General features: G+C 55.1%; 87 protein-coding genes, 2 tRNA genes and 10 pseudogenes. 52 read left to right on the top strand and 47 right to left on the bottom strand.

Annotation, left to right across the window (positions count from 1 at the left end; all coding sequences use genetic code 11):
- A partial coding sequence (locus tag ACRYA2_RS21095) for a transcriptional regulator (RefSeq protein WP_433632754.1) occupies positions 1-207 on the top strand: 207 nt, incomplete at its 5' end.
- A gap of 81 nt (positions 208-288) precedes the next feature.
- On the opposite strand, the gene ACRYA2_RS21090 is transcribed toward ACRYA2_RS21095, so the two are convergent.
- From ACRYA2_RS21090 to ACRYA2_RS21080, 3 genes are all read right to left on the bottom strand, one after another.
- On the bottom strand, positions 289-423 hold the full coding sequence (locus tag ACRYA2_RS21090; RefSeq protein ID WP_433632751.1) for a hypothetical protein: 135 nt from the start codon (positions 421-423) through the stop codon (positions 289-291).
- On the bottom strand, positions 413-946 hold the full coding sequence (locus tag ACRYA2_RS21085) for a type II toxin-antitoxin system death-on-curing family toxin (RefSeq protein ID WP_433632749.1): 534 nt from the start codon (positions 944-946) through the stop codon (positions 413-415). Before ACRYA2_RS21085 ends, ACRYA2_RS21090 begins: the two co-directional genes overlap by 11 nt.
- A 130-nt stretch (positions 947-1,076) precedes the next feature.
- On the bottom strand, positions 1,077-1,553 hold the full coding sequence (locus tag ACRYA2_RS21080) for a VOC family protein (RefSeq protein ID WP_433632746.1): 477 nt from the start codon (positions 1,551-1,553) through the stop codon (positions 1,077-1,079).
- Positions 1,554-1,666: 113 nt separating this feature from the next.
- Here ACRYA2_RS21080 and ACRYA2_RS21075 point away from each other — a divergent pair, with 113 nt between their 5' ends.
- From ACRYA2_RS21075 to ACRYA2_RS21055, 5 genes are all read left to right on the top strand, one after another.
- Entirely contained in the window at positions 1,667-2,140 is a 474-nt protein-coding gene (locus ACRYA2_RS21075; RefSeq protein ID WP_433632744.1) for a hypothetical protein, read from the top strand.
- Positions 2,141-2,322: 182 nt separating this feature from the next.
- Complete coding sequence (locus tag ACRYA2_RS21070) at positions 2,323-2,877, top strand: cysteine hydrolase family protein (protein WP_433632742.1); 555 nt, start codon at positions 2,323-2,325, stop codon at positions 2,875-2,877.
- A 309-nt stretch (positions 2,878-3,186) separates the two neighbouring features.
- The gene (locus ACRYA2_RS21065) at positions 3,187-3,378 is read left to right on the top strand and encodes a hypothetical protein (protein WP_433632739.1); all 192 of its coding nucleotides are present in this window, start codon (positions 3,187-3,189) and stop codon (positions 3,376-3,378) included.
- Between the two features lie 702 nt (positions 3,379-4,080).
- On the top strand, positions 4,081-5,283 hold the full coding sequence (locus tag ACRYA2_RS21060) for an NAD(P)/FAD-dependent oxidoreductase (RefSeq protein WP_433632736.1): 1,203 nt from the start codon (positions 4,081-4,083) through the stop codon (positions 5,281-5,283).
- A gap of 23 nt (positions 5,284-5,306) precedes the next feature.
- Entirely contained in the window at positions 5,307-5,831 is a 525-nt protein-coding gene (locus ACRYA2_RS21055; protein WP_433632733.1) for a hypothetical protein, read from the top strand.
- A gap of 4 nt (positions 5,832-5,835) precedes the next feature.
- On the opposite strand, the gene ACRYA2_RS21050 is transcribed toward ACRYA2_RS21055, so the two are convergent.
- Both ACRYA2_RS21050 and ACRYA2_RS21045 read right to left on the bottom strand, forming a co-directional pair.
- On the bottom strand, positions 5,836-7,470 hold the full coding sequence (locus ACRYA2_RS21050; RefSeq protein ID WP_433632758.1) for a sodium/proline symporter: 1,635 nt from the start codon (positions 7,468-7,470) through the stop codon (positions 5,836-5,838).
- Positions 7,471-8,126: 656 nt separating this feature from the next.
- Positions 8,127-8,375: a hypothetical protein gene (locus ACRYA2_RS21045; protein WP_433632762.1), complete on the bottom strand. Its 249-nt coding sequence runs from the start codon at positions 8,373-8,375 to the stop codon at positions 8,127-8,129.
- A gap of 32 nt (positions 8,376-8,407) precedes the next feature.
- Between ACRYA2_RS21045 and ACRYA2_RS21040 the strand changes: the two genes are divergently transcribed.
- Positions 8,408-8,575 (top strand): hypothetical protein, encoded by a 168-nt coding sequence (locus ACRYA2_RS21040; protein ID WP_433632760.1) that lies wholly within the window; start codon positions 8,408-8,410, stop codon positions 8,573-8,575.
- Positions 8,576-8,581: 6 nt separating this feature from the next.
- On the opposite strand, the pseudogene ACRYA2_RS21035 reads toward ACRYA2_RS21040, so the two are convergent.
- Positions 8,582-8,983: pseudogene (locus tag ACRYA2_RS21035) on the bottom strand (class I SAM-dependent methyltransferase); the annotation flags it as partial.
- Between the two features lie 202 nt (positions 8,984-9,185).
- Between ACRYA2_RS21035 and ACRYA2_RS21030 the strand changes: the two are divergent.
- The gene (locus ACRYA2_RS21030) at positions 9,186-10,724 is read left to right on the top strand and encodes a sodium:solute symporter family protein (RefSeq protein WP_433632730.1); all 1,539 of its coding nucleotides are present in this window, start codon (positions 9,186-9,188) and stop codon (positions 10,722-10,724) included.
- A 268-nt stretch (positions 10,725-10,992) separates the two neighbouring features.
- Here the strand turns inward: ACRYA2_RS21030 and ACRYA2_RS21025 are convergent, their stop codons facing one another.
- The 3 genes from ACRYA2_RS21025 to ACRYA2_RS21015 form a co-directional block, all read right to left on the bottom strand.
- On the bottom strand, positions 10,993-12,477 hold the full coding sequence (locus ACRYA2_RS21025; RefSeq protein ID WP_433632727.1) for an amidase: 1,485 nt from the start codon (positions 12,475-12,477) through the stop codon (positions 10,993-10,995).
- Positions 12,478-13,341: 864 nt separating this feature from the next.
- Positions 13,342-14,574, bottom strand: a complete 1,233-nt coding sequence (locus tag ACRYA2_RS21020) for a S8 family peptidase (RefSeq protein WP_433632724.1) — start codon at positions 14,572-14,574, stop codon at positions 13,342-13,344.
- Between the two features lie 217 nt (positions 14,575-14,791).
- Entirely contained in the window at positions 14,792-15,178 is a 387-nt protein-coding gene (locus tag ACRYA2_RS21015; RefSeq protein ID WP_433632722.1) for a DUF7475 family protein, read from the bottom strand.
- Between the two features lie 227 nt (positions 15,179-15,405).
- On the opposite strand from ACRYA2_RS21015, the gene ACRYA2_RS21010 reads away from it, so the two are divergent.
- Complete coding sequence (locus ACRYA2_RS21010; protein ID WP_433632719.1) at positions 15,406-15,936, top strand: Rrf2 family transcriptional regulator; 531 nt, start codon at positions 15,406-15,408, stop codon at positions 15,934-15,936.
- Between the two features lie 545 nt (positions 15,937-16,481).
- A complete protein-coding gene (locus tag ACRYA2_RS21005) occupies positions 16,482-16,631 on the top strand; it encodes a hypothetical protein (RefSeq protein WP_433632716.1) in 150 nt (49 codons plus the stop codon).
- A 610-nt stretch (positions 16,632-17,241) separates the two neighbouring features.
- On the opposite strand, the gene ACRYA2_RS21000 is transcribed toward ACRYA2_RS21005, so the two are convergent.
- Together ACRYA2_RS21000 and ACRYA2_RS20995 are read right to left on the bottom strand one after the other, a co-directional pair.
- A complete protein-coding gene (locus ACRYA2_RS21000; RefSeq protein ID WP_433632714.1) occupies positions 17,242-18,057 on the bottom strand; it encodes a hypothetical protein in 816 nt (271 codons plus the stop codon).
- Positions 18,012-19,259, bottom strand: coding sequence for a glucosidase family protein (locus tag ACRYA2_RS20995; protein WP_433632711.1), 1,248 nt, complete (start codon positions 19,257-19,259; stop codon positions 18,012-18,014). The genes ACRYA2_RS21000 and ACRYA2_RS20995 overlap by 46 nt, the downstream gene beginning before the upstream one ends.
- A 741-nt stretch (positions 19,260-20,000) precedes the next feature.
- On the opposite strand from ACRYA2_RS20995, the pseudogene ACRYA2_RS20990 reads away from it, so the two are divergent.
- Positions 20,001-20,438, top strand: a pseudogene (locus tag ACRYA2_RS20990) (RNA-guided endonuclease InsQ/TnpB family protein); the annotation flags it as partial.
- Between the two features lie 635 nt (positions 20,439-21,073).
- Positions 21,074-22,906 carry a hypothetical protein gene (locus ACRYA2_RS20985; RefSeq protein WP_433632709.1) on the top strand — a complete coding sequence of 611 codons (1,833 nt, stop codon included), beginning with the start codon at positions 21,074-21,076 and terminating at the stop codon, positions 22,904-22,906.
- 967 nt (positions 22,907-23,873) lie between these two features.
- On the opposite strand, the gene ACRYA2_RS20980 is transcribed toward ACRYA2_RS20985, so the two are convergent.
- Positions 23,874-24,347: a metal-dependent hydrolase gene (locus tag ACRYA2_RS20980; RefSeq protein ID WP_433632706.1), complete on the bottom strand. Its 474-nt coding sequence runs from the start codon at positions 24,345-24,347 to the stop codon at positions 23,874-23,876.
- 103 nt (positions 24,348-24,450) lie between these two features.
- Between ACRYA2_RS20980 and ACRYA2_RS20975 the strand changes: the two genes are divergently transcribed.
- From ACRYA2_RS20975 to ACRYA2_RS20965, 3 genes and pseudogenes are all read left to right on the top strand, one after another.
- Positions 24,451-24,524: transfer RNA gene (locus ACRYA2_RS20975), tRNA-Thr, on the top strand.
- Between the two features lie 533 nt (positions 24,525-25,057).
- Positions 25,058-25,216, top strand: coding sequence for a hypothetical protein (locus tag ACRYA2_RS20970; protein WP_433632704.1), 159 nt, complete (start codon positions 25,058-25,060; stop codon positions 25,214-25,216).
- Positions 25,217-25,368: 152 nt separating this feature from the next.
- Positions 25,369-26,307 (top strand): annotated as a pseudogene (locus tag ACRYA2_RS20965) (S8 family peptidase).
- A 641-nt stretch (positions 26,308-26,948) separates the two neighbouring features.
- On the opposite strand, the gene ACRYA2_RS20960 reads toward ACRYA2_RS20965, so the two are convergent.
- Complete coding sequence (locus ACRYA2_RS20960; protein ID WP_433632702.1) at positions 26,949-27,503, bottom strand: hypothetical protein; 555 nt, start codon at positions 27,501-27,503, stop codon at positions 26,949-26,951.
- A gap of 1,016 nt (positions 27,504-28,519) precedes the next feature.
- Entirely contained in the window at positions 28,520-28,777 is a 258-nt protein-coding gene (locus ACRYA2_RS20955) for a hypothetical protein (RefSeq protein WP_433632699.1), read from the bottom strand.
- A gap of 1,811 nt (positions 28,778-30,588) precedes the next feature.
- Here ACRYA2_RS20955 and ACRYA2_RS20950 point away from each other — a divergent pair.
- From ACRYA2_RS20950 to ACRYA2_RS20905, 10 genes are all read left to right on the top strand, one after another.
- Positions 30,589-31,209, top strand: a complete 621-nt coding sequence (locus ACRYA2_RS20950) for a thermonuclease family protein (RefSeq protein WP_433632697.1) — start codon at positions 30,589-30,591, stop codon at positions 31,207-31,209.
- 604 nt (positions 31,210-31,813) lie between these two features.
- A complete protein-coding gene (locus tag ACRYA2_RS20945) occupies positions 31,814-32,794 on the top strand; it encodes a mechanosensitive ion channel family protein (RefSeq protein ID WP_433632695.1) in 981 nt (326 codons plus the stop codon).
- Between the two features lie 563 nt (positions 32,795-33,357).
- Positions 33,358-33,442, top strand: a tRNA-Leu gene (locus ACRYA2_RS20940).
- A gap of 83 nt (positions 33,443-33,525) precedes the next feature.
- Complete coding sequence (locus ACRYA2_RS20935; protein ID WP_433632692.1) at positions 33,526-33,921, top strand: DoxX family protein; 396 nt, start codon at positions 33,526-33,528, stop codon at positions 33,919-33,921.
- Between the two features lie 252 nt (positions 33,922-34,173).
- The gene (locus ACRYA2_RS20930) at positions 34,174-34,323 is read left to right on the top strand and encodes a hypothetical protein (RefSeq protein ID WP_433632690.1); all 150 of its coding nucleotides are present in this window, start codon (positions 34,174-34,176) and stop codon (positions 34,321-34,323) included.
- Positions 34,324-34,729: 406 nt separating this feature from the next.
- Complete coding sequence (locus ACRYA2_RS20925) at positions 34,730-35,887, top strand: DUF763 domain-containing protein (RefSeq protein WP_433632687.1); 1,158 nt, start codon at positions 34,730-34,732, stop codon at positions 35,885-35,887.
- 445 nt (positions 35,888-36,332) lie between these two features.
- A complete protein-coding gene (locus tag ACRYA2_RS20920; RefSeq protein WP_433632684.1) occupies positions 36,333-36,530 on the top strand; it encodes a DUF7557 family protein in 198 nt (65 codons plus the stop codon).
- Positions 36,527-36,922 (top strand): PIN domain-containing protein, encoded by a 396-nt coding sequence (locus ACRYA2_RS20915; RefSeq protein ID WP_433632682.1) that lies wholly within the window; start codon positions 36,527-36,529, stop codon positions 36,920-36,922. Before ACRYA2_RS20920 ends, ACRYA2_RS20915 begins: the two co-directional genes overlap by 4 nt.
- 219 nt (positions 36,923-37,141) lie before the next feature.
- Positions 37,142-39,406, top strand: a complete 2,265-nt coding sequence (locus ACRYA2_RS20910; RefSeq protein ID WP_433632680.1) for a hypothetical protein — start codon at positions 37,142-37,144, stop codon at positions 39,404-39,406.
- A 76-nt stretch (positions 39,407-39,482) separates the two neighbouring features.
- On the top strand, positions 39,483-39,812 hold the full coding sequence (locus ACRYA2_RS20905) for a DUF6884 domain-containing protein (RefSeq protein ID WP_433632677.1): 330 nt from the start codon (positions 39,483-39,485) through the stop codon (positions 39,810-39,812).
- A gap of 105 nt (positions 39,813-39,917) precedes the next feature.
- Here the strand turns inward: ACRYA2_RS20905 and ACRYA2_RS20900 are convergent, their stop codons facing one another.
- Positions 39,918-40,904, bottom strand: a complete 987-nt coding sequence (locus tag ACRYA2_RS20900) for an HNH endonuclease (RefSeq protein WP_433632675.1) — start codon at positions 40,902-40,904, stop codon at positions 39,918-39,920.
- 1,243 nt (positions 40,905-42,147) lie between these two features.
- Between ACRYA2_RS20900 and ACRYA2_RS20895 the strand changes: the two are divergent.
- Positions 42,148-42,228, top strand: a pseudogene (locus tag ACRYA2_RS20895) (IS6 family transposase); the annotation flags it as partial.
- Between the two features lie 36 nt (positions 42,229-42,264).
- The gene (locus ACRYA2_RS20890; protein ID WP_433632672.1) at positions 42,265-42,513 is read left to right on the top strand and encodes a hypothetical protein; all 249 of its coding nucleotides are present in this window, start codon (positions 42,265-42,267) and stop codon (positions 42,511-42,513) included.
- Positions 42,514-42,667: 154 nt separating this feature from the next.
- Here the strand turns inward: ACRYA2_RS20890 and ACRYA2_RS20885 are convergent, their stop codons facing one another.
- A complete protein-coding gene (locus ACRYA2_RS20885; protein WP_433632670.1) occupies positions 42,668-44,971 on the bottom strand; it encodes an APC family permease in 2,304 nt (767 codons plus the stop codon).
- 115 nt (positions 44,972-45,086) lie between these two features.
- On the opposite strand from ACRYA2_RS20885, the pseudogene ACRYA2_RS20880 reads away from it, so the two are divergent.
- Positions 45,087-45,296, top strand: a pseudogene (locus ACRYA2_RS20880) (IS5/IS1182 family transposase); the annotation flags it as partial.
- A gap of 83 nt (positions 45,297-45,379) precedes the next feature.
- Positions 45,380-45,478 (top strand): annotated as a pseudogene (locus tag ACRYA2_RS20875) (transposase); the annotation flags it as partial.
- A 13-nt stretch (positions 45,479-45,491) separates the two neighbouring features.
- On the opposite strand, the gene ACRYA2_RS20870 reads toward ACRYA2_RS20875, so the two are convergent.
- Complete coding sequence (locus ACRYA2_RS20870) at positions 45,492-46,601, bottom strand: IS630 family transposase (protein ID WP_433632667.1); 1,110 nt, start codon at positions 46,599-46,601, stop codon at positions 45,492-45,494.
- Between the two features lie 253 nt (positions 46,602-46,854).
- On the opposite strand from ACRYA2_RS20870, the pseudogene ACRYA2_RS20865 reads away from it, so the two are divergent.
- A pseudogene (locus ACRYA2_RS20865) lies at positions 46,855-47,845 on the top strand (transposase).
- 80 nt (positions 47,846-47,925) lie between these two features.
- Here the strand turns inward: ACRYA2_RS20865 and ACRYA2_RS20860 are convergent.
- Both ACRYA2_RS20860 and ACRYA2_RS20855 read right to left on the bottom strand, forming a co-directional pair.
- The gene (locus ACRYA2_RS20860; protein WP_433632664.1) at positions 47,926-48,279 is read right to left on the bottom strand and encodes a winged helix-turn-helix domain-containing protein; all 354 of its coding nucleotides are present in this window, start codon (positions 48,277-48,279) and stop codon (positions 47,926-47,928) included.
- 7 nt (positions 48,280-48,286) lie between these two features.
- Positions 48,287-48,574 (bottom strand): annotated as a pseudogene (locus ACRYA2_RS20855) (helix-turn-helix domain-containing protein); the annotation flags it as partial.
- 47 nt (positions 48,575-48,621) lie between these two features.
- On the opposite strand from ACRYA2_RS20855, the pseudogene ACRYA2_RS20850 reads away from it, so the two are divergent.
- Positions 48,622-48,729 (top strand): annotated as a pseudogene (locus ACRYA2_RS20850) (IS1595 family transposase); the annotation flags it as partial.
- A gap of 112 nt (positions 48,730-48,841) precedes the next feature.
- Here the strand turns inward: ACRYA2_RS20850 and ACRYA2_RS20845 are convergent.
- The 7 genes from ACRYA2_RS20845 to ACRYA2_RS20815 all read right to left on the bottom strand — a co-directional run bounded on the left by ACRYA2_RS20845 (position 48,842) and on the right by ACRYA2_RS20815 (position 57,082).
- Positions 48,842-49,048: a hypothetical protein gene (locus ACRYA2_RS20845; protein WP_433632661.1), complete on the bottom strand. Its 207-nt coding sequence runs from the start codon at positions 49,046-49,048 to the stop codon at positions 48,842-48,844.
- A gap of 461 nt (positions 49,049-49,509) precedes the next feature.
- Complete coding sequence (locus ACRYA2_RS20840; protein ID WP_433632657.1) at positions 49,510-50,781, bottom strand: MFS transporter; 1,272 nt, start codon at positions 50,779-50,781, stop codon at positions 49,510-49,512.
- 6 nt (positions 50,782-50,787) lie between these two features.
- On the bottom strand, positions 50,788-52,581 hold the full coding sequence (locus ACRYA2_RS20835) for a hydantoinase B/oxoprolinase family protein (RefSeq protein ID WP_433632655.1): 1,794 nt from the start codon (positions 52,579-52,581) through the stop codon (positions 50,788-50,790).
- Complete coding sequence (locus tag ACRYA2_RS20830) at positions 52,574-54,658, bottom strand: hydantoinase/oxoprolinase family protein (RefSeq protein WP_433632653.1); 2,085 nt, start codon at positions 54,656-54,658, stop codon at positions 52,574-52,576. Before ACRYA2_RS20830 ends, ACRYA2_RS20835 begins: the two co-directional genes overlap by 8 nt.
- Before the next feature lie 153 nt (positions 54,659-54,811).
- Positions 54,812-56,350, bottom strand: a complete 1,539-nt coding sequence (locus tag ACRYA2_RS20825) for a sodium:solute symporter family protein (RefSeq protein WP_433632650.1) — start codon at positions 56,348-56,350, stop codon at positions 54,812-54,814.
- Positions 56,350-56,652: a hypothetical protein gene (locus ACRYA2_RS20820; RefSeq protein ID WP_433632648.1), complete on the bottom strand. Its 303-nt coding sequence runs from the start codon at positions 56,650-56,652 to the stop codon at positions 56,350-56,352. The genes ACRYA2_RS20825 and ACRYA2_RS20820 overlap by 1 nt, the downstream gene beginning before the upstream one ends.
- A 169-nt stretch (positions 56,653-56,821) precedes the next feature.
- Positions 56,822-57,082 carry an amidase family protein gene (locus ACRYA2_RS20815; RefSeq protein WP_433632645.1) on the bottom strand — a complete coding sequence of 87 codons (261 nt, stop codon included), beginning with the start codon at positions 57,080-57,082 and terminating at the stop codon, positions 56,822-56,824.
- A gap of 449 nt (positions 57,083-57,531) precedes the next feature.
- Here ACRYA2_RS20815 and ACRYA2_RS20810 point away from each other — a divergent pair, with 449 nt between their 5' ends.
- Positions 57,532-57,870 carry a hypothetical protein gene (locus ACRYA2_RS20810; protein WP_433632643.1) on the top strand — a complete coding sequence of 113 codons (339 nt, stop codon included), beginning with the start codon at positions 57,532-57,534 and terminating at the stop codon, positions 57,868-57,870.
- Here ACRYA2_RS20810 and ACRYA2_RS20805 read toward each other — a convergent pair.
- Together ACRYA2_RS20805 and ACRYA2_RS20800 are read right to left on the bottom strand one after the other, a co-directional pair.
- On the bottom strand, positions 57,827-58,780 hold the full coding sequence (locus tag ACRYA2_RS20805) for an endonuclease/exonuclease/phosphatase family protein (protein ID WP_433632640.1): 954 nt from the start codon (positions 58,778-58,780) through the stop codon (positions 57,827-57,829). The genes ACRYA2_RS20810 and ACRYA2_RS20805 overlap by 44 nt on opposite strands.
- A 752-nt stretch (positions 58,781-59,532) precedes the next feature.
- On the bottom strand, positions 59,533-59,874 hold the full coding sequence (locus ACRYA2_RS20800; protein WP_433632638.1) for a DUF4326 domain-containing protein: 342 nt from the start codon (positions 59,872-59,874) through the stop codon (positions 59,533-59,535).
- Between the two features lie 871 nt (positions 59,875-60,745).
- Between ACRYA2_RS20800 and ACRYA2_RS20795 the strand changes: the two genes are divergently transcribed.
- Entirely contained in the window at positions 60,746-62,191 is a 1,446-nt protein-coding gene (locus ACRYA2_RS20795; RefSeq protein WP_433632635.1) for an alkaline phosphatase family protein, read from the top strand.
- On the opposite strand, the gene ACRYA2_RS20790 is transcribed toward ACRYA2_RS20795, so the two are convergent.
- A complete protein-coding gene (locus ACRYA2_RS20790; RefSeq protein WP_433632633.1) occupies positions 62,188-62,472 on the bottom strand; it encodes a DUF8118 domain-containing protein in 285 nt (94 codons plus the stop codon). The genes ACRYA2_RS20795 and ACRYA2_RS20790 overlap by 4 nt on opposite strands.
- 1,006 nt (positions 62,473-63,478) lie before the next feature.
- On the opposite strand from ACRYA2_RS20790, the gene ACRYA2_RS20785 reads away from it, so the two are divergent.
- Positions 63,479-63,913 carry a helix-turn-helix domain-containing protein gene (locus ACRYA2_RS20785; protein WP_433632630.1) on the top strand — a complete coding sequence of 145 codons (435 nt, stop codon included), beginning with the start codon at positions 63,479-63,481 and terminating at the stop codon, positions 63,911-63,913.
- A 389-nt stretch (positions 63,914-64,302) separates the two neighbouring features.
- On the opposite strand, the gene ACRYA2_RS20780 is transcribed toward ACRYA2_RS20785, so the two are convergent.
- A complete protein-coding gene (locus tag ACRYA2_RS20780) occupies positions 64,303-65,541 on the bottom strand; it encodes a mandelate racemase/muconate lactonizing enzyme family protein (RefSeq protein WP_433632627.1) in 1,239 nt (412 codons plus the stop codon).
- A gap of 583 nt (positions 65,542-66,124) precedes the next feature.
- On the opposite strand from ACRYA2_RS20780, the gene ACRYA2_RS20775 reads away from it, so the two are divergent.
- Positions 66,125-66,871, top strand: a complete 747-nt coding sequence (locus ACRYA2_RS20775; protein WP_433632624.1) for a fumarylacetoacetate hydrolase family protein — start codon at positions 66,125-66,127, stop codon at positions 66,869-66,871.
- 166 nt (positions 66,872-67,037) lie between these two features.
- Here the strand turns inward: ACRYA2_RS20775 and ACRYA2_RS20770 are convergent, their stop codons facing one another.
- The 5 genes from ACRYA2_RS20770 to xacF form a co-directional block, all read right to left on the bottom strand.
- Positions 67,038-68,246: an ABC transporter ATP-binding protein gene (locus tag ACRYA2_RS20770; RefSeq protein WP_433632621.1), complete on the bottom strand. Its 1,209-nt coding sequence runs from the start codon at positions 68,244-68,246 to the stop codon at positions 67,038-67,040.
- Positions 68,247-68,304: 58 nt separating this feature from the next.
- Positions 68,305-69,144, bottom strand: a complete 840-nt coding sequence (locus ACRYA2_RS20765; protein WP_433632619.1) for a carbohydrate ABC transporter permease — start codon at positions 69,142-69,144, stop codon at positions 68,305-68,307.
- Positions 69,145-69,210: 66 nt separating this feature from the next.
- Entirely contained in the window at positions 69,211-70,179 is a 969-nt protein-coding gene (locus ACRYA2_RS20760; protein ID WP_433632616.1) for a carbohydrate ABC transporter permease, read from the bottom strand.
- A gap of 310 nt (positions 70,180-70,489) precedes the next feature.
- On the bottom strand, positions 70,490-71,905 hold the full coding sequence (locus tag ACRYA2_RS20755; RefSeq protein ID WP_433632614.1) for an extracellular solute-binding protein: 1,416 nt from the start codon (positions 71,903-71,905) through the stop codon (positions 70,490-70,492).
- 315 nt (positions 71,906-72,220) lie between these two features.
- Positions 72,221-73,672 carry a 2,5-dioxovalerate dehydrogenase gene (xacF, locus tag ACRYA2_RS20750; protein ID WP_433632611.1) on the bottom strand — a complete coding sequence of 484 codons (1,452 nt, stop codon included), beginning with the start codon at positions 73,670-73,672 and terminating at the stop codon, positions 72,221-72,223.
- A 229-nt stretch (positions 73,673-73,901) separates the two neighbouring features.
- Here xacF and ACRYA2_RS20745 point away from each other — a divergent pair, with 229 nt between their 5' ends.
- The gene (locus tag ACRYA2_RS20745; RefSeq protein ID WP_433632609.1) at positions 73,902-74,861 is read left to right on the top strand and encodes a D-2-hydroxyacid dehydrogenase; all 960 of its coding nucleotides are present in this window, start codon (positions 73,902-73,904) and stop codon (positions 74,859-74,861) included.
- 17 nt (positions 74,862-74,878) lie between these two features.
- Here ACRYA2_RS20745 and ACRYA2_RS20740 read toward each other — a convergent pair whose 3' ends face one another.
- Positions 74,879-75,889, bottom strand: a complete 1,011-nt coding sequence (locus tag ACRYA2_RS20740) for a C-terminal binding protein (RefSeq protein WP_433632607.1) — start codon at positions 75,887-75,889, stop codon at positions 74,879-74,881.
- A 94-nt stretch (positions 75,890-75,983) separates the two neighbouring features.
- On the opposite strand from ACRYA2_RS20740, the gene ACRYA2_RS20735 reads away from it, so the two are divergent.
- Positions 75,984-77,678 (top strand): thiamine pyrophosphate-binding protein, encoded by a 1,695-nt coding sequence (locus ACRYA2_RS20735; protein ID WP_433632604.1) that lies wholly within the window; start codon positions 75,984-75,986, stop codon positions 77,676-77,678.
- Positions 77,679-77,706: 28 nt separating this feature from the next.
- Here ACRYA2_RS20735 and ACRYA2_RS20730 read toward each other — a convergent pair whose 3' ends face one another.
- A complete protein-coding gene (locus ACRYA2_RS20730; RefSeq protein WP_433632602.1) occupies positions 77,707-78,765 on the bottom strand; it encodes an Ldh family oxidoreductase in 1,059 nt (352 codons plus the stop codon).
- A 15-nt stretch (positions 78,766-78,780) separates the two neighbouring features.
- Positions 78,781-79,725, bottom strand: a complete 945-nt coding sequence (locus ACRYA2_RS20725; protein WP_433632599.1) for a dihydrodipicolinate synthase family protein — start codon at positions 79,723-79,725, stop codon at positions 78,781-78,783.
- A 118-nt stretch (positions 79,726-79,843) separates the two neighbouring features.
- Between ACRYA2_RS20725 and ACRYA2_RS20720 the strand changes: the two genes are divergently transcribed.
- Both ACRYA2_RS20720 and ACRYA2_RS20715 read left to right on the top strand, forming a co-directional pair.
- Positions 79,844-81,166, top strand: coding sequence for an enolase C-terminal domain-like protein (locus ACRYA2_RS20720; protein WP_433632596.1), 1,323 nt, complete (start codon positions 79,844-79,846; stop codon positions 81,164-81,166).
- Between the two features lie 71 nt (positions 81,167-81,237).
- Positions 81,238-82,008, top strand: a complete 771-nt coding sequence (locus tag ACRYA2_RS20715) for an IclR family transcriptional regulator (RefSeq protein ID WP_433632593.1) — start codon at positions 81,238-81,240, stop codon at positions 82,006-82,008.
- Positions 82,009-82,349: 341 nt separating this feature from the next.
- On the opposite strand, the gene ACRYA2_RS20710 is transcribed toward ACRYA2_RS20715, so the two are convergent.
- The gene (locus ACRYA2_RS20710) at positions 82,350-82,490 is read right to left on the bottom strand and encodes a hypothetical protein (protein WP_433632590.1); all 141 of its coding nucleotides are present in this window, start codon (positions 82,488-82,490) and stop codon (positions 82,350-82,352) included.
- Between the two features lie 1,017 nt (positions 82,491-83,507).
- Between ACRYA2_RS20710 and ACRYA2_RS20705 the strand changes: the two genes are divergently transcribed.
- From ACRYA2_RS20705 to ACRYA2_RS20660, 10 genes are all read left to right on the top strand, one after another.
- Positions 83,508-84,206, top strand: a complete 699-nt coding sequence (locus ACRYA2_RS20705) for a helix-turn-helix domain-containing protein (RefSeq protein ID WP_433632587.1) — start codon at positions 83,508-83,510, stop codon at positions 84,204-84,206.
- 151 nt (positions 84,207-84,357) lie between these two features.
- Positions 84,358-85,584: an ABC transporter substrate-binding protein gene (locus ACRYA2_RS20700; RefSeq protein WP_433632585.1), complete on the top strand. Its 1,227-nt coding sequence runs from the start codon at positions 84,358-84,360 to the stop codon at positions 85,582-85,584.
- An 18-nt stretch (positions 85,585-85,602) separates the two neighbouring features.
- On the top strand, positions 85,603-86,514 hold the full coding sequence (locus tag ACRYA2_RS20695) for a carbohydrate ABC transporter permease (protein ID WP_433632582.1): 912 nt from the start codon (positions 85,603-85,605) through the stop codon (positions 86,512-86,514).
- Positions 86,514-87,386, top strand: coding sequence for a carbohydrate ABC transporter permease (locus ACRYA2_RS20690; protein WP_433632579.1), 873 nt, complete (start codon positions 86,514-86,516; stop codon positions 87,384-87,386). Before ACRYA2_RS20695 ends, ACRYA2_RS20690 begins: the two co-directional genes overlap by 1 nt.
- Complete coding sequence (locus tag ACRYA2_RS20685; protein WP_433632576.1) at positions 87,386-88,516, top strand: ABC transporter ATP-binding protein; 1,131 nt, start codon at positions 87,386-87,388, stop codon at positions 88,514-88,516. The genes ACRYA2_RS20690 and ACRYA2_RS20685 overlap by 1 nt, the downstream gene beginning before the upstream one ends.
- A gap of 94 nt (positions 88,517-88,610) precedes the next feature.
- Positions 88,611-89,837, top strand: a complete 1,227-nt coding sequence (locus ACRYA2_RS20680) for a CaiB/BaiF CoA transferase family protein (RefSeq protein ID WP_433632756.1) — start codon at positions 88,611-88,613, stop codon at positions 89,835-89,837.
- Entirely contained in the window at positions 89,834-90,910 is a 1,077-nt protein-coding gene (locus ACRYA2_RS20675) for a LeuA family protein (RefSeq protein WP_433632574.1), read from the top strand. Before ACRYA2_RS20680 ends, ACRYA2_RS20675 begins: the two co-directional genes overlap by 4 nt.
- Before the next feature lie 461 nt (positions 90,911-91,371).
- Entirely contained in the window at positions 91,372-94,497 is a 3,126-nt protein-coding gene (locus ACRYA2_RS20670) for a PD-(D/E)XK nuclease family protein (RefSeq protein WP_433632572.1), read from the top strand.
- A complete protein-coding gene (locus ACRYA2_RS20665) occupies positions 94,497-98,219 on the top strand; it encodes a UvrD-helicase domain-containing protein (protein ID WP_433632569.1) in 3,723 nt (1,240 codons plus the stop codon). Before ACRYA2_RS20670 ends, ACRYA2_RS20665 begins: the two co-directional genes overlap by 1 nt.
- 238 nt (positions 98,220-98,457) lie before the next feature.
- Entirely contained in the window at positions 98,458-99,639 is a 1,182-nt protein-coding gene (locus tag ACRYA2_RS20660; protein WP_433632567.1) for a Fic family protein, read from the top strand.
- Between the two features lie 83 nt (positions 99,640-99,722).
- Here the strand turns inward: ACRYA2_RS20660 and ACRYA2_RS20655 are convergent, their stop codons facing one another.
- Both ACRYA2_RS20655 and ACRYA2_RS20650 read right to left on the bottom strand, forming a co-directional pair.
- Entirely contained in the window at positions 99,723-101,018 is a 1,296-nt protein-coding gene (locus ACRYA2_RS20655; RefSeq protein ID WP_433632564.1) for an McrC family protein, read from the bottom strand.
- Positions 101,011-104,181 carry an McrB family protein gene (locus tag ACRYA2_RS20650; RefSeq protein WP_433632561.1) on the bottom strand — a complete coding sequence of 1,057 codons (3,171 nt, stop codon included), beginning with the start codon at positions 104,179-104,181 and terminating at the stop codon, positions 101,011-101,013. Before ACRYA2_RS20650 ends, ACRYA2_RS20655 begins: the two co-directional genes overlap by 8 nt.
- Before the next feature lie 279 nt (positions 104,182-104,460).
- On the opposite strand from ACRYA2_RS20650, the gene ACRYA2_RS20645 reads away from it, so the two are divergent.
- Positions 104,461-105,870: a restriction endonuclease gene (locus ACRYA2_RS20645; protein ID WP_433632559.1), complete on the top strand. Its 1,410-nt coding sequence runs from the start codon at positions 104,461-104,463 to the stop codon at positions 105,868-105,870.
- Between the two features lie 86 nt (positions 105,871-105,956).
- On the opposite strand, the gene ACRYA2_RS20640 is transcribed toward ACRYA2_RS20645, so the two are convergent.
- The 5 genes from ACRYA2_RS20640 to ACRYA2_RS20620 form a co-directional block, all read right to left on the bottom strand.
- On the bottom strand, positions 105,957-107,123 hold the full coding sequence (locus ACRYA2_RS20640; RefSeq protein ID WP_433632556.1) for a hypothetical protein: 1,167 nt from the start codon (positions 107,121-107,123) through the stop codon (positions 105,957-105,959).
- Between the two features lie 163 nt (positions 107,124-107,286).
- Positions 107,287-109,833 (bottom strand): AAA family ATPase, encoded by a 2,547-nt coding sequence (locus ACRYA2_RS20635; protein ID WP_433632553.1) that lies wholly within the window; start codon positions 109,831-109,833, stop codon positions 107,287-107,289.
- 253 nt (positions 109,834-110,086) lie between these two features.
- Positions 110,087-110,749, bottom strand: coding sequence for a hypothetical protein (locus ACRYA2_RS20630; protein WP_433632551.1), 663 nt, complete (start codon positions 110,747-110,749; stop codon positions 110,087-110,089).
- Positions 110,750-110,985: 236 nt separating this feature from the next.
- The gene (locus ACRYA2_RS20625; RefSeq protein WP_433632549.1) at positions 110,986-111,876 is read right to left on the bottom strand and encodes a hypothetical protein; all 891 of its coding nucleotides are present in this window, start codon (positions 111,874-111,876) and stop codon (positions 110,986-110,988) included.
- Positions 111,877-112,084: 208 nt separating this feature from the next.
- The gene (locus tag ACRYA2_RS20620) at positions 112,085-112,360 is read right to left on the bottom strand and encodes a HalOD1 output domain-containing protein (RefSeq protein ID WP_433632547.1); all 276 of its coding nucleotides are present in this window, start codon (positions 112,358-112,360) and stop codon (positions 112,085-112,087) included.
- 761 nt (positions 112,361-113,121) lie between these two features.
- On the opposite strand from ACRYA2_RS20620, the gene ACRYA2_RS20615 reads away from it, so the two are divergent.
- Positions 113,122-113,292 carry a hypothetical protein gene (locus tag ACRYA2_RS20615; RefSeq protein ID WP_433632544.1) on the top strand — a complete coding sequence of 57 codons (171 nt, stop codon included), beginning with the start codon at positions 113,122-113,124 and terminating at the stop codon, positions 113,290-113,292.
- 1,122 nt (positions 113,293-114,414) lie between these two features.
- Positions 114,415-114,930 (top strand): hypothetical protein, encoded by a 516-nt coding sequence (locus ACRYA2_RS20610; protein WP_433632541.1) that lies wholly within the window; start codon positions 114,415-114,417, stop codon positions 114,928-114,930.
- Positions 114,931-115,032: 102 nt separating this feature from the next.
- On the opposite strand, the pseudogene ACRYA2_RS20605 reads toward ACRYA2_RS20610, so the two are convergent.
- A pseudogene (locus ACRYA2_RS20605) lies at positions 115,033-115,254 on the bottom strand (RNA-guided endonuclease TnpB family protein); the annotation flags it as partial.

Raw genomic sequence — 115,254 nt, 5'->3', positions numbered from 1 at the left:
AGTGGCCAATACACCGAAAGCGTCTCCGACGACGAAATTCTCGCCTTCCTCGATAATCAGAACGGCGCGGGAACGGTCGACGTCGCGGATGCGTTCGACTACAAACAGCCGACCGCCTACCGACGTCTGAAACGCCTCGAAAATGAAGACCGCGTTACAGGCCGCAAAATTGGTGGGTCACTACTGTGGGAAACGACCGATACGTGAGCCTTGGCTAGAATCAGCAGTAAACAATACTGAAACGGGACGAATATCGAAGATTTTGACAGAGCCGGCGTGAGAAGGTTGCTATTCGCGGGCCAGATCGTCGTATATCTCGCTGTGCTCGTCGATGTCCTGACGCGTGATAAGGCGGATGAGCTGCTGTCGAGCCTCCTCCGGGGAGAGGTCAGCAGCCGCCTCGGGGGAATCGTCAGTTGCCATTGTTGTTCTCTGTTGGCTCGCTACGCTCATAATCGTTCTGCTCGCTGTTCTCAGACTTGGAGAGCCCGCTGCCGATGCGGTCAAGCCATAGCTGGTACGTCGCGTCATATTCATCGGGAAGCTCTGTCGTCGTTTCCCTGAGGTACTTGAGAACGTCTGATTCTGCGACGGCGGTCTCGTCTGTGGCAAGTCGTTTGAGGATGTCTTTGATTTCCGGGCCGTAGTCCAGGTCATAGCCGTTCAACGCGTAAAATGAGACCGCGGACGCAAGTGCGGTCCGTTTGTTGCCGTCGACGAACGGATGGTTCGCGACGAGAAGTCGCATCAGCTGGAACGCTTTCTCGTGGAGCGTCTCTGGTTTCTGGTCGAAGTGGCCTTCGCAGACATACTCGACAGCATACTCAACGTCTCCGGCTGCCGAAACACCGGGTTCTGTCTCGGCATTCGTTTCGACAATGACCTCGTGAATCGTGAGGATGTCAGCGACAGCGAGATACTCGAATTCCTCGTCTGGACCGCTCATTACCAGAGTCAAGCACTCGAAGACGTCTAAATGGTGCTGATTTTATCAGTCCGAGTGCTCGGGGCGGTGTGACCAAGAGGGCGCGGGCCCGTACAGGTGTTCGTCAGTGTCGTCAGCGTACGGCATTTCTTCAGGTGTTTCGAGGAGTTCGAGATAGAGGCCCCCACTCCACGCGACAATACACATAGGTCAAGCCCGCTGTCGGCCCGTCCTCGTTTGTCTGGGGCTCGTCCAGCATCGTGACGTCGTCACGGCTGGCCAACCCGTCTGTCGCCGTGTCGATATCGTCGACCTGGAGAGCGAGATGCGTCGCGCCAACATCGGAGTTGTCCGGTGCTGTTTCGTCTTGATCGGGGGCGTCCCACTCGAATAGCTCGAGATTCATTGTCGGGCCGCAGCGCAGCATTGCAAGTGAGGCGGTCGCATCGGGATGCACGTCGAGCCGTCGTTCCATGGTACGCCCCTCAGAATCACCGAATGGGCCTTTCCGATAGAGTTCGTCACAGCCGATAGCATCAACGAAAAACTCGACTGCATCGTCGAGATCAGGGACGGTGATGCCAACGTGATGGACGTTTTGCGCGGTCAACGGATGGTCGTCAGCCATAGTACGAAATTCAGACGACGGAGTACATAGATTACTTGCGGAGGAGGACAATTCCGTCGCCGATTGCATTTACTGGCTCTGCGAGCACCATGTCGAAGCCGATACTTTGAGCGGTGTCAACTAGCCACTTCTTACTGATGAGATATTCGTCATCACGATCAACGACATTCTCTCCAGCCTCGAGTTCATGTTCCCGCGAGTATTCGCCGGCCGCCTGGGCGTTAGACACGGCACAGTCTGTCGCCGAGCGTGCCGACACTATCACCAACTTCGATGCCTGGAAGCCAGCCAGCGACGACACAAACGCTTCGGACGATGAACTACGAGACGACTGGTACCGCGATCTCGTCCGGTGGCTCGAAGACATCGCCCGGGCAAAGCACGCCGGCCGCACCTACGTCACCGAACTCCGGCGTGGCGACGACGAACTCGACCAAGCCAACAATGAGGACACAACGGCGTTCGATGCGCTGCATGCCGACCTCCACGACGCCCTTGAAGCAGTCGACAAGCTGCCGGCGGATGTGACGGCCGACCTCATTAACCGGCTTGACGACGAGTACGTGGCCGTCATCACGAACGAATAGCAGCCAGCCACGCCAGCGATGGTCGTCCCTGCGCCAGTAGCGGCAGCGCTCGCCTACGTGACGCGGCATCATTGATGAGCAATGAGAATATACGAGTCCAATTCGCGGAGTGGGTGCGGCATCGTCAGTGCGCTAGTATATTTTTCAGCTAGTTCATATTTATTGGCCTCGTACTCCTTTCTATGCGTGACGCAGTGATTGTACTGGATATGGTGAATGACTTCGTGACGGGAACGATCGCCGCCGAACGTGCGCAACGAATCATCCCGTCCCTTCGAGACGAATTACTTCCGGCAGCCCGTGAGCATGGGATTCGCGTCATCTACGTCAACGATGCCCACCGGCCGGAAGATCTCGAACTCGAAGTATGGGGTGAACATGCGATGCAGGGAACAGAAGGAGCAGACGTGATTCCAGATCTAACACCGACTGAAGTAGACGACGTGTTCGCAAAACGGTTTTACGACGGATTCCACGAGACGGGACTCGACCACCACCTACGTAGCCTAGGCGTTGACCGGATTATTGTGACAGGCCTACATACAAACATGTGCGTCCGCCATACGTCCGCTAGCGCGTTCTTTCATGGCTACGATATCGTAGTCCCCGAAGATTGTGTGGACGCATTCTCGGAAGACGATCACGAACGCGGACTTGAATACCTCACAGACGTCTACAATGCCGAAATATCGTCCGCTGCCGATATCAGCGACGAATGGGAGAACAGAGCGACATAGCGTTTCCAGCAGTGGGGCCAGGGCAAATCACCAGGCAGACGGAACCACCGCCACCGTCGATCGCCGTGACGACACAGACATCACCGCCATCGCCGACAGCCACCAGCCGTGTCCACACCCAGTAGCAACGGTGCTCGCCCATGCGGCCCATCAGCTTGCCGGAAGCGACTCTCTACACTGCTCCGGCACCGGCAGCCACATATCAGTCGGAAGAGTACTACGGTCGAGATGCGTCCAGCACGGTTTGTGACGCTGTGTTTCGTGTATAGTGGCGTGCTCTTGCTAGTGCAGTCGCTGTTCGTCTATCACGTGCAACTCGACATCGTGAGTTTTGTGCGGGTTGGCGTTGCGCTGCCGTTTCTTGGAACTGGTCTTGAGCGGCTCCGTCGGCCAGCGGTAGAAGAAGACAACCCAGCAACCTACGGGCCGTTCGTATACACGATAGCGGTCCTCTGTCTCGCCCTGACAGTAATCGTGCTTGCGCAACTGGTCATCGTTTAAGAGCCACGATACTGCGATCAACGCAGATAGATGGTGAGCCGTGACCGATAGCCATCGCTGTGACGGTACTGCTAACGGTTGCGAGCTTCGAATCGCGACCAGCACTGTTGTACAACACGATGGACCACCACAGGACACAGTACCTGACGGGCGACCAATGAGAGTGATATCACTCGCTGAGTGTCGCCACGGTTTAGACACCGAGTGTCCAGTGAAACCGACGCTCACCACCCCAAGACACCCCCGGTCGCGAGTGATATCACAATCACCGCAGTTGTTCTCGTCCACACTCTGCAACCATCCATGGGGCCGGTGGAAACAACACGAGACGCTTACGCCAGCTAGTCGTCGATTGCACGCAGAACGAGAAACCACACGCAAAGCGGACAGAGAGTGCCGTTCCGGACTCCCTCTAGTCGTCCCTCACTCCAACGGCTGTCGTACGGACATCTAGAGTCACGAGCCGTATAAAGGTTGCTCGTATAGACAGTTATATTAAATTTATATACATAGAAATCAGTATGTGGTTTCAACCGGTGTTACCGCAGACGAGCATGGTCAGCGGGGAGTTCCACCCCCGCCCCGAGGGGTGGTGTCGGCGTGAGTTGGACGACGAGATCACCCTTCGTGGTTGTATTGTTCGCCGGGAGGGATCTTACCATCATCCAAGGATTAATGAAATAGCTATGCGATGGTGGTGGTATGCCTGATAGAGTAACTCTACCAAACGCTTCTGATGTGGTCGTTATTGGAGGCGGAATAATGGGAGCAAGTACGGCATTCTTTTTGTCGGCCCAGACGGATCTTGATGTGACACTCATAGAAAAAGATGGGATTGCGACTGGGTCGACAGGTAATTCGTCGGCTATTCTACGCCATCACTACGGCGACCAAGCAATCTACAGTAAGATGGCGTGGTGGAGCCACCAGTTCTACCGGGATTTCGAGGAAGAAACAGGAGAGGTGATTGCTCATGTCGATAATCCGCTAGTGCGATTTGGACAAGAACAGACAGAGCCAGGCGAGTATGCCGAGGCAGGCTACGATACGCTTCGGTCTCTCGATATTCCGACCACTAGATTCGAGAGTGATGAACTATCGGACCAGTATCCGATGATTGAGGACGTTGAGTCCTTCGACTTCGGGATTTCGGACGATACAGCAGGCTTCTCTGATGGGGCTGATGCTGCCAATGGCTTCGCTAGAGCAGCACAACAGAATGGCGCGACAGTAGTAACAGGAGTCGGCGCTGAGACGCTTATTGTTGAAGAGGATTCTGTGGTTGGTGTGAAGACCGAGGCTGGGAATGTCGACTGTGAGACTGTTGTCGTTGCTGCGGGGCCGTGGACACCGAGGCTAGCGGAGAAGGTGGGCGTTGATATTCCGATTACGACGACGCGTGAGCAGGTCTTGATTCTTGAGCCGCCGGAGGGGTACAAAGATGAGTATCCGTCATTGTTGCCGACGACGGCGCAACCGGGTGGTGATTGGTATATTCGTCCGGACTTTGGAGATGGTATCCTGGTTGCCACTCATCATACAGACGAAGAGGTGAACCCGGATCGCTATGATAACAATCCAGATGAGGAGATGATTCTTGAGTTGACGGAGCATCTTTCCGGCATGATTCCAACATTAGGCGATGCTGGGCTACGTGGACAGTACTGTGGCGTATATTCTTCGACTCCGGATCATGACTTTATTCTTGATCAGGCAGGGCCAGAGGGATGCTATTTTGCCTGTGGGTTTTCAGGCCATGGGTTCAAGCATGGGCCTGCAGTCGGTAGGATCATGACTGACCTCGTGGTGGAGGGGACGACGGACATGGTGGATGCAGGTTTCTTCTCTCTTGATCGGTTTGAAGAATCTGATTACGGGCATGGCAGAACTGCTGACGATATCTAAGCGATTCAGGTGAACAGAGAGCTATGACAGACGTTCCTGTTATCGAACCGAACTATGCTGTCGATCAAGCTCTTGAAGACAACGAGTTTGCAGCGGACAACGAGTCAGTTCGGGTTCTTGGATTCCCGAAACACCTGTTTGAGTTCCACGTTGAGATCGATCGCAAGGTGCTCGAAAATCGGGAGACGACAATGTCTGTTACAGTCGATCTTTTGACTGGGACAACAATGAAAAACGACGTGTATCCAACGTTGGAGTCTCGATCTTTCTCACAGGAATCCCTCCTGAATCCCCGGGTAGATAGAGCAACAGCAGCAGATAAAGCCCACGCGCAAGTCCGTCGACGAGTCAATAGCTGGTATAAAACATTCAGCACCCCTGAGATCAGTATTAGCCAGGACAATCAAGCGTTCAAGTTATTCTGGCTTGTTCCCTCCTTGGCATCAACCAGCGTGACGCTAGTTGACACAATAACGGGGGAAGTCACTGCTCGTGACGTCCAGGTAGACGAAGTCACAGAAGAAAGCAATGTCTCTTCAGTGAACTGAGAAACTACTCGACAGTGGAAAGATCAGCTAACTTAGTCTTTGAAAGGTAGGTTGACGCGATTTCTTCGTCTGTTGCAGCAACTAACGTCTCTGTGTCCATCGTCGACGAGACCGACTCAGATGAAGCTTGGCGGCCTCGAGCGAGATGAATTTCCTCCTGTAGTGGTTTCGCGATTTCGTTGAGCTCGTCTTCAATGACTCCTTCACGGCGTTTTGGCGGGCCGGTGAAGAGGCTAACAAGAATGATCGCTAGCAATGCGAGGGTGAATGCAGGGAGCAGCTCGTAAACGTCGAATAGCATAAACGGACCACCGGAAAGCTGATTCCAGACGACGGTTGTGACGAGACCCGTCACCATTCCAGCGATGACACCGGCTCCAGTAGTTTTCTTCCAATAGACGGATGTGAGGAGGGCGGGACCCAGTCCTGCTCCAAGCCCAGCCCACGCGAACAGGATCGTGGTATGAACTGACCCAGGCGTTGTGTATGCCCAGACACCGGCGAGAACGCCAAGAGCAATAACGGACACTCGGTTTGCTATCAGGATTTCCCGATCGCTGGCGTCGTTGTTGACGACACCGTTGTAGACGTCTTCGCCAAAGGCACTGCCCGCGACTAATAGCTGCGAGTCAGCTGTGCTCATGATAGCAGCGACGCTTCCTGCAAGAAGGAACCCGGCAAGCCACGGTGGCAGTGTTTCGAGGATCATCATTGGCGCGACTAAGTCCTGATTCTCGATGCCAGGAAGCATGACGACGGCACCCAGCGAAATTACGGGAATACCGATTAAGGCGACAAGCATGAAGACGATCGCGACGACCATCGAGAAGCCGGCTTTTGACGGTCGTTCCATCCCCATGTAGCGGATTACACCATGAGGCTGGCCGAGCCCGCCGAGAGCGATAACGGCGATTGTAGAGAAGATCAGGAATTCGTATGGTGTCCGTCCACCAGTGAAGGAAGTCATCTCGGGGGTTGCAGCATTGTTGAACTGCGTCATAAGCTCATTCGGGCCACCGACTGTGAGTATCACAGCGATGGGGACGATAATTGCGAACGCTGTCATCAGGATAGCTTGGAGAACGTCCGTGAACGACGATGCTGTGAATCCACCCATGACGGTATAGACAACGACAACACTGAGAGCGATGAAAAACCCGAGGTCGTAGGAGAGGTCAAATCCAACGGCGATTGCGCTGGCACCAGCGAGCAGCTGGCCTGCTATGTAGCCAGTCATGAAAATGCCGATAACAAGCGTACTTGTCAGTCGGATCAAGTTGCGGGAATCACTATGTCTTGCCGAGAGAAATCCAGGAATAGTCAGTGAATCTAAAAGACGTGAGTAGCGGCCAATTCGCTTCGCAAGAAGTCCCCAGGTGACGATTCCTAATGGAATTTGCCAGACCATCCACCAGAGCGACGATACTCCGTTCGCGTATATCAGCGCAGGAAATCCGACTACCAACCAGCCGCTCCACAAACTGGCTTGTTCGCTAAGAGCAGCGGTGACGACGTTCAGTTTCCGGCCACCAAGCAGATAGTCAGATGCCGTTTCAGTTAATCGGCCACCATAGACGCCAATCGCAAGGAGTACGAGAAGGTAAATGATGAATTCCGCGTAGATGATCGCGCTAACCACGGTCAACACCGTCCTCGGAGCGAGTCGTCCCTTGTGCGTTTCCAAGAATCGTCTCGTCTGATTCGTGGAAATAATGAACGTACAGTAACGCGGTTCCGAGCCATACCACTACGTTTGCGCCGAAAAACATGAGGAGCTTTGCCCATGTTAACATAGCCCATCGATAACACTACGATAACAAATAAGTTAGGGTCAAGGTGAAGGACGAGGAACGGTTACAGCTGGTATCCTTTCCAGAGAGGAGCGAAAGAGACGAGGTTCCTATACCTATTTCAGTGAACGACGTCGCGCTTACTTACGCCGACTACCTGTCGATTCATCGGTTGGTCCGCTACGACGAGATGTTCGCGTCAGTATTGAATCGCAAGTTGGCCGGACTCGCTGGAAAAACCTAGCAGGAATATAACGAGACTAGTCGCCACGAATTGTAATAAGCAAAATTATATTTACAATATATTTAGGTTGGTACAAGGTGCTAACCCTAGTGGCGTATATGCCTCGATAAGATTATAGTCCGTCATCTCCTAATCACATCTCCGGCGTTACCACGTTAATCCGATCGGTGAACATGTCTTCAAAACTCGCGATGAGCGTGTTCTGCGAAATTGGCCGATAGTCATAGGGAAGCACGAAAAATTCGGACCGATTTTTCCCATCTATTTCGCTGCGACTGCAAGGGGGACGCTTTTGACGTCAAACACGTGTTCGTTTCCGATGACTTTGTCTTCGAGTCGGTCCATCCGGTCGGACATCGTCTCGTACAGCTGTTTGTCTTCTCGGGTTGCGTCATCGCGTTCTGCACGGACCTTCGCGTAGTGGAGTCGGTTGGAGTGGAAAACGTCCCAGTAGTCGTGGCGCTCGCCACTGTCTCGCCCGACGTATGATAGTTTTTCAAATCTAGCCACACGTCTTCGGGCGGTGGCGAGAGCCGTTTTAGATGAGTTGGGAGTCGTCGCCCGTGCGTTCGATCACTTCTGCCGGGGATCTCATCGGTCCTTTCGACGATCCAATCCATCTCATCCTCCGGCGGATAGTGCATGTGCTGGCCGTCCTCACAGCTTCGAACCGCCAGCACACCGTCGTCGCGAACGTGCTCCCAGAGTAGCGAGAGCACCGACTCCTGATTCGCAATATGGTGGAAGAGATAGCTGGCGAACACGATATCGAATGTCCCAAGATTGGCCTTACCGAGGTTGTTCACGGCCAACCAGCGGTACTCAATATTCGGCGCTGAATACCGGTCTTTCGCGATCTCTAAAACATCCTCAGCCTCATCAATTGTAACGACTTCGAACCGGTCGTCATTGCCGAAGCGCGACTGGGTGACGGTTCCATACCCACAGCCAGCGTCCAGGACGGAGTACAGTGGCTCAAGGCCGTTTTTTGGAGTCGCTTGACAATGCGGTTGATGTTCCGCTCGTCCTGCTCGCGGTGCATCGCCGCCGACAATTGCGCCGTTCGTGATCGACTTCGAGATCGTACTCGCTCGGGTCCTTATGGTCGTCGGACCCATTTGAGGCCGAGTCCGACGGCGAGAGATAGTGACCGTTGCTATAGTACGTGTCTGCTTGTAATGAGAAGGATCACAGGCTTCGAGGTGATCAAGAGGAACTGCCTGTCAATGAACTCGCTGGACAGATGCTATTACATAATTCAGGATATAAGGATATGTACGGATGGGTCTTTATATAACTCAAGTTACCATCAATGGTTACATGTCACAAATAGGTACGTACCTTCTTATTGGACTGGCAATATTCCTCGGTGTCGTCGCCATCCTTGCCTACAAGGGATGGCAACAAACGAACGACATGGCCGACTTTGCGATTGCAGGCGCCACGCTCGGCCCGTACGTTCTCGGAGCTGCATTCGCAGCTACATTCTCAAGTGCGGCTACGTTCGTCGGCTACTTCGCGTGGTCGTACGACTTCGGCTACGCCAACATCTGGATCTTCCTTGCACTCATTTTTGCTTCGCCGCTCGCACTCATCCTTTTCGCAAAGCGAGTGCGAGAAATCAACGTCGACATGGAGAGTGTCTCGCTCCCTGACTGGATCGGCGCCTACTACGACAGCCAGATAATGCGCGTCGGGGTCGCCATCGCCGTCATGTTCAACTTCTTCTACGTTGGTGCACAACTCACAGCCGGCGCCCAAATTTTCGAGGTTCTCCTCGGCTGGGATTACCAGACCGGCCTCGCCTTCATCGTCGGCCTCGTCACCCTGTACGTCCTGGCCGGCGCATCCTACGCCGACATCTACACTGACGCCTTCCAAGCTCTCCTGATGGCTGCCCTTGGGATCATTGTCTTTGTATCTGGCTTCTGGACGCTCAATGCAAACGGACTCCAGCTATTCAGCCATGTAACAGCTGAACTGTCTGCTCAAGACCCCAGTCTTGTCACGCCGGTCAACAAAGATTCGGCCATCTACTACAGCGGCCTCGCTATCGCCGCCATCTTCTTCCTTGAATTCGCGTTCACAGCCCAACCACAGCTCTTCAACAAGGTTCTCGCCCTCGACAACCCGAAGAACCTGCGGAAGATGATCGGGACGTACCTCATCCTGATGACCGCGTTCGTGCTCATCATCTTCGGCGGGTTCTACTTCCGCGTTCTCAACCCCGGTATTGAGGCCGCCGACCAGAGCATCTTCCTCTACGTGCAGAACTACTTCCCACCGCTTCTCGGTGCTAGCCTCGGACTCGTCATCCTGTCCGCCGCGCTCTCGACGACCGACGGCCTGTACATCGTTCTCTCCACGGCCGTCGCAAACGACATCTTCCTCAAATTCCTCGTCGCAGAGGATCATATCGAAATGGACGATGACCGCGCCGAGCGCGTCTCCCAGTACCTCGCACAAGTAACGATCGTCCTTACAGGCGCAATCGGGTACATCCTCGTTCTTAATCCTCCCCAGTACATCGGTGAGCTTATTTGGGTTGGCATCGGCGGCGTCGCCGCCGCAACCGTCGCCCCGGTGCTGTTCGGCATCTACCTCCCGGACTTCGTCACCCGCAAGGGCGCTATTTCCTCGCTGTTCAGCGGCGTCGGAGGCTACGTCCTTATCAGCCAACTCTACAACATCAAGAGCATTTTCGTCCAAGGCAGTGCTGCCGTCCTTCTCTCGATGGGCGTCATGCTGGCTGTGAGTGCAGCCACCGAACAGGAACCCAACGTGGCGGGGAACGGACTCGAAACGACGACGACCCAGTCGCCAGCCAGCACCGGCACGCAACCAACTGATGACGACTAACCGAAAGGAAAACAGCATGAATATCATGATAGCACTCTGGATTGCAGGCACAGTCCTCTCACTAACCACGCTCTATGGGCTTCTCCGTGTAATGTACGACTAGGCAGACACCACCCCCATCTACGGTTCCGACGCACCGACAACAACCAGACTATCGTCTGGATTTCTTTGCATGCTCGTGTCAGCACTGTAGCAGTGTTCTTGCTTGGCTCCTGAACGATGCAAACCGGCGTAGTGACCGATGTGGCGTCCCAGATGACGTCCGTCCCTATCTGCTTTCCTCCGTATCGCCGGACTGTTGCTCGAACGCTCCTGCGACGTGCAGTGCTCGCGCATCATGGAACTGTGGAGCAACCACCTGTACGCTGATTGGACGCCCCTTGGCGGTGCCAACGGGCACGGTCACTGCGGGATGACCCGTCATGTTTAGCGGCGACGTATTTCCGAGCAGCCACATCATCTCGTCCGTCGTCTTGATACGGCCACGTTCGGGCGGAAGCGTTCGGATCGTCGGCGTAACAAGGATATCGACATCCTCGAACGTTGCCTCGAGTTCCCCTTGGAAGCGAGCAGCTTCGCGTCGAGCCGCGGCATACGCCTGTCCGTCGGTCTGTGTATCACTCAGTGCCGCCGGAAGAACGCGCTCTGCAACGTGTGCACCGAGCCCAGTAGTCTTCGCAGATGCAATTGCCGCGCGCAGTTCTTCGTGGGGCGGTGCTGTATCACCACGAATCACGCCCGATTGCCTGAGGTACCACGCGAATTCAGTGCTGCCCGCAAGCAGATACGCCTGTTCGATCCAGCCCTTCGAAACCGAGACCGACTTTGTCGAGAACGCATCTGCTGGAAGCTGCTGGGATGCCTCACGGACACGGGAGGAAACCTCACTGCGTGATCGGTCGAAAAACGGCTCCAACAATCCAATCGTTAGCGTCTCGTCCTGATTCAATACATCGACAGCGGCAGTAAGCGACGCGCCGCCCTGGGACGGAGTCGAGGCCAGTTTCTGTTGGTCGGCGATTACGCCGAGTGCTGTTGCTGCCGTTTCGACATCCCGTGTGAGCGGTCCAGTAGTATCGAGCGACGGGGCAAAGTGGACAAGTCCATCGCTTGGAACGAGCCCGTACGTCGGTTTTGCACCAACGAGACCCAGACAGGCAGCCGGAATCCGTACGCTCCCACCCGTATCGGTTCCGAGCGCCAAGTCGACTGTGCCGGCTGCTACGGCTACTCCGCTCCCACTCGACGATCCGCCTACCACGTGACCTGATGCGACGGGATTGTCGATCCTGCCATGATCCGAAAATTCCCCGCTTGGGCCGAATGCAAACGCATCCATGTTCGCTTTCCCAACGAGTTCGCTACCAGCATCGAGTAGGCGTTCGACAACCGTCGCGTCGAATGATGGCACAGTGCTGAAGGCCTTCGATCCACACGTCATCTCGAGGTCCCGTACGGCGAGATTATCCTTGACTGCTATCTGGTAGTCTGCAATCGGCCCCGTTGTGGTCCGCTGTCGTGGTATCGAGTAGACATCGAGTAGTGCATTTTCCTCATCATTTGCTCGCTCTCCATCCGAATCCTGGGTCTGCGCCTGAGCATATGCTGATTCCGTCTCTGTTACCAGCGCCGTGGCTACGTCGCATGCCTCATCAAGGACATCTGTTGATACATCGAATCCAAGTTGATTCGCGACACGTTCAGCACGTGCGCGACTCAACGACTCGGTCGTTGCATCACGGCTGTTAGTCATGCGCCAGCCATTACCGTGAATCGTACTTCAAACATCAGATGGAGGCAAACGAAAACACGAAGATGTCGAGTTTCTCAACAACGCGATTAAATCGCCTACAGACAAGGGATTAGTCGACCAGCGGTTCTGCGATTCCTTCGCTGAAGAATTTCGAGTAGTAGGTTTATTCGCCATCGTTAACGTCTGTGAATCATTTCATTCCGATTACGTTCTGTGCCGCATAGTTAATCGAGGACAGATCGAACGTGAGGGATTCAGAGACGAAGCAAACGGCTTCGTTCTAACCGAAGACGGACAGACACGATTTCGATGCTGTGGTAGCTTTAGTGACTCTTGGGACGATAATAAGAGCACTAGTAATACGTAGTCAAATCATTCATCGATCGGGAGTGGCACCGCGACCTTGGCGAGTTGGAGTAGCCGACGAGGAAATCACTGCGATTATAGTACCAGGTGACGATACAGCTGCGTCAAGTGGCACGGTCGTGGTACGGACGACACGTAGTTCTGCGAAAGTATGTGACCAGTGAACTGGATGAGGCCCCATGCGTGGCAATCCGCTTCCGAACTCCCATCCGGTGATAGCATTCAGCGAGCGTACTAAATACACAACGCGTATCGACCGCACTTACCGACCGCGGATGACTGTCGACTGGAACCCTCCGGCCGTTCTCGGTGAGAGGACATGCTCGGTCAGCCCCTTATTCCATACGGGGGTTTGGCCCCTTCGGTACGCGGATGACGTTGTACTCTGCGTTCCCCCGGGTCTGCGATCCCGAATCGTGCGCTTGGAAGCGAGTAGGGCGATCCATTGGACTACGAAAAAGCCAGGGATGCCAACAGCTTTGCCGAGGTAGATAGGAGTTAAGTCGTTAGATCAAGTGCAGCAGCAACGTCAAGAAGTCCTGCACCAGCTTCAGCCGCTGAAAGACCGATATCTTCGGCAGTCTCTTTAAGTTGCTGAACTGTTTCACCTCGTGACAGTCCATTTGCCATAAGCTGTGCACTCGCACCCGAAACATGCGGAGCGGCCATTGACGTTCCTGAAAGCTGTTTGTAGTCACTCAGGAAGGTCAAATAGGTTGAACGAATATTCTTTCCAGGAGCAGCTAGATCGACTTCAGGACCAGTCAAGGAGAATGATGCAATAGTATCATTTTGTGTTGTAGCACTGACGCCGAGAACATTCGGATATGCGGCTGGATACCCGACACAATCCGTACATGGACCGCTATTTCCAGTTGCTGCAACGAGCAGTACTCCCTGATTGTATGCATACTGGCAGGCGTCCCGGAGAAGATTCGAACTCGAGCCACCGAGACTCAGGCTGGCGACATCCCATCCTTGGTTTGCTGTATATTCGATGCCAGCAGCAATATCAGAGGTACTACCCGCTCCAATCGCAGTTAATACTTTTACTGGATGGAGAGTGGCTTCCGTACTGACACCAACAACACCCCGATTGTTGTTCACGGCATTTGCAATGCCTGCACAGTGAGTTCCGTGTCCATTATCATCCTGCCAATCTGGATAAAGATCATAGTTAGTGGTCGAGCGACGGGAGTGAATTCGACTTTTTTGTTGGTCACTGAGTAGATTACCCATTCCATAGGTGAATGAATCTCCTTGGCCAAGATTGGCGCCTAGGTCTGGGTGAGTACTATCAATGCCTGTATCGATGATAGCGATATCTGCATCGGCACCTGTTTTGCCCTTCTGGTGTGCGACCTCTGCATCGACCCGATCGACACCCCATGGAAGGGACTGTCCAAGCGCCTGCATCTGGTGATCGCGTTCGATATATCGAATCCCTGGTTTGTTTCCGAGTGTTGAGAGACCTTGCTGAGAAGCAGCCCATTCCGGTAGCTCAATCGTTACTGCATTGAATTCGAATGTGCGAGCAACGTTCGATGCTGCTTGAATGGCAGCGTCGAGGCCACGCTCGTCTTTATAGCCGATATTCACTGGAACGATAGCACTTGGGTCAATACCAAGAAAACCACTGAGTGAGGCAGTACCAGTGACTGCAGCACCAGCTTTCAGTAGCTGTCGACGACTGTTCCGTGATGTATTTGATTGTATCTCTGTCTCAGTCATTATTGCTATTATTTCAGGATGAGTATATTATAGTAGAATATATTAATATTCCCATATTATGGCTGCAATAATCCTCAGATCAGCAAAAATTCTAAATGTAGTGTAATAATCTACCACGTCACTACTGGTAAATTCGTAGTCCATCTCAAGGTCGGCCACACAACGCATTCAATTCGAACGCTGGCTTGAGAGGCGCTAAGATCTGCCTTTACTCCCTTCATGTAGTTTTCTTATAAAGATAGAGGTACGTACCAGTAAATGCAACAATTGCTTCAGCGACTTTCGCAGTAATAGAGAGTGGGTTGATTGGGCCATCCATTACGAAGAACGCGATGATGGTTGCAAGTGCATATCCAACGGCGATAAGATACAGCTCACGACGCCAGTACCGGCTCACGAAGAGAATCACGCCGCCGATGAAGCCAAGTCCATTGAGATAGAATAAGATACCTGTCAGTTGATCGAATTCCATAACTGTTGGTGCGAGAAATAGATGAATGCCGGCTGTAACAACTGCTGCGAGGATCGCGATATAACCGATACGATTCGATGGAAGGCTAATCAGAGATTGTGCGTCATGGGTTTCGGTGGACGAGCGCGACATAGAGGAAATCTCGTGCGAAGATTATTAAAAATTTCTATGGTAGAGCCCAATATATACCCTCAGTAAATACCTTATCTTCAGCTTCAGCGCGTAGAGAAGCCAAAATATTTGTGAAAAAGCGACTATGGTGAATCAGTCCAGTTCGCACAAGTTGCCGCTCGTAACAAAAATCGACTAGTGCAACCCTTGTTCATCGGATTTAAGCAGGGGAAGTCCGAAGCGCAACTATGGCATCAATCGACCTTACGCCGAGTCAACAAACAATACTCACTGCGCTCACGAATCTGCATCGCGACTCAGAAGCTGCAGTCAAAGGTGAGACGATAGCGAAAGAAATCGATCGAAACCCTGGTACGATCCGCAATCAGATGCAGAGTCTCAAGGCGCTCCAGCTCGTTAAAGGCGTTCCGGGTCCGAAAGGTGGGTACAAACCGACTGCCGCCGCCTACGAAGCCCTCGATATTCAGGAGCTCGATCAACCAGCATCGGTTCCGTTCTTCCATGACGATGACCGCGTTACCGACACAAATGTGGCAGAAATCGATCTCTCAAATGTTCATCATCCGCAAAAGTGCCGTGCTGAAATCCACCTTCGGGGCTCCATCCGCGACTTCCATGAGGGTGATACGGTGATAGTCGGCCCGACGCCACTGTCAGACCTCATCGTCAAGGGGACGGTCGACGGAAAAGACACTACGAACAATCTTCTGATTCTCAATCTCAAGGAGATAATTGCTCCAGCTGAACAGAAAGAGTAAAACTAATTTGAATTTTTGATGCATGTCTTCGGTCACTGTGACTGTGACCGACTCAGTGGTTGGACCATACTTGGTCACGTTCGCCTGTCAGTGGGCCTGCTCGGAGAGCTCATAATCAATCAAGTCAATAGAAAACTCCGGAGAGTTTGCAGCAGTGACGTAACCGTATATGTGGATTTATTATAAATATCTCCATCAATGTGACCGTCTTACCTGCAGAGCTGGCAGAGAACCGAATACGGACGGGGTCAAGATGCAAGAGGGCCGGAGAACAGGAAGCACACAACCCGTAATGACTCTCTTCAGAGGTGATCGTCGGGCGGAAGCCCCATGCTCGAAGGCAATACCCGACACCATTTCCTAATCACCGCTTGGAAAAATAGCTAGTGGTTGCATGCAAACTTCCTCATACGCTCGATAAGCGTGACGGCAGACAAGGTGCAGAGTGAACACGAGGAGACGACCAAGGCCATCCAGGACAAGTAGACGGCCTTGCCGAAAAGAAGGAGGAAAAGAAAGCTCGTGTGTGAGCGTCGGTGTCGCGGATGATCAACCTCGTTCGAGACTACGATAGCGCCGAAAGCGTCGATGATGAGTCGCCGGATCTTGCGGCAAAAGTAGCAAACGCAGGCCGCCAGCGCTTCGAGACAGTCGAGCGGGCCGAGCAAAACACGGAACTGGTGGTCTACGAGTAGCGTGCAGAGTCCGAGTAGGTCGAGGAAACATATTCTCGACGTACTGGAAGCCGGGCAGAAAATCGCAAAAGAGAACGATGTGATGAGAGTGCGGATGGACTATTGGACGGTCGCAACCCACTATGGGTGTGCGTCCACAAACGACGGCTCTCGCGTCATGGAAGAAATGGCCGAGCGCGTTCCTGGCGTGACCCTACAAAGAAAGTCGGACGTTGTCGGGGGACGACGCGATGGGTATAGGTGGCCGGCATATCGAGATCTCGGTCGCTGATCCTAATCTCACCGGCTGGATGCGAGCCCACGACGACACCACGGGAGGGAACTACCCACGACTGAGGGGCGTTACAACAGTGTAATCACGAGAGGTCAACGGCGGCTGTGACAGGAGCAAGTGCAAGTGCCGCAAGCTGTGCCGGTGCTGGCGCTGCAGGCGGGGCGGGCGGCGGCGCCTGCTGACAGGCCAACGACAGTCGGTGCTCGGATAGCCACCTATTTCGCTCTCCAAGCGCGTCGTCCGCTTTATCTAAGTCCCGAGCGTAGCTGCGACCAATGGCAACGCACTCCGCGACAGAATCCTACGGTGGTCTCGTGTACCCGATTGCTTTCGTTTTCAGCGCCCTGTTTCTATAGTGAGCGTCTGCGTTCCTTCGGTCGTAGCTTCGACCAGTAGTTCGCGACCACGGTTCGTCTCACGGGTCTCGTAGTCCGTCTCTGCCCCATTCAGCATGACCGACATAATCGTTTTGTCCGCCGGGACGACGTGGCCGAGAACGAGTTGTCGGAGTGTGAGATCGGGCGTTACCGTTGTCCGGTAGGTCTGTTCTTCGGCGTGTGCTGCGACGGCGACTGAGCCGTCGCCCAGCCGGAGGTTCTCTACACTCGCCCCAGGCCAGTGCGCTGGAACTTGCGGTGTTACTTCGAGTTTGTTCCGACCGAGATCCGGTCGGACGCCGAGATGCTGATGGACGACCGGCCAGACAGTGCCGTATGCGCCCCATGCCTGGAGGACCATAGCGCGTTTCTCGAACGGTATGTTGATGGATCGCCTGTAAGCTGGAGAGGGCGCGATTTCAGGCATTGCGCCGGGTTGTTCGTCAGGGTTTGGGAGCTGGAGTTTTGTATTCGCGTCGAGGTACCGGCCCTGCTGGTCCGGACCAAGACGGCCGTAGTTGCCTTCTCCGACTGCCATCACTGCCGAGTTGAGGGTGAAGATCTGTTTTTCTGTGCTTTCTTTTGTGCCGTCGAACTGGGCTTGGTCGCAGCCTGGTGCGCCAGTGTGGTAGAGTCCCTCGTTAGTTCGATGGGCGACGTTCTCGTCACCGCCGCTGTAACACGTTGATTCTCGGACGTCGAGAGCAGCGTGACCGTGGTCGGCGGTTGTCAGGCCGGGGATTGGCTGCTTGTTCCGCCGGAGTTCAGCCTCCATTGGTGTAGTCCCGATCCAGTGACGCTGGTACACCCGCTTTCGTCTGGATTATCGAGTGACCCTGCGTGCTGTGGTATCTCCGGAATCCACCACGCCGCCTCGAACTTTCGGCGCATTTCGTCTGCTTTCCGCTGAGCCCACGAGAGGGTCTGGCCGTCGCCTTTGCTCCGAGCCATGTCGGCGAGGTCGTAGAGGCCGCGAATCGTATAGACGGCGACGTCGAGTTTCTCGGCGCCCATCCCCTCACGCTCGACGTTGCCGTGTCCCGTCGGCCAATGGTCACCATCCGCATCGAGGTGTTCGAAGAGGTACTTCATGCTCCGCTTCGCGAAGTCGTACAACTCATCGCGGAACTCGTTGTCGCCGGTCCATCGCCAGAGAAGCGCAACTGCGCTCGGGAACTTCGCCGTCTCGTCGGTGTTGCCGGGGTCGTCGTTCGCGCCGAAATACAGCGAGCCGTTGGTAACTACTTCGTGGATCACCTTCCCAGAGCCGTCGTTGATGATTTCGCTGGCGTCCCGGAGTGCTAAGAGGTGGTCTTTGATAGGCTTGAACTGACCAACTGCGACACTTGCGTAAGCCGTGTACTCGCCGTCGGTTCCGAACAGCCACGGGGAGTCAGGGAAACCAGCGCCGAGGAACTGAATTCTGTCCAATGCGCCCGCCGGTTCGGGGTACGCTTTCCCCTCCTGGACGTCCCGCAGTTCAAGATCGGTCGCTACCTGCCGCGAGTCGGCGAGGTTTTGCTTGCTCCAGTTGACTGATTGCTGGAGGCGGTCGTCGGGAAGGTCAAGCCGCGTTCGCTTTTGTCGGGAGAGTCGGTCGTTGACTTTCTCGTTGAGGGCTTCTTGTGGGTTGTCGAGGAGCGCAGCAAGTTCGTCGCGCGCGGAGTCCGGCCCTGTCGCGGAGCCAGCTACTGCAATCCATACCGTCGTCGGTTCGTCACTCCGGACGTCGACCTCGTAGGTGAGACGACCACCAGCGCCTGCGTCGAACTTTGACTCGTACGACTCCTCAGGACCGCGGAATTCGGCGCCTGTGTCGTGAGCCGTCGGGTCGTTTGTCGCCCCAACGACTGCGGCCCAGTTGTGTTTTGTGCGTTGTCGACGGGTGGAGTTCCGATTTCGCGGAAGACTAGTCGCTGACCGTCGAACGACGCCTCGTCGTTGAGGTTGAACGTTTCCTGACTCGGCGTTGTCCACCCCCAGGGGTAGGCGCTCATGAGTTCTGACTGCGCCTCAACTGTCAGGGTTACCGTTCGATCCGTATCAGCGTTGAGTTCGAGCCTGAAGAGTGCTCCTCGTCGGCCGTCCGGAACGATGTCGGTGCGGCGGATTGTTAGATTGTCGTGTTTGAATGTCAAGGTGACATGGCCGTAGCTGGACGTGAACTGGGTTGCCGCGTTGAGCCAGTTATCGTCGACGCTGAACCAGAGTCCGTCGAGAAGTTTCAATGGGGGTGCCCAGATACCGCCCATCTCACCTTCGATGTGCCATCCCATCGGTGGGAAGCCGCCTGCTTCGGTACCGATGACATAGGCTCGTGTTCCGGCGGTTACGTATCGCCGGTCAGGGAGTCGATCTGTTACTGAGAGCGCCGGTGCACCTTCACTGGTCGTTTCTTTCGCTTCACCGGTTGACGCTGAGGAGGTTGACGACGCAGTTCCGTTCGTTCCTACACTGGTTCCTATCATCGGAAGCTGTGAGAGTCCTGTGCCGGCGGCGCCTCGAAGAATGCTTCGCCGTGTCGGTCGTAGCGAAGAGAATTTTTCTCGATTTCGCATACAGTGTCACTCGTTAGCATTTATTTAATCATTCTGGCTGCAATATAATTTTATTTTTTTTTTTTGGATAGATAAAATTGTCAATGGTCTACAACAGATCATTGTTAGGAGGCTGACCAGCAAATCGTCCTCTGCGACGGTACTATGGACGTGGTACGTCGACCTCGTAGCAGTTGAAGATCTCGACGTGAAGGGAATGCAGGTGTCGCTGTTGAACAGTCGCACCACCGCGTCTGCCGCGTGGCGCACGTTCCTCTCGTTGCTCGAATACTAGTACGAGCGAGAGGGAATGCACTTCATAGCAGTCGAACCAGCAGGGACGACCAAGGAGTGCGCAGCGTGCGGTGTCTATACGGAGAAACCGTTGTGATTCCGTGAACACTCTTGTCCCGCCTGCGGGTTTGAGGCGGACAGGGACACGAATGCGGCGTGGAACATCCTTTCTCGCGGACTCACTGAACTAGGAGTGGGATACTCCGAATCAACGCCTGTGGAGACTGCAATCCCTGTAGACACTATGTCTGTATCTGCAAAGCGCGTCGTGGAAGCAGGAAAGCCTGCCCTCAAGGAACGAACGGCATCAGCTGTGAGCGAATAGGGCAGGGTAGGATAGGGTAGTTCACTGCCGGACAACATAGAGGAATTGGAACTTGATGCCGTTTTCAGTCCGTCTGTAGACGGTACACCACGTGAAATTAGTAGGCATGTAGATTGAGCTGATACACAGGTGCTAAATCCCTTTCTCAAGGAGTAACCGAAGGGAGCGAGTAGGGGAGGGTAGTTCACTCTTTGGTGGTCGTTTTCGTTGGTGAACTCGCGTAAACGGTTTAAAGGGGGTGGAGATGAGAGCCCGTTAGCGCTTTTTGCGTTCTGGTCTAGATGTGCAGAATTATAAGACAACAGGCCGATTGGCTTGTTGTAGCTGGCAGAGAACCAGTCTCCAATTGGTGCAATGAAGAACGATCCGTCATGAGTAACGTGAATTCGTTTGTTTCTCTGAACGTTTTCCTAAAGGAGCAGAACCATTGATGGTCCTATAATGTCGCGAACGATACTGTATCGCGGTATTATTGGAAAACCCATGGCTAGATATTGTCTTGTTCCTCGTTGTATCTATGTAAGCTGACAGCGCTACGACTACTCCTCGTAAAAGGACATCATACTACATCGATTATAGCAGTGCAGTTGGCGCATAACAAAGCCTCTTCTCGATAATCATCGGGCAGAGAAACGATGTTATGGACGGACCAAGCAAAGCAGAAAGCCGAGAAAGCGTTGCTGCTTGTTGGATTCCTCTCATTAGTGGTTGCAACGTTATTGGCTCATCAAACTCCAGCCACTACATACGAAGTCTCTATCTATACTGCAATGCCGCTTGTGTTCTGGATCGGAGTTGCAGTTTCTATGGCTGTAGCGATTGGTGTAGCGTTCAAAGCAACTGATTTGGTTCAGCTGCTAGCTTTGGTGTTAGCTGGAGTCACAACAACAGTCGTCGCTGCGCTCCCAGTTATTCGGAGCTACTTTTACTACGGTCGTGGTGATGCCCTTACGCATCTCGGATGGGCGCGCGAAATTGAAACTGGGGCGCTTAATCCAGTTGATTTGCTCTACCCTGGTGTCCATACCATTGCAGTCAGCGTCAGTGAGATAACTGGAACTCCGATTCGTCGAGCAATTCTCTTGACGGTAGTTATGTTTGTTTTTATCTATCTTCTCTTTATTCCTCTCTGCAGTTGGATCATCGACCCAGAGAGCCGGACCGCTACGTTTGCTACATTATCGGCGTGTCTCCTCTTACCGATTAATGGGGTGAGCCTCTTTATGCAGGCCCATCCGGCATCACAAGCAGTTCTATTTTTCCCATTTGTGTTTTACATAGTTATAAAGTACATTACTAGTTATGAAGAGAATAGCATCCGCTTCCTTCCTTCTTCGTCCGGGATGTTGCTTGCTCTTGCATCACTCGCAATTTTACTTGTGCACCCACAGCAAACGGCGAATGTCTTGGTAGTCTACGGTGCCATTGTCGGCGTCCAATGGCTGTACTCGATCGTTCATCTCGACCATCCCGTCGTGTCTCAATACCGGTCACTACTTGGCCAGACAAGCTTTCTGACTGTGCTATTTGGTCTGTGGATGGCCACGCATCAACGAGCGAGTGGATCAGTATCATATTTAATTCGCAAACTAATTTCTGGGTCTAATCCGACAAGCGATATCAAGCAGAATGCTGGTGGACTCGCTCAAATAGGTGGGGAATTTGAGACGATGTTTATTAAACTATTCCTCATTAGTTTCATCTTCTGTCTTATTGGAGGGATAATATTACTTATAGGTGTTGCCGGTCGATTACGGACTCTCAGAGCCAATCACTTCTCAAAAGCTACGATTATTGGATTAGTTCCACTATTTGGGCTATTCGGGGCGTACTTGGTCACAAGTACTGGTGGGTTTCACTTCCGGCAGCTTGGTTTTATCATGGTGCTCATGACGATTTTCGGTGGTATCGGTTTTTCTCACCTTGTAAATGGGCTGGAACTGCGTGTCCCGATCCCTACAGCTGTCGTATCGGTCGTCGCTGTCCTCTTTGCAGGGATGCTCGTACTTTCGGGGCTAACGCTATTTCATTCACCATTTATATATCAAGCGTCAGGCGACGTTACTGAGGGAGAGATGACCGGCTATGCTCGTGCATTCGAGTATCGTAGTGATATAACTTTTATCGGACTTCGATCCCCAGGTACTCGGTTCGCTGATGCAATATATGGAGTCCGAGAAGAGAATCCACGACGATTTCTCGGTGGGAGTCTGTATGGAGATACGCCCCTAACAGGGAAGAATTTCACGGCTTCTAATATCTATAACTATTATAATTCCAGCCGATATTTTGTTGTAACTGATGCTGCCCGTCAACGCGAACTAGAAGTCTACAATGGTCTTCGTTTCTCCCAGAAGGGTTTTCGTTCACTCAACAATCAGCCTGGTATCGATCGGGTACAATCAGGAGGTGGTGTACAAGTGTACTTGGTCGATAAATCTAAGAAGGAACGGTCACGGGCACCATGATGGCACTATCTTTTCGATTGAATGGAGATGTCGGCATCGTGTATAACTAACTGGGAAAATTGATAAAACGAAAGGGAATGCTCGCTTAAATGGCGGAGACGAAATCAAGGCCTCACTCAAAACTGAGCACTCCAAAACGACAATACATGACTTTCCGAGGATGTATTTGCGACTAATTCTGCACACCGTGATCTCATCGGCGTGACTGAGGACGGCAGACCAGTACTCATGGATAATCTACGGGTTGATGCAAGTTGTCCAGATCTCATTCGGCGATGGTCGTCTCGATAGTGAGAAACGCAAGACTGTGACGACACACAGGACATGAGTCAGGTTTGGGTGATCGATCCAGGAGCGTGGTCGGGACTTGTTTGCCTGACTACCTCCCCACTATCGGCGGCTGTTTACTGCCGAGTATCAGGATAGCTGAGTACCGATGCAGAAAGACTGTATGGAGACACTGCACTCTGAGGCTGCCGTGTAAATTTCGACGTAACAGGCTATTACTTGACTTGTTAGTGTGATATATAAATCTATGTCAAGCACTACCACTGGATTTGAAACGGTTACTTGGTTTGAGTTGAAGATACACCCCCACGTCCGAATACTCCGACACAGTATATACTGACAGCGTCGTATTCGATGGCTCTTACACGGCCACCAAAGCACGATATCGTCGACGCTGTGCTTGATAATGCCGATCTATCTGACGGCCAGACCACACTCCCCTGCACGAACATATAGAGCCGGACCCACTCGACGACCTCCTTGACGCGAGTGAGAATAAGTAGAGTTCTGTGGAATTCAGCTCACAATTGACGTGTATCTCATCGTTGTCCGAAGTACTGGAATTATCCTCGTTTATAAGCCGCTACGAGCATGATACTGGTCAGGCGGCGAGCGCGGCATTGCTACCAGTTGGGGAGAGCTATGAGGCCAGCACGTTGCGTCTGACGGTCCGACCAAGTCAAATCCAGTGAAACGTTATAGCAGCGACGCTCACACTCACTGTGATACCGGCTCCAAATAAGCCATAATTCGCGATAAGATTCTCCGACAGGACAATGCCAAGGGAGTACCGCGATGACCAGAACGGCTCAAACGGACGAATTCCCATCGGTGTTACAGCGTCTGCAAGCAGATGAGAGCAGACGCTTATAGTAGCGACACCGCCGAGGAAGACAGCTAGTATGAACCAACTCGTCGCAACTGCAAGAATGATCGCCAGGAGAACACCAACGACGCCGGCGAACCAGACTGTATGTGTAATGCCGCGATGGCGAACGAACGGGAGTCGAAGGTCAATATCGGGAAGCATTGCGACCGTAATAGTGATGACCGCTCCGACGATGACGGTCTGCGCCGTGACGATTGTACTACTGAGCATGGCAATTGGGGTATAGGTGAGGAGTGCGACGCCATAATGGCCGGGACGATACATTGGTGCTTCCGTAAGCGATATAATGAGCAAGATATCCATTAGTTTTTAGGCTCGTATGTGATATCCTCTATTCTAGTGAATGAACGAGGGAATGTGTGGACGTGCCTTGGTAGCTCAGGTTGGCAGAGCAACTCCTTTGTAAGGAGTTAGTCGGGAGTTCAAATCTCTCCCAAGGCTTGTTCCAGTTCACCGCTACGTTCTCTTGCTGCACCGCCATGGTTGATAGTCCTCGGACGACTGTCGTCACAACTGCCGCTTTGCAGTGGGAAGACCGGTCGTCAGTCATTGTCCTGTCCCTCCTTGATACGTAGGTCTCCACCGCAGTCAGCGTTCCCCGATGCGTACGTTCTGTAACCCAGTAGCGCGGTGAAATAGGACAAACACTGCTTCACTTAGATTGAGTACCACACCGGGGGTGAGGACGGCCCGCCAGGGATGGCTAGGGGGTTGTCGAAAACTCAGTAATCGTGAGACGTAGTTCTACTACGTTCTTATGGAATAAATTATCGAGGAGGGTATTAAGTGGAACGTCAGGATGCTCGAGGTGAGTTGGCCCTAATATGTACGCGAAAGTAATATGTTGAGTGAGGGTATCAAGAGTATTTGTTCTATACTTAGATTCATTTTATATCATAGTAAATTTAAATATATTTTGTTTTATTCAGAAAGTATTTTATGGAAGAGCGTGAAGAATATAATGAGGGTAGAAAATGGAAGAGAAAATCGTGTTTTATCGTGACCATCCCGAGATGCTCGAAAAAGATTGTGAGATATTAGAAACGTATGACTTTGATGAAGATCTTCCCTCAGCAGCATATGTGAGATATGACAAAAAATACGAAAGTGGATTACAAGAAAATGAGAGATAATTGATACTAAAGATAATATCACCGCAACACTTCGGCACGAGCCAGATTTCGTTAGTAACGCGACGATAGATGTTGCGACAATTGAGGATGTCCGTAAATTACATAACATTCCATCATCATCAGCATCCGGCGAGCAACAGACTGTTGTTATCATGGACTCCGGGATTGATGCTGATCATCCGGTGTTCACAGAAACTACAATCACACAAACCGATGTCACGACGGCAGGGGAAAACAAGGATGCAATCGGTCATGGAACAGCAGTTGCTGGGCAAGTAACACGGCTCGCACCTGATGCAGACCTTATTTCACTTCGGATTTTTGGGGATGAAGGCCAAGCGACAATGAATATTATACTTCGAGCATACGAATGGCTTCACAAGAATCACGATCAATATAACATCGTCAATATGTCTTGAGGGACCGAGAAACAATCGGAACGACTCGATCAAATCCATACAAAGCTTATTGACAAAGGAATCCGGGATATTGTTGCTGCAGGTAACTCAGGAGAAAAAAGCGGAAGTCCAGCGACAGCATCCGGTGCGTTTAGCGTCGGTGCATGTACAGAAGACGGGAAGATGGCCGAGTTTTCGTCGTACAATCCAAACGGTGATAACCCAGACGTCACCGCAATTGGAAAGGACAACCGCTTAGCACAAGCTGCTGGTACCAACCTGGGGAACCAACTTGAGGGACAATGGGTGAAAGCCTCAGGAACGTCGTTTGCAGTACCAGAAACTGCTGGTATGGTTGCCAAGTATATTGATGGTAAAAAAGATTGGTCTCCAGCAGCGGTCCTCACAGCATTTGAAGACGGAGCTCGAGATATTGAAGGACAACCGCGGGACGGTGCTGGGATTGTCGACTATCAGTCAACTATTCGCGAAGCAGCAGCAGATTCATTTGCACAGCGTATCACTAAGTGGTATTTGAGGACTACTTTCGACACTATTGAGATGTCTGAACAATCGCTGTTGTATAACAGAGTCATCAATATCATCGCCTCTTCTAGAAACCTAGCGAATCTATTTTGTATATTCTGTGATTGTCAATTATCACTACGTTACCCGAGGTACGACGTAAAGTAGCGATTTCACTAATTGGCGGGCAGAAGTACCGTGTCTTGTTGCACATTGCCGCGCTTGGCTGTAGGGTTAATCATGAATGTGAGCGTAATTTTTATAGTTCTGCAACTTTAACTATTATTGTAAAGATGTAGGTATAGTAATCGGATGCAAATCGCGGCGTATCGACAAGCATCTCTCTGGCAATACGCCCGATTACCGCCAGCTCCGACAGACAGCGTAATCGATAGTTTGGTTTCTTCTATTCAGGAGTTGACGGCGGTTGCGGTAAGGCCCCCACCACAAAACATGTCAAATGAACAAAGGGGAGGTGAAAAGACCGCAGACAGAGCTTCTCCATGTAAGAGTCTACATCTTGAGACGTGGTGGAATGACTGGGTTGCCATAATTGAAACAGAACGAACATCGGCGACCCCAGATGAACGTCTTAAAGGGATACTTCGTCAATTAGTCACTGAGGCTTCTCTGTATAGCTTACTTGCCTTGGTCTTCACGTGTGCTGTCTACATGATTGGTGAATTTACGACCATCACAATCATGACCCACCCTATGCAAGAAGGCCCTCTTTATATGGGGTCTGTTCTTGCGATCCTTTTTACTACCATGTGGGATAGTTGGATTAGAAAAACAAGTGAAAAGAACTCCTAATTCGGTTGCGTGAGAGTCCGCACATACACATAGCGAAGTGGTCGCATTTCAAACCCACACAGTTCGGCGAGAACCACTCCGCTAATCAGACCGACGGCCTGCAAGATAGAAAGTCCAAACGCAACAATGCCACCTACGCTAAGTGGGAGCATTCGGTTTGTCGTGCGCACATCCCAAACTGGATAGAGCAAAGCAAACATGAGGCCAAATGACGGATACCCACTTCGTGTAATAAACAGACCTCCCTGCAAGCCAGTGAAAACCAAAATATTGTAGTAGAGAAGTGCCGTCATCACTATGAGCATCTCGGTTTTGTTCGGCAGTGAATCAGGGGCTTGTGGATGGCGTTCTTTGAGGAATATTTGGCTCTGATAGACACTTATCCCGAAGATGCTTGAAAACGCAAATTTACCCAGGGGGGTATCTAGTGATAAAGACCAGGCAAGTACAAGAAAACAGACGAGACCCATAACAAGGGTGAAAACTGTTGTAAGAGCAATAGTCCAAACACCATAGACAAGTGGATGCCATCTTAGTTCAGGGTTAGCCATCGTTATCTCTGTGCTTTCTGGGGGTATCTTCTCGGTTGGGGATCTTGATCCTAAAAGCAAATGCACCTATCTTGCGTATTATATTTATTGCTACTGGCGTATGGGAATCTAATTCATGTACTCCTACACAAATACTGAATAAAAAATTTTTGTCCGAAACGTTACGAAGGTGGTTAGCAGAGTGATCTACTATACACTCAACACACTTGTCCGCCTTCTCCCTCTCTCAATCACCGAACCAGACGATAATGCGACACTGGCAGCACGTACGGAGGTAGCGGCATTGAGTGATACCACTCTGTCCGAAGTGCCTCTAGCTCCGAATCACGATGTAGCGCTATCTCTTGTCTGGCTCGCCGACTACGTCCGGGCATTTACCAAGCATGTTGAGGCAGTCAAACGAATGGTCACTGTAAAGGATGAGTAGAGTAACGATCTCGAGGACTAGTTACTGAGCTGGAAATGGCCTAGGACGTCCTTGACAAGCGGATGAACACTAATGAAAGATAACTTAAATAAGTGGACTATAATACCGCCGACTGAAAAAGCGCCTAGAAGATTGAAAACACGGTGAAGTCAATGTCTCAGACACGGAGGAGACGAAGATTGCAGAGGAGACGACGCGATGATAGCGCGGCTGGACTATCGGACGGTCGCCACCCACGACGGGTGTGCGTAGAAGAACGACGGCTATTGCGTGATGGAGGAAATGGCCGAGCGTGTTCCCGGCGTGACCTACAAGGAGAGTCGGACGCTGTCAGCGGACGACGCACTCGGTGTCGGTGGTCGACATATCAAAATCTCATTTGCTGATCCCGATTTTGCCTGTGGTGACGCACGAATCGGACCGGGGAAAGGCTACTCTCCTGTGACCACGTTCCCCTCTCAAGATCGCGATCTGGTCTCAAGGCGGTGGTCGTCGTGGATTGGTGACCAGAATTATATTTGGGGGTGTTGATCGTTCTCCTAGTGAACGAAGGCGGTCGCTTTACTTGTCGCTGTCCTATCTCGGTTGGTTATGAGCCGACCAACACAACTGCCTGGACGTGGAACCGGTAGGTTCCCGTCACGTTGGCGTCTACCTCCGTCTCGAACACGCCATTGGCGACGCTATCGAGGTCGACCGTCCCGAGAAAGGCAGCAAGAATCAACAGTCGTTCATTGTCGGCGTTGAGGATGCTGAAGGTATAGATGACGGCCGTGTCGGGCATCAATGGGACCGAGAGTAGCACCGCCAAGCCGACGTACTCGTACTTGCGGACAAGGGTTGTCACCGGTCCATTGTTCGGTGGAACACCGTATCGGGGTGTAAATTGCCGTAATAACCACCGTGCGGGCCGAGCACTGACCGTACCCCGGCCAATTCGAAACGCAATGACGCTACCGATCGCCTTCCCGGCTGCACTTACGAGAATGACGATACCAACACTGACTGTGGGTGGGACGCCTAGCTCCATCTGTGGCGCTGGGAACAGGACTAGTTCCCCAGGCAGTGGGAGCACGAAAGCGACCAGCACTGAGTAGACAAAAATGAGGAGGAGTCCGACCGTTCCAGTCGCCGTCTCGACGAGCGGTTCAATTGCGACTGTCATCACTGACTTCCAAATACTCGTCGGAACACCCGTTGGCTCTCACAGCCACATGCTTGGACTACACTTGTCCGGGCTGAATAATCAGTCACTGCCGTCGTTATTGGCCAATGGGATATAAATGATCCCCTCTCGATCACATAAATGGCGGCACCGTTGGTGAGCGTGTCCTGGTCGGCAATGTCTGCAGGCGTTCTAATGGCGACCCAGACACTGAGAGGAAGGCGGGGCGAGAGGCAGTCCTCTAGCATGCGTTTCTCAGTGCCCCACCGCTCTCACCACCACTAGCTGTGGCCAAAGTGACTATGTTTGTCGTAATTTGCCTGGGACAGAGACGCATATCTCGTAGTCGGTCGCGCCGTCAGTGGGGATGGCGTTGAGCGAGCCGTCCGCGGTCGCGTTAATCAACGCCGGCTATGTGCGTGCCGTGAGTGTGCCGGTGAAGGTGGTAAGGGCAGTATAGGCAAGCACATCGCCCGTCTCAGTGTCGAGCGTGATGACTTACCGCCGAAGAGGTCCCACCTGAGATAGCCTCCCATAGGCGGTTCGCCACGGCTATCCCGAGAAAAGAACGTCCATTCCTTGAAGGGGAGAATTCACTGTGGTGTTCTAGTGAGAAGAAGGATTAATCGAGAAGCAGTGTGCATTTGTCTTTTAATGCCTAGATATTGCCACTAATTGAGCCAGTCGCCCGGCGGCGTTCGACAGCCTCCGCGACGCTGTAGGCAGCCCAACTTACGGTTGCGGCGACCGTCGCTGAAACCATCCCCGCTAATAGCCCGGTCTGCTGGTCGCGGAGACGCGATCCGATGAGGTACGCGACAGCGAAGGAACTCACCCAACTCAAATAGCGCTCGACAGTCTACTCATAACGGAGTCTTTGTAACGGACTGTCAAAAAGTACTTCGACTCTAAAACATTCATGATGTGCGCGTTGCTGTGGCGTCTGGTCAAATTCGGGGAACTGCGGTTACTATCGTTGGTACAAATTTCAGCATAGTTTCGAGAAGGTCTATCCTCTCTCTATCTCTTTGACATAGTAGAATAGAGACTGTTCTAGAAAGAATAGGTTTATACGTCTATTAGCTATTTCTATAAATATAGTGAATACTTCGAATGTATTTGTCGCAGTGGCACTCGCGGGAATGTTTGTCCTTGCAGGATGTAGTGCTAATACCGGAACAGGCGCGACAGAGACTACAGTTGCAACGACCACCTTCCAAGCAACCCCGACATCAACAGCGACTACGACAACATAATCTACTCCAACATCAACACAGATCACGACGAATCAGTCTACTACAACCCTAACATCGACACAAACCCCAACTCAGACCACGACATCAATTACGACAGCCAAGTCGACTCCGACACCAACGCCGACGACTACTGCTGAGCCGACAACCACATCCAAGCCAACGACACAGTCTAGTCGCGGGCCAGAGAGCGGTACTGAATGGACTATCACCGTTACTCGAGTTATTGACGGTGATACGATGGAAGTGGAGTTCCCAAACGGTGAAACTGATACAATTCGCCTTCTTGGAGTCGATACGCCAGAAACGACTTTGAGTCGCGTTACTCCCGGAGAATTCGAGGGTATTCCTAAGACAGCAGCAGGCCGTGACCATCTCTTCAGTTGGGGTGAGCGTGCCAGCCAGTTTGCAACCGACGAACTCGATAGCAAAACCGTTCAAATTGCGACGGATCCCAAGGCTGACCGCCGTGGGAGCTTTGGTCGACTTCTCGTCTACATTTACGTCGATGGTGAGAATTTCAACCAGCGGCTGTCGACCGACGGTTACGCTTGGCTGTACGACAGCTCATTCTCGAAGCGAAGTAACTTCGAACATGCTGAAGCGCAAGCACAACAAAACAACGTCAGGTTATGGGACTTTCAGGGCTCTACCTCAACATCTACGTCAATAACTGAAGCAACTGAGACACCATCTGATGGCGGAGACGGTGTTGATATACCGCCACCGCCCGCTGACGGCGATTATGACTGTAGCAGCTTCGACACGCAGGAACAAGCACAGGCCGTGCTCGACCGTACATCCGGTGATCCCCATCGCCTCGACGGTGACGATGACGGCGTCGCCTGTGAGTCACTCTAAGCGGTTTGAATCTTCTTCACTAATAGAAATGGACTTCCACTTCCGGTAACCAGAAGTGGAACGAACTAGGTCACCTCCCTCAGGGAGCATATTTTATCCATCTGCATCACTCATTATTTCCAAACCTGGTCTTTCCTCTGATTACTCCCCTTGGGTTTGACTGGATATGTCGAGATGGAGTGTTAGCATTCGGTCGCTCGTTGGCCAGATGTCCATCTCTTCAGCTACTTCCAGCTAGTCAATTAACTCCTCTAATTCATCTTCAGCCAGCTCTGATTCATCGGGCGACCATACGTACTTAGAGTCCACGTACGCTGCGTAGATGTTCAAGATACAAATTCTTCTCATCCGATCCACTACTGCAAACTACCGTAACAGGACCACAGCGAAGTCAGAAATCGAATTCAGTCGTGAGCATTTTCACTGCGACTCAAGAACTCAGGAGGTATCGGTACTTCTAACTCAATACGTTTGACTCAATATAGTACCTATAGACACCCCGAATTCGGCAACTAGTACAGTTGATGCGAGATCCGTATCACGATAACAGAACTGTTGTATCCCCAGAGGATACAAGTATCCAGTCTCGCATTAATTACAGCCAATGCCGCCATCAACAACAACACCAACAACGACGAATAATACGTCGGCAAATTCAACGACACCCACAGTTCCTGATCTCCAACCTGAGACCGTCGGCCCAATCGGGCAGTTCCTCCGCTCACTCGGGATACCGTACGCTGAAATTGTTGGAGCAGTTATCACGTTTGCGCTTACGCTGCTCGTGCTCTACGTAGTGGCACGTGTCGTGCTTGTCCCCCTCGCCAACCGGATGTTGGACGCACGTGGTGTCAACCGAGACGCTCGACAGCCCTTACTTCGGTTATTGAAAATCATAATCGGATTTACTGCCATCGCCGTCGCATTTGGACTCGCTGGTTATGGGAATTTCTTAGCATCGTTTGCAACTATCGGTGCGGCCGCCACGCTCGCAATTGGGTTTGCGCTTAAGGATCTTATTGCGAACTTCGTCGCAGGCGTCTTCATCTATATTGATCGCCCGTTCCAGATCGGTGACTGGATCGAATGGCCCTCATCAGGAGATATGCCAAACGCCGGAATTGTCAAGGATATCAGCCTCCGCGTCACCCGTATTCGGACGTTCGATAACGAACTCCTCACCGTGCCGAACTCCCTACTCACCCAGGATGTAATTAATAACCCCGTCGCGGAGGATGAACTCCGGCTCCAATGTACATTCGGGATTGGCTACGGGGATGACGTCGAGAAAGCAACTCAGATTCTGCACGAAGAGGCCGAGCGCCATCCAGACATTCTCTCAGACCCCGCTCCGACAATCCGTATGGGTGACGAAGCTCTTGCCGATTCCTCTGTTGGCCTCGTTGCACGGTTTTGGATCGCGAACCCCAGTCGAGCGAAGTTCCTACAGGTCCGAAGTGAGTACATCCAGAACGTGAAACAGCGCTTCGATGACGCCGGAATTGAAATTCCTTACCCCCAGCGGGGTCTTACCGGCACTATTGAGCTCCGGAACCAGTCTGACCTCAAGGAACCCCGGCCTTGACATCCTCCCGCGCTGGCGTATTCCCTCGGAACACAGAACGGAGACTCCCCAGCTAGAGAGATTAAGCATTTCCGCAGATGAGCCGGCCGAACCGAGCGGCGCCAATCCAGATAACTCATTCTGGTCGCTGAAACCAACGGCAGGTGAGCTCGTTGCTGAGGAGAATATTGACGATATGCTGTGTAGAAACTGACGAAGGCTCTTCTTCGTCGGTTCCTACATGTCGCGTCGTCGAAACGGAAAGCCTCGAGGCGTGACCTCAAGGCGGTTCACGGCCGCCTGTGATGCGTTCGAGCGCTATGACGACCAGCAGATCCCGTTCGTTGACCACACAAGCACCTGTGTGCGCGAATACGAGATCGACCATATTTTCGCGTTTGATAGCGACTTCGCCACACTCGGCCTTACTCGTACCCCTGCAGGGATCCATCTTCCAGAATAGACGGTGAGCATGAGTAGATTTTGAGAGCATTTATGTGAACGCCTGCTTGTGGAGTAATCGAAGTCGGAGAATTCCGGTACTGAAGGGGGAGATACTGGCACCGCTGACACGTAAGCGATATGCGAGGGTTGCCGAGCTTGGCCAAAGGCGGCGGGCTTAAGACCCGCTCTCGTAGGAGTCCGTGGGTTCGAATCCCATCCCTCGCAGTCGACGTAAGGACCATTCGTTCCCCGATGGTCGTGCCGGCATCGAAACGGTGTTCTTTGGCCAGTCCTTGTTCAGAGAGTGTATGTCATTCCAGATCCGGCTACGGCGGATGGTGTTTATCGTTGGACGTGTGTTGTTTGGCGGGATGCTCGCGTATTCGGCATATGAAAACTTCGCGAATCTCGACGGACGTATTCAGTACGCCGAGAGCAAAGGTGTCGATCAGGCTGGCCTGTTAGTGCCACTTGCAACAGGTTCGCTCTTATTCGGGAGTCTCGGCATTGTGTTTTGGCGGCTGCCTCGGCTCGCCGCCGGTGCCGTCGTGACATTCCTCGCTGGAATCACGCCCCAGATGCACGACTTCTGGAACCTGGACGGCGAGCAGCGGAACGCCGAACAAACGCACTTCATCAAGAACGTCTCGTTGATTGGTGCCGCGCTCGTGTTCCTTGGCGTCGCAGATCGCGATCACGAGTAACGCACTTTCGATAGGACTCTTTTGGACTCACTCTCAACTAGCCGTTCGGTACGACCACGATGTGAGGGCGAATGAATTCGTCCATGATGTCACCGAGGACGGCTTATAGATCGATATTTATTGAGACAAAGACAATAAGCCGACCGAATACACCGCCCCGTCACTGTCCCTTGACCCCGCCAAAGACAACTTATCCAAGAACCTCGAACGAGATAGTACCAGGTACGACCGATGGCACGGGATCAAAAGCCGATGACTGACGACGAAATCGCTGAACTCCGCGAACGGATGTATGCTCAGCGCGAGGACATCCGTGCCGCATTAGCTGACGATTTCGACGGCGACTCCGATGACTACCGTGTCGACGACTCCCTCTCCGATGATGGCGATACCGACGAGTGAATTCACGCCAAACAGACGGAATCTGCGATAGCTCACAGGACCGCGATTGATGGCGGTCGCTATTGACAGCGACAGAGTCTCTGCTTACCTATTAGCAAACAACTCTAATTATCGAAGATTATTAAGTCGACTTCGAGATCGCCACTGTCCTGCTCTACAGTATGGTATTTATTTGGATCCAACTAGATATCCGTCGGAGGCGGCGAGAGCTGTTTTAGGTGAGTGGTGAGTCGCCGCCAAGCCAGTATGTTGATAGAACGGACTTCCGATCGATGATCTGGCCGATAAATTTCAGATATACAATGCATCTTTATTGTGGGGAACAGGAGCTACAGCGAACATCATTGCACCACTTTCAGTCTCCGGCTACGACTCTTCCCGATCGAACCCCTTACACACCCACACAATGGCCCGACGTTCCAGCGCCGATCTGCCACTCCATACTGGATCGGCCCCACGGTGGCTCTTCGACCGCATGGTCAATCTAAGCGAAGCAATCGCCGAGGCAGTCATTGCAGAGTATGGTCAGGATGAACTTCTCCGGCGGCTGTCGGACCCATACTGGTTCCAGGCTCTTGGGTGTGTCCTCGGGTTCGACTGGCACTCATCGGGGGTCACGACAACGACGATGGGAGCGCTAAAGGAGGCACTCTCTCCTGACAAACACGGTATTACCGTAGTAGGGGGAAAAGGGGCGACATCGCGGAAGACTCCCGATGAAATCGACGCCAGCACCGTTGGCCTCTCGTCAGAGACACGGGAGAAACTGAAACGGACTTCGCGACTAAGTGCGATGGTTGACAACGGTTGTGTCCAAGATTCATATACTCTCTATCATCACACGATGACCATCGCTGAGTCGGGGACGTGGTGTGTCGTCCAGCAAGGGATGAGTGAGTCGATGGCACGGCGGTATCACTGGCTGTCCGATGACGTCGAGAGCTTCGTTGAGGAACCCCAGGCGGCAATCTGTTCTCAGGAGCGCCAATCCAATCCGCTGGACCTCACGGCAGAGGCTTCCGCCGAAACACGGGCTATATCTATAGACCTTGTACAGGACGATCCAGCCCACCTCAAACGTGAACTCCAAGGCCAGCGCTCGCTTGCCGATTTCGGCGCCAGTACGCTTGGCAGTGACTCGTCGAAGGCCGCCAATGACGGCGGGAGCGACAAGGTTACTTTGAGCAATGACTCCAACCTGAAGATGCCCAGTCATCATGAACTCCGTCAAGCCGATCTCTCAGAGAAAGCACTCGAGCAGCTTCAGCATGCATATGAATATCAACCGAGTGACTACGAAGAACTTGTAGAACTAGATGGAATCGGCCCAAAATCACTCCGGGCGTTAGCGCTCATCGCGGAACTCGTCTATGATGCTGAGAGTTCTCGGGAAGATCCTGCAAAGTACGCCTATGCCCACGGTGGTAAAGATGGGACACCACATCCGGTTGAGCGGGAGCGCTACGACCAATCGGTCGAGTATATGCGTTCGGTGCTCGAAGGTGCAGAAATCGACCGCAATACCCAACAGCAGTCGCTCAAGAGATTGGCCGACCTTGAGTAATACTCCAACTCTCGCAACGCTCAATGTAGGGCGCATATTGGCCATGATCATAAAATTCTAATCGCTGACCAATTTCGCCGTCCACTCATTGAACGGTCAGGTGAATTCTGGCGAGTGGATGTGGCCGATCTCGCTCCACACCTGGTCCCGCAGCTACTGTCCGACGTTCCAGAGTTTCGACGCGGCGAATCCGAGACTGTCGAGGTCGTTCTGCACCTGTGACTGATTCCTGATGGCAGCAGTGTCGGCGCGGGTGACGACCTGTTTCGCTATACGTAACCTACGTCTATACAATTACTGAATGTATAGATTTGGGAGTGAGATATCATGCCGTGGCATCAAGCGATGGTTGGTGTAGGGGATTGTTGGATTCATTCCCACCCTTTGGGGGCTTTCTCCTTGAATCTCCGTAAGCTAATTACGTGTGTATGCAGTCTGTATACACATGAGCACGTCAATCAGAGTCTCTGACGACACAAAACGGATGCTGGAGAGTCTGAAACGGGACGACGAGACGTTTGATGAACTCCTCGAACGTCTCGTACAGAGTGAGAAACCCATCGACATTGGTGCATGGGACAAAGAAGACGCCGACCGAGCGCGGGCAGCTGTAGAACGATCCCGAGAGAGCTTCGAACGGTGACGTTTCTCGATAGTTCCGTCATCATCGATATGCTAGAAGGCGTCCCAAACGTCGTTGAGGCTGTCGAAGAACGCGGCCAACCATATCTCACGTCCTCACTTTGCGTCTTCGAGGTTGTGAACGGAACCGTTGGGAGCGGTGAGACCGATGTCGTTGAAGTCCGCCAGCAGTTCGGTGGCGTTCGAGCATTGGATCTCGACGAACAAATCGCATTGGAGGCGGCCCGAATGCAGGATACATTGATGGATGACGGTGACCGGATGGCTGTCCGCGACTTGCTTATTGCTGCGACCGCACGATCAACTGGAGACGAACTCATCGTCACGGACCGCGATTTCGAAACCAGCCTGCTCACTGAGATGATGGACGTCACGAATCTCACCCGCAAGTAGTGACTAAGCGGACGGATTGGAGTGGCCGAGTAATGAACTGCAAGACAGTGGTCCATCAACAATGTGCTACACGTGAGCAATAGGAGTATGGGACGAAACGTCCTCTTTTGTGAGAACGATACAGATCGTGACAAGGAGGTTGGCCACCGCCACAACACACGACGGTTGCGTGACACGCCGGCCAGAGGGATTACATGCGATTCATCGAGAGACTCTCGTGTGACCGACCACAACGATCATGACAAATCTAGTCAGTCGAACATCCGAGGTACTCTTTCACGTCGACGGCTCCTCCAGACAGCTGTCGCAGGGGGACTGCTCGGCGTCGGTGTGTCCGGACGATTGACCGAACCTGCCGCAGCGAGTTCCAGAACCAGCCCGAAACAGGGGCCAGACGTTCTCTACGAACCGCCCGCAACGGCGCCGCAGTTCGAGAACAGCTCACCGTGGCGTGCCGAGCCGCTGCTCGTCGCAGGGACCGAGGGGTACTCCGAGGGTGAGTATCAGTATCAGGACTACATCTACGACGACTACGGCGCGAACACGACAGAGACGGCCGAACCGCCACAACCCGCACCGAACGATGCCTCGGCGTACGGCGAAAACGGGGTGATGACGGGTGACGTGGTCTACCCGACGGACGCCGAGACGTACCGCCATAACGCTGCCGACCTCCTCGAATTTCGGGCGACGACGAAGGGTGACAGTCTCCGATACCGCGTGACACTCAACACGATGACCCAGTCAGGCATCGCTGCCGCAGCCATCGGCATCGACACCGGTGGCACCACGGGGACGGACGAGTGGGGGTACGGCCTCGGGACGCTCGGTGACCTGTCGCTCAATCATGTCGTCGTGACGTGGGGTGACGGCGCGGAACTCGACGGTGAACCGGTTGACTCACAAGTCGACCTCGCTCGGAACCAGATCGACGTGACGGTCCCTCTCACCCCGGACGAAGAGACGTGGCGCCACTACCTCGTGGTCGGTCTGTTCGACCCCGACAAGAAATTGTTTGTTCCCATCCAGGAACTCCCCGATGAGACACATCCCGGTGGGGCTCACGAGTCGTCACCCCCGCCGGTGTTCAACGTCGGTTTCCGTTTCGACGAACCGGTCGGCGCACCGAACATCGACCGCGAAACCGGTGAGGAACAACTCGACGATGCGACGGAGACCGGCTCTCGCGGCATCGGGTACGGCCACTGGCGCGACCACGCGCAGGCAACGGCACTCGCGGCCCGAGACATCAGCGAGTTCCACGCCGACATCGACTTCGCCAAGGTCAAGACGAACGTCGAAGAGCGCCGACTTCCCGAGACGGGCTTTCAGACGCGTCTCTACTCGTCGCACTACGATATCGGGTCGGGTGTCGACGCAGAGAACGACATCCTTCGTGGCCGGGTCCAGCAGTACGGTTTGTACGTTCCCGAGAGCTACGACTCTGAGACGCCGACCGCGATGCATCTCCACCTGCACTCACTCGGGTCGACATACAGCGAGTACCCCACCCTGAGTCCGAACCTCCTCCGACAACTGGGTGAACAGCGTGATTCCTTCATCCTCACCCCACACGGGAGGGGGCCAGCAGGGTGGTACCTGAACGAGGCAGAGCTCGACGTCTTCGAGGCGTGGGGCGACGTCCGCTCACGGTACGCGATCAATTCCGACCAGGTGACCCTCGGTGGGTACTCGATGGGTGCGTTCGGGACGTTCCGGCTCGGCGGGCAGTACCCGGGTCTGTTCGCACGAGCGTTCGCCGTCTCTGGTGGTGCCTTCGAAGCCGAATCGTATGAGGGAAGTACGCCCAAGTACCTCGATGGATTCCGCAATCTCCCGCTTCGCATGTGGAACGGAGGAGCTGACAAGCTCGTTCCCGCGCCGGTGTACACGGCGACAGCGGAGCGACTGCGGGAACTCGGTTATCGCCACGAACTCGACGTGTTCCCCGAGTACGACCACTTCACCTTCGCCTTCCGCGACGAGTGGGGGCCGGCCCGTGACTTCCTCGGGAACGCCACCGTTCCGATGCACCCACCGCGTGTCGTCTACTCGTTGGTTCCCAAGTACGATGCCGAACAGTTCGGACTCGTCCACGATGGGGCGTACTGGGTGTCGGACGCGACGGTCGCCGCCGATGCGGAGTCGGGCCGCGTCGACGCTCGGTCGCGTGCGTTCGGTGAGGCCCCACCGGTCGAAGCGGACTACGAACGCGAGGGGACCGAACCGACACCGCACGTCAAGCGTGGCACTACGTGGAAGGACCCAATTTCGAACCCACCTGCGGAGAACGCGCTTGACCTGACGCTGGACAGTGTCTCCGAGCTGACGGTGTGGGTCGAAGATGCCGGAATCGATCCCTCACAGGCGATTCGCGTGGCCGTTGACTCGTCCCACCCTGTTGAGGTCACACTGGCGACGGCGAACGAACGAACGGTCATTTCCTTCGAGGCAGGTGAGTCGGAGAGAGAAGTCACGATGTAACTACTGAATTTCGGGTTGGCCGCTGTGGCTGTGGTGAGGGCGCAACACAGGGACCGCTGGCCCACCTAGGGTCTGTATGGCCAGCCGAATCAAGCGAATCGCCCGAGGCCACGATGACTGGTACATCCTCTCGGCAAAACATGGCTTACTTGAACCTGATGGCGAACCTATCGATCCATACGACGAAACACTGAGCGGTGCGTCAGTCAAACGGAAACGAGACTGGTCCCACACGGTCTCCACACAACTCCGCGACAACAGGTTGCTCACAGACGAAACACGGCTCGTGTTCCACGCCGGCCGCGATTACTACGATGAACTCCTCCCACTGCTCACTGACGCTAACGCCACTATTACAATCGAAACACCGACCGATGGACTCCAATATGGCGAAACACTCGCCTGATACAACGATCACCTTTGACCACAAACCCTCCTCCCATCTTTCCCGTTACTCGGTTAGAGCAGCTATCCCTCCGCTGATTGAACAATCGGGTTCTATCGATGACTTTCACACCCACTCAAGTGGGGCATTGTGTTGAGTTACGTACTGTGGCTTCAGGCTCTCCTCCGGGATCGAGATTCGCTCCCCGTCACGGTCGATGATCGTCCGCTGTAACACGTCACTCTCAGTCTCGAACTCAGGATTTACGCGCAGCCGGTAGTCTCGATCAATCGTGAATAGCTCCCGGTCGAAAGCCGCGTGATGTGTCTTGCTGAGGGCCAATACGTTCGAGAGATCTGCCCTGTGGTCTGGATAGTCGCTCCACGACAGAATATGCGCCACGTCCAATAGGCCGGGATGATCCACCCCAGAAATCGGGCACGTTCGGTTATGACGGGACAGTACCGTTGCACGGAACTCCGGATCGACCGTGCGGGCGTGGACAGTCGCTTCGTACGTCCCAGCACTCATCCCAGCATCGTTCACCGACGGTGTCCAGTCCGAGTCAGCCCACTCTTCCACAGCACTCTCCGTAAACTGCAGGCCATCCTCCGTTAACGCGTACTCGTTACCGCGCTTCTCGACGAGCCCCATGCTCCGCAGCCAATTCACTCGCTGTGTCGCCATGTCAGTCTCTCCGCGACTCCACCCTAACTCCGGATGTGTGTCGAGTTGCTGGTCACTCACCTCTGCAAGCGTCATCGGACCAGCAACCAGCGCATACAAGAGACTCCGTAGCCCGACGTTCCGATCACACATGATCCGGAGCAGCGTCGCCATGTCACCTTGCTCAATGTACTCCCGACCAGCGTCACCGAGTTCCCAATGGTCGTTTGCCTGGTGGAGGAATCCGACCTGCTGGAGATAACTCGCCCGTCGCATAATCGAGTCTCGACTCGACACGTTTGGGAATGATCCCCGGTGCCAGCCAACGAGTTCATCCGACGTCGGCTGATGCGCCTCAACGAAATCAAGAATCGCGTCTAGCGTTTCAATATACTGCGTTCCGCCACCAAACATCGGAACGATACTACGGAGCCGATTCGAAGACATGCAGAGATTGTCATAGGTAGGGGTGATGATTCTTTCCCCAATAGACTAACCATACGGTTAGAGAGGGGTTGTCTCTACTTCCAAGTTTTCTGCATTGAACCGAGCAGTAGGCGGATTTTCGACCTCGTAAGAACGTTCATGATGTGAGAGCTAGGTACGAACGAGCTCGTTCTGTTCGACTTCCTTGTCAAGCTTTGCGCGCAACTCCTCGTTCTCCATTTCAAGTTTATCGACGCACTCCTGAAGCCGAGACGAAGATTGCAGAGGAGACGACACGATGATAGCGCGGCTGGACTATCGGACGGTCGCCGCCCGCTGGTGTGCGTCCAAGAACGACGGCTATCGCGTCATGGAGGAAATGGCCGACCGCGTCCCTGGCGTGACCCTACAAAGAGAGTCGGACGCTGTCAGCGGACGACGCACTCGGTGTCGGCGGCCGGCATATCGAGATCTCGTTCACTGATCCCGATCTTGTCGGCTGGATGCGAGCACACAACGCCAACACGGGAGGAAACTAACCACGAGAGGGAGCGTTACAACAGTGTAATCACGGGGATTCCCGAACCCCCGTCTGCGGCGACACCACCGCACGAGATCCACACCGCATTCCCGGTGAACCACGGTGGTAACGTTGATACGATTACTGTGGGGTGCGTCCTTTTCTGCGTCGTTTCTGCGAAACGAGAGGGGGTCGACGGCGTCGACCCCCGTTATTACAATGTTGTAACCGACCTTCTCAACAGGTTCACGAGACAGCGGTAAAGATGAGTAAAGGTGCTCTAGCCGGACTACGCCAATGATCACGTCGAGTGGAAGGCGGCGCTCCGGGCTTGGGTAGGCGGCAAGCGCGAGGCAAAGCGAGAACGCGACCAGAAACAGACGCGTCTCCAAGTTCGCCGTCGCCAGAGCAAGATGGCGAGAAGGGATGCGGACCGAACGCCGTACCGGGCTAACGTCGCCGACGCGATTGATATCTTAAACGTCCGCGATGACGCTCGCGAGACTATAGTTAGTAGTGTCTCGCCGAGTGGGGTCGTCGGATGATGGTCAACCGTGGTCGGTGAATAGTACTACGTTGCCACGGAACGAGGGGTTGGTCAAAGCGTATCCTGCTGCCAGTCGGTGATGAGTGATACTACAATCCCGGGAAATTTTCATCGAAAGAACAACGAGGAAAGCACGGATGCGATCGATTGTCTGCGGTAGCGGTGCTGTTGGATGTGGTGTGAGAAACCGAAGAGAGCGGTTCAGACACCACTACAACCACGATCGACCAAACCAAGCGTTAGATGGACGAACGCCAGTTGAGGAGGTTCTCAACTAGACAGTGCCGTAAGTAGCTTAATGTTGGCGCACCAATATGGCAGTTGACGCCGCAGAACACTCCACAATCGCGGATATTAGCATTCAATCGGAGCAATTCGAGTTCGGACGTGTGCTCTCTGACGATTTCGAACTCGAACGTGTTGTGCCCCTTGGCGGACAGGCGATGATTCCGTTGGTCTGGCTCCGCGAAGGCGGTCCAGATAACTTCGAAACGGAAATGCGTGAACATCCAAATACGCGTTCGATACGGCGGTTAACACACCTGAATGGTGCCCTTTGTTAAAGTATACAACAGGTGACGCGAACCGCGTGCTGAAAACAGTGCGCATATCTTCCAATGTGAAAACACTAGATGTACTTTGACTACTCCAAAAGGACCATACTTGACTTGTTTTGGAGGGCGGAAAATGCTACCACATTCCATCACCGCGCGATGATCAGCGGAGGCCGCGGAAGACGTACTTCATCAGGATCCGCTTGTAAATCGTCTGGTAATTGAGGGGGTTATCGGAGTAGACAAACACGGCAGGACCAGCGCCGTTGAGTCCGGCAGCGACCGTGGGAACAGGCCGGAGTCGCCGCCAGACGGTACTAATATCCAACTCCGTCAGCATGATGTCGGCGTCCCGACTGAGGCGGGCGGCTTCTGTCGTCGGGTCGGCAGTCTCGACAATTTGCGTCGTCGTAGGGGAGATCAACTCCTCACGGACTGCGTCGAGATACGACTCCGCGCGACTGTGTTCCGCAGAAGCGTCCTCCGCAACGAGGTGAATAATTTCAAGATGGGCCGTGTGGGCGGTTGTGAGGGCGTCGGCGAGGAGCAATTCGGTAGGGAGGAATGTCGGGCCGTTCGATACAAGAGTGACCTTTTCTACCGTGTCGGGGGAGCTACCGGTGAGGACGACGCTATCACAGTGGGTGTTTTCGAGGGCCCACCCCAAGTCGCCGTCGACAAAACCGATCCGTCCTGTGTTGGGGGCAAATGCGTGGGCAACCATGTCTATGCCGTTATATGTGGCGTATTCGACAATAGACTCCCGTATATTGCGGGTGCTGACGTGGCGGTAAGAGACGTCCTCGTACACTTCGACCCACGGCGGATCATCGGCGTTGATATCAGGGTGTTCCTCGTCAAACGTTGCCTTGCGGGCTTGCTCGAATTCGACCACGTCGATACTGAGGTCGAGGCCGTGACTGTCGAGTGTAGAGACAATGTCCAGAAGATCATCTTTTTCGCTGCTGCGGTCGCTAACATCGCCTGGGTTCCAGAGCGCGATCAGGATACGGTACTCACCTTCACGGTTGAGGAGAGACCGTGTCTGGTTCTCGGCAGTGTCAACGAGTTCTTCTCGGAGCTCGGTTTTCACCATGCCTTCCGTCGAGGAGTGCAGCTGAGCGAACACGTAGTAGTACACGATTGAGAGGGCTGTAATAGTGACAGTGCCAACGAATGCGAGGGTGCTCAGTAGTGTGAGGAGGACGACGCCGCTGACGACACCGAATAACTGGAGGTAGGGATATGCAGGGGCGAGATACGAAGGGGAGTATTCATCAGGGTTTGCCTCTCGGAAGCCGATGACGGCACCGCTAACGAGTATGAAGACAATGATCTGGAAGGCAGCGCCGAACCGGGCTACGCTGTCGATGGGCAGGAACACCACCATGGACACCACCGCACCGCCGGTAGCAAGCACGGAAACAACGGGGGTACCGGTCGCTGAATTTACGATAGCGAACTCGCGGTTAGCGAGGCCGTCCCGGGCCATCGCGAACGGATATCGGGAAGCGGAGAGAATGCCAGAGTTCGCCGTCGAGGCCAGCGCGAGGAGCGCGGCGGCAACGATTAGGATCGCTCCGGGAGTGCCGATGATATTCTCGGCGGCGATGGCGATGATCGCGCCCTCGCCGTCCGATTTCAGCCCTCCCTGACTCACCGGGATGGCGTTCTCGACCAGTCCGCTAATATCGACGGTGACGACAGCAATGTGGGTGATGGCAATGTACACGATGGTCGTAACGGCAAGAGAAATAATGATCCCCAGAGGGATGTTGCGGTCGGGGTTTTGGATCTCTTCAGCGACGCTAGTTACTTTGATAACACCAGCGTACGCAACGAACACCAGCGATGTTGCCGAGAGGAAGCCGCCGGACTGGATGTCAACAACTCTAGTCGGATCCGACCTGGCCACATCCGGGAGGCTCACTAGAATCACCAGCCCTAACACCGCCATCATCACTACTACGATTATGTTCTGGGCCTGGCCTGCGCCATCTGAACTCGCCACGTTTACGAACGTGAAAACGACAATCAATACTACTGACAACACCACGACAGCTGGAAGATCTACCGGGCCGAGCGACAGACCGAATTCCTTGACTCGCGGAAAGAGGTAGACGAGGTAGGGCAGTCCGCCGATCAGGGCCAGTGCCGTCTTGAAATTCAACACCATCCAGTTCCCAACGCCGGCGATAGTCCCCATGACCGGTCCCATCCCACGCTGGATGTAGGTATAACTGCCCCCGGACTCCGGAATCGCCGTTGCCAGTTCTGCCGCGCTTAGCGCCGCCGGTATGGTCAATATGCCGCCCAGCAGGAACGCTAACACCACACTGGCGCTCTCTCCAGCCTCCAGATACGCCACTCCAGGAAGAATGAAGATTCCGCTTCCGATCATCGACCCCATAGAGATGGCGATGGTCGCAGGAAGCCCGAGACCGCGATCCAGGTTATCGTCGGACATGGAATCCGCTTTTATATCCGGGAATAATAAAGCAAGTGGCCTCTGGTAAATCACTAGACTGTATTGGGCTGAGTCGCTAGATCAAAGGAGTTGAAGCGGGAGGCTGTCGATGTCCATGTCGAAAACGTCCCGCTTCACGATGAAGGCTGTGACGTTAGCTCAAAATGCTGTTGGTGGCCGAGGCGAATCCGCCGCCCCGGACGGTGGTGGCGGATTCGCCGACTATGCTGTGGTTTCACTCCATTGTCTCCGTGTCTATTTGGAGAAATTCTACCGCGTCGTACTTGATTTGCTGAGTGAGATGCCCAATATCCTCGGCGCTCTTCTGTAGGAGATTGTTGATTCAGTTCAGCTGCTGCTGTCGAATCGAAGAGGGCAAGGACACTGCGTTAGCGGTGTCCGACACGAATGATTCCGCTCAATGTGTTTAGCTCGGAATCGCTCGCAGCGGACCTGCTGGAACAGGTCCGCTGGCGTGACAGCGTTTCCTGCCCTCGCTGCCGTTCTTGACCGTTAGTGCCTAGCGTAACTTTTGAAGATATTTGCCGAGGTGATTGTCGATCCAAGAGGCTGCGAAGCTCAGCTTGGTAGTGAGTTGCTCAAAGAGCTTGGTGAGGAGAGCGCGGTATTCTGCCGCGCTCTCTACAATCAACGGCGAGGCTTCCCATTTGAGGCTCTTCCAGACCTGTTCGATTGGATTGAGGTCGGGAGAGCCAACCGGCAGAAACACCAAATCAATCCCAAGTTGGTGTGCTCGCTTGCGCGTGTACTCGCACACGTGCGACGAGAAGCTGTCCAAGATGAGCAGAATCCGGGCGCCCGAATTCTGCTCGCGGACTCCTTCGAGACACTCGCAAATCCGCTCTTTCTCTTGATTGCTCGGAAACTGGAGGACACTCTCACCGGAGACTGCATAGAACCCGACTGCTGGTGAAGTTAGACAAACCAGCGGTCGGGTGATGTGCGGATCATCCACAGTGTAGAGCCGCTGTGAGTTATCCCACGGTTGTAGATGAGATGTGTCGAGAAATCCAAGGACGGTTCCGCCGTCCGTACGGATTTCCTCGTCAACAACCCAACCTTCCTCGTCGTCTCCGTCGCGTTTGTTGTGCGGAGTGTCGTCAGGCTCCTCGACGAACGCGTCGGCGACGCGTTCGTCGAGAATCTCTTCGGCGTTCTCTGGCCGTGATGGACGCTTAGTCCGCGGAATTGCGTAGGAGAGACCGAGCTTTTCGAGGAAGGTACTCAGGTAGACCGGATGAAATTCAACGTCGAATTCTTCGTTGATGAGATGCTGTATCTCTTGTTTCTTCCACGGTTGGCCGTCGCGAAGCAGTTCGAGAAGGTATTCTCGTTGTTCCTCGTCGAGCTTCGGGGGCGGTAGGCCCCCAAGTTCGGCATCAAAAGACCGAGACCCCCCCCCTTGTTCCATCGGCGAGCCCAGCGCGTTCCTGTGGCGGAGGACGCTGCCGACGATGTCGGCAGCGTCCTCCAAAGTCGCGCCTTTGTAGATACGTTTGAGGAAAATCAGCCACTCAGTGAGCTTCTCATTGGTAGACTCTGCAAGGAGTCGATTGAGATCGTCCTCACTGAGGTAACGGACGATCTCTTTACGGCGATCTCCAGACATACTCTTACAACAGATCCTATCTTCATAACTTCCCCTAAGCACTATTGTCGAGTTCGTCGGCACGTTCTTGAGTGAGAAGTGCATGGTGAGTGCTATCGTTGTCTGCAACGAGCAGAATCCGGTCGGGCGGATTCTGCTCGCGAATCTCCACTAACGCTTCACAGATACTTTCTTTGGTCACTCGATTGCTGAACGTGAGAGGGTGTCATAGAACAGTTAGCACACCAAAGAGCAGGGTGAACGCTGAGGTGGAATAAGTTCAGCGATCCTGCAAGATGCTCCTTCGATAGAGTCGTTCTTCAATGTCGCGGAAACCAAAACACTAGCGTTGTTTGAGCATCTCTCCTTCGAGTTTCTCGAAGAGTTCGACGTGTTCGCCCGGCGGAGACGGGGCGAACACGAGACCACGAACCACCAGAGATGATGCGTGGCTTCCTCCATTGCTACTACCACGATATCTACGGCATCCGTCCTGTTGAACGAGAGCTTCAGAACACGGTTGTCTGGCTTAGCTGTGGGTTCGATCGACCGCGTCTCTCGACGGCGGTCGATCGCTTTCTCACCGGTCTTGAACATGTCGTTGACGAAGTCTTCGACCGACTCGTCGAGCAGGCCGCGACGGGCGGCCTGCTCGACTTGACCTACTGCATCGATTCAACCGACGTGAGAGCGATGCCTGCCGATCAAGACGCTTCGAAGTGCTACGATCCAACCGCCGAAGAGTACTACCACGGCTATGGGTGCACGATCGTCTCGACCGGGCAAAAGATCCCGATTGCAGCCGAATTCACCGAGAGCAAGCAAGCGTCAGAAGAGACGGCGATGCGCGTCACGCGTGACGCGCTCGCCGTCGCCAAGCCGATGTGGATGGTCGGTGACAGTGCCTACGACACGCTCGACTGGCAGACCACCTGCTGGCTGCAGGGGTCGTGCCAGTCGTTCCGTACAATGCGCGAAACACTGACGATCCGCTCGATATCCAGTACAGGGTCGAAGACCGCATCACCGAACACAGCGAAGACGTTCAGTTGAAGCAATCGACGCTAGACGAGACGTACAACCGCCGGACAGGAGTTGAACGAACCAACGAATCAGTCAAGGACTGCGGCCTCGGGCGTGCGTTCGCCCGAGGCCGCGTCCATGCACGAGCGCAGGTGTTCCTTGCTCTGTGCCTCCGCCTCGTCATCGCAATCACCAACTACGAACGCGGAGACAATCCGGGGAGCACGATCATCACGGTGTGAGAAGAGTTCTATGACACCCTCGAACGTGATCGTACTTTGGCCGATCAACGCGTAGAAGCCAATCGATCGCCATGGGGCTGTTACCAGCGGTTTTCGATCTTCACAGTCCGATCAAACGACCACATTCGTTGTGAGTTATCGAACGGCTGCGGCCACGACTCATCGAAAAATCCCAGTACAACTGGTTCATCCACCTCCTCCTTCTCCTCTTGGTCGGCATCGTCCTCGCCGAGCGCCTGGACGAGGCGCTCGGCGAGAATCTCATCAGCGTTCTCGGCTCGCCGGGGATCCATTGGACGCGGCTTCGCATAGACCATCCCTGCGGCTCGGAGTTTTCGACTCAAGTGAGCCGAATCGTACGTCACACCGTACCGCTCCTTGATGAGTGTGAATCTCCTGTAGCGTCCAAGGCTGTTCCTCTTCGAGGATGTCACAGAGTTCGTCGAACTGTTCGGGAGTGAGCTTCGGGGGCCGACCGCCCCCGAAGCTCGGACGTAACCCATCGACACCGTCGTCGTTCCAGGCGTGTGCCCACCGGCTGCTGTTTGCCTGAGAAACTCCGACACGTTTAGCGGCCTCTTCGAGAAGATCGCCAGCGTATAGGTTCTTCACGAAACAGAGACGGCGGACGAGCCGGGTCTCGTCCGCCTTCTGTGCCTCATTGATCGCTGTATCAAGCTCCTCTTCGGAAAGATGCTCTTCAACGTCGAACCGACGACTTCCACTCATACACCCTCTAAGCGCTGCGCATATCCATACTTTGCGCAGAACACTCGGGCTTGGAGCAGGCCGCTTGTACCTACGGGTTCCTCCGCTCACTCAATCTTACTGGGGCACCGATTCACGGCCTCGTCGATTGCATCGCCGTCAATGTATTCCGCTAGACTACCCAAGAGCGTCTTTACTTCAGTTTGCTTCAATAGCCAATATTGAAACCGCACCGGGGGGATACTATCGGTTCTGTTCTAAAATTATATAGAAACTGATAGAATTAGATCACCGATTGAAGAGGTAATGAGCGAGAATACCGACAGCGACACCAACGACGAACATCTGTAGGCGATCCTCTCGCTGTTGAGCTTTTGTCTGCTCCGGAAAGTGCTCTTCCAAAATATCAAACATCTGCCTTCCAAGTTCATCTTTCGCCTCATCTATGTGGGACTGAGCACGTTGCTTCGCTCGTTCCTGAGTATCCTCAAGCATACAATTATATATTGAAATTCGGCTTTAAAAGCATACTGGCTGATCTGAGTATACATTGGCTATCGAGGACATATCTATGAAGTCGAAGGAAAGAATCGGCTGACCGATTACCGACCTGAATAGCAAGGACAGTCTCAGGCGCAAGAGTACATTCGACGTTCAAGGTGATGAAGCCATAACCGCTGAACAGATACGGCTCACACTCGTCCATACTCACCGTCCGAAACTCGTTGTTCGTCGCCGAATCTTCCGCAAACCCGGTCAAGACGCTCTCAAAGAAATTGTTCGAACCATCCTCTGACTTACCAACAACGTGCTTCCTATGAGCGTATCTGTTTTCCCTGTCTCGAGAGTTCAGGTCTACGCTGTTCGCCGACGTGACGACTCCGGAATACGAATCCCATCTGCGAGTCGCTTGCCGTCCCGGGGCTACCGTCGTGGCCGATCGACTCGAAGACCTGTCAACCGGCGTTCGAACGAGGGCCGGACGACCGCTGCAGCGCGACTACTCCGGCGGCCGCAACAGCGTTGATGGCTCCTAGCACGACGAAGGCGCCGCTGTAGTCGCCCGTCGCATCACGTATTGCGCCGGTAACGGTCGGCAACAGGAGCGCGGCGAGATTGCCGGCAGCGATAACGACCGCGAGCGCTGCGCCCTCGCTGACCGTCGAGTTGGCTGCGACCCCGTAGATAGCGCCGAACGGAAGCGAGACAGCGAGCATCGCAACGAGCGGGAAGAGTGCGAGTACGATTCGTGAATGAGCGAACGCCAAAACGAAGAACCCCACCACCGCTGCCGTCGTCGCCACAACGATCGACGTCCAGTCACGGACGTCCCATCGGCCGGCGACGACGCCGCCGGCTGCCCGGCCGGCAGTGGCAACGAGCAACACGGCGGCGTTCAGCGGCCCGGTCACGTCGAGCGCGTCGAAGTACGCAGTGACGAACGTCGACAGGGTCACGTACGATCCGAGTGATGCGACGTAGCAGAATGCGGCGACTATCACGACGGGATGGGTGAGGAGATGGCGAACGCTCGACGACTCGCCGTTCGTCCGGTCACGCGCCGTGGAATCGGACGGATCGCGTCGGTCACGCGTGGACGCCGTCTCGGCGCTCTCGGTCCTCTCGGCGTCCGGGCGAGAACAGCCAGGGTGGGTACTGCGTTCGTCTCGATGCTGCCAACAGATGGCACTCGCGAACGCTCCCAGGAGCGCGCCGGGGCCGTGAAGGCCGGCCGCCCCGACGGCTTCGAGAAGCAGTGGTGCCGCGAGAAAGGCAATCGCTCCGCCGAGCGTCAACGCACCGCCGTAGAACCCCTGCTGGCGTGTCGCCTTCGAATTCCGATGCAGTCTGGCGATGTGTGTCGCACCGACGGTGAGTATGACGCCGCCCGCGAGGCCCCAGACGGTCCGGAGGGCGAGCAGGGCGAGAAAGGTGCGAGCGAAATCGAGTGTGAGCGCTACCACCGTGTCTACTACCGTGGCTACGAGCAGAATCCGAGTCGTCGAGTACCTGGCCGTGAGGTAGCTACTCGGCGCTTGCGCGACGACGACCGACAGGAGCGGCACGCTCGTCAATAGACCGAACGCCGTGTAGCCGATATCGAACCGGTCAGTGAGCACGTCGGGAATCGCGGCCGGAGCGAACAGCACGTATCCGACGCTCGTCACCGCGACGAACGGGATGACGTTGAGTGCTTTCGGTGTCGAAGCTTCGGTGGGCGCACTCATCGCCGCTTACCGGTCGGACGAACGACCGTCGGTCGCGTCGTCATCGCTGCCGTCGTCGCCGTCGAGAGCGTTGTCCCCATACACCGCGCGCGCCGCCTCGCGCGACATCTTCCCGAGTTCGACGTCTCGTCGAATCGCCGCCGGGTCGCGGTCGGCGGGGTTACCGTAGCCGCCGGCGCCGGGCGTGCGAATGCTGACGACCGTCCCTGGGTCGAGTTCGCGAACGACCTTCCCGGCCAGCTGCTCGCCGTCGTCCGCGTCGGCGTCCGCCCCTTCATCGAGGGCGTTTTCGAGGAGGTACGCAGCACCGGGCGCTCCGTCAAGACCGCCAGCAAGCCCGTACGGGGCGTGCCGACGACGGTCGGCGAGGAGGCTGAACGTGGCCCGGTGACCGCGCACGCCGATGTCCCGCCGCAAGCCGAGGCCGCCCCGGTATTCGCCCGCGCCGCCCGAGTCTTCTCGGAACTCGTAGCGAGTCACCCGCAGCGGGTAGGCGGTCTCCAGAACCTCGACCGGCGTGTTCATTGTGTTGCTCATGTGGACGTGGACGCCGTCGAGCCCGTCTTTCCCGGCGCGCCCGCCGAACCCGCCACCCTGCGTCTCGTAGAAGGCGTACGGCGCATCGTCTCGCGGGTCGGTGCCGCCGAACGTGACGTTGTTCATCGTCCCTTGACTCCCGGCGAGCACGTGGTCGGGCGTCGCCTCCGCGAGCGCGCCGAGCACGACGTCGGTGACGCGCTGGGACGTCTCCAGATTGCCGCCGACGACCGCCGCTGGCGGCGTCGGGTCGACGATGGTCCCTTCGGGTGCGTTGATGTCGATCGGTCGATAGCAGCCGTGGTTCGGCGGGATGTCCGGGTCGGTCACGCAGCGCACCGCGTAGTACGTTGCCGACGCCGTCACGGCGAAGACCGCGTTGACCGGCCCCTCGGTCTGAGCCGCCGTGCCGTCGAAGTCGACAACAATGGAGTCGCCGTCGACGGTCACCGCGGCGACGACCGGGAGGTCCTCGTTGCCCCGGCCGTCGTCGTCGATGACGTCCTCGAACCGGTACGTTCCGTCGGGTAACGAGTCGATCTCCGCTCGCATTCGGCGCTCGGAGTAGTCCTTGATCTCTTCGAGCGCCGTACCGAGGTACTCGGCACCGTACTTCTCTGCGAGATCCTGAAATCGCTGTCGACCGGTCTGGTTCGCCGCCTCTTGCGCGCGGAGATCGCCCTGACGTTCGTCCGGCGTTCGGACGTTCGCGAGAATGAAGTCCATCGCTGTCTCGTTCACCTCGCCGCCCTCGTAGAGCTTCACTGGCGGAATCCGAATGCCCTCCTGATATATCTCCGTCGAGTCCGCCGCGACGCTGCCGGCGCTCGACCCGCCAACGTCAGCGTGATGGGCGCGGTTGGCGGCGTACGCCACGACGTCGCCGTCGACGAACACCGGCGTGACGAGCGTGAGATCCGGCAGGTGAGCCCCACCACGGAAGGGGTCGTTCAGAAGCACCCCGTCACCCGGTTCGAGCGTCTCGGGCGGGAACTGGTCGATCGCCGCCGCGACCGAGAAGGGCATCGCCCCAAGGTGAACGGGCATGTTCTCGGCCTGGCTGATCATCTCGCCGTCTGCGTCGAACAGCGCACACGAACAGTCCCTGCGCTCCTTGATGTTCGGCGAGTATCCGGTCCGGATCAGGTTGGCGTTCATCTCCTCGGCGATCGCCGCACACGCGTTGCGGATGATCTCGAGGGAGGCCGAGTCGATATCGCGGTCGTCGGTTGTCGAACTGACGTCTGTGTCGTTATCAGTCATCGGGGAACACCTCCACGATCAGGTTGCCGTACTCGTCGACGCGGGCTCGTTGCTCCGGTGGGACGACGGTCGTGCTTTCGGCTCCCTCGACGATGGCCGGGCCGTCGAACTCGCTGTCTGGCGGCAAGCGAGTGCCGTTGTAGATGCTCGTCTCGATGGATTCGCCGTCGAAGACGACATCTCGCGTCTCGTGCAGTGCGTCGTCTGCGCTGCCGCTCGCGCGGTCGGCAGTGAGCGCGGGCGGTTCGATGACTCCTCGCGAGCGGAGGCGAATCGTCACAAGCTCGATTGGCTCTTCCGGATACGCGTGTCCGTAGCGCTGCTCGTGGCGCTCGTGGAATCGCTCTTCGATGGTTTCGATGCTCTCCTCGTTGAGGTCGCCCTCCGGTATGGGAACCGATAGCTCGAACGACTGGCCGACGTAGCGCAGGTCGAGCGACCGCTCGAAACGCATCTGGTCGTCGGGGACTGCCGCCTCGTCTAGCCGGCCTCGTCCCTCCTGTTCGAAGCCCGCGAACGTCTCCGCCAGTTCGGCGGGGTCGACCGCCGAGAGACGACGCACCCGCGAAGTGCTGTAGTCGTAGATCATGTCGCTCGTCAGCAGTCCGAGCGCGGAGAGGACGCCCGCGGTCCGGGGGACGATCACCCGTGGGATTTCGAGATCTCGGGCGATTTCGCAGGCGTGGAGTGGGCCCGCGCCGCCGAAGGCGACGAGGCCGAACTCGCGGGGATCGTGGCCGCGCTCGACGCTGACGACCCGCAGCGCCCGCTGGATGTTCGCGTTCGCGACGTCGACGATTCCCTGTGCCGCCTCCTCGACGGACTGTCCGAGCGGCTCCGCTATCTCCCGTTCGACGATCCGGTGCACGTCGTCGACTTCGACGTCGAGTTCGCCCGAGAGGAATTTGTCGGGGTTCAATCGCCCGAGCAGGAGCTGAGCGTCGGTGATGGTCGGGTCGGTCCCGCCCCGTCCGTAGCAGATCGGGCCCGGGTCCGCACCCGCCGACTGGGGGCCGACCCGGAGAGCGTCCCCTTTGTCGATCCAGGCGATCGACCCCCCGCCCGACCCGATCGTGTGGACGTCGACCATCGGCACGCCGACCGGGTACTCCCCGATCTCGACGTCGGTCGAGATGATCGGCGTTCCGTCCTCGACGAGCGAAACGTCACAGGAGGTGCCGCCCATGTCCATCGTGATCACGTCGCCGATGTCACAGCGCTCCGCGATAGCGGTCGCGCCCTGGACGCCGGCGGCGGGACCCGAGAGCAGCGTCCGCACCGGCTGCTCGCGGGCGACGTCAGCTGCGATGATGCCGCCGTTCGATTGCATGATCTTGAGGTCGGTATCGACGCCCCGCTCTCCGATTTCCGCGCCGAGATTGCCGATGTACTGGTCCATCACGGGCTTGAGAGCGGCGTTCATAGCGGTCGCCAGCGTCCGCTCGTACTCGCGGATCTCGGGGAGGACGTCGCTCGACAGCGAGTACGAGGCGTCGACGCCCTCGCTCTGCAAGACGTCGCGAACCCGTCGTTCGTGGTCGTCGTTCTCGAAGGCATAGAGCAGGCTGATCGCCACGCTCTCAGTTTCGACGCGCCGCAGTTGGTCAGCGACTGCTCTGATGCTCTCCTCGTCGAGGTCCGTGAGGACGGCCCCTCGCTCGTCGAGACGCTCCGTCACTTCGAACCGACGGTCGCGCGGGACGATCTGGGCCGGCTTCTCAGTCTGGAAGTCGTAGATATCCGGCCGGTTTTGACGGCCGATTTCGACGACGTCTCGGAATCCCTCGGTCGTCACGAGCGCGGTGTCTGCCCACTCTCCTTCGAGCACCGCGTTCGTCGCGACCGTCGTCCCGTGGCCGAGGAATCCGATCGACTCGAACGCCCACTCTTCGCGCTCGCTTGCCTTCTCGAGCCCGTCGAGCACTCCCCGTTCCGGGGCGTCGGGAGTGGACGACGTTTTGCTGACTCGAACGGTACCGTTCTGAACGGTAACGATGTCAGTGAAGGTTCCTCCGATGTCGACGCCGACGCGAAGCGCGTCTTCGTCAGTCTCAGCGCCAGTGTTCTCGTCGTTCATGTATGTCGTATGGAATCATCCTCGCCGGTTGTTCGTCGCCTCGTGGAACGACGGCCTCGAGCGAGCAATCGACCTGACCGACCGCCCCCGAGCGTCTGCCGTCCCGGTAGTAACAGCATCATGCTTGCTCGCAATATATAGTGACAGCGGTCGTCAATCGTCATCACCTGCGATGTGTTGTTCGCTTGTCTGCCACGCTTGCGACGTCGCGTAGTCGATGTACCCCTGCGTGTCTTCGAGCGACTCGTCCGAGACGCCACCGACGACGTAACTGACGGCGACGAAGACGATTGAGTTCACGATCAGGCCGTAGAACCCGCTCACGAACCCGGGGAACACGCTCGGCAGAGAGACGACCCCGAACTCGATCGCTGCCGTGACGAGGACTCCCAGGGTGAATCCGGCGAGAGCGCCCTCTCGCGACGAGCGCGGCCAGAACAGCGCTCCCAAGAGGAGCGGGAGCTGCTGGGCGGCCCCGTAAAAGCTGAGCGCCGTCAACAGCAGGATGAACTCGAACTGCTGGATCGCAATGATGTACGAGAGGAGACCGAGAACGGGAATCGTGTACTGCGCGACGCGAGTGACGGTCTGTTCGTCCACGTCCTCGTCGGCGTAGTCCTGGTACCAGTCCCGGGTGAGGAGCGCCGACACGGCGTGAAGCTGGGAGTCGGCAGTGCTCATCGCGGCCGCGACGGCTCCGGCGACGATGATCGAGGCGAACCATATCGGGGTGAACTCATAGAGCACGGTCGGAATCGCGGAATCCGGTCGCGCGAGGTCGGGGAACGCCTGGACCGCACCCAGCCCGAGGAAGGCCACCGGCAGATAGAATAGGATGAGGTATCCCGTCCCGAACGCCGCGACCCACTTGAGGACGCGCGGCGAGCGCGCAGAGACGTATCGCAGGAAGATGTGGGGCGTCATCGACACGCCAATTCCGGTCATGACCGCGAACGAAACGTAGAACGCCGGGGTGATCGCTCCCGCGGGTCCGGGTAGCGACACGTAGGCGCTGAACGACTGCACCATCTCCGCCCAGAACGCCTGCGGTCCCTGGTAGGCCGTGAAGACGAAGAACCAGCCAGCGATCCAGATCGCACCAAACATGAACACGCCCTGGATAGCGTCGGTCCACGCGACGGCGCGGAGCCCGCCGAGCCAGACGTAGATAACGCCCGCTATCAGGAAGATGGCCGCTCCCATCTCGAAGCTTATCGCGCCCTGGGTCGCCGTCTCGAAGATGATTCCGCCGCCGATCAACTGCGTCGCGATGTACGGGAAGGTGAAGAGGATGAGCGCGAGGCTCACGAGTTTGCCGAGTAGCGGGGATTCGTAGAAGTCTTCGAGGAGGTCGGAGGGGGTGAGGTAGCCGTGTTTCTTTCCGAGCAACCAGACGCGGGAGCCGACGACCCAGAGCATCACGCCCGAGATGACCAGGTAAAACGTCGAGGCGCTGAAGATGCCGATTCCGTTCGCGTAGACGAAGCCGCCGATGCCCAGGAACGCGAACGCCGAGTGATAGGAGGCGGCGAACGTGAACAGGAGGACGACGATTCCGAGGCCTCGACCGGCCGCCATCCAGTCGTCGACTTCGAGCTTGCCGACCTGCCACCCGCGGTACCCGAGCGCGAGGATGACGACGAGATAGACGCCGATGGTCGCGAGCGCGACCGTCGTCTGTAGCGAGACCATCAGCTTCCTCCCTCCGCGACGGCGTCTTGAGAGTCGGACTCCGTTGTCACTACCTCCTCATCGCTGCGGAGTTCGGGTGGCACTTGGTCCTCCGTGAGCGCGAACGCATCATGCCAGGCAGCCCAGATGAGCACGAGCGTGATGAGTATTCCCCACGAGACCGTCCAGAGGTACAATACATTGATTCCTACGACCGTCGTCGGGGCGTCGACGATCTCGATCACCGGTGGATTCATCGCGATAGTGAAGACGGCCAGGATAGCGACCGTGATTTTTCCAGCTCGTGACGTCGGAAGCACCATATCATGGTATCTCTTACCATCCGACTAATATTTGTCTGTAAATAGTCTAACATATAAGTTGGAGCGAGATAATATAGTAATTTATCGACTTTGGTATAGAGCATAGAATTAAATTCGGAAAACGCCGTTCACCCAGGTCCGTTCGGGAGACGAGAACCAGTCATTGTCGCTACATCCCGGCCTCGTAGATGCCGTGCCACGGTCGTTCTCGTTCGACGGCGATGCTGGCGGCCAGCACGGTGTCGTCTTCGTACCGACGGCCAACGACCTGCATCCCGACCGGAAGCCCGTCCTCGACGAGCCTTGCAGGCACCGACGACGCCGGATGCCCTGTCCAGTTGAACGGCCACGTCAAGTACTGGTCTATTTCCAGCTCGTAATCCGCAGGCAGCGTCAACCCGCTTGTGCCCATCGTCGGCGTCACCAGCATTTGGATCCGCTCTCGAATCGTGTCTGGACGGATGGACTGTACGCGGACAGAACAGTGATCAACGTTTCGACGCGTTAGAAACTGTATCAGTAGAAAACGAACGATAAGGATACAGGATTAACAACTGCCGAGATTTCGGAATTCGCTCTGATCGCACTTTGAACAATCAGATGGTTTCGAAATAAAGGTGGTACCGCATTCTTCACATTCAAAAATATCACCGGTCGCCCGTACCTGCTGTTCCGTCTGTTGAGGCGGGTTTCCTGAACTAAAGGTGTCGCGTAACCAATGTAGTATTTCCATAGCTATGCATAGACACAGGCTCCACGTACATATGTTTTATCACCACAATCTCATTCTAGTTTACATTTATAATAAGCATAGATATTTGCACGAAATCAGAATCATTGATCCAGCGGAACGCCCGCAAGCGGGCGTCTGTCTCGCGGATGATCAACCTCGTCCGCGACTATGATAGCACGGAAGGCGTTGATGATGAGACGGAAGATCTCGTGGCAGAAGCAGCGAACGCAGGCCGCCAACGCTTCGAGACTGTCGAGCGCTCCGAGCAGAATACGGCACTGGTGAACTTTCGCGAGCAGCGCGCCGAATACCAGCAGGTCGAAGCAAAGTATCTCGACGTACTGGAAGCCGGACGGAAAATCGCGGATGAACGAAAATCTATGACTGAGAGACGAACGCTGCAATCTAAGAAAGCATACCGCTACAATAGTGCTAGTAGCTCTACTCTTGGCGCCGATGACGGGAGCTATATTCGAACTCTGTGATAACAGGTAAATGATCAGATCGATAGTTTCCTTCTTGCACGGCGAGCGTTCGATACCAATCAATGGTGGCAGTGTCAAGCGTGAAGATGTAGTCAATTCGATCCTTAATGGTGGGGGTGAACCCATGATAGGTTCCCCATGGGCCGTACACTGTATTTGTATTAACTTCTCTCCGAGGATCGAATAAGGAACCCTCGGTACTACCATTTTTCCCAGTCATGATTTGATACGGTTTCCGACTTGGTTTGGAGTTGAAATCGCCTGTGATTACGACATCTTCACCCTTTTCTGCGCGATCGCGTGCGCGCTTACGGATGAGTTTTGCAGACTCAATCCGAGCAGTTTCTCCGACATGTGAAAAGTGGGTGTTGCAGAACCACAGCCGTCTTTTGGTCTTACGATGACGAAGACTTACCCAGGTCGTCACACGTGGGAGATCAGCATCCCAACCGACGCTCGGCTCATTAGGTGTTTCTAAGAGCCAAAATGCGCCTCGTTCAATCGCTTCAAATTGGGTGGAATTCCAGGCAACAGGCACCATCTCACCTTCTCGATCGCCATCATCTCTCCCAACACCATACCAATTGTATTCATCAACTTCTTCACGGAGGTCGTCGTACTGATTTGGTTGTGCCTCTTGTATGCCGAGAAGACCTGAATTGATATCGGTGATTGTCTCAGCAACGCGACTCAGTCGTTCTTCCCACGAATATTCATCGTCAGGATTATCATATCGAATATTGAACGAGCATGCCCTGAGGCGAGTCGGGCGATTACTGGACGGGGATAGATCGTTGGATTGAGGGGCCATATCAGTAGTTGCTGATCCCGTGCTTATTCCAAGTGCTGCTCCAATCGATGTAGAACCTATCCATTGAACGAACTTTCGTCGTGAGAAGTCATCGAGCATAGCACATTAATGTACCTCTTTTAGATATAAATATTTTTATATTTATATAAAATATATTATATATCATAGAAACAGTGTAACCATATGAGGCTCTCGAGAACCAATCCAGTCGGTAAACGTCACTCGGGCGAATGCACAACCACGACCACGAAGACTACCTTCTGTCCCCTCAAGGACAGGAGACCGTCGTGGTTATCCTCGGCATACGACAGTTGTAATTCTCGGTATTCAAGGCTCACCAGGAAGCGTGGAGAGGAGAAACAACGAGACTCTCTCGGCACTTTCTGTCCAATATGTGTGCTGACGATCTTCACGCACGCAGACTGGGAGCAGGCGAGTGAGACTCAGTTATCCGAGCAGGAGTGCATCGCTATCTTGGCGGTCTCCTGGAGGATGTCGTAGCCGTGCGTCGGATAGCGCTCGATTGTGTGGCTACAGACGTGGCGGTCGCTTGAGATCAAATTGGAGGATGACGTAAGGGACGTCTGTCATTACTTGACGTTGCTTTCCAGGAGCCGCGTCTGTGAAAATGATAGAGACAAGGTCCTAGTATGTAGGGAAGCATCTCCGAGACTGCCGTCGCCAGAGCAAGATAGCGAGAAGGGACGTAGACCTACCGCCATACCGGGCCGACGTCGCCGACGCGATTGACGCCGTGGACGCCCGAGATGTCGCTCGCGAGACGATGGTCGAAAAGGCGTCTTCTCGCGGTTCGGTCGCTCTTGGGCGAGCACGCAGGTTAGTATACTATGCTAACTTCGGAGGTATTCGAGGATGACATCCCCGTGGCACGCTTTCGGAGTGCACCAACAGGCCAGAGTCTTGCCACGGAGCTCCTCGACAGCGTCTCGGAACTCATCGTCGTCGAATCTGTTTTGAAACGCTTCCCGGTACTTCTCAACTGCTTCTTCTCGCGAGTATCCATCACTCGTTTTGTAGGGATTGCCGAGCCACCCGTCGTCGCCAACGTCGGTGTTCAGCAGGTGGCTCTCACCGCCGTTGGCTCTCCCGATATCGATATCGTACTCGTCGGTGTTGCGCTGGTTAACGAGGCGGGTCTGTACGTCGCCTGTGAGCGTGGTCTGTTTCGTCATTGTCGCGACCGACGTATAGGCCAGTGACATTCGTCTCACCGTCGTTGACACTACTCTCAGGGAGGTCATCAGCAGGGACGGCGTTGAGCGAGCTGTCGGCAGTCACGTCTTCACTGCCGGTCAATTGCATATAGTAGAGTATGGCCGAATAGAAAACGGTGGATGGATGACAGCGTCAACGGCAGGTGGAGAGCCGTCGGCGTCAGCCGGCAGCGGAGGGCAATGAAGTAGATGATCGCATGTTCGAGTGAGCGCACACGGTCACGTGTATTTTCTCATATTCCTGTGTCTGCATCTGCGCGTCCACGCCGGTGTGAGTCACCAGACACCGACGGGGCTGCCAGATGCAACTCATCGGTGAGCGTGCTTGGTCTTAGACCCCCGGTGTCGTTTCACAATTTGAACGCTCTGAACAGTTGTCAGAAATCTCCGGCGTGATTGAAGGGTTTGAATCGTGGACGCTCATTTCGTTTACGTTGTGCTTAGTGTCTAGTTAGTATATAGTGCTAACATCACCGGCTGCATATGTTTGCGCTCGGGCAGGCAGAGTCACTGTGTTTCCAGCACACGACGGTCAGCATTCTCAGGGTGAGAAATACCTGTTACTACCGTAGCGCACGATACTGCGTCCCATCACCACCCTGAGCGTAGAGATAGTGCCGATGCTCATGGAAGACAATAAGAATCGCTCCATCTGTAAGCCAGGTGAAGAAGATGTCTTAGAGCGGTGTGATCACGCATGCAACGGCAGATCGTATTCTAGAACAGATGACGACCAAGAATCTGGATTCGTCCCTTAGTAGGCGACGAATAACTATGGAGACAGCGCGATTCAACTTTGACTCAGCAGAATCATACTCAGTGATCACCCATGACCAGAACTGTCGTAATCGGCCTTGACGGAGCCGGATTCGAACTGCTTGAACCGTGGATTGAAGCAGGCGAACTTCCAGTATTGGAACGCATCGTCGAACAGGGTGTCACAGGCGAGTTGCAGTCTGTGCTACCGCCAGTCACCTCGCCAAACTGGAAAGCCTATGCGACCGGCAAGAATCCCGGGAAGCTTGGTATCTTTTGGTGGTATAATATCGACACTGCCAATCAGCGCGTCTACCTCCCAGCGGAACGGTATCATAATCATGCTGAATACTGGGACCGACTCGCTGAACAGGAACGGGTTGGCGTTCTCGGAGTCCCAACTACTTATCCACCAAAGTCAGTTGGAGAAGCATATATTTCGGGAGCGCCAGACGCAGACACGACCGGATTCACAGCGCCGACTGAGCTTGAGGACGAACTCCAAGAGGAGTTTGATTACCGCGTCACAATCAGACGGTCCCTGGAATCTGAGACGGAGGCCGCCTACGAGGAAATCTTGGATCGGATCGATTCACAATTTCAGGTAGGTAAGCATCTGCTTGATAGCCATGATCTTTCCTTTTTGCAACTAACGTCGTTCTATATCAACGTTCTCCACCATCATTTCTGGGATGACGAGCGGACGCTGCGAGCGTGGAAGCAGATTGACGATCATCTCGCGTCGTTCCTCACTGACGACACAAACCTTGTTCTCATGAGTGACCATGGCCATGCTGAGATACAAACTGTCTTCTATCTCAACCGGTGGCTCAAACAAGAAGGGTATCTCTCGTTCGATACTGACGTTAGTAGTACTCTCCATCAAGCAGGGGTGACGGCCGACCGAATCAATGAAACGCTCGCAAATGTCGATTCATACGTCCCGTTTGACCCGCAGTCGATCGCTGGAGAGTTAGTTCCCGATAGTCTGATCAATCGACTTCCAAATAGTGAGGGGAATGTCGGTCGTGGCAAACTTGATACAGCCAATTGGGAGCAGACGGCAGCAATCGCAAGTGCCCAAGGCCCTCTCTATCTTAATGTAACCGGTTCACAATATGATTCACTGCGTGATGAGCTCATTACAAAACTGGAGCGTATGACAACGCCTGATGGCCATCCAATTACACAGGGAGTATACCGCGGTGAAAACGTCTATAGCGGCACATATACCGAGGAATGGCCTGATATCGTTATTGACAAAGCACCGTATATCCACATCTCAGATAAACTTGGTGGAGACGAGATATTTACACGTGATCACGAGATGTGGCGCGGCGTGAATACGCGGTCTGGATTATTTGCCGCAACTGGGCCGATGTTTACCACGGGGACAATCGATGATATCTCGATTCTTGATCTCGCGCCAACACTCCTTCACGCACATGATTGCTCGGTGCCCTCCGCTATGGATGGTCGTATCCGGGAAGCAATTTTTACAGAGAAGAAAAGTGGTTAGCAGCAGTGGGCGAGCGCGTCTTTGTCGGTGGTTTCGGTCCCGCAGTGTTCACACCGCCAGTAGCGGTGATCAAAATGGCCGTGTTTGTCGTGGCCGACGTGCGGGCCAGTGACGCGCGTCTCTATGTCGTCGCTCTCCGTGTCGTCGTCAGTAGGGAAGGCGTCAAGGGAGCCGTCGGCGGTCGCGTCTTCGACGGCAGCCATATGCTTACAGAACGCACTCCGGTGGACGTGGTGCGGGCAGGTGCACGTAAGCGCATCACCAGTCTCAGTATCGAGCATCACGACGTATTCGTGCGCAGCGGAAGTGCCGTGCGTCTCATTCGTCACGTCAACTTGGCCAGAGGCTTCGACGTCGAAGCGATGCATTCCTGCTGTACGTGTTTTTTGAGCCCACCAGTAGGTTCAAGGCCTAGAGCTGGTATTATTGAGATGGGTTTCCTTTGGCAGAGAAGCCCACCCTCGCGCTGCTGGCTTAGCGCGAGACGGATTCTTCACTCCTCAAGAGTCTCCGACGGAGAACAGCATCTCCAGTAGATTCGTTCTGTCTGACTGAGAGCAGGAGATGAAATAAGACGTGCGTACGTCTGGAAGGGGGATGACAACACGTTGGGTAGCGTCGGCGGAAGATGCGCGAGATGCGGTGAGCGTTGATGGGTGGGTAGGTGTTCGTACTCGCCTGCATCTCCATCTGCATCTGGCCGGCCATGCCGATGTGAGTCACCAGGCATCGACAGGACCGCCTGATGCAATTCCTCCAAGACAGAGGGTGGTATTAGACCCCTAGCGTCGTTTCGTGAACGGTTTCAACAGTTTTCGCCAGCTTGGAGAGCAGTTGCTTGCTGTGACCTGCCGCAACTCAGTGCGCTTACTTGCAACTGTTTGTTTGTAGTCTATACTAACGTCGTCGATAGCGCGCCTTCATGGTCGGTCGAGCAGCACTGTTAGCGTCTCGGCATGCGAGAGACACCACTCTCAGGATGCAAGATGTAACGAGAAGTCGGGGGACCAGATACGCGCGACGAGGAGTTCGCGATGTAGCTTCTAGTGGAGAAACGTTTCTCGGCGTGAAGACGCAGGTCAGTCGGCGGAACGTGGCGTTCAATTACACTAGGGCGAGAGCGACTAGGGTACAACTTCACGGCTGCAGAAAGCCGAGGCTCACGTCTGGTTCTCTGTTATGATTCGCTATAGCCGCTGCTGATTACCTATATAAATTTCTATTATTTTCGACTCTGGAGCAACAGAAGTAGTTGGACTTTTGGGAGCGGAGAAAAGAGTGACATACATGGCCAAACTTTCGGACATTGCGGTTGACGATCTCCACGACGCATTAGATGATGTTTCGACTGGGAAAGCCGCAAAACGACTAATGATTGCGCTCGCGTACAAGGATGGCGTCTTGGTCGAAACGCTGAGCACTCGCTATGCTATCCCACGGTCGACCGTGTACTATTGGCTTGACCGCTTCGAAGAGATGCCAATAGACGAGGCTATTCAAGACGAAGATCGGCCGGGACGACCACCTGCGCTCACCAATTCCGAGCGTGAACAACTACAATCTGATATAGAAAAGCCACCACGTTCATTTGGTTATGATACTGGATTATGGACTATCGAAGTATTACAAGAGCATATAACTAACAAATACAATGTTTCGTATTCTGATGGTCATATCCGGCGATTGCTTCGTTCCTTCGATACGGAATCAACCTACCTCTAACTCGAATTTCACTCCGTTCTACCTACTCTATGATTCTAAATACTTTTACACAGTTAGCTGGTGAAGCAGGTTCGCTCTTTCCGAAGCACTATTTTCAGGTCACCCAACTCTGGTCATCCTATTGCAGCACAAATAGTGAGGTGAGGACAGAGTCCCTGATAACAACTCGTGCCCCCCGCGTAAGTCTCACTGTATATTCCCGCTGAGGAAGCCAAACTGGAAATAGAACATCAACGACCGAAAACAGCTATAGAGGTATTCACTCAGAAGAACACCGATGATATATTAAATAGGCACAATACCACGGCTTTTAGGCCGTGGAGGATGTCAACGATAGCCCTAATCCCCATCAATCACAAGAATGAGGAACCACACTCAACACCGACTGCTTACTCTTCGTCGTAGTGGAACTCGGTCCACGCACCTTCCTTGTAAGGATACTCGGAAAGGACCTCAAGGTTGATATCGACGCCAAGTCCAGGATCGTCAGGAACCGTAAGTTCCCCTCCTTCAACATTGAACGGTGACTGCAAGATGTCATCCGCAAGTGGGAACGGATACATTCCCGGGTGGCGGTCTGACTCGAAGACGGGGTACTCGAGTAACTCAGAACCAGGGGCAGCGGCAACCAAGTGTGCATTCGCGACGAGTCCGAGCTGGGTGCCGAAATGATGAGGGACAAAGGTGACGTCCGTCTCCTGACAGTACTGGACAACATCCCAGCACCCGGTGAAGCCGCGGTGATGGCGAACGTCACCTTGGAGGAAGTCGACAGCTCCTGTGTCGACAAGCTGTTTCAGGCCCTCTGGTGACTCCTTACTTTCACCGCCAGCAAGCGGTGTCCCTGTTGCATCGCGAAGTTTTCGATACTCAGAATGGGCATCGGGCTTGACCGGCTCCTCAACCCAATATACATCGTATTCTTGAAATTTAGCGGTGAGTTCCTGGACCTGATCAGGACTGTAGGACTTCTCGCCCATCTTCCACCAGGTGTGGGCGTCAACCATGATGTCCATCTCGTCACCGACTGCCTCGCGGATGAGCTTGATCGCTCGAAGATCATCTTCGGGACCGAGACCGGGACGATACTTGTACCCGGAGAACCCATACTCTGCGAGTCCGGCCGCCTCTTCAGCATACCCTTCAGGGGGCATGTACATTCCACCGCTAGCATAGAGCGGAAGCGTCCGGTTGGGGTCAGCGGTGACATCGCTCTGCTTGAGCAGTAGTTTGTAGATTGGCGTGTTCTGGCGTTTGCCGATGAGGTCGTAGAGCGCAATGTCAATCGCGCTGATGATCTGTGAACGGAGGAAGCCGGGAATGTTGATATCGTCGATTAGGTTGTGGGCTGTTGTCACGTCGTCGATTTCTTCGTCTTCGAGCGTGGGTGCGATGACGTCGTCGATAACCTTGACGAAGTTGTTGTGCGTCGCGCCATCGAAGTACTCGCGCATCGCGGAACTGCTAGCTCCGGCGGGAGCGTAACCGACTTCACCGTCTATAGTTTCGACGAGAACCAATACGAAATCGCGCTTCAGGATTTTTCGAGTTCCTCCTGAGAACTCATGTTCGCGGGCTGGTCGAATCGGCGATGACAGTCCGTGGGCCGTGACGTTTGTGATTTTCATGATTGGTGTTAGGTAGTATAAGTTGGTTAGTGTTTCAGGGCGTGTGCGAACGGTTCATTTGCCCTCCGTAATTAGCGGCATGTCTGGTGGTTACATTCGAGACTGGGCATCGGTCTGGTCGAACTCGGCGCTCCTTCGACGAACGGTTGTTACTCGATGACTTTTGCACATGGTTGTAAGGAAGAAATGCCGTTTTCCTGCCGTGGTACTTACGTCGCTTATTGTTGTACGCTTTTTCAGGGTTCGCTGCCGAGGTCATGGCTGGATTATTAGAATTCCCAAGAGTTCTCACTAATTCCCGCCAATAGGAAACTTGTACCCCTAGCTGGCAGGTATCTCGCCGTATTTTGTGATGCCATGTTAGTGACTCTACTATCTTCTATTACTTAATTGTTTTCTCGGGGTTCGATTATAGTAGGGTAGAGGTGCAGGGGAATGGCTTCTGTACTCATCTGCGCGCCGGGTGGTGGCTTGTGATGGATGCGAAGTTTCGTGAGTATAGCTCGCTGAAGCCGTCCACGTTTAAAGAGAACGGTTCTATTGCTGAGCAAAGACTATAAGTCAGGATGTTGACTCAAGCAATATGCCCGTGGCACGCATAGACACCGGAAGTGAAGTCCTGACTGGTGAATTCGATAACGGAACGGTGACCGTTGCTCAGGAGACGTACACTCTCGGTGAAGAGGCGACGCTGCTTCCGCCATGTCAACCGCAGACCGTCTACTGTCTGGGCCGTAACTATCCATCGTACCTCGAGGAGAACGCCGAGGTTATCCAATCGAATCTCAGCCACGATGCGGAGTTTCCGGACGAAGTTCATTTTTTCTTGAAGGGTGGTACCTCCGTGGTCGGTCCCGGCGAACCCATACCCTATCCGACATTCTCCGATTCCCTCGGATATGCGGGCGAACTCGCAGCCGTCATCGATCAGGAGTGCAAACACGTCAATGCCACGGATGTGTCTGACGTCGTCCGCGGCTATACAATCTTGAATGATCTGGACGCCAAGGACCAAACAGGAATTACTAAAATGAAGGTTTTCGATGCCTCTGCACCGCTTGGTCCGGTGATTGCGGACGTGGACCCGTTATCGCTAGAGATGCGCACCACCATCAACGGTGAAGTCCGCCAAGAGAGCAGAACATCCGAAATGCATCGCGGTCCATCGCAAGCTATCGCAGAGCTCTCACACCGGGTTACGCTCCAGCCCGGGGACGTCATCGCGTTTGGGAGTCCTGCTAACCCGGGGTTTCTTGACCCCGGCGACACGGTGGAAGTCTGGTACGAAGGGATTGGAACCCTTCGTAACACCGTTGTGTCACCGAGTTAGTTCGATACCTCCTGACGTATCCGCTTTCGATATCCAATCTACAGAGACGCGAGCCGGGGTTGCCCATGTCGAGTCCCGATCGCGGTACCTCTCTCAGTCATTTCTCATCGATGAATACGCATTCGATGCGTAGTTGAGAACTTCCAGAAATAACAGGGACTATTGTCTAGCGACCCTGAGAACCGTAAACGAGCGACTCCCCACCATAATTATCGAATAGATGGTACTTGTCTTCGTTGAACGAGAGCGTGACCGTGTCTCCCTGTGACACGGCCGTTTCGGGTTCGACGATTGCTTGGAACTCCACTCCGTCCTTTTCCATCGTGAGGAAGAAGTCGGATCCCATTTCTTCGATCACCAGAACTTCTGCGGTAATCGCGTTTTCCACATCACTGACGGACTCACTTCGAAGAGAGGAGATAGAGATGTCTTCCGGTCGGATTCCGTACACCGCATCAAATCCGTCACTCGAACTGCGATCAATTCGGTCGCGCATCCAATCGGGATACGGGAGTGTGAAGCTCTGAGTGTCGATCACTGGCATCCCGCCACCTGAATGGACCTCGACATCGAAGAAGTTCATCTGGGGGCTGCCGATGAAGCCCGCAACGAACTGGTTGGCGGGCTTATCATAAACCTGCTGGGGCGGGGCAATTTGCTGAATTTCGGCGTCGTTCATTACCGCGATACGATCCCCGAGTGTCATCGCCTCGGCCTGATCGTGCGTGACGTAGATCGACGTCTTTCCGATCTTGTCGTGGAGCCGATTCAGCTCGGTACGCATTTTAATCCTGAGCTTCGCGTCGAGATTGCTCAACGGCTCGTCGAACAGGAACACCCGGGGTTCGCGGACTAGCGCACGCCCGAGTGCGACTCGTTGCTGCTGGCCGCCGGAGAGGTCCTTCGGCTGACGGTCGAGTAGCTCCGAAATCTGCAGTAGCTCCGCGGTTTCTCGTACTTTCTGCTTACGCGTCGCTTTGTCGACGCCCCGGACCTTCAGCGGATAGGCCATGTTCTCTTGAACGGTCATGTGTGGATATAGCGCATACGTCTGGAATACCATCGCGATGTCACGCTGTCGCGGTGCCTTCCCGGCCACGCTTTCGTCTTCAATCAGAATCTCACCGTCCGTGATCTCTTCGAGGCCAGCAATCGAGCGAAGGGTCGTGGTTTTGCCACAGCCACTCGGACCGACGAACACGAGAAATTCTCCGTCTTCGACGGTGACGTTCATATTATCGACGGCGACGACGCTATCCTCACCGTCGTCGTAGATCTTGGTCAAGTCGCGCAGTTCCACTTGGCCGCCGGACGCTTGGCTCGCTATGCTCTGGGTCGTGGATTCGATCGACGTTTCGGGGTGGCTGTCAGACATGGGTTGTAATGAATGTTTTTTTAGTGCGATTCGTTAAGTATGTTACGTTGAACCATACCTATCCTTTGATTGCTCCCGCAGTCAGTCCGCTAACGATGTGACGCTGGAACAGGATGACGAAGACCAGCGCCGGAATCATCGCTAGGAAGCCTGCGACGGCCAAGAAGTTCCAGATGACGACGACGTCTTCAACCATCATCATCGCCCCGACAGGGAGCGTCTTCGAGTTAGGGCTCAAGGTCAGCGCCAACGCAAACAGGAACTCCCGCCACGAGAACAGGAATACGAGAATCGCCGAAGCGGCGATTCCCGGCTTCGCCAGTGGGAGGATGACGTCTTTGAACGTCTGGAATCGAGTTGCCCCATCGATGTACGCCGCTTCATCGAGGTCACTCGGAATCGAGATAAAGAAGTTGCGCATCAGCCAGATCACTAGTGGTAGATTCATGTAGGTGTACACCGTAATCAAGGCGATTCGGGTATCCAGAAGCTGGAGTTCGCCGAACAGCCGATAGAACGGAATCAGCATTCCGATTGGTGGCAGTAGTCGCGCTCCCAAGATGCCGATGAAGACGTAATCGTCGTACGGGAACCGGAACCGGGAGAACCCGTATCCGCCGAGCGTCCCGAATATCATCACAATCACGGTCGTCGAGATCGCGATAATCAAGCTATTGAGAGTGAATCGATTGAAGTTACGCTCCGTCCACATCTCAACGTAGTTTTTCCAGACTGGATCGGTTATCTGCTGTGGAATGAGATTCGGCGGGAAGGTGTGAATCCCTTCCATCGTCTTGATTGAAGAGGCAAACGTCCAATAGATCGGGAACGTGAAGTAGAGCACTGCCAGAGTGAGGACGCCGAACACGACGTACTTGCTCTGGATTGCTTTTGCCACTGACTGTACAGCGTTGTACCGCCATTCCGAGTCGTTGAACGAGTCTTGGATTGACATTGATATCACTTACGCAGTTTCCAGCGCGTCTTCCTGTATCATTTTCACGTACAGTGCCACGATGATCAGCGTCATCAGAATCATGACGATTGACAGTGCTGCCGAGTAACCGAGTCGAAGCTGTTTAACACCGGAACTGTAGATGTACGTCGCAAGCACTTCCGTTGCGTTCCCTGGTCCGCCTTGGGTGAGCGAGAAGACAATCGAGAACGTGCGGAACGCGAACATCGTCATGATTAACAGCGCGACGCCGGCCGACGGCTTGATCTGTGGCAGCGTGATGTCACGGAACTTCGCGAAGTCAGTCGCCCCGTCAACCGTCGCGGCCTCGTACAGCGTGTCTGGAATGGTCTGGAGGCCGGCAAGGAGGATGATCGTCGCGAATGGGGCGCGAGACCAAGCGTCTACTATCACGACTGAAATGAACGCAAGTGTCGGCTCGGTAACGAATGGTAAGTTTTCCGATGTGATCCCAGTTCCGACGAGGATGGCGTTGACGACGCCGTAATCGGCGTGGAGCATGAACCGCCAGATGAGGCCCGTAACCACAAGCGGTACTGCCCAGGCGAGTAGGATTAACACCGTGAACGAACTTCGAATTCGCTGATTGACAATCTTGTTTAGCGCGAGTGCACAGGTGAACCCGATGAGGAATGCGAGCGTCACGGATCCCAGCGTGTATAGGATTGAGTGGCGCAACGACATGAAGAACATCGGGTCTTGGAATATATCGACGTAATTCTGTAATCCGATGAATTCCTGGCCGCCGTATCGACTGATACTGTGGACGCTAGTCCAGATGAGATAACCTACGGGGAAAGCGACGAGGATCCCCAACAGGGTTATTGGCGGAAACAGGACTACTTTCATGAAGTTATCGTTTATGAACTCCCGTATCGGTCCTATTTCACCGGGTTCTTCGTCTGTGAACAGACCTTTGACTTGTTCGTAAACCGATGATATGGTCCGCGATACCATAGTCCAATATCCTCTTTCAAACAGTATAAAACCTCCCATAATACTCCTTTCATTTTTTCCGAGAGCCAACATTCTAACCGAACGTGCGATGCACGGAATACTACAATCTTCGGACAGCCTCATCAACACCTTGCTCCAAGAGTCGATGAGCAGAACCTCCGTCAATACAGGCAATCGATCCTCTCAGCATTCGTTACAAGCTGTGCCCTACATCGCAGAGAAAGACGGTAGGAGAGCACGAGATACAGCACGATGCGTCACCGGCAGCGTAGCCGACGCCGTACGAACCCACTCAATCTGCGAGCGAAGGTTACTGATCGAGGACGCCGTCAATCATCTCTTGGGCGTTGTTCAGCGCCGCCTTTGGTTTCGTGTTCCCGCCCCACGCCTTCTGGAGGTTCGGGACGATAGCTTCTTCGATCGTCTGGATTTGGCGCGGCCACATTCCTTCCCGTGCGTTTTGGATCGATTCCTGGACGATGTCCTTGAAGTGCGTGATTTCCTCCTGTTCCTGTTCGACGATGTCCCACGCGGCGCTGTTAGTCGGCATGTTCCCCTCCTGAATGAACTCCTGCGCTTCGGCCTCGGCACTCCGAGCGCCATCTAGATAGACCTTCGCTGCGCGCTTTTTCTTCGCTGGGGCGTACCGGTTGATGCACAGACAGTCCGTGCCGATGAACGTGGTGTGTTCGCCGTTGTTGTCGGCCTTCGCCGGTAAGCCGAGGTCGTAGGCCTCGCCTGGAGCGCCCAACTCCTCCAGAGCCATCGGGATCATCTTCGACCCGCCGACGTAGCTGACGACCCTGTCCGAGAGGAAGAGATCCTCCGGACCGCCCTGACCGTACTGGAGCACGTCAGGAACCAGATTTTCTTCGATGAGATTCACCTGTTCCTCGAGCGCGTTGACGCCTGCTTCACTGTTCACGACGACGGTTCCATCGTCTTTGACGATGTTCTCTCCCTGCGACCAGACCCGAAGCATCCAGGGGTAGGAGGGATACCGTACACCGCCTCCGTACCAGACGTAGCCGTGGTAGTCTTTGCTCTGAGATTTTGCCTCCTCACAAACCTCGCGGATGTCCGACCAAGTTGGCCGCTTCAGGAAGTCCGCCTCGAATCCGAGTTCCTGCAGTAAGTCGGGCCGGTAGTTCTGAAGTGAACCCTCTGCGATGGCAACGCTCATGTAGATGTGTTCGCCGTCCCTCGATGCATCGATGTCCGTCACAAACTCTTCCTTGAATGCGCGCGGGAAGTACTCGTAGGCCTTGTTGTTCCAAAGGTCGTCGACCGGTTCGAGCCAGCCCGGTTCGACGAAATCCAGATACATCTGGCGATCGACCTGCATTATGACCGGCGACTTCGATTGTGAGGACAACACGGTCGTTATCTTGCCACTGGCCTGTTTTGAGGGAACGACGATCGGCGAGACGTTGATTTCGGTTCGTTTCTTGAACCGGTCTTGGAACCACTTGGTTGCCGGGTCGTGCTTCATCGACCCGAGGTTGAAGTACTTAATCCCGTTGCTGACCTGGTCCTTATTGAATTCGGGCGGAACGTACTTCTCGCCCGAAATTCTGTCGGCAATCGATTTTGGCTTCGACCAGCTGGCCCAGTCTACTTGATTCTGGCTGTTGTTTGAGTCGCTTCCTATACAACCTGCTATCCCGGCAATCCCAGCCGCACTGGCCGCTTTTACGAATCTGCGCCTATTGATACCCTGTGGCATACACGTTCCTATAATTCCATCTACCAATATAAAAGTACCTGATGGTACACCCGCAATAATAGCAGAATTATCTATCGGAGGATGGAGAGTCGGGTCACAATTCAACCGATTGACTTCCGAATCGACGCTAAAGATCTCATTTTCAGTCACTCGGAAACTAACCGAAGAACGACCAATCGGCAGATTGTGATGCCGTGGTTATCCCGGAGCAGACGTACCACGACGATATCGGAGGATACCATCACACCACCCCTCGCAAAAGCGCTTAGTAGCGGGTGTGATCGTAACGAGAAGCGATGTGAAGTTATGATCTGCTCAGTAGGACATGTAGACGGTCTTCGGGAGTGTGTAGAAATCGAGAGCGGCGTCACCCTGCTCGCGGAACGTCTCGCTCGACGACCCCTTGACACCGCCGAACGGTACGTGGAGTTCAAGTCCGGTCGTCTTCTCGTTGACCTTGGCAACACCAACTTCTGCCTCCTCGACGAACCGGTTAGCCTCGCGGAGATCAGACGTCACGATGCTCGCCGAAAGCCCAAAGTCAACGTCGTTGGCAATTTCGATGGCATCGTCAAGACTGCTAATCGGGATAACCGAAAGCACCGGACCGAAGATTTCTTCTCGAGCGATACGCATTTCGGGTTCGACATCGGCGAACACAGCCGGTTCGACGTAGTATCCATCATCGTAGCCACCACCATCGAGGCGTTCACCACCAGTCAGCAGTGTCGCCCCTTCGTCGCTACCGAGTGAAACGTACTCCAGGGTACTATCGAGTTCGTCACGACTTGCGTGCGGCCCCATATCTAGATTCTCCGTTCCTGGGCCGATTTCGATTTCCTCCGCTTGGTCGACGATTCGGTCCACAAACTCATCGTACACGCGCTCGTGTACGAGAGCGCGCGACGTAGCGGTGCAGGCTTGCCCAGTCACGCCAAACGCACCCGCTGCAACGATGTCGACGGCCTCGTCAAGGTCGGCGCTCGGCATTACGACGGCCGGGTTCTTGCTTCCCATCTCCAGCTGAACCCGTTTCTGGTCCTCGGTTGCGCTCTGATAGACGTGGTCACCGACTTTGGCGCTCCCCGTAAACGAGACTGCATCCACATTCTCGTGAGTGGTAAGGACACCACCGACTTCGCTTCCGGACCCGGTAACGTAATTTAAAACCCCATCCGGAAGTCCCGCTTCATCGAGGCACTCGACGAGATTTCGAGCGATCTCTGGAGTAAGGGACGCGGGTTTGAACACCACGGCGTTTCCGGTCGCGAGCGCGGGAGCGATTTTCCATGCCGGAATGGCTATCGGGTAGTTCCACGGTGTGATTAGCGCAGTAACCCCCAGCGGTTCCTCAACCGTGTAGAGGTTCTGGTCCGACGCACTCGGCGACTTTACTCTTCCACCGAGGTCCCGGGCCTTCGCCGCATAGTACTGGAAGATATCGACCGCCCGCTGGACCTCTCCTGAGGCCTCGTCCAGCGTCTTTCCTTCTTCACGGGACAGCGTCTCGGTCAACTCGTCCTTTCGATCAGCGAGTAGGCGAGAGGTGTCTTCGAGAACACGTCCCCGCTCGGGCGCGGGTGTGTCAGCCCATGCATCAGCAGCAGTGACTGCAGCCTCAACCGCCGCTACTGCGTCCTCCTCCGAAGAGCGCTGGTAGCGACCGATTAGCTCGTCGGTGTTCGAGGGACTCCGGTTATCGAACGTTTCGCCGGTCGTAGCTTCGGTCCACTCGCCGTCGATGTAGTTTTGGTATGTCTGTGTCATATGTCGATGATGCCGTGTCGTCCGTACCGTGTTCGGAAAGGCAACCTGAGCCTGCACATTGTGATTTCATTGGGTAGCAGGCGGCATTTCGGACTCTGCTCTTGCTGGATTGCCTTGAAGGATGAATGATGTCCCTCCTCTAAAAGTTGTTGTTGTCTGCAACATAGCAGAGAGATTCAGTGTTCACCTCCACCTTAGATTTATCCCGTGTGCGCTCGGTTACGGTAGTATGGCTGACCAGCCAACCACCCTCTTGTTACCCGAAGTACCGCACAGTGGAGACCCATCCGAACTCGCCCGCGAAATCAATCGTCAAGTGACGGATGTCAACCTGCAACTCGCCGAAAGTTACAACGACGCTCTCGCCCGCATAGCGTCAGCGGACATCGTTATTACCCGTGCACTCACCCCCGAATTGCTCGACCACGCGGACAGCCTCGACTGGATACAGGCCCTCAACGCCGGCGTTGACAGCTATGACCTCAACCGAATCGAGGAGATGGGTATCGTCCTCACGAACGCCGCAGGAGTTCACGCCAACCCTATCGCCGAACAGGTGCTTGGGTATATGCTTGTCTTCGAGCGGAACCTTCACCGCGGCATCGAACAGCAACGCCAGAATATCTGGCAGCACTACAGCGGCGGTGAACTCCGCGGCAAGACACTGGGCGTCCTCGGCGTTGGCGCAATCGGTGGCCGAATCGCCGAGCTTGGATCCGCACTCGGGATGACCGTTCTCGGGACGAAACGCGATACGACGACTGCCCCTGATGCTGTCGACGGGGTTTTTCCACCCGACGAGACCCATCACGTGCTCGCCGAGAGCGACTACATCGCCATCGCCTGTCCACTGACCGATCAAACAGAAGGGCTCCTCGGCCTGCAAGAATTCACCTCGATGAAACGGGATGCCGTGGTAATCAATATCGGTCGCGGCCCGATCATCAACCAGGACGACTTGATCACAGCGATTCAGAAGGGGAAGATCCGTGGAGCCGCCCTCGATGTTACTGACCCTGAACCGCTACCGCAGGATTCGCTGCTATGGGACCTGTCGGACGTTATCGTAACACCGCACATGGCCGGGTCGACACCACATTACTGGGAGCGCAGTGCGGAAATCTTCGCGACAAACTACGAACGATACCTGGCTGATGAGATGGACGCCTTCGTTAATCGGGTTATCTAACACGGAAGCCGATTATCTCAGACCAGAGGTTCGTTAACCGCATTGTGTGGTTTCCGGCCTTCGAGGACTCTTCGGACGTCAGTCGCCGCCTTCCGACGCTTCTCATCGCTTGCCTCAACTGAATACCAGGCTATGTGGGGAGTGAGAATGACGTTGTCCAACTCGCGGAACTCGCTCTCGAACGTCGGCGATGTCCCGTCGTATCGATCCGCCGGTTCCGTGCTGAACACGTCGAGGGCGGCACCCGAAATATCTCCGTTCTGTAACGCCCGCTGGAGGTCCGATTCGACGACGAGACCGCCACGCGCGACGTTGACGAGATAGGCGTCGGATTTCATGCGCGCGAAAACGTCCGCATCGAATTTGGCCTCAGTTTCCTCAGTCAACGGGGCGTGGACGGAGACCGTATCGGCGGTTTCGACCACTTCGTCGAACGACTGTTTCTCGACGCCGTAATCCCTCATCTCGTCGGCGTTGACGTACGGGTCGGTTGCGATAACGTCCATGCCGAGTGCCTGCGCCTTTTTGGCGACGAGTCGTGCGATAGTTCCGAATCCGACTAACCCGAGCGTACGAGTTCGCAGTCGATGAATGGGTATCGAACCGATGCCTTTCTCCCATCGACCGCGCTTGAGATCCGCGTCGTAGCTGACGAGATTACGCTCGAGTGCGAGAATGAGGAGGAGTGCATGCTCTGAAACTTCTTCCTCGCAGTAGCTCGGGACATTCACTACGTACGTGCCTTGTTCGGCGGCGGCGGCGAGATCGATCTTGTCAACACCAATTCCGCAGCGGGCGATGATGTCACAGTTCAGCGCGGTCACGACCTCGGCCGTGTACGGGGCGTTCAATACGCGATCGATGACCGCATCGACGCCGTTGAGTTTCTCAATGAGCTCATCGGTCGACCGGACATCGACCGTCCGGAACGTAGTGTCAATTCCGTTGAACACTTCTCGCTCGATGCTCAAATCAAATGCACTGCCTGCGGTAACGCCGACGGTCAATCGATCAGAGGACGATGACATGTGACGTGTCTGCGCGGTAGCTCCTGATAAAACCTAGGAATAGTGCCAGACTTTACCCCGAAACTATTATACTCAGAGCGACAATGGCGAAACCATGGCGACTCATAGCGAGAGCCGTAACTCGAAGCCTGGTGGCGACCACGTCTACGACGCACTGGTTGACGCTGGCATCGAACTCTTGGTCGGCCTCCCCGGCACGCAGACGCTCCCGCTCGATCGCGTTGTTGCCGAGCGCGACGAGATGGAGTACGTGATGGCGCGCCACGAAACCTCGATTCCGCATGTCGCCTGGGGATACTACGAGGCGAGCGACAATCCCGCGGCGACGCTCACTGTTCCAGGCCCAGGCGATACGAACGCAATGCACGGCCTCAAGAACGCCTACGAGGACTGCGTTCCTATAATCCATATTTCGGCGGATATCGATCCGGAGGACCGCGGCAAAGGGCCAATCCACGAGATCGAGTCTGACACGTACGACAACGTCGTGAAGGCGAACGTCAACGTGGAGACCGAGGCCGAACTGACGGAGAAAGTCGAACGCGCCATCGAGCTTGCTCTGACGCCTCCGTATGGCCCGGTCCGGATCGGAGTGCCGTCTAGTCTGCTCGAAGCTACCTTCGAAGCGTCGACAGTCTCAGTCACCCCAGAGACGATACAACACGACAACGAGGCGGCGTACGCCGACGCGGTTAAAGCGCTCGCGAACGCGAAACAGCCGATAGTATACGTCGGCGGTGGTGCACGCCGGTCGACAGGTGCAGGCGAGATCGTCACAAACCTCGCCGAGACGCTCGATGCGCCGGTCCTCTCCTCGTACAAGGGGAAGGGCGTGTTTCCCGAGGATGACCGTCGATTCCTCGGCGTAACCGCGAAACACCTCCCGGAGAGCGCAAGACAAGTCCTCGATGTGGCGGATACCGTGCTCGCGCTGGGGACGGACTTCGACGGCATTACCACTGCGAACTGGGATCTTCCGATGGGCGAAACACTGATTCACGTGAATCTCGATCCGACCGATATCGACGTTGCCTACGACTCTGACATCGCCATTGTCGACGACGTTGAGAGCGCGGGTAAGCGGCTGCTGAAGGACATCCGTCACACCACCGGTCAAAGCGAGTCATGGGACGGTGCGGAACTTGCATCGAGTGCCCGTGCAGAGTACATCGACAATCTTGAGGAGAGAGGGTTACTATCGGACTCGCCAGTGAACACACCGGGCGTACTCCGAACAGTTCGTGATGTCCTTCCCCGAGAGGCGATAGTGACGACGGATATCGGCGGTTTCCGCCTCTGGTCGAAGCAAGTGTTTGAGGCATACAATCATCACCAGTACATCACTGCTGGTTCTTGGGCAGGCATGGGTGTCGGCTTGCCCGCTGCCCTCGGCGCACAACTGGCGCACCCGGATGTTCCCATCGTGACACTCACAGGCGATGGGGGGCTAATGATGTGCCTCACTGAACTTCATACCGCAGTTGAGCACGGCCTCAACGTTGTCGTAGTCGTGTTCAACAACAGTGACTATGGTATCATCAGTAAATCGCCGAAGATTGATCAATATGCGGACGGTCACCGATTCGAATGGAGTTCGCCCGACATCGCTGCCATCGCCGAAGGATTCGGCTGCCGGGGTATCGATGTTGAGTCCAGGACAGCGGTACGCGATGCGCTCACCGATGCGTTGGACAGGGAGAGACCGACGGTGATCAACGTCGACATCCCACGTACCGAGCCCTCAGCTGTCGAAGCAAGCCAGTACTCATCGGGAATCAGTCCGTCCTGAGAAAAACGAGCTAGGGGCGATATCGTCGTTATTCTAGGGGGACGTCATAGCGAGTACCCAGCGACTGCAACGTATCCCAGACCCCTTCACCGAGCGGGACACCCTCGTCGAGTCGCTTCGCTTTGGTTTTGGCTTCCGGCTCGCCGGGAACCAACACCTCATCGAAGTCCTCCGCGGTCCGGAGCTTCTTGAGCTCAGTCACCATCTGCTGCATCCGGGTGGCAAATTCACCGATGCTGGTAAACGCCTGAACGTCGATGGCACCAACGAAGTGGCCTAGGTTCTGTGGCGAGGTGGTGTCGTGATACATCGTCGGGACGTCGTCACCGAACACCGTGTCCATCAACACGCCGCAGAACGCGTCGACGACGAACGCGAGACCATATCCCTTTGGACCGGCCATTGGCCGAAGTGCGTGGAACTCGGCAGGGTCGGTTGTCGGATTTCCGTCTGTGTCGATCGCCCATTCGGATGGGATGTCTTCGCCCTCCTCTTCGGCCAAGATGACGTCCCCCTTTGCGGTGACGCTAGTTGCCATGTCGAGAGTGATTGGGAAGTCGTCCCCGTTCGGAAGACCGAACGAGATGGGATTGGTCCCGAAATAGGGATCGGCACCGCCAAACGGCGTGACATTCGGGCCAGCATGAGTCATTGCGATACCGACGTACCCACGCTCCGCCGCGTAATTTGTGTAGTACGATGCCGTTCCGAAATGGTTGCTGTTTCGAACCCCGACGAACGCGCTCCCGGCGTCGGAGGCGCGATCGATTGCCTCCTCCATCGCTCGGAGTGTTGCAACTTGGCCAGGACCGTCGTCGCCGTCGACGATGGCAGCACCTGTCCCGCCTGAGTGGGAGACAGAGGGGTCTGGATTCGTGGCGATGCCACCTTCTTCGAGGCGCTCGACGTACGGCTCCAGCCGAACAACACCGTGAGTATCGATTCCTCGGAGGTTCGCATCTACGAGCGTCTCTGCCACGGTGTCGGCATGCTCCGCTGATAGGCCGACTTCTTCGAAGAGGTCGGATGTGAATGTCTGAAGTCGGTTGGGGTTGATGCATACGGCGTGTTCTGTCTGATGTGCCATATTCTTGCCTCACGTTCAATCCGCGATCGCTTCCGTTTCGATCACGGCTTCCTGAATCGCCTCGTAGTATTGTTCTGCGCGTTGCTTGTCCGCATCTGAGAGTTCGATAAGGGGTTCCCGGACGGGGCCGCCGTAGAGTCCAGCAAGTTCCATGCCGTACTTCACTGCGGGAACGTTGTTCGCCGCCGAGAACGCGTTGTTCGGGCCGGTCTCCTCACGGAGATCCTCGTAGGGTCTGAGGGCCTCGCGGATTTGCCTGGCGGATTCCCAGTCTTCATCGCTAAGGGCGTCCATAAGTGCGAGGGTGGCTTTTGGGACGAAGTTCCCGATTCCAGTGGTGAATCCCTCAGCACCTTCAAGCGCGAAGGCAGGCGCAAACCGTTCGGCGATACCGTTCGACCACACGAGGTCACCGGGGACGTTCTCGACGGCGCGTGAGAATCCTTTGATGTCGTTGACCGCGTACTTGACCGCAACGACGTTGTCTTCGGTCGAGAGTTCGGCAATGATGTCTTCCGTGAGTTCGGGGCCCCGTTTGTAGAGGACGATGCCGCAGTCGACGGCCTCGACGATACGCCGGTAGTATTCGAGGAGACCGCGCTCGTGCAGGTAGGTGTGGCTGGGATGCATGATCATGATTGCATCGACGCCCGCTTCCTGATACTGGGTGGCGAGGGAGATTGCAGTTTTCGTACTCCCTCCGACTCCGGCGACGATTGCGTTACCATCACCAACAGCGTCGATAGTTGCCTCGACGACGTTCACGCGCTCTTCGTCAGTCAGCGCGTAGTACTCACCGGAATTTCCACAGGGAATGAAGAGGTCACCGCCTGCCTCGTCGATTGCACGAGCATTCCGTTTGAGTTCGTCGTAGAGGACGTCGTCGCCATCCTCGCTGAACGGGGTTGTTGTAGTGAACGCTACGCCGCGAAGTGTCTCCTTCAGAGCTTCGAAGCTCATGGTGCGGTGTACATCTCACTCTGTCTATATTTAAAACTTCCCTCCGACCGGACTAAGCGCAGGAACGACCCCATTCCCCGTCAAACAGTCAACATTTAAGTAGTACGAAGGAATCCTTGTGGATGCGTGCCACAAACACCGAGTAACCAAGTCCGCTATCCAAGGTGAATCCATGAGTTCGAACACTGATTCCGCGACACCACAGCATGAAAGGCGTATCACCGATGTCGAAATCATTCCTGTTGCTCACCGCGAACCGCCACTCCGAAATTCGTGGGGAGCCCACAGCGAACTCGCCGCCCGAACTATCGTCCGACTAACGACAGCTGATGGGCAGGTCGGAGTCGGCGAGACGTACGGAGACGAGAAGGTAATCACGGCGCTCAAACGGGCCTCTTCGCTCGTCGAGGGAATGAATCCGTATGAACGCAAGCCCCTGGAGTTGCGCCTCCAAGATCCGATGGTCTATGGCGCTCTCGAAACCGCGTTACTCGACCTCATCGGAAAAACGGTTGGTGAACCAGTCTACAATCTACTCGGAGGGAAGGTCCGCGAGGAAGTCGAATACTCGGGCTACCTCTTCTACAAGTACGCCGACACCGATTCCACCTCGGCCGCCATCGCACCGCAGGCAGTGGACTCAGCTGAGGCAATGGTCGCAGAAGCCCGCGAATTTGTTGACGAACACGGGTTCTCCACGTTGAAAGTGAAGGGTGGAGTCCTCAACCCGGAGGAGGAACTTCGAACGCTCGAACTACTTGCTGAGGAGTTCGGCCGCGATACGCCGCTCCGCATCGACCCGAATGGAACGTGGAGCGTTGAAACTGCATCGAGAATTGCTCGTCGTCTCGAAGAGTCCGACCTCCGTATTCAGTTCCTCGAGGATCCAGTGACGACGATGAATGCGCATGCACGTCTCAAACAAAATATGTCACTGCCGGTGGCGACGAACATGTATGTCGTGGAATTCGACCAAATTGCACCGGCGGTTGAGATGGGCGCTGTCGACATCATCCTCAGCGACCATCATTACTGGAGTGGACTTACGGGGAATGTGCGGATGAACGACATCGCCGAGGTATTCGATCTCGGCGTCGGCATGCATTCGAACTCGCACCTCGGAGTGAGTATGGCCGCGATGACGCATGTTGCTGCAGCTATGTCGAACGTCAGGTACGCCTGTGACACTCACTATCCGTGGATGGCGGAAGACGTCATCGCTGGCGGTCCACTTGAATTCGAGGACGGGATGATGCCCGTCTCGGATGACCCAGGACTGGGTGTGAGCCTCGATGAGACGGAACTTGAACGGATGAATGAACGGTATCACGACACCGACCCCCTCGCATACTCCGACGTCAGTTCTATGGCCGCCGAGTATGCAGACGCCGAAACAGAGGTCGGCCGGAGTGACTGGCTCCCGAATAAGCCGCGCTGGTGATGTGCAACCCTCGTTCCACATTATAGAACACTGTGGATAGACTTTAGTAGGTAGTTACAAATGAACAGGATATGACCCAACCAACCGACGACGAAGGAAAAACAATCAAGGCAACAGACAAGGCGTTCACTATCATCGAATACCTCTCAGAAACCGGAGGGGGAGGCGTCACGGAGATCGCTAACAACATTGGCGTTTCCAAAAGCACCGTTCACAATCACCTCAAGACACTCGAACAACGCGACTATGTCGTTAACAAAGGTGACTGCTACGTCCTTGGGTACCGGCTTCTCACGCTCGGAGGGAAAGCGCGGCAACGTTCGAGACTCTATGAGGCGGCCAAATCCGAAATCAACTGGTTAGTCGAAGAAACGGGAGAGACAGCGTGTGTCGCTTCTGAAGAATGTGGAAAGCTAGTGTATCTCTACCAGGCACGCGGTGAGCAAGCAGTTACCACGGACTCTCATGTGGGAACGCGTGTCCTTCCCCATTGCACTGCACTCGGCAAGGCCATGCTCGCACACTACCCGGAGGATGAAGTTAACACCATCCTTGACCACCACGGATTACCCCAACGGACCCAAAACACTCATTCGACGCGTGAGGAACTTTTCGAAGACCTCGAGACGATTCGTGAACGCGGATATGCGTTCGACGATGAAGAACGCATAGAAGGGCTTCGCTGCGTGGCCGCGCCGGTTATCATCGACGATGATGTTTTAGGCGCCTTGAGCGTGTCTGGGCCGGCAAAGCGGCTCGACGGTGACTGGTATTCGGAAGAACTTCCGGAACTAGTCCGACGGGCAATGCGAGTAGTCGAAATCAATCTTCGGTACTCATGATTATAGTTAACAGTCTGTTCTCCATGGTAAAACACTATGAGATAGACTCAATACAAATTCACCGGGTATGCCGCGGGCTAGGTCTCTCCAAGTCAGCGAACTCTTGAATATCGAGGAACTCCTCCGGTTCCCCCTACTACCCTCACTCCTTCCAGCCGGGAAGTCGGGGATGAAAGTTCTCTCTGTAGTCAGGAGGGTAGCACCCACAGTCTGTTACAGTACTACATCTGTAATTCCGGGCTAGGGTGGGGTCCCTACTGTCCCGCAACCGGGTATTTTCTCTTTAGCAAGGGGTCGCAGTAGGCCAACAGTGATCGAGGTCGACCAGGTGATAAGTTCGCCTAAATTCTCACCGAGCGCAACACCTGCCGTAGCTCATTTTTCGGGGGAGAAGCGAAGAGCTCCGCAGGTTCAGAATCGTCGAGATTTCCCTCCTCGGTGGCGTCACCACCGTGTCGCCGGTTGAAGTCACGTTCAACCATCGTTTCTCCGAGCGAAAGGTGTTCCCGGCCCTAGTCAGCGTCCCCTTAGGGTGAACTTGTACCTCTTCGGTTCCCAGATATCTCCTTCAGACGGTCCCCTCCAACAACGGGTCCTCCCCACTCATTCATTCTTGTAATATATACCAGCAATAAACAAAAGTAAATACACAATCGGATCTGAAGTAGAATTCTGGAACAGAGATATCTTGGAAGTGAATCCCAGGTGTAGCTGGTCTAGATGCCCATTTTCTGCATTATATCGTGTGATTTTCCAACATAGAAATAATCAGAAGCTATAGATAGATATAAAGGCTTAGAATTGCTTTTGGGTTCAATTTTCTTTATTAAGGCATCTATTTGGATTGAGGACCCACAATCGTTCGAGGCTCTATGATACAAGTAATTATGTCCACTAAGATCGGCAGCGATGAGTTCACCTATCCCCCTGTATTGTACTCAAACCTTCGATAACTTCGAATCTCTTGAGAATGTCTCAGTAGAAACCTACTAACTACTGTCTCGTCTCGCACTCCCCCTGGAGTCTGTTTGCACTATTCGACCCTGCCATCGTGCTTGGTTGAGGCTGAGTTCACCCACGATCTGTGACCGTGACGCCCACGACGTCTTGAGTGTTCAGTACTCGTGATGGTTCAGATCAAGGCCAGTCCAGTACGGCTCCCGGTGGAGACAGCGGGGTTGCGGGTGTTGCCTCCACCTCAACACCTAGACCAGGACACGAGATCTGATTGACTGTTTGGCGTGCTGCCGGATTTAGTCCATGGCGTTAGCCGTGAGATTCCCTTCCAACTTCTGTACAGGATGTCTGTTACAGACAGTACAGACAGTTATAACAAAACCATAGACGATATCGCTGTGGAGGCAGCAGAGGGAGAGAGTTCGAACAGGTTTCCCAATTAGTGGTCGTGATGTGGAGCATGGCCCACGTCATGAGCGTCTTGCTCCCACGTGTTATAGCTAAAGTTGAGATATTGTACGTAGTAGAAAGCTTAAACTGTAGTGCATGTGAATAACTGGCAGATGTTTCGTGCGAAAATTAACCTGAACCTTCAGACAGATTGTGTACTAAGCGAGGTGACGAGTCGGTGGGAGACCTCGTTCACGGCAAATCACGAAGAGATCGTTGATGATGAGCATATTACGTTCGTCATTGATGCGCAGGATAAGATAGCGGAGTTACTTGATGCATTTGAGAGCTCTGACCATGTGAAGCAAGTAGAACGTGTTGATGAGTCCCATCTGAAACTCACGAAGCGTTCGTGTGGAGCGCTCCCTGTGATCCGGAAGAATCATGGGATGATGCAGTGGTGGGATCGCGTCAACGGGAGCCAGAGGGTGTTTGATATCGTTGTTTTTCGGCGCGACGATCTTCGACAGATTGTGAGTGAACTGAGGGAGATCGGATCTGTTCAACTTACTCAGCTTACGCCATATCGGTCCTCTGAAGCGCTTCTGTCCGAGCGCCAGGCCGAAGTGATGATGAAAGCGCTTGAGGCGGGTTATTATGAGTGGCCTCGGGATACGGATGCTGAGACACTTGCTAGTGAGCTCGACATTACGCATACGACGTTTCTCGAGCATCTACGGAAAGCAGAACAGACGTTGCTTTCGAATGCGCTCGGTTACACAGGCCGACAGAGTGGGAGTGTTCCGAATGAGGGGCAGGCATTGGGTGAGTCGCCGACAGTGAGTGATTAATCTCGACTGTATTTAAAGAGCCAACAGGTGAAGGGATGAAGACCATCGCTGGTTGCGACTGTTATGTTTTATCATGCGGCATGACACAGTTACACGACGACGATTCCTCCAGTCATCCAGTATCGCGACAGGCGTCGCAGTTGCTGGATGTATGGGCGGATCAAAGGGTGGTTCGAAAAACTCGAAGACGATCAAGTACCTGTCCGACCGCGGGGATTCGAAGGACATTATCGACCAGATTATCTCGGAGTTCGAGAACAAACATGACTACACCGTCGACGTGACGTACACGTCGAAAGGAACCTCGACAGACCAGCAGCTACAGAAGATGAAGGCGGCCGGGAATCCGCCAGACATTGTGTTCGACACGTCGTCAGACGCATACCGGTATCAGCGAAACGGCAACCTCGCACCGGTGACTGACGCGGTCAAAGGCACTGACCTCCCCGATCCTGTCAATGTCGACGGTGACTCCTATTTCGCAGCGACGATGGTTGAGCCCCTAATGGGCTGGTATCGAAACGATCTCTACAACAAACAGCCGGCGACGTGGGAGGAGTGGCAATCTGAGGCGAAACGAGTCACGAACCAAAACGACATCAACGGGTATGTCGTCCAATCGGGCCAGACGAACAACGCTGCCACCCAGATCACGCAGTATCAGTGGCAGAATGACGTCAGTATCTATGGGGGTCCGTCTGACGATATCAAAGTCACCATCGATAAAGGCCAGAATCGCAAGCGGGCGGTCGAAACGTACCGGTGGATAAAGCAGATGGCGGAGTACTCGCCGAACGCGTCAGGCTGGGAATGGGGAGACGCTATTAGCGCACTTCAGCAGGAGAATGCCGCTGCGATCATGAGTGTTGGTGGGCTGCCGATTCTCAATATCGAGTCCAATCGGCCTGATCTGGTCAAGAAGCTATCGCCGACGGCATTCCCGCTTCCGAATGGCAAGAAGCAGGATAAGTGGTGGGCGTACATGGAGGGCCACGTCGTGTGGAAGCACGGTAACGCGACGGACGGCGCGAAGAAGTTCGTGAACTTCTTCAGCAAGTCCGACAAATTCCTCGACTTTGTTCTGTCGGCGCCGCTGTTCCAGTTCCCGCCAACGAAGAAGATGCTCGACAACAAGACGGTGAAGAACAACGAGATGATTCAGAAGCACCAGCCAGTTATGGACCTCGTGCGGGAGAACTGGGATGCGTTCTCGTCGATTCTCGCCACCGGCAAGAACGGACAGCCGAACATCGTGGCTGCCAACGCGTACGGACAGCAGGTGTTTGGACAGTCGGCCGAGCAGATGATCGTCGGCGGGAAATCACCCCAGAAGACCGTCGACTGGGTCGCCAAGAAACTCCGCAGCCTCCAGAAGTAATTCGTCCCGTTTAGATTCATGAGTACAATCAACTCCGATACGAGACGATTTGGGAACCTCAGCGAGCGGCAGTTACTGCTCCTCGCCACGTTTCTCCCGTTCACAGCGTTCTTCACTCTCGTGTGGATTCTCCCGGTCGGATACGCACTCTGGATGAGCCTTCTCAACGATCCAACCGGCGCCGCGACATTCGCCGGGCTATCGAACTACACGAGTATACTGGTAGAGGGAACGTTCCTGAAATTCCTCTGGAACAGTATCGTGTACGCCGTCTCAACGACCGTTCTCAGCCTCGTCGTTGGTCTCGGACTTGCACTCGTCGTCAACCAACAGATCCGGGGTGGGAACGTTCTCAGGACGATGATGATCTTTCCGTATCTGCTGCCGACGCTCGTGGTGATCTTCATCTGGAAGTTCATTCTAGACCCGAACATCGGCGTGCTCAACCAGTGGCTTCTCCAGCTCGGACTTATCGAATCACCGATTGCGTTCTTCTCGACACTCCAGTGGGCGATGGCATCAGTGGTCGTAACGAGCGTGTGGAAGTTCGGGTCGTTCGCCTTCTTCATCCTTCTCGCGCGGCTGCAAGCGATCGATCCGGATCTCTACGAGCGAGCGCGCGTTGAGGGAGCATCAACGTGGCAGGCGTTCCGTGACATCACGCTTCCTCATCTCCGAGGAGCAATCCTCATTATCCTTCTCGTTCGCGGCATCTGGATGTTCAACAAATTCGACATCATCTATCTCGCCACGCGTGGTGGCCCACTCGAAGCGACAACGACGCTCCCGATTCGAGTGTACGAACTCGCATTCAACGCCGTGAACTTCGGTGGTGCCACGGCACTGGCCGGGATCATGTTCTTCCTGCTCGCCGGCGTGGCGGTCGTGTACTTCTACGTCTTCGAACCCGAAAAGGAGGTGGCGCACTGATGACGTTCGGTGAAGGCGCCGCTGGCTCGATTCTCCCACAACGAGTCCAGACCCAGCTCAAACGCATCGCAACCATCCTCACGGCGCTCTTGGTGGCCGTCTTCGTGACAGTTCCCGTCTACATCATGATCGCTATCGCACTCCAATCACCGACGGCGGTGTTCCGTGGCGGGAACGTCGACTTGCTGCTTGATTCAGTCACACTCCGGAACTTCCGCGTGCTGTTCGAACAAACGAATACGGTCCAGTACTTCACGAACAGCCTCATCGTCACCGCGAGTTCGACACTGATGTCCACAGCGCTTGCAGTGGCGGCCGGCTACGGCCTCACGCGCTTCGAGTTCAAGGGGAAAACTCTCGCTGCGCGAGCTGTCCTGTTCGCGTACATGTTCAGCCCGATCGTGCTGGCAATCCCCCTATACGTCATCTTCTACACACTCGGGCTGCTGAACAGCTACTTCGCATTAACCATGGCACTCACTGCCATTTCAGCACCGTTCACCATCTGGCTCATGTGGCAGTACTTCCAGACTGTCCCAATTGCGCTCGAAGAATCCGCATGGGTTCGCGGTGCAAGCCGAACCCGTACGCTGGTAGACGTGGTGCTGCCGGTCGCCCAACCAGGGTACATCTCAGCAGCGATTTTCTCGTTCGCGGTTGCGTGGAACGACTTCACGATGGCGCGTGTCGTGATGAGCAGCGACGAGATGTACACGATCACGGTCGGCGCAAGCCTGTTCCTTGACCGTGTCTCAATCGGCTGGGGTGAAACAATGGCCGTGTCGCTCCTGATCTGCATCCCCCCGTTCCTCATCGCGATTTTCCTCCAGAACTACTTGCTGCAGGGATTCAACGTCGGAGGTCTCGAATAATGGCTCGTACGATTCAACTCGATTCCGTCAACAAGGAGTATCAGTCCACCGGAACAGCTCACGTCGCCGTGGACGACCTCTCGCTCACGATTCCTGAGGGGTCGTTTACCACGCTCGTCGGGCCGTCCGGCTGTGGGAAAACGACGACACTGCGGATGATTGCAGGATTGGAGACGCCGACGAGTGGCCGCATCTCGTTCGGCGACGAGGAGGTCACTGACCAGTCACCTCAAGACCGGAACTGTGCAATGGTGTTCCAGTCTATCGCGCTCTATCCCCATATGACCGTGAGTGAAAATATCGGCTATGGGCTGCGGGTGCAGGGCGTCCCGAAGGACGAACGCACACGCCGCATCAAGGAAGCCGCCGAAACACTCCAGATCACCGAGCAGCTTGAGAAGATGCCGTCGGAGCTGTCTGGCGGCCAGCAACAACGCGTCGCCCTCGGGTCGGCATTCGTGCAGGATCCGGACGTACTCTTGCTCGACGAACCGATGAGCGACCTTGACGCGAAGTTAAAAGCTGAACTCCGTGTCGAAGTCCAGCGGCTGCATCAGGAACTCGATGCAACGGTCGTCTACGTGACTCACGACCAGACGGAAGCGATGACGATGAGCGACCACATCATCCTCCTCAACAATGGCCGCCTCGAACAGTTCGCTCCGCCAGGCGAACTGTTCGACCGGCCTGTGTCCGAGTATGTTGCCCGGTTCATCGGCACTCCGTCGACCAATCTCTTGACCGCCACTGTCGCCGAACGCGACGGTGAGTACGTGCTCGCCGGCGAAGGGTATACGATACCAGCGTCAGCTGACCACTTCGCTACCCGTGTCGGTGACTCCGTCACCGTCGGTATCCGGCCGCAGTATCTCTCGTCCGAGAGTGGCGAGCACCAGCTCACAGTGATTGCAGAGGTTGTTGAGCAGCTCGGGACGGAGTTTGTCGTCCATGGACGGACACCTGACGGTGACAACATCGATGTTGTCTCACCAACCCTCGGCGATGTTGGCCAGGGCGACGAACTCACGATCGGATTCGACGTTGACGACGTGTTCGTGTTCGACAGCGACGGACAGACGATCTGCTACGGTGACGAACTTACGACCGACCCCATCCACCAATCCCCCTAACACAATGACAGACGACGATTCGCATACTTCGACGAGCCGACGGTCCCTCCAGCAGAACGACCAGCAGCAGCGCTGGACACGGACTGGCCACAGGGTGTGTACTGATGGTGGTCGCGTCGCCCCGGATCTGTTACCGGGGACTGGCGAGCAACCGCTGTCGGACGTGACTGTGCTTGAGCTCGGCCACATTATCGCTGGGCCGTTTTGTTCGATGCTGCTCGCCGACCTTGGCGCGGAGGTGATCAAAGTCGAGCATCCCGAGCGCGGTGACGCTGTCCGTGATTCAAGCCCGGTCGGGAACAGCTCGTTCAACTACGTCAACCGTAACAAACTCGGTGTCTCGCTTGATCTCAAGTCAGAAGAGGGCCGGACGGTCTTCAAGGATCTCGTACAGCAGGCTGATGTCCTTGTAGAAAACTTCGCCGCAGGAACCGCGGACCGTCTCGGTGTTGGCTACGACGACCTCAGCGCGGTGAACGAGGAGTTGGTGTACTGTTCGATTAAAGGCTTCAATCCTGGCCCGTACGAGGACTTTCCAGCGCTCGACCCTGTCGCCGAGGCACTGTCTGGCGTGATGAGTGTCACAGGACATGCCGATACGCCGCCGGTCCGCTCCGGAACGAGTCTTTCGGACATGGCTGCGTCGCTATACGGTGCACTGACGATTGTTGCAACGATCCGCCAGCGTGACGCTACAGGTGAAGGGCAGTACATCACCGTCCCGCTGTTCGAAAGTACTGTCTCTCTAATGGGCTACTGGCTTGCGTACACGCAGGCGTATGATGAGACTCCGGAACCGATGGGTGCAAGTCATCCTGGATGGGCGCCATATGACGTGTTCCGCTCTGCTGACGATGAATGGGTGTTCATCGGACCGTCGTCGGATCGTCAGTGGCGTCGACTCTGTGATGCCCTCGACAGTGATCTACACAAAGACAATCGGTTCAAGACACTGTCGGGACGCCTTGAGAACCGGGCGGTGTTGAATGATGCTGTCCAGTCTGTCTGCGATAATTTCGATGCCGAGGAGCTGGTTGCTCGACTGCAGGAGGCGAGTGTTCCGGTTGCACCCGTGAATGATACAGATGACGTCTCGTCCGACCCACATCTTGAAGCGACGAACGCTCTCAGTGAGGTTCGGGCGACCGAAGGGGATGGTGATCGCATTCAAACGCCACGGTTCCCGGCGCGTGCCACTGGTTTCGATCGAGTGGAGTCTGCTGACCCGCCGGCACTGGGTGAAGACACTGACGCCGTCCTTACCGCGCTCGGGTATGACCGTGACCAGATTGAACACCTTCGGCGGGAGGACGTCGTATGAAGCTGCTAGATCTCACGCTCCGTGAAGGCGAACAACGGCCGGGCGTCCAGTACACGGTCGACCAGAAGGCAGCAGCGGCCCGTGAGCTCGACTCCCTCGGTGTTAATTTCATTCAGGTCGGATTTCCGGTCGCCGACGAACGGACGGCTGCTGTCTGCGAACGCTGTAGTCTGGACGCTGCAACTACCGGTATCGCTCGCGCTATTCCAGGTGACGTCGAAGCGGCCATCGATGCTGGTGTTGACGTGGTTGACCTGTTTGCGCCGACCAGCGACCGGCAACTTGAACACGTTCTTGGGAAGGACTGCGACGCATTGCTTGAGGCAGCGGCCGAGGCCGCGGAACTCGCCCACGACCATGGTGTTGACGTTCACTTTAGTGCGATGGACGGGTTCCGTACTGACCCGTCGTTTCTGGACGAACTGTTCGCTACTGTCGACGCTACCGTGTACACCATTGCTGATACCGTCGGCAGCCGCACTCCCGCAGGAGTGACATCCTATCTCGACGCACTCGAGACAGATCTCTCTCAGATCGGGGTTCATTTCCACGATGATCTCGGTGTCGCGACTGCAAACGCACTCGCTAGTGCTCGACTCGGTGTCGGTAAAGTGGATGTATCGACTGCTGGTCTTGGTGAGCGCGCAGGAAATGCGGTTCTTGAGGAGTTTGTCGCTGCGGCGGTTGTCGGCGAAGAATCGATTGCTCTCCCTGTTGCCGAGGAACAATTGCTGCCAGTCACCGAAGCAGTTATCGACATCTTAGATGAGGATGTGGAGCCGGACAAATCACTACTCGGAGCGGATGTGTTCGCACACGAATCGGGGCTCCATACTGCTGCGATGCTTGATGACCCGAGTACGTTCGAGCCGTTTGATCCGGCACGGTTCGGTGGGCAACGACAACTCCTGTTTGGGAGCGCTACTGGCCGCGGTGCAGCACGACGCTTACTAGAGCGAGCAGGGCGAGACGCTACCGAGAAACGGACTGAACGATTACTCGAACGCCTCAACGAAACGACGGAGGAAGTCACAGTAGAAGAGGCGCTTGCCATCGCCAAGGAGATCAACTAGATTCGATATAGGTACTCGCTGCTCCTTTCTTTTCAGCGACACCGCTAACAGTGTATCAGGCATGCGTTCTGGCTATCCCTTTGGTCGCAGGTAGTTGGAAGAAGGTGCGAAGCGGACCCAGCTGTATCTAATTGGTAGTGATATTTGATTCTGGTGACGACACCACCAAAACACTAACGTAGACCTGTTAAGATTTCTCCTCATGAGAGATGAACGATCGTCGGCTGTACACGGGTCCTGGCTTCCCTGCTCTGGAACACACCGTCTTTGCCGATATTTCTGGAGATATCGCAGCCCATCCTGAAAGCATTCTATATCTCGCTCGCAGTGAGCATGACGCCGCTGCGACGAAAGACCGGTGGAGTGGGTACGGCGATGAGCTATCGCTGTCGGTCAGTACCTTTGACCGCCTTGTTGCAGATGGGCTCGAGCACTCTCAGTATCTCACTCGGGCCATGCATATGGACCAGGAGTTGCGGAACCGGATCGTCGAGCTCGCGCTCGAACAGCTTGATTCTACGAATCCGCTGGCAGTCGACGACGGTCTGCCGCCGGCTGGGCTTCGCGACCAAGCTGAAGACCTCCTCTCGCTGCTTGAGTTCGCGGGATTGTTCACGCCAGACGCGGTCGCGGACCGTTTCCGAGTGGAAGGCTTAGATGCACAGCTGGAGCCGGTCCGTGAACTCACAGCCGCGTTCGAATCAGCACGCACGGACGTTATCGGCGACGGCATCGCCAACTCGACACTCCGCGGCGAACGCTACGACACGTTCCTCTCAACGGACACCACGCTTGACGCGCTGTTTCCGGCAGTCGACGCAGTCATCCTTGGTGGATTCACACTGTTCTCGCCGCTCGAACGGCGGCTTGTCGACGCAATCACGGACACATGGCCGACAGCCGCACTGCTCCCACAGACAACCCCGCCCCAACAGCAGCTGAGTGATGGGTCTCCCACACTGTCCGGCGTCGACCGGGGGGCCGAGCGTGCTCTCCAGGCATACGATGATCTCGGCTTCACATCTGAGTACTGCACCGAGTTCGAGAGCTCGGAGCAGGAGACCAGACACCGGATCGCGCAGCGGCTGTACCGCCATCCTGGCGCGTTCGACACCGCAACCATCACCGACACAGCGGGAATCGACTGGGTGGAGCCACGGACCGTTCCCCAGGAATTGCGCTATATCGCGCGCGATATTCACTCACGCCTCATCGCTGGCGCCGATCCTGACGATCTCGCTGTTGTCCTCACAAGTCCTGGCAGCTATCAACAACAGCTCCACGAAACATTCGAGAGCTACGGGATCCCGATGGCACTCACGACAACGCGACCACTGGGTGCGACGGCTGTCGGCGAGATCGTGCGTACGATCTGTGAACTCACACGCAGCCCGCGGCGGCTTGCGAGTGTCACGAGCCTCTTCGCGAACCCACTCGTTGCCCCTGAAACACTCGCGGTCGATCACACGGAACTTGACCGGATTGCATCACGGCTCTCGAGCGCACAGCTTGCTCCTGCACTCGACCATCTCCCTGCTGGAACCACTGCAGCTCTTACCGACCTCCAGACTCGACTCGACGCTCTCCAGACAACGGACCTCGCCAGTCTCCCCGATCAGATTGCTGCGCTCCTCGACGACCTCGGTATCGAGAACGCGGTCGAGGCAATCGACGATAATCGCCGCCAGGATGTTGAACAGCGAGCGCTCGATACGATCGACCGTATTCTCGAAACGCTAGCTGCCACGCATTCGAGTGCTGATCTCGCGCAGGGTGGCGCTGTCAAGCGGTTTGAGCGTGCACTCGCGACGGTATCGGTCGAAGCGCCACCGTATCGGTCGGATGGCCACGTGTTTGTTGGCGGGCTTGGCGATACGATGGAGCGGTCGTTTGCTCATACGTACGTTGTGGGACTGACGCATTCGGCGTTCCCCAGCGAGAGCCATCGGCTTGCATTCACGGAGCCGATCAACGAGGCTGACGAGGACTTCCAGCAGGCCGACATCCAGCATCGGGTACGCCTCCAGTTCGCCACTATCCTCGCTAGTGCGGGATCCGTCACGCTCTCACGGCCTGAACGCCAGCTCAACGGTGACCCATTCGTCGAAGCGGATGTCCTGACTGAACTCCGGCGGGTCGCCGCGCTCAAACCGACGTCGGTGACTGACCGGGATCAGCCGGCCTGCTCGCGTGAGGATGGCCAGCGAACGCTCGCACGCCAACTCAGCCATGACAGCCAACCACCAAGCGACGTCGTTGGGCAGGCCGCAACAACGGAGGTTTTCACCCCGAGTCAGCTCGCGCGGCTTCAGGCAGGGACGGAGTGCGCCCATGCTCGCAAGCGGACGGCGCCCACCGAATACGATGGCGTGCTCAATCCAGAGCAGGTTTCGGCACTGCATCCAGCGAGTGAACGGGAGCCGTACAGTCCGAGTCGGCTTGAAACGTACGCTGAATGCGGGTTCAAGTACTATCTCGAACACCTCCTTGAGATCGAGGAGCCGGAGCCGATCACGCACGAACCGGACGCAAAAACGCGCGGAGGGTATCTGCACGACGTGCTCGAACGGTACTATCGCAGCGGTCAGTCCGACCACGGCACTCCAGTCGCAGTGCCTGAGGACGAGACTGACTTCGACGAGTGCTGTGATCGACTGCTTGCGATTGCGGTTGAGCAGATCGACGACTGGTTCACGGACGATCCGACGGCGTTCCAGGACGAATGGCTCACGCAACTGCTCGCCGGGCTTGGCGATCCAGGCGAGAACCCCTACTATGGGTCCGCCGAGCATGGGTCGCCCGAGGAAGGCCTGTTCGTGCGCTTCCTCGAGCACGAACAGGACGATATCGGGAAGGCGTGCGTTCGGCCGGCATGGTTCGAAAGCAAGATCGGGACGAGCCATGGTGATTCACCATCGCTTCGCGATGATCCAGTGCAGGTGTCAACGCCGTCAGGGACGGTGCCAGTCGGTGGGAAGATCGATCGCATTGACCGTGATTTGTCGTCTGACCAGGACCGGATCGTCGTTCGGGACTACAAGACAGGGAGTACTCCGGGTGAACGGGAGACGCTCGCAGGGATTTCGTTCCAGCTTCCACTGTACGCGCTCTTAGCGGAATCGGTTTTCGATACTGTCGAAGCGGTTGGCGGAGCATACTATCAGGTGAAACCGCCGCGACACGCGAAGCATCGGCGCGGCCAGATTGGCTCCCAAGAGCTTGCATCGTATGCGCGGTCCGGTGGTGGAACGCCGCTCACGTACTGGCGGAAGCCGGAGTTTGAAACACACGCTGAGTTCCGGCAGTTCCTCGCCGACACGATTCCCCAGCGGCTCGAGGAGATTACGACGGGCATCGAGCAGGGCTGGTATCATCCAACTATCCTCGACGCTAGCGATGCTGGGTGTTCGTACTGTGCCTATAGCGAGGTCTGTGACGTCCGCCACCACGACCGACGGGAGACGCTCGCCGAAGTACAGGCGGCAGACGGCATGGACACTGGCGCACATGCGTACGTCCCACTGGCTGCGACCGGCGATGATCTAGAGCTTGGACTGGCTGTCGAGACGGATGGAGGTGGTGAATAGTGGTTGCCTTCGAGGATCTCACGGACGAACAGCAGGCTGCCGCGACAACGCTCGACCGGAACGTGACGATCACTGCCGGCGCTGGCACGGGCAAAACCACGACGCTTACGGAACGCTACATGCAGATGCTCGCGGCGGGTCGTGACGGTGATGAGCTGGTGACGCCCGAGCATATTTTGACGACGACGTTCACCGAACGTGCGGCGAACGAACTCCAGGCGAGTGTCCGTGAGGCGATTACCGATCGCCTCGCCGCAACTGACCCTGCCACGTACGAGGACTGGCGGACGATCGCGGATGATCTATCGACGGGCTACATTCACACCCTGCACGGGTTCTGTGCGCGGTTGCTGCGCGAGCACGCCGTCAGTGTCACCGCCGTCGATCCAGGCTTCGAGACGCTCGATGAAGCAGAGACAGCCGCTCTCATCGACGAAACTGTCGGCACCGTGCTCGAGACCCACGACGACCATCCTGCACTCCACGTGTTGGCGCGGCGGTTCACTCGGTGTGACCTCCAGGCGATTCTCACAGATCTGCTCGCTGAACGCCCGGAGAGCATCACGTGGGCACAGCAGTGGGTCGAGAGTTCGAAGACAGAGTATCTCGAGTACGTCCAGTCGACGCTGCATCCGGTTGATGTTGAGACTGCCCGGACGCTTCTCACCGATCCAGCATTCGAGCGCGGTGTCGAAACACTGCGTGAACTAGCAGCTGAATCCCCGATCGAGGGAGGCGACACCGACTGGGATCGTGCGCTCGACATGCTCGAGATGCTGGACGATGCGGGTGTTATCGATGGGTCGGCGAGTGATCGCGATGCCCAGCAGTGTGTCTTGGATTGCTGTGAGTTGTTGACGACGGGTGGCGGGGAGCGGTACGCCAGTTATGATGGTGCAAAGACGAACTGGCGTGGGCATGAAGCGGCGAAAGACCGCTTTGGCGACGCTATGACGTCCATCGTCGACACGCTAGAGCCGACGGAACATCTCGTCAGCGCCGCTCTCGAGGTTGATGCGAACAGCTACCAGTACGTGCAGGCGCTCGCCGAACTTCTATTGGTGGCTGCTGACGACTACGAGGACCGCAAAGCCCAGCGCAACGTCGTGGATTTCACCGATCAGATCCAGTACACGCTCGACTTTCTCGCCGACGATGATAACGCGGCGATTCGGGCCGAGCTCCGCGAGCAGTTCGAGTACGTGATGGTCGACGAGTTCCAGGACACGGACCCACGGCAAACAGAGCTGATCAAACTCCTCACTGCAGACGATCCAGCGACGTTCGACAGTCAGAACGTGTTCGTTGTCGGTGACGAAAAACAGAGCATCTATCGCTTCCGGAACGCCGACGTCACACAGTTCGAGACGACCGCCACTGAACTCGAGGCCGCAAATCCACCAGCAGCAAGTAGTTCTGATGGCGGTCAGCTGTCGACGAACTTCCGGACGCTCCCGAACGTCCTCCACTGTATCAACGCGTTGTTTGACGAGATTTTCGAGGCTGAAGCAGACGCTCCAGCATTCGAGGCGGCGCCACAGCCACTTGCTCCGGAGCGCGATAATACGGCCGGGATTGATGCGGCGGTCGAATATCTCTGTGTCCCGAGTGACGATTCGCTTCGAGCGCACCGGTTCAGCGACGATCATCCATTCGCGACTACCCAGCCCGAACACGATGTTGAGCTTGAGGCGATGGCGCTCGCTGCACGCCTCACACACGTTTTGGATGAACCGTACGAGGTCTACCCCACTGACAGCGATGCGGCCGATGAGAGCGCTGGTGCAGCCGCAGACCACGGTGATGAGGATGAGACGGACGCACGTCCGATTCGACCGGACGATATCGCGATCCTGCTGCGGAGCCGGACTCATCTCAAGAAGTACGAACGCGCTCTTGACGACCACAACATTCCTTACACAGTGGCGTCAGGCATCGGATTCTATGATACGCCTGAAATCACGGCGCTCGTGAACCTCTTCCGCGCGCTCGCTGATCCCGATAATGAACGCGCGCTCTATGGCGTGCTCCGGTCGCCGCTGTTCGGGCTTACAGACAACACCCTTGCGTCACTGAAACAGGACGCGGACTCGCTCTGGGCGGGGCTTGAAACGACATCGAACGACGATCTCGATGCTGCATACGACTTGCTCGTGTCGTGGCGGCAGGCCGCCGGAATCGGTGCTGACGCCGGCACAGCAGCTGGCAGGTCGTGGGCGAGTCTTCTCACCCAGATCATCGACGATACGGGGTATCTCGTGAACATTAGTGCCGACGAACGCCCCCAGCAGACTGTTGCCAACGTTGAGAAATTCCGCGAGCAGCTACGGGCGTGGAGTGAGGACGGCGTAACGAGTCTCACCAGTCTCGTCGAGCGAATTGAACGTCGACGTGAGCTGTCTGATCGGGAGGGGGAAGCCGACGTGCCGACTGACAACGCAGGCGTGCAGATTCTAACAGTCCACGACGCGAAAGGCATGGAGTTTCCATTCGTCGTCGTGCCCGGGCTTGACCGGTCGTTCAACGATCAGGCGGCGATCGGCAATGGAAAAATCGAGTTCGAACAGATCGACGGCGAGCCGGCGCTCGGCATGAAAGGCCCTGATCCTGATGAGCCGTATCGCCAAGCGCAGACGATCGCTCGTGAGGGGATTAAACGCCAGCGACGAGCAGAGGAACGCGCCGAAGAGAAACGAGTCCTGTATGTCGCCTGTACACGAGCTCGCGACCATCTCCTCCTCTCGGGTGTGCATGAGAGCGAAGAGTCAGACGGTGAGGTGTCGAGTCTTGCTGATCTTGAGGCGGCAGATGCAGATCCGGCACGGAGTTGGCGTGACTGGGTGCAGCCAATCTTGTTTGATGATGATCTGCTTGCGACGCTTGACGCCTCGCCTCGTGTCACGCACGAGCTTGGCGGTGGTGAGTATGCGGTGCAGTTGCCGCCGTGCCCCGTCGACTGGAATACAGCTTCGTCCGCGTCCGTAGAATCGCTCGATCGTATTGAGTCACCGCCGCAGCCGGCTCGCCAGTTCCGTGTATCGCCGACCGATCTCGCCTCCCTCGTCGCCGGTTACGGGACGCTCGAGCACGACGCTGCCACCCAGACGATCGTCTATCAATCCGAGGACGACACGACGGCAGGCGAGAACAGTGACGATGAGGGCGGTGAGTCGCTTGCGCCGACGCTATTCGGTGAACTCGTCCATCGTCTCTGCGAGGTTGATCCGCCTGCTTCCGCTCGCCGGCAGTTCCTGCGGCAGGTGCTCATTGACGAAGACGCCGACGACACCGATCTTACGCAGGAGCGCATCGACCGTGTCAGTGCACATGCTGAGCGTGCACTCTCGTATCTCGACGAGCGCCGTGGAGAGCTTGACGTGCAGTCAGAACACGACGAACTGCATGTTACAGCCGAGTTCGAAATGGGAGAGAGTTCCGGCCTTATCGACCACCTGTTCGTCACGCCGGACGCCTACCACATCGTCGACTACAAAACGAACGACATCACGGCCGACGAGGTCGACGGGAAAGGCGAGTATTATCGGACGCAGATGGCGGTCTACGCTCTCGCATTGCACCAGAACGATCCGACACGCTCTGTCACTGCAACTCTCTACTTCACAGCAGTCGATGAGCCATGGCACGTTGAGTGGGAAGCTTCAGCACTACCGTCAACGAAATCCGAACTCGAAGACGAAATTCAGTATCATATCACAGAATAGTAGAGAGGTGCTCCGAGCCGCGTTTTGGGAGTGTTGTAATTCGATGTAGGGACTACTGTCAATTTGATGTTGCCTGCTTCGTTGCGTTGTCGCTTCGATAGAATAGACAGCAGAGGGTTTGAGAACGAATGAGTTTGATTTGAATTACTTGATGCAGTTTAAGGTCCACTACTATGGGCCAAGTTCGATTTTATCCATTAAATTTTTGTTTAGGCAGTTCTAGTACCGTGTACGTTCAATGAGCACCGAGGGATTGCCGGAATCAGCGCCCGGTGAGTATGTCTCCTACGGCAGGAATTCATACTACAAGCCAGATCCACTACCACCGTCGCAAGAGTTAGATATGAGTTCGGCGTTCTACGAATTACTATCGGATGCAACCTTCTGGTTGGGGAAACTCAGCGGATTCAGTACAATTGGAGATTTTCCGCCTGTCTTGTATACATCGCTGCTTCGGAAAGAGGCGATGGAATCCGCAGAAATCGAGGGTGCTGACGTCGATTTCAATACGGTGTTTAGCGCTGAAACGCAGCCGTATAGCGAGACGGAGAATGCATCGACACAATTGCAATCATCCCAGTCAAATGGGACGACGAATGCCCAAGAGGTATTAAATTACGAAACAGCTCTCGAAAACGGAATTAAAACCCTCGACGAAGGAGGGGAGATCACGATCGACATGCTCCATTCGCTTCACGAAACCCTCCTGACTGGGTTGCCAGAATCTCGTAGTGAGACGGAGACTATTGGCGAGTTCAAACAGACGCCGAATGTCGTCGGGTCGTTCTTTCCACCGCCGCCGGAAAAGACAGAGGGAATGATGGAAGCACTCCTGACGTACATCCGGACCGGCGGCAGCTATCATCCACTCGTCGACATTGCACTCGTCCACTATCAGTTCGAGACGATTCATCCATATGGAGACGGCAACGGGCGGGTCGGACGTCTCTTGGTTGTTCTTCAGCTATACGACGCTGGATACCTCGAACATCCCAGCCTGTATCTCAGCGAATACTTCAATCGGAACAAACAGACATACGTCGATCGGATGGAGGCCGTCAGAGAGACCGGTGCATGGGAAGACTGGCTCACGTTCTTCATTACAGGCGTTAAGAACCAGGCACGCGAGTCCGTCGACCGTTTCATAGCCCTCCGTAATCTGCAACAGCAGTATGAGGAAGAGTACGGCGAAACAAGTTACGCCTACGCCCGTTTAGCCAGAAACCTATTCGAAACCCCGTATTTCACTGCGCCTGAGGCCGCCAAAATGTTGGACGTTGAGCGGTCGACCGCCTACCGGGCAATCGAGAGACTCCAAGAGGACGGACGACTTGAGGAGGTCACTGGGAAAAAGCGATACAAGGAATTCCGTGCCACAGAAATATTCGACATCCTCGAACAACCACCGCAAACATACTGACCCACTGCAAACCAGCGACCTTCGCTCGATTCCACGGTAACTCCTGAACAGCGGGAACAGTTCTCCCGTCGCCACTGCATCTGTTATGAGCAAACCGATCTCTTCAGATATCGCAGGGCACTCGTTTCGATCGCGTGAGCGTAGTCATCGTACGATGTTACGGCTGCGTTTGTGGCTAGCTCGACAGACCGAAGACGATGCTCGCCCATCACCGTCGATTGCTCAGTCACACCGCCATCTCGACCTGGATAGACGAGCGCGCCTGGGACGTCAAGTGCGAGAATATACGAGGTGAGCTGATAGACGTCGCTGGACGACGCAGACCCTGTTTTCCATTTAGCGTCTGCTACTGCGACCGGTGTGCCATGGTTGCGAGTGACGAGTACGTCTGGGCGCATCGAAACCGCGTGTGGCCCTTCGACGATGTTTGGGATCGATGCCTGGCCTTCGACGGTGAGATTTCCGATGCTTTGTGCCGCGGCTCGGAAGGCGCGTTCGACGATGCGTTCGAAAACATCGTTCATGTTGACGAAGAGTGCGAGTGACCGGCGGTCACCAGCTCGGACGTCTTCGAAGAACTCGCGATTGAGAAGCATCTGTGTCAGCCCGAGCAATGCTTCGTAGTGGTCGTTTAATCGCGAGAGTTCGAGGCGGTCGACCTCTGCCGGCGAGACCTCTTCAACGGAAACGAACTCTCGTAGCCGTTGTTCTTGATGGTGGAGTCGGCTTGAGAGTCTGTTGTCGCGGGTGAGCGTTACTAACAGCCGTGTCGCTGCAAGAACAGCCTGATTCAGGAGATTGTCCGCAGTGAATTCGTCACGTGAAACTGCAAAGTCAGTCGTGACAGCGGACGGTCGCTGGAGCTGGCGTTGGACATCGATCCGGCCTTGGACGTGATCTTCGACAGACCGTGTTCTGACGTAATCCCTGTGGAGTCCCTGATCAAGAACGGACTGCAATTCGGCCTGGAAGAGAATCCCGATCGCGTCGAAAAACGACGATGCGCCAGTGAACTCCGTCTCGAAGTCCAGCGACTCGACTGGTGTCTCGAATGCGTACTTGAGCGCCCACAGCAGGCGCGTTACCGTCTGCTTGGGCGTCACCTCGATCTGCACGCCACTTGGCAGCGTTAGGACGCCAACGTGAGTGCCAGTTTCAACGATCGCTCGTCCGTCACTCGTGAACGAGATATCGAGCGGTGCTGCCTGACATCGCTCGTCGAGTGATTCGAGGAACTGTGCGTCTTTCTGGCTGATGTCGAACGGCGGGGAAGCGTCGTGCTCTTCGAGCGAGATCGGATCTGACGGTGGAACCGTACCGCTTGATTCCTCGCGTTCGATCCGTTGGCCGAGATACCCGACGGGAGACGAGTCAATCATGCTGGAACTGGTCTGCCTGTTCGATAAACGATCGAAGGCCATCCGTCAAGGCCGAGACATCCTCGTCGGAGAGCTTACTCACGTCGAATGCAATGTCTTCGAACGCTCCATCCTCGCCGGCATCTGGATCCCACTCATGTTCGTAGTCACCGACGGATTCGAACACACGTCCAGCGTCTTCGATGAACTCGCGGGTCAGCGGATTCTCCTCACGGCCGAGTAACCAATTCCATCGGAAGTCAATCGTCCCGTCTTGAGCGAGCTCGATGATTCCGACACCCGGGTCCACCGATTCGGATTTGATCATGACTGTCGCGTTGTCGCCACGGCCAGCATCGAGCCAGCCGACGTCTTCGCCGACATCGAGGACGTGGATCATCTTCGCCACTGATTCGTCGTCTAACGTTGTCTGCACTCGCTCGCGGAACGTTGCAGGTGTTCGTTCGCCGGCAGCCCACCTGTCGTCCGTTTGTGCGTGTGTAGCTGTAGTTCCGTTTCCGTCCGACATCGGTCGAGGTGCGTCAGCAAGTGGTGCCGGATCGTCAATGTCTGCAAGATCACAGAGCGCCGAATAGAGATCGTGGGCGTCGAATAGCTGAATGCGTTCGGTCTCCCAGTCGATGAGGCGGTTGTCAGTCTCGTTTAGGAGTTCGTCGCGGAGCCGGTCGAACTGGCCGAAGTAGTATTCCTCGAGCTGTGGGAGGATGTCGTAGCGCCATGCATCGACGACGTCGTCTGGTGATTCGTGGTTGAGGAAGTACGTATGGCCGAGTTGTTTCCCTTTGCCGAGCTGGGGCGCTTCGAGGATACGGTCGTTGAGTTCGTGGGCTGCGAGCACGCTCGCCCCAAGGAGGCGTTCACGCCGAGAGATACCGTTCGATCGGGTTGTCACGGCGTTTCGGGCGGTAATCGACTCGGTGGCGTACTGTTCGAACACGAGATCGAGATCGGGCGGGAAGTCGATGAACCGGAAGCGGCGACGGAGCGCCGTGTCCACGAGTGCGATGGATTGGTCTGCCGTATTCATAGTGCCGATGACGTAGAGGTTCGGCGGAACCGTGAACGTCTCACCGGAGTGAGCAAGTTCGACCTCGAAGGTGCCACGCTTGTCGGCTTCGAGAAGCGTGATCGTCTCGCCGAAGATCTGTGCGAGATTGCCGCGGTTGATCTCATCGATAATCAATACGTAGTGCGGCGGATCACTGGCGTCGTCGCTCTGTTTCGCGTATTCGTAGGCGGTTCGAGCGCGCCTGCAGATCCGTCTGAAGACGCCCTTCTCGACACTGTACTCGACATTGCCTTCATTTGCTTCGGCAGTCAGTCCCTCAATGAAATCCTCATACGAGAACGAGGGATGGAAGGTAACTGTCTCCAGTTGATCCGTGCTTGGGGGCTCGGACTGTTGGTGCAGCCACCACTGTGCGAACTGCCGTGCCGTATACGTCTTTCCCGTTCCAGGCGGCCCATAGAAAACCACTTGCTTCGACTGCTGGAGCTGTCGCCTGATCGTTGCTGCGTTGGTGGGCGCGTTTGCTGGCGAACCAAGTTCCTCGCCACCCTTTCCTTTGTATTGCTCGTCGAGTAACTGTTCGAGCTTCACGTGATTCATATTCGACTTCCCCACCATCTCCGACTGGAGATCGCGGAGAAGCACAGTGAACAGCACCTGTCCAGGAGAGAGATCCGACTTTTGGATTGTTGCTGATCCAATGGTTTCTGCCTGTTCGGCTAGTCGCTCAGCATTTTCTTCGTAGAGGCGAACAATCTGGTCGCATTTGACCGAAGCTTCACCTGAGATATCGCCGTCAACAAGGTCGGTGCGTCGTAGTGTTGCCGTCCAGTCCGTGACGATCGTTGCCGCAATCTGATCACCGAGCCAATTCCGCTCCCCAGAGTGTTGGTCGAGACGAGTCTGGATGTCGTCCGTCGCAGCAACAATCCCATCATATGTGTCGGCCGCTTCCAGTGCCGTATCAGTATAGCTCGTGCTCTGAGCAGACTCATATTCGGGGAGCTCGACATCAGACTCTGCAAGCAAGTACCGGCCAGCTTCCGGAGTGAGATGACACAGATACGCTTGAATGACGTTCCCGTTTTTGTCGAGCGGGTATCGGCTTTGGTTTTGTTTGTAGTCTGGGTCTTGGAGTGTTTCTCGAATCTCGGCTATTGGGAGCGGATTATCGAGATACGTCGTTGTTACGTCTACACGATAGTATTCGCCGTCCTCCGTCTCTGTTTGATATATTTCACCGGTAGCGACAGAGCACGCGCGTACTGCCTGGTTCGTATAGTGGAAGATGATGTCGCCTGGTTCAAGGACCGTCAAATCCCGCTGCCATTTCGTATCCCGTGAGCGCAGGTATTCATTTTCAAATTCGACGTCTCGGTTCTGATTCACCCAGTAGAAGTCTCCATCCCCGAAATCCCCAACCACAAGGTCTTGATCCGGGACGTCTCTGTTTGATTTTGCCTGGATTGTTTGACTCAGGTCTTGTTCTTCGATCCAGTTAAAGAAACTATCCAGGTGACGGAAATCCTCTTTGAACGGGTAGTCAGTACGTACTTCGTGGAACCTCTCTACTTCCTTGAGGTAGGATGTGAGTCGGCCAGACATTTCGTAGCCAAAGAATTTCTGCATCCCTGTGCGTGAGCGGTGGTTGCTGATCGGATATTTCGTTGGGTGCAGAAAGTAGAGGATCGGGGAGAGAATCCCGTTTTGTACTCCTTCGACTTCGAGAGCGGCGAACTCTTCTATTGCAGAATCAATCTCGCTGCGGTCATCGGCTTTGATAGCCGTTGAGAGGAGGTCAAACGCCGCTTCCTCATACCCCTTAATCGGGACCGAGTACGTGCCTGCCCCGACGACGCCAGTTCCGTCCTCGATCCGTTCTTTGATCGCTGACTTCGCGTCGGCGTCAATATCGAGGTCGTCAATCCGCTTCTTTTTAGTCTCCGGTTTGAATGCGTCGTCATTCTGGCAGAGATTATACACAGTCCGCATCGCCGACTCGTTGATAGAGCCCGTCTCCACGAGCGCCTGAACAAGCCGACGAATTGCTTCTGACGTATTCTGAACGTGGGCTTTGTCCCGTTCCCAGTCATGCTCGTCGATGTATCGATCGATCAACTCCTCAATATCCAACGACGAGAGAGTGGTAGCCATATTGTCGAAAACCAACACACGAGGCTCATAAAGATATACCGCTAACGTTCTGCAGGTACTACTGTATGTGGGCATTCTCTTTTCCTCGGCTTCATATGTAGATGCGTTTTCCAGATCAGACCGCACGAGAATCATATCCAAAGTAGAAAAGACTCATACCAACTTTTCTATGATCAACAAACAAAGGCAGTTCACCTATCATCGTCACCTTATGTAGCTCACCATCTTCCCTAATTCTAACCAATGCATTTTTAAATAACACTAGTTACACTGCAGGCTATGGGGAAGAACGCCTCGTCATCTAAACGCAGTACCGCAACTTCCACCCACGACAGGAGTATCTTAGATGATCTATCTGGTCACGACTTTGAAGACTTAATGGAAGACGTCTTTCGAAATCTCGGCTATGAAAATGTACGACAAACAGCGCGAACCGGCGATGAAGGCCGAGATATCCTTATGGAAGAACAGGTTAACGGAACTCGCCGGGGCGTCGTCGTCGAATGTAAACACCAGTCAAAAGTCGGACGGGAAGTCGTGCAAAAACTCCACTCGGCAGTCAGCACATACGACTTCAACGGACCCAAACGCGGCATCGTCGCTACAACGGGAGAAATCAGCAGACAAGCTGAAGAATATGCTAGCGACGTCTCCAACAACTCCCACATCCAGATCGATCTTATCGACGGAAACAAACTCGCCAATATTGCAGACGATATTGGCCTCGATCTCTACAACGGGTCAATCGAGATCATCTGCACTCAGATGCTTCGGCCATCCGACCCGACACAGAACACCTTCACGCCCGTTATAGAAGCCTTTGAAAACGTAGAGAATATCGAACAATCTCGTATTCCAGACCCGTCTGGATATCTTGCTCTTGAGCCCTATGTGAAGATCGATGCAGACACCAACGCTGTGTTCGAGACGTCAGTCGGTGTCATCCATCGCGTCAATCAACACGACGAACTTCTCATTAAGGCAACATCGGACAGACCACAAGCTCCAAGCAACGATGACCTTCTCAACCTGGTGAACAGGAACTTCCACCAGACTATTACAGTCGATGAAGATTCCCTCCAGGCCGACTTTGAGGACATTACACGCCAGCATTTCGCCACCACCGAAACAGAATACAAGGACTGGATGGTCGACTATCTCCGAGACAAATACACCACAACCGTCGAATACACCGGCAATAACAACGTCGACTACGAAAAGACCTGTGAACCTAACCTTTCTGACGTTTCAGTCAAAGCAATTGAGCCAGTATACGTCCCACGTATTCAGACGACGACCGTTCTGCAAGACAATGAATACAGGCTCGAATACTATGCAGCTGGCCCATCACGAGTCACACTCCACAACGAGATCGAGCAGTGTCTCCAATGTGGCGAATCGAGTGACTCGACGTATACTTACTGCGCTAATTGCGGGAGCATAAACTGTAGTTCGCATATCAAGACAGAGCGGATTGAGCAAACACCTGTGTGCACTGGCTGTGCCGTCACTGACCGCTTCATGCTGTCCAAGAAGTACTTCTACAACGAAGAAAACCGTGCAGAATTCGAAGAGCAATATGAAGACATGGACTGGAAGGAACGAGCCATGGAAAACCCAGCACTGATCGGCACTGTCGCCCTCACCATCATAGCAGCCACCTATCTCATCGCCACCGGCGCCATCTAAACACCCTCCCCAATCCCCGAACTCGGTAACCTAAACCAGGGCAACCAAGTAATCTATGGCGCTGAGAAAGCATTAGAAAAACTGGCTCAAGACCTGTTCAAGCGCTGTATCGACCTCGCCAGCTTGTAAATTTTGATTTCGTTATCGTGCTGCTCGTCAAGTGCCGCAATCTCCTCTACAAGATCTTGGATGACCAAGAGTCCGTTCCAGCCGTCGCCGAAATAGTCCTCGGTGACTGCGTTATCGCCGTAGACGAATTCATTGTCTTGGCGGAGGAAGGCGAGATACTCGAGCGTCTCCTTGATGCCTTGCCTAATCGTCCCCGTGTTCGTGCTGTTTTTGACTTCGGTGATGAGGTAGTCTTGGTCGCCGTCGGGATGCGTGATTTCGAGGACGATGATGTCCGGGCGTCCGGTGTGCGTCTGGAACTCTCGGTCGTGGAAGTAGTTGTTCGCGATATCGAAGCCGGTCGCGTGAACTTTCTCCGTCCGAGATAACTCAGTTTGGTCACCGTCTGGCGTTGATCGGAATGAGAGGCCGCGGTCGTGAGCGGAGTTGTCGTGGTAGACGGCGATTTCCGTCCCGTCGTCGTTGGTGAGCTGGGCGATTTCTTGGCGGTCAGTTTTGATGGTCTCGAATTGGGCGTTTGTCTCCTGGAGGTCTTCGAGGGTGGCGATGAACCGGAAGAGGACAAAGAGTTCGAGGAGTGTTTCGTCATCGTCGGGCGTGATCGCCGTCTCGGTGAGGAGTGTCTTTAGTTGGTCGGGGTCGCCGTTGAAGAGGCGGCGGCGCTCTTGGAGGAGTGTGGCGGCGTCGCGATAGATGGGTTGCCGTGATTCGGTGGCGGTGTTGCGCATCCGGTCGGTCGGCTCGTAGGCCTTCGGGTCACGGATCCGGCGGACGTGGACGTTCTGTTCGACGATGCGCCGCAGGTGGTTGATGAGGGTGGTGTCCCAGCGGTCGTTTACCCAGGCGTAGTCCTGTTTGAGGTAGTCTTCGGCTTCGCGGAGTGTCTCGTGGATGATGGCGACGAGTCGCTTGAAGACGAGATTTTCGCTAGTGTCGTAGTCTTCGGTGCGGTTGTCGCAGACGAAGACTGAGCGGTCGCCGGGGTTCTGTGTGTAGCGCTGTTTGATTGTGGCGCTCCAGTTGATCTTCCCGTCGACCGTGCCGCGGGTTGTGCGGGTGACGGATTCGGTGTCGGTCTGGAGGTTGCGGACGCGCTGTGGGAGGTCTTCGACGAACTCGATCACGTCGGGTGAGAGGATGAAATGGAGGTCCAGCAGGAGCTCGTACTCGGTGAACCGCTCGTCGAGCGCGTCAGGCTTGATCGCACTCGCGAACTCCCGTTAGGGGAAAGCACCATGCATGACGTAGGCGAGGATGTCCTCCGTCAACTGGTCGAGCAGCGTCTCCCTATCCATCGTCCTGACTGGCAGCCACTTGGAGCATGTCGCGCGAAGCAGTGTCGAGTAGGTCTTCGTCGATCTGGTTTACGGCTGCGAGGTCGGTGACGACGCGTTTGCGTTGGGGGACGCCTTCGAGCTGGGGGAGGATATAGCTGACTACGGCCTGTGTGAGGCGGTGCTGCCAGTCGAGGGCTGTTGTTTCGGCGAGATACGAGAGGATGTCTTGGACGACGGCCGGCCCGATTGCGCGGTCGTCGATTGCGCCGTTCGCAGCCTGCCAGACACAGCCGACGTCAAGCAAGGGGTCAACCCCATCGTCGATGTGGAAGTCGACTGTGTGGAGACTCCAGACGTCTGCGTAGTCCTCGAGGAGCGACCGGAGCTCAGCATCGTCGAGGCTGTCAAGATCGGGTTCGGGAACGCGAATGAAGGCGAACCGCCGCATGAAGGCGTAGCTCATCTCATAGAGTGACGTCTTGTCGTAGGTGTTCAGCGTCGCAAACAGATTCCAGGAATTCGGGATATAGTACTCGTGGGGCTGGGCGGTAGCGTTGCCGTTGACGGGCGCGAGTTCGACTTCTACGCCCTCTTTCGTGTAAGGAAGCTGGACGGGCTGGCCGGACAGTACGGTGAACAATTGGCCGAACGCTTTGTCGATATCTGCGCGATTGAGCTCGTCAATCACCAGCGAGTCATTGCGCTGTGTGTTCGTCGTCCGCGTCTTGAAGCGGTTGAGAACGAGCCCGGGCGTGAACTCAAGATGGTTACTAGCGTCGGTGTCGTCTTCATTCGGCATGTAGCCGCCTACTGTATCGAACGTCGACCAGTCCGACGTCGCCGTCGTCACCTGCGATCCCGAATAGAGATACGGATATTCGTCGGCGAGATAGTCGGCGACACGGCGAGCGATCACGGTCTTCCCCGTGCCTGGCGGTCCGGTGAAGATCACGTGTTTGTCCGAGCGCAGTGCGCCCTCGACCTGTGCGAGAATCGCTTCGCCCTGACCATTCGGGAAGTGGAGGTCGTCGAGGATCGTATTGCTATCGTTGGTGATGTGGCCGTCGAAGGATTTGTGGAGCGCAATAGGGGGTACTTCCGTGACGCGACTGGCGAGTGCATCCACTACTGCGAGTGCCTTGCTATGGTCGTCGGGTGTGCCAAGCGTCTCGATTGCGCGGTGGCGAGGGAAGCCGCTATCTGACGCTTGGTTGCAAATGTCGTCCACCTCCGCGAAACCGAGTGCATTGCTAGTGAGAGCTTCGAGATCACCGTTGATCGTGGCAGGTGCTTTCGCCGCGAGGTCTTTGGTATGATCGATAGCATCGAAATCGCCCGAGAGATAGAGCCGTTCGAAGGTGAGGAGCCGAGAGAAGGTTTTGCCCTCGGGGCCGTCGTTGTCCTCGTCGTGCCACCAGATTTTGTCATCGGGTTTGGTGGTTTTCGCTCGGACAATGCCGGCGCCGAGCAGGCAACTTTCCTGGTCGTCGAGTTCACTTCGACTTGGGCTTTCACGTGAGTGGAAGACGACGACATCGCCGGCTTCAATATTCGACCAGTACTCCTGATCCTTATCCTCCAAGCCGACTGCAGCGTGCTCATATGCCGTCAGCCAGTAATCAGGCGGCGAAGTAACCTTGTAGACCGTCGGTTGTTCGTCCTGGATCTGCGTGACGAGCGGATGATCTGAATTGTTGGATGTCTCCGTTTCTGTCAGGGGGTCTTCTATCGGCCTGTCGTTGACCGTGTAAGCGTCGGTGAGAATACTGTTGAATCGTGGCTGATTGAGTTTCCCCGTCTCGATATCTTGGCTATCCAGGAGGCTATTGAACAAGCCAATGAACAGCGTCTCAGCGGGCGAAAATCCTTCCAAGGTGCCCGACCCGAGGTCATCGACCGCTGTTTCGAGTGTCGGCTTCGTATCCTGATAGAGGGCGTGTATTTGATCTAATTTCGCCGCTTCGCTCGCTGTGACCTCACCACTGGGTCCTAATCCTGTAAGGACTGTCGACCAGTCTGCAACGATTGTAGCGCCGAGCTGTTCGCTAAGCCAGTTAGTTGCGTCAGGTGTCTGCTCGATGCGAGTCTGGATATCGTTGATCGCGGCGTCGAGGTTGTCGTACTCTGATACTGGTTCGACTCGGTGGCGGTCAAGCTTGGAGGGTGGGTAGCCCCGAGTTTCGAGTTCGTCGCGAAGTTCGGCTGACTCGCTTGCGAAGATACTGGCGAGTTCTGGCGGACACTGAGTGAAGTAGCCGCCTTGGACCAGGTCCAGGTTTTTGTCGTAGCAGATATTGCTGTAATCCTCACGGATCGCTAAGAGCGACTGTTGGTACCGGGCATTGTCGAGGACGTCATCGTAGATGTCGACTGGCTCGTCGAACTCGTAGTAGTTAGTAAGCCATCGCCGGTATCCGGCTTGATCAGCAGTCCAATTGAATTCTGGGAGGCCCTCGAAGTCTGTTTCGAGTTTGGACTCGACCGTGGAGACACCGACGAGTTTGCTTTTATCTTGGAGAATATGAAGGACAATATCGCCGACCGCAGGCTCGCGCATCGTCGAGTAACGGTCGCGTCCAGCTTTGTCTTTGGTCGGGGAATAGACTGCCTGTCAAGCCGTAGTTCACCCTCTTGTTTGTACTCACGGCCCTCAATCTCCGTCTTCTCAATCCAGATCGAGGGTGATTCCCCTCCGTTGGTTTCAGCCGCGGTGGTTTCTGACAGCGTGCGTTGCTGGTCCGTCTGAGTTACTTCCGAAAGGGGTTCTGTGATGATCTCATCGTAGACGTCGAGTATCTGGTCTCGCTCGCTCACAGGCCTACGAGAACGGCGTCTTCCCACAGGAGACGATCGACGACCTCGTCGATACCTACTGTCTCCACCTCACTAATCGCGTTGCAGACGCTGAGCAGGAGCGCGGCAAAGAGCACACCCGCGAGACGTACACCAGCCTTGTCACCGACCAACTCTACGAGAACCCGAGTCCGACCGCCGATTCGTACTATAGCAGTAAGAACCATCTCCAGACACGGCTGCAGACGGAGGTAGACACCGCTCAGTCTGTTGCGGAGCGTGCCGACACCGTCACTGACTTCGACGCCTGGAAGCAGTCTAGCGCCGACACGGACGCCACAAAGGATGAGTTGCGAGACGACTGGCGGCACGACCTCGTGCGCTGGCTCGAAGACATCGCACGCGCAAAGCATGCTGGCCGCACCTACGTCACGGAACTCCGGCGTGGCGACTACGAGATCGAACACGCCGATGAGAGTATGACTGCGTTCGACGCAGTGCACGCTTGCCTGCACGACGCGCTCGAAGCGGTCGACGATCTGCCAGCGGATGTGAAGACTGACCTCATCGACCGACTCGACGATGCGTTCGTGGCCGTCATCACGAACGAATAGTTGCCGACCACCGCCAGCGAAGGTCGCCCCAACGCCGGTAGCGGCAGTGCTCGCGATCGGTGACAAACTGGGAGACGGAGCGTGCGGAGCATTCTATGTCGGCGGGACAGCTTGGGTGGACTGTAGCATCACTGTGAAAGCCGCAATTGATGAGACAGTAGACAAGAAGAGCGATAGCTCCGACTTGGTCGGGGCGGACGACTCTATGACGCGCGAGCAATCTAGGACATGGCGAGATAGATTGTGTTGTTAAAGGAAGCTAGGAAGTTGTAGGAATTTTTGACTAAATTGAAGTCTGTGAATTACTGTGCTTTCTGTTCTTCCACTACCTCAATCTTGTCGTCGTCCAGTTCTTCTAGATATTCAATTTTCTCCGACAACTCTCTCAGTAGGGCAAATGCGTCCATTAATTGACGATGTGCCTCCTCTCGTCCCACCTGATCGTACTCTGAGTGAGCGACGTTATTCCGATAGTCGATGAGAATAGCGATTTGGTGGTATTCTCGGTCTGAAAGAACCTTCCCATGTCGTTCGGGCATATTGATGTGGTGAAGTGCTTCGTTTCTGTTATAGAATCGAGCGTCCTCCCAGTCTGTAGTTCCATAGGCTTCGACCGTCCTGACTTTCCGAACCTGACCTAGTTCTAGAAGAGCCTTCTCTACTGCTCGTCCGAGAACCATCAGCGCTGTTGAGTAGTAACCTAAGCAGTAGAGGTCACGTGCTTCGTATACGTCCACCCGATGCTGTTCAGGCACATCTTGAGGGTGCAAATCGCGGCCATAGTTTTCAAGGAACTCAGTTAGTCGTTGTAACACGCTGTTACTGGCGGATGTAGAATTTTCTAATATGTCGCTTGCCTCTCCCATTAGCTGAGCAAAAACGTCTTCATCGGAGGCCGCTTTTCTAAACCGACCTTCTTCTATACGCCAGTATGCGTGAGCTACGTCTTGTGTAAAACCACCCCGCCAAGAGGATTTTGCTAATTCGGGAAAATTGTACGAGAACACTTCCGCTGCTTCCATAATTTTGGTTATCGGTCGGGTGATGTCGAATGATTTGGTTATTGCATTTATCCCCTGAGATTCACACTTCTTGTACACTTCCCGGAGTTCTTTGAATGAGTCATGAAGTTTATTGTAATCTTTCTGTAGTTGAAAATGCGTTGAATAACGTTCCAACTCTCGAAATACCACGACGGCTCTAAGTCGTAATAGCGACCATCTTTGTGAAATGTCCGAGGATTCATACTTCCAGCCTCACAATCATCCCACCTAAGCTTTCTCTCCTACTTTTCACACCTACGGGGAAGGTTATTAAATGCATTCTGGTAAACTTATGAATATAAGGGCATTCGAAATTATGGATTCAGTCGGAGTTGTTTGTGTGAACAGCAGGTGGTGTCTATGCGAGGGGGTCGATGACTCGGACCTGAATGTCGTCGTGAGCCTGCGAGATGGAGACAGTGACGTCGTCGATGTCGAACTCGATAGAGAGACCGGTGGCTTGCTGGCCGCTAAAGAGAGTATCGAGTGCGTCAGGGTCGATCACACCGTAGAGTCGGAACTCGCTGTCGTGCGGGTCGATGCCATTGTATTGCTCGAGTGCTTCAATCAGGGCGACGCTCGCACAAGAACCATATAAGCAGTCAGCCGGCTTATTAGCGGTTGTAGCGGCCATTACGTATACCCCATTAGTCCCTGTCTCCTATAAGAGTGTTGCTCGATTCACACTATAGCCCAAACAGACTATTTGTTGATATCCCTCAGGTCGCATTTGAACGCGAGCACTGCTAACTGTTGAAGGTAATTTCCCGGTGAGTCTAGAGAAGTATCCAGATAAGAAAAGGAGTGATATCACTCGCCGGGTGTCAGTAGCGACCGGGACACTAGGTGTCCAGTGAAACCGTCGCTCACTACCCCGAGACACTCCCGGTCGCGAGTGATATCACAATCGCCGCTGTTGTTCTCGTCCACGCTCTGCCACCGATCCATGGGGTTGGGGAAAGCAACACGATGCGCTCACGTCCAGCAACAATTGATTGCACAGAACGAGAAACCCCACGCAGAGCGACAGTGCCGTGCCGTTCCGGACTCCGGGGGGTCGTCCGTCACTCTAATCGGTGTCGTGCGGACGTCTAGAGTTACAAGCCGTATAAAGATTGGTCTTATAGATAATTAGATTAAATTTCTATACAAGGCAATTAGTGGGAAGTCCCCCACCGACACTGGTGCAACTACGTGGTCAGTAGAGAATTACAGCCCCACCATGGGGTTGGTGAAGGACGTAGGTGGACGACGAGAACACCCGGGGTTGTGATATCACCGGAGAGGATTGCAAGTCGAACTGAGTTAGCAGAATATACTAACAGGTGTGGGAAATGAGGTCGACCAGCCATTGCAGCCCGTGAGGTTTTCCGTCTATATACCTGCAGACCATGTGTGGCTGGACTAATCCAACGAACGGCACAGGCGATCGATGATATGTGGCAGTCGATATGGCATGATTCGAGTCGCGGCGAGAAGGTAGTGATCGCTATCGTGCTTCTGATTACCGGATTGGCCATCCCGGTGATCCCGATCGTCTGGATCGCCCGGATGATTGCTAACTAATCAATGGCTGCGAGCGGAGTGAGATACGCGTCCTCTATTCAGCACGAAATCTAACACTTGCCATTGATTGAGTGTTTCAACACAGCCGTTTAATTCGTGCGCAGGTATGAACGTTGAGTCGGGACAGCGTCGGTCAATTCGGTCAGTTCGCAGTCCAACCACGCTGCAGTTTCTGCAAGCGATTGGGCGTCATAGAGATATTTGACGCCGCCGTCATCCATCAGTCGTGGATGCCGAATCATGAGCCCTTAGTCGTGAAGTGAATTCGAGCGTTTGCTGGTGGTACTCTAGTTGCGTGCAACGGCATCGGCTATCTTACCAGATGTCGCCTTTGGGTGGTCAATAGCTACGACAGACGCACACGCTACCTCCACGAATCTGGTTAGTGACATACTCGTGGGTGCTTCATAACTGGTATAAATAGTAAGACGGCTGGTTTCGATTCCGAATGATGTATGTGACTCGAAGCCAAAAAGGACTAATATGAGTGTTCTCTCGCGGGTCCGGCAGGTTGTAACGGCCAGCGAGAAGCCAGATGTGGTGGTTGAATGCCGGCAGTGTGGGACGACATTCGACACTGCGCCTGATCGATGTTCCGTATGTGGCAGTGACGATATCGTTGCCACCGCTATCAATTAACATAGCCTACAGAAGTTGAGACCGGGGCCCTCAATGCAGAGCTAGTCTGTCTCATTAAAGCCATCGGGTTTGCGACGTTTAACACGGTCGTGGCCGTATTTCTACGAACGCGATGGGATTTTTCGAACGAATCGGGAGGGAGGTCAAGCAGTTCAAGCAGACGGCTACCGAGACCGCTACGCAGAATGCAAACTACTAGTGTGAGGCATGCTTTCATTCCCAGCACGAACAGTGCCCGGAGTGCGAGACTGAGTCCATTGTTTCGATAAGCCCTGAGGAGTGAAGTCCCAGAGCCCCTAGTACGTCCGAATGGAGACGGTGTCGTAGAATTGCCTCCCCGTTCGAACACTCCTACTCGCTACGGAGTACATCGGTTGATACCGTGCCCGCAGTTCCCGCTGGTAGACGGCCTTTGGGACCAGAACAGTTCTGGTAGAACGGTGATAGAATCTTTCTTTGTCTCGCTCTTCTATCTATTTAGTAGTGGTTGACGCTATCAGAACGTACGCTGACTACGACTCCTTCGCTCGCGAGTGGCACTCAGAGACGCTCAGCGACCGCGATGTGACCCTGGGGGCGGCCCGAGAGCGTGACCTCATCAACGAACAAGACACGCGTCAACTGTGGCAATTGCTGGGCCTCTTGGACGAGGATGACGTGTTCATCCAGCTTCCGGAGTGGCTAGTCGAAGAGAAAACGGACGACGTGCGGGGAAACCTGGCCATCACATTTGTTGGATATATCTCCCGGGAAACCGAGGACGCAGTTCTCTTCAAGGACTCGTCGCCGGGTCGTCGTCTCATGCAGATCGCACACAAGATACACTCGCTCGAGAATGGAGTAGAGAATACTGCAGTCGATAGCGACCGTCGAAAGCGGTTGAACGACAAGCTACAGGAAGAGTACCGGAGATTCGAGAAGCAGGACGACGTCCCGTATCTCTCTGACGAGTGGCTTCCAAAGTCCCAGCTCATCACCATCATTCAACGGAGAGATTAGTCGGCACCCTCAGAAGGTGAGACTGCTGTTCTTAATACGTGTGACATCCTCCTCGCCGTAAACGGCGAGGCTTCCCGTACGACAGGTGGGATATTTGCCGGTCTACGATACGACCTGTTCTTTCGTCTTGAACGTCCCGCTCTCGCGGTCGAACAGGTGTACCGAGGGCTGTGCCACACAGCCGTTACTCCTATCCTCGCCGTGAGGACTCGGAGTTATCTTCTGCCGCATATTCTCCGCCCCATTACAATCCGCGTTCCCGACCAACCCACACGACGAGCAGATGTACAAGCCCCGTTCCACGCGGTTCGCCTTCGTGTCGTC

The organism is Halomicrococcus pelagicus (assembly GCF_050954125.1).
Note: the sequence above shows the minus strand (reverse complement) of the source record. Positions and strands in the feature narration are given on the sequence as shown.

What these genes read in the sequence shown, in the direction of transcription:
- ACRYA2_RS20805 (WP_433632640.1), bottom strand. Translation starts at nt 58,780, where the DNA reads ATGCTCGATGACTTCTCACGACGAAAGTTCGTTCAATGGATAGGTTCT.
- ACRYA2_RS20700 (WP_433632585.1), top strand. Translation starts at nt 84,358, where the DNA reads ATGGGCGGATCAAAGGGTGGTTCGAAAAACTCGAAGACGATCAAGTAC.
- ACRYA2_RS20900 (WP_433632675.1), bottom strand. Translation starts at nt 40,904, where the DNA reads ATGTCTTCGAATCGGCTCCGTAGTATCGTTCCGATGTTTGGTGGCGGA.
- ACRYA2_RS20810 (WP_433632643.1), top strand. Translation starts at nt 57,532, where the DNA reads ATGATCAACCTCGTCCGCGACTATGATAGCACGGAAGGCGTTGATGAT.
- ACRYA2_RS21070 (WP_433632742.1), top strand. Translation starts at nt 2,323, where the DNA reads ATGCGTGACGCAGTGATTGTACTGGATATGGTGAATGACTTCGTGACG.
- ACRYA2_RS20870 (WP_433632667.1), bottom strand. Translation starts at nt 46,601, where the DNA reads ATGTCTGGAGATCGCCGTAAAGAGATCGTCCGTTACCTCAGTGAGGAC.
- ACRYA2_RS21085 (WP_433632749.1), bottom strand. Translation starts at nt 946, where the DNA reads ATGAGCGGTCCAGACGAGGAATTCGAGTATCTCGCTGTCGCTGACATC.
- ACRYA2_RS21000 (WP_433632714.1), bottom strand. Translation starts at nt 18,057, where the DNA reads ATGGAGGCTGAACTCCGGCGGAACAAGCAGCCAATCCCCGGCCTGACA.
- ACRYA2_RS20830 (WP_433632653.1), bottom strand. Translation starts at nt 54,658, where the DNA reads ATGAACGACGAGAACACTGGCGCTGAGACTGACGAAGACGCGCTTCGC.
- xacF (WP_433632611.1), bottom strand. Translation starts at nt 73,672, where the DNA reads ATGACACAGACATACCAAAACTACATCGACGGCGAGTGGACCGAAGCT.
- ACRYA2_RS20660 (WP_433632567.1), top strand. Translation starts at nt 98,458, where the DNA reads ATGAGCACCGAGGGATTGCCGGAATCAGCGCCCGGTGAGTATGTCTCC.
- ACRYA2_RS20840 (WP_433632657.1), bottom strand. Translation starts at nt 50,781, where the DNA reads ATGAGTGCGCCCACCGAAGCTTCGACACCGAAAGCACTCAACGTCATC.
- ACRYA2_RS20685 (WP_433632576.1), top strand. Translation starts at nt 87,386, where the DNA reads ATGGCTCGTACGATTCAACTCGATTCCGTCAACAAGGAGTATCAGTCC.
- ACRYA2_RS20890 (WP_433632672.1), top strand. Translation starts at nt 42,265, where the DNA reads ATGGCAGTTGACGCCGCAGAACACTCCACAATCGCGGATATTAGCATT.
- ACRYA2_RS20885 (WP_433632670.1), bottom strand. Translation starts at nt 44,971, where the DNA reads ATGTCCGACGATAACCTGGATCGCGGTCTCGGGCTTCCTGCGACCATC.
- ACRYA2_RS20935 (WP_433632692.1), top strand. Translation starts at nt 33,526, where the DNA reads ATGTCATTCCAGATCCGGCTACGGCGGATGGTGTTTATCGTTGGACGT.
- ACRYA2_RS20980 (WP_433632706.1), bottom strand. Translation starts at nt 24,347, where the DNA reads ATGTATCGTCCCGGCCATTATGGCGTCGCACTCCTCACCTATACCCCA.
- ACRYA2_RS20675 (WP_433632574.1), top strand. Translation starts at nt 89,834, where the DNA reads ATGAAGCTGCTAGATCTCACGCTCCGTGAAGGCGAACAACGGCCGGGC.
- ACRYA2_RS20815 (WP_433632645.1), bottom strand. Translation starts at nt 57,082, where the DNA reads ATGCTGGTGACGCCGACGATGGGCACAAGCGGGTTGACGCTGCCTGCG.
- ACRYA2_RS20715 (WP_433632593.1), top strand. Translation starts at nt 81,238, where the DNA reads ATGACCCAACCAACCGACGACGAAGGAAAAACAATCAAGGCAACAGAC.
- ACRYA2_RS20800 (WP_433632638.1), bottom strand. Translation starts at nt 59,874, where the DNA reads ATGACGAAACAGACCACGCTCACAGGCGACGTACAGACCCGCCTCGTT.
- ACRYA2_RS20790 (WP_433632633.1), bottom strand. Translation starts at nt 62,472, where the DNA reads ATGCTCGATACTGAGACTGGTGATGCGCTTACGTGCACCTGCCCGCAC.
- ACRYA2_RS20970 (WP_433632704.1), top strand. Translation starts at nt 25,058, where the DNA reads ATGGAAGAGAAAATCGTGTTTTATCGTGACCATCCCGAGATGCTCGAA.
- ACRYA2_RS20690 (WP_433632579.1), top strand. Translation starts at nt 86,514, where the DNA reads ATGACGTTCGGTGAAGGCGCCGCTGGCTCGATTCTCCCACAACGAGTC.
- ACRYA2_RS20945 (WP_433632695.1), top strand. Translation starts at nt 31,814, where the DNA reads ATGCCGCCATCAACAACAACACCAACAACGACGAATAATACGTCGGCA.
- ACRYA2_RS20920 (WP_433632684.1), top strand. Translation starts at nt 36,333, where the DNA reads ATGAGCACGTCAATCAGAGTCTCTGACGACACAAAACGGATGCTGGAG.
- ACRYA2_RS20820 (WP_433632648.1), bottom strand. Translation starts at nt 56,652, where the DNA reads ATGGTGCTTCCGACGTCACGAGCTGGAAAAATCACGGTCGCTATCCTG.
- ACRYA2_RS20655 (WP_433632564.1), bottom strand. Translation starts at nt 101,018, where the DNA reads ATGATTGACTCGTCTCCCGTCGGGTATCTCGGCCAACGGATCGAACGC.
- ACRYA2_RS20645 (WP_433632559.1), top strand. Translation starts at nt 104,461, where the DNA reads ATGGGGAAGAACGCCTCGTCATCTAAACGCAGTACCGCAACTTCCACC.
- ACRYA2_RS20925 (WP_433632687.1), top strand. Translation starts at nt 34,730, where the DNA reads ATGGCCCGACGTTCCAGCGCCGATCTGCCACTCCATACTGGATCGGCC.
- ACRYA2_RS20785 (WP_433632630.1), top strand. Translation starts at nt 63,479, where the DNA reads ATGGCCAAACTTTCGGACATTGCGGTTGACGATCTCCACGACGCATTA.
- ACRYA2_RS20745 (WP_433632609.1), top strand. Translation starts at nt 73,902, where the DNA reads ATGGCTGACCAGCCAACCACCCTCTTGTTACCCGAAGTACCGCACAGT.
- ACRYA2_RS20670 (WP_433632572.1), top strand. Translation starts at nt 91,372, where the DNA reads ATGGACCAGGAGTTGCGGAACCGGATCGTCGAGCTCGCGCTCGAACAG.
- ACRYA2_RS21080 (WP_433632746.1), bottom strand. Translation starts at nt 1,553, where the DNA reads ATGGCTGACGACCATCCGTTGACCGCGCAAAACGTCCATCACGTTGGC.
- ACRYA2_RS20845 (WP_433632661.1), bottom strand. Translation starts at nt 49,048, where the DNA reads ATGCTTGAGGATACTCAGGAACGAGCGAAGCAACGTGCTCAGTCCCAC.
- ACRYA2_RS21040 (WP_433632760.1), top strand. Translation starts at nt 8,408, where the DNA reads ATGAGTTGGGAGTCGTCGCCCGTGCGTTCGATCACTTCTGCCGGGGAT.
- ACRYA2_RS20905 (WP_433632677.1), top strand. Translation starts at nt 39,483, where the DNA reads ATGGCCAGCCGAATCAAGCGAATCGCCCGAGGCCACGATGACTGGTAC.
- ACRYA2_RS20620 (WP_433632547.1), bottom strand. Translation starts at nt 112,360, where the DNA reads ATGGCCGCTACAACCGCTAATAAGCCGGCTGACTGCTTATATGGTTCT.
- ACRYA2_RS21060 (WP_433632736.1), top strand. Translation starts at nt 4,081, where the DNA reads ATGCCTGATAGAGTAACTCTACCAAACGCTTCTGATGTGGTCGTTATT.
- ACRYA2_RS20740 (WP_433632607.1), bottom strand. Translation starts at nt 75,889, where the DNA reads ATGTCATCGTCCTCTGATCGATTGACCGTCGGCGTTACCGCAGGCAGT.
- ACRYA2_RS21015 (WP_433632722.1), bottom strand. Translation starts at nt 15,178, where the DNA reads ATGTCGCGCTCGTCCACCGAAACCCATGACGCACAATCTCTGATTAGC.
- ACRYA2_RS21025 (WP_433632727.1), bottom strand. Translation starts at nt 12,477, where the DNA reads ATGACTAACAGCCGTGATGCAACGACCGAGTCGTTGAGTCGCGCACGT.
- ACRYA2_RS21055 (WP_433632733.1), top strand. Translation starts at nt 5,307, where the DNA reads ATGACAGACGTTCCTGTTATCGAACCGAACTATGCTGTCGATCAAGCT.
- ACRYA2_RS20735 (WP_433632604.1), top strand. Translation starts at nt 75,984, where the DNA reads ATGGCGACTCATAGCGAGAGCCGTAACTCGAAGCCTGGTGGCGACCAC.
- ACRYA2_RS21020 (WP_433632724.1), bottom strand. Translation starts at nt 14,574, where the DNA reads ATGACTGAGACAGAGATACAATCAAATACATCACGGAACAGTCGTCGA.
- ACRYA2_RS20825 (WP_433632650.1), bottom strand. Translation starts at nt 56,350, where the DNA reads ATGGTCTCGCTACAGACGACGGTCGCGCTCGCGACCATCGGCGTCTAT.
- ACRYA2_RS20650 (WP_433632561.1), bottom strand. Translation starts at nt 104,181, where the DNA reads ATGGCTACCACTCTCTCGTCGTTGGATATTGAGGAGTTGATCGATCGA.
- ACRYA2_RS20635 (WP_433632553.1), bottom strand. Translation starts at nt 109,833, where the DNA reads ATGCGCGAGCCTGCGGTCGGCGATATTGTCCTTCATATTCTCCAAGAT.
- ACRYA2_RS21030 (WP_433632730.1), top strand. Translation starts at nt 9,186, where the DNA reads ATGTCACAAATAGGTACGTACCTTCTTATTGGACTGGCAATATTCCTC.
- ACRYA2_RS20780 (WP_433632627.1), bottom strand. Translation starts at nt 65,541, where the DNA reads ATGAAAATCACAAACGTCACGGCCCACGGACTGTCATCGCCGATTCGA.
- ACRYA2_RS21005 (WP_433632716.1), top strand. Translation starts at nt 16,482, where the DNA reads ATGATCAACCTCGTTCGAGACTACGATAGCGCCGAAAGCGTCGATGAT.
- ACRYA2_RS20760 (WP_433632616.1), bottom strand. Translation starts at nt 70,179, where the DNA reads ATGGTATCGCGGACCATATCATCGGTTTACGAACAAGTCAAAGGTCTG.
- ACRYA2_RS20795 (WP_433632635.1), top strand. Translation starts at nt 60,746, where the DNA reads ATGACCAGAACTGTCGTAATCGGCCTTGACGGAGCCGGATTCGAACTG.
- ACRYA2_RS20835 (WP_433632655.1), bottom strand. Translation starts at nt 52,581, where the DNA reads ATGACTGATAACGACACAGACGTCAGTTCGACAACCGACGACCGCGAT.
- ACRYA2_RS20725 (WP_433632599.1), bottom strand. Translation starts at nt 79,725, where the DNA reads ATGAGCTTCGAAGCTCTGAAGGAGACACTTCGCGGCGTAGCGTTCACT.
- ACRYA2_RS20755 (WP_433632614.1), bottom strand. Translation starts at nt 71,905, where the DNA reads ATGCCACAGGGTATCAATAGGCGCAGATTCGTAAAAGCGGCCAGTGCG.
- ACRYA2_RS21090 (WP_433632751.1), bottom strand. Translation starts at nt 423, where the DNA reads ATGGCAACTGACGATTCCCCCGAGGCGGCTGCTGACCTCTCCCCGGAG.
- ACRYA2_RS21010 (WP_433632719.1), top strand. Translation starts at nt 15,406, where the DNA reads ATGGCATCAATCGACCTTACGCCGAGTCAACAAACAATACTCACTGCG.
- ACRYA2_RS20930 (WP_433632690.1), top strand. Translation starts at nt 34,174, where the DNA reads ATGACTGACGACGAAATCGCTGAACTCCGCGAACGGATGTATGCTCAG.
- ACRYA2_RS20960 (WP_433632702.1), bottom strand. Translation starts at nt 27,503, where the DNA reads ATGGCTAACCCTGAACTAAGATGGCATCCACTTGTCTATGGTGTTTGG.
- ACRYA2_RS20775 (WP_433632624.1), top strand. Translation starts at nt 66,125, where the DNA reads ATGCCCGTGGCACGCATAGACACCGGAAGTGAAGTCCTGACTGGTGAA.
- ACRYA2_RS20770 (WP_433632621.1), bottom strand. Translation starts at nt 68,246, where the DNA reads ATGTCTGACAGCCACCCCGAAACGTCGATCGAATCCACGACCCAGAGC.
- ACRYA2_RS20730 (WP_433632602.1), bottom strand. Translation starts at nt 78,765, where the DNA reads ATGGCACATCAGACAGAACACGCCGTATGCATCAACCCCAACCGACTT.
- ACRYA2_RS20985 (WP_433632709.1), top strand. Translation starts at nt 21,074, where the DNA reads ATGTTATGGACGGACCAAGCAAAGCAGAAAGCCGAGAAAGCGTTGCTG.
- ACRYA2_RS20710 (WP_433632590.1), bottom strand. Translation starts at nt 82,490, where the DNA reads ATGGTTGAACGTGACTTCAACCGGCGACACGGTGGTGACGCCACCGAG.
- ACRYA2_RS20950 (WP_433632697.1), top strand. Translation starts at nt 30,589, where the DNA reads ATGGAAGTGGAGTTCCCAAACGGTGAAACTGATACAATTCGCCTTCTT.
- ACRYA2_RS20695 (WP_433632582.1), top strand. Translation starts at nt 85,603, where the DNA reads ATGAGTACAATCAACTCCGATACGAGACGATTTGGGAACCTCAGCGAG.